The organism is Colwellia sp. Arc7-D (assembly GCF_003061515.1).
Taxonomy (GTDB): domain Bacteria; phylum Pseudomonadota; class Gammaproteobacteria; order Enterobacterales; family Alteromonadaceae; genus Cognaticolwellia.
In genome coordinates this window covers 749,728-865,070 of sequence record NZ_CP028924.1, presented here as the reverse complement: position 1 = coordinate 865,070, position 115,343 = coordinate 749,728, and the positions used below count along the sequence as shown (strand labels likewise).

116 protein-coding genes, 1 tRNA gene and 4 pseudogenes (2 of these 121 only partly in view) are annotated in these 115,343 nt (G+C 37.6%); 28 read left to right on the top strand and 93 right to left on the bottom strand.

The window, feature by feature from the left end:
• The 24 genes from rfbA to DBO93_RS03690 form a co-directional block, all read right to left on the bottom strand.
• Positions 1-3: the 5' portion of a glucose-1-phosphate thymidylyltransferase RfbA gene (gene rfbA / locus DBO93_RS03795; protein WP_108455137.1), read on the bottom strand. 879 nt of this gene lie to the left of the window's left edge; the window shows 3 of its 882 coding nt (coding positions 1-3); its start codon is at positions 1-3; its stop codon lies off the left edge, out of view.
• 4 nt (positions 4-7) lie between these two features.
• Positions 8-772: a glycosyltransferase family 2 protein gene (locus tag DBO93_RS03790; RefSeq protein WP_108455136.1), complete on the bottom strand. Its 765-nt coding sequence runs from the start codon at positions 770-772 to the stop codon at positions 8-10.
• 247 nt (positions 773-1,019) lie between these two features.
• Positions 1,020-1,469: a hypothetical protein gene (locus DBO93_RS03785; RefSeq protein ID WP_108455135.1), complete on the bottom strand. Its 450-nt coding sequence runs from the start codon at positions 1,467-1,469 to the stop codon at positions 1,020-1,022.
• A 38-nt stretch (positions 1,470-1,507) separates the two neighbouring features.
• Entirely contained in the window at positions 1,508-1,954 is a 447-nt protein-coding gene (locus tag DBO93_RS03780) for a glycosyltransferase (protein ID WP_108455134.1), read from the bottom strand.
• A 16-nt stretch (positions 1,955-1,970) separates the two neighbouring features.
• On the bottom strand, positions 1,971-3,248 hold the full coding sequence (locus DBO93_RS03775) for a hypothetical protein (protein ID WP_108455133.1): 1,278 nt from the start codon (positions 3,246-3,248) through the stop codon (positions 1,971-1,973).
• A 1-nt stretch (position 3,249) separates the two neighbouring features.
• On the bottom strand, positions 3,250-4,134 hold the full coding sequence (locus DBO93_RS03770; RefSeq protein WP_108455132.1) for a glycosyltransferase: 885 nt from the start codon (positions 4,132-4,134) through the stop codon (positions 3,250-3,252).
• A complete protein-coding gene (locus tag DBO93_RS03765) occupies positions 4,131-5,576 on the bottom strand; it encodes a lipopolysaccharide biosynthesis protein (RefSeq protein WP_108455131.1) in 1,446 nt (481 codons plus the stop codon). The genes DBO93_RS03770 and DBO93_RS03765 overlap by 4 nt, the downstream gene beginning before the upstream one ends.
• A 427-nt stretch (positions 5,577-6,003) precedes the next feature.
• The gene (locus tag DBO93_RS03760; protein ID WP_108455130.1) at positions 6,004-6,645 is read right to left on the bottom strand and encodes an SDR family oxidoreductase; all 642 of its coding nucleotides are present in this window, start codon (positions 6,643-6,645) and stop codon (positions 6,004-6,006) included.
• Positions 6,611-7,057, bottom strand: coding sequence for an adenylyltransferase/cytidyltransferase family protein (locus DBO93_RS03755; RefSeq protein ID WP_108455129.1), 447 nt, complete (start codon positions 7,055-7,057; stop codon positions 6,611-6,613). The genes DBO93_RS03760 and DBO93_RS03755 overlap by 35 nt, the downstream gene beginning before the upstream one ends.
• 394 nt (positions 7,058-7,451) lie before the next feature.
• Positions 7,452-8,756: a CDP-glycerol glycerophosphotransferase family protein gene (locus DBO93_RS03750; RefSeq protein WP_108455128.1), complete on the bottom strand. Its 1,305-nt coding sequence runs from the start codon at positions 8,754-8,756 to the stop codon at positions 7,452-7,454.
• Positions 8,749-9,852 carry a DegT/DnrJ/EryC1/StrS family aminotransferase gene (locus DBO93_RS03745; protein WP_108455127.1) on the bottom strand — a complete coding sequence of 368 codons (1,104 nt, stop codon included), beginning with the start codon at positions 9,850-9,852 and terminating at the stop codon, positions 8,749-8,751. Before DBO93_RS03745 ends, DBO93_RS03750 begins: the two co-directional genes overlap by 8 nt.
• Positions 9,849-10,298: an acyltransferase gene (locus tag DBO93_RS03740; RefSeq protein ID WP_108455126.1), complete on the bottom strand. Its 450-nt coding sequence runs from the start codon at positions 10,296-10,298 to the stop codon at positions 9,849-9,851. Before DBO93_RS03740 ends, DBO93_RS03745 begins: the two co-directional genes overlap by 4 nt.
• Positions 10,288-10,692 (bottom strand): FdtA/QdtA family cupin domain-containing protein, encoded by a 405-nt coding sequence (locus tag DBO93_RS03735; RefSeq protein ID WP_108455125.1) that lies wholly within the window; start codon positions 10,690-10,692, stop codon positions 10,288-10,290. The genes DBO93_RS03740 and DBO93_RS03735 overlap by 11 nt, the downstream gene beginning before the upstream one ends.
• Positions 10,693-10,969: 277 nt before the next feature.
• Positions 10,970-12,007, bottom strand: coding sequence for a UDP-N-acetylglucosamine--undecaprenyl-phosphate N-acetylglucosaminephosphotransferase (gene wecA, locus DBO93_RS03730; protein WP_108455124.1), 1,038 nt, complete (start codon positions 12,005-12,007; stop codon positions 10,970-10,972).
• Entirely contained in the window at positions 12,008-13,126 is a 1,119-nt protein-coding gene (locus DBO93_RS03725; RefSeq protein WP_343215942.1) for a Wzz/FepE/Etk N-terminal domain-containing protein, read from the bottom strand.
• Positions 13,127-13,488: 362 nt separating this feature from the next.
• Positions 13,489-14,535, bottom strand: a complete 1,047-nt coding sequence (locus DBO93_RS03720; RefSeq protein ID WP_108457736.1) for an NAD-dependent epimerase/dehydratase family protein — start codon at positions 14,533-14,535, stop codon at positions 13,489-13,491.
• Between the two features lie 93 nt (positions 14,536-14,628).
• A complete protein-coding gene (gene tviB, locus DBO93_RS03715) occupies positions 14,629-15,909 on the bottom strand; it encodes a Vi polysaccharide biosynthesis UDP-N-acetylglucosamine C-6 dehydrogenase TviB (RefSeq protein WP_275403665.1) in 1,281 nt (426 codons plus the stop codon).
• A gap of 137 nt (positions 15,910-16,046) precedes the next feature.
• Complete coding sequence (locus DBO93_RS03710) at positions 16,047-17,045, bottom strand: SLBB domain-containing protein (protein WP_108455123.1); 999 nt, start codon at positions 17,043-17,045, stop codon at positions 16,047-16,049.
• Positions 17,038-17,379: a hypothetical protein gene (locus tag DBO93_RS03705; RefSeq protein WP_162533718.1), complete on the bottom strand. Its 342-nt coding sequence runs from the start codon at positions 17,377-17,379 to the stop codon at positions 17,038-17,040. The genes DBO93_RS03710 and DBO93_RS03705 overlap by 8 nt, the downstream gene beginning before the upstream one ends.
• A 135-nt stretch (positions 17,380-17,514) precedes the next feature.
• A complete protein-coding gene (locus tag DBO93_RS03700; RefSeq protein WP_108455121.1) occupies positions 17,515-17,778 on the bottom strand; it encodes a hypothetical protein in 264 nt (87 codons plus the stop codon).
• Positions 17,775-18,053 carry an SLBB domain-containing protein gene (locus DBO93_RS03695; RefSeq protein WP_162533717.1) on the bottom strand — a complete coding sequence of 93 codons (279 nt, stop codon included), beginning with the start codon at positions 18,051-18,053 and terminating at the stop codon, positions 17,775-17,777. Before DBO93_RS03695 ends, DBO93_RS03700 begins: the two co-directional genes overlap by 4 nt.
• Positions 18,031-18,153, bottom strand: a complete 123-nt coding sequence (locus DBO93_RS19090; RefSeq protein ID WP_275403664.1) for a hypothetical protein — start codon at positions 18,151-18,153, stop codon at positions 18,031-18,033. Before DBO93_RS19090 ends, DBO93_RS03695 begins: the two co-directional genes overlap by 23 nt.
• A gap of 32 nt (positions 18,154-18,185) precedes the next feature.
• Positions 18,186-18,338 carry a hypothetical protein gene (locus DBO93_RS18675; protein WP_162533716.1) on the bottom strand — a complete coding sequence of 51 codons (153 nt, stop codon included), beginning with the start codon at positions 18,336-18,338 and terminating at the stop codon, positions 18,186-18,188.
• A gap of 30 nt (positions 18,339-18,368) precedes the next feature.
• The gene (locus DBO93_RS03690) at positions 18,369-18,764 is read right to left on the bottom strand and encodes a hypothetical protein (RefSeq protein ID WP_108455119.1); all 396 of its coding nucleotides are present in this window, start codon (positions 18,762-18,764) and stop codon (positions 18,369-18,371) included.
• Positions 18,765-19,495: 731 nt separating this feature from the next.
• Between DBO93_RS03690 and DBO93_RS03685 the strand changes: the two are divergent.
• The 4 genes and pseudogenes from DBO93_RS03685 to serA all read left to right on the top strand — a co-directional run bounded on the left by DBO93_RS03685 (position 19,496) and on the right by serA (position 24,078).
• Positions 19,496-20,929 (top strand): annotated as a pseudogene (locus tag DBO93_RS03685) (peptide MFS transporter).
• Between the two features lie 630 nt (positions 20,930-21,559).
• Positions 21,560-21,910, top strand: coding sequence for a 5-formyltetrahydrofolate cyclo-ligase (locus tag DBO93_RS18885; RefSeq protein ID WP_239059104.1), 351 nt, complete (start codon positions 21,560-21,562; stop codon positions 21,908-21,910).
• Between the two features lie 175 nt (positions 21,911-22,085).
• A pseudogene (rpiA, locus tag DBO93_RS03675) lies at positions 22,086-22,739 on the top strand (ribose-5-phosphate isomerase RpiA).
• Between the two features lie 109 nt (positions 22,740-22,848).
• Complete coding sequence (gene serA, locus DBO93_RS03670; protein ID WP_108455118.1) at positions 22,849-24,078, top strand: phosphoglycerate dehydrogenase; 1,230 nt, start codon at positions 22,849-22,851, stop codon at positions 24,076-24,078.
• 260 nt (positions 24,079-24,338) lie between these two features.
• Here the strand turns inward: serA and DBO93_RS03665 are convergent, their stop codons facing one another.
• The 4 genes from DBO93_RS03665 to ribE are packed head-to-tail and all read right to left on the bottom strand — an operon-like array spanning position 24,339 to position 26,695.
• Positions 24,339-24,809, bottom strand: a complete 471-nt coding sequence (locus DBO93_RS03665; RefSeq protein ID WP_108455117.1) for a phosphatidylglycerophosphatase A — start codon at positions 24,807-24,809, stop codon at positions 24,339-24,341.
• A 2-nt stretch (positions 24,810-24,811) separates the two neighbouring features.
• On the bottom strand, positions 24,812-25,783 hold the full coding sequence (thiL, locus tag DBO93_RS03660) for a thiamine-phosphate kinase (protein WP_108455116.1): 972 nt from the start codon (positions 25,781-25,783) through the stop codon (positions 24,812-24,814).
• Positions 25,784-25,801: 18 nt separating this feature from the next.
• Positions 25,802-26,218: a transcription antitermination factor NusB gene (gene nusB, locus DBO93_RS03655; RefSeq protein ID WP_108455115.1), complete on the bottom strand. Its 417-nt coding sequence runs from the start codon at positions 26,216-26,218 to the stop codon at positions 25,802-25,804.
• A gap of 12 nt (positions 26,219-26,230) precedes the next feature.
• Entirely contained in the window at positions 26,231-26,695 is a 465-nt protein-coding gene (ribE, locus tag DBO93_RS03650; protein ID WP_108455114.1) for a 6,7-dimethyl-8-ribityllumazine synthase, read from the bottom strand.
• A 226-nt stretch (positions 26,696-26,921) separates the two neighbouring features.
• Here ribE and DBO93_RS03645 point away from each other — a divergent pair, with 226 nt between their 5' ends.
• Positions 26,922-27,230: a DUF6170 family protein gene (locus DBO93_RS03645; RefSeq protein WP_108455113.1), complete on the top strand. Its 309-nt coding sequence runs from the start codon at positions 26,922-26,924 to the stop codon at positions 27,228-27,230.
• A gap of 36 nt (positions 27,231-27,266) precedes the next feature.
• Here DBO93_RS03645 and DBO93_RS03640 read toward each other — a convergent pair whose 3' ends face one another.
• The 34 genes and pseudogenes from DBO93_RS03640 to DBO93_RS03475 all read right to left on the bottom strand — a co-directional run bounded on the left by DBO93_RS03640 (position 27,267) and on the right by DBO93_RS03475 (position 61,985).
• Positions 27,267-28,067 (bottom strand): VacJ family lipoprotein, encoded by an 801-nt coding sequence (locus DBO93_RS03640; protein WP_239059103.1) that lies wholly within the window; start codon positions 28,065-28,067, stop codon positions 27,267-27,269.
• A gap of 200 nt (positions 28,068-28,267) precedes the next feature.
• Positions 28,268-28,771, bottom strand: a complete 504-nt coding sequence (locus DBO93_RS03635; protein ID WP_239059102.1) for a DUF2802 domain-containing protein — start codon at positions 28,769-28,771, stop codon at positions 28,268-28,270.
• Positions 28,772-28,792: 21 nt separating this feature from the next.
• Entirely contained in the window at positions 28,793-29,287 is a 495-nt protein-coding gene (locus DBO93_RS03630; protein ID WP_108455111.1) for a chemotaxis protein CheW, read from the bottom strand.
• Between the two features lie 87 nt (positions 29,288-29,374).
• A pseudogene (locus DBO93_RS03625) lies at positions 29,375-29,817 on the bottom strand (chemotaxis protein CheW); the annotation flags it as partial.
• Positions 29,818-29,828: 11 nt separating this feature from the next.
• Positions 29,829-30,257 carry a hypothetical protein gene (locus DBO93_RS03620; RefSeq protein ID WP_108455110.1) on the bottom strand — a complete coding sequence of 143 codons (429 nt, stop codon included), beginning with the start codon at positions 30,255-30,257 and terminating at the stop codon, positions 29,829-29,831.
• Between the two features lie 4 nt (positions 30,258-30,261).
• Positions 30,262-31,037 (bottom strand): annotated as a pseudogene (locus DBO93_RS18880) (ParA family protein).
• 12 nt (positions 31,038-31,049) lie between these two features.
• Complete coding sequence (locus DBO93_RS03610) at positions 31,050-32,042, bottom strand: flagellar motor protein MotB (RefSeq protein ID WP_108455109.1); 993 nt, start codon at positions 32,040-32,042, stop codon at positions 31,050-31,052.
• Complete coding sequence (locus tag DBO93_RS03605; RefSeq protein ID WP_108455108.1) at positions 32,039-32,785, bottom strand: flagellar motor protein; 747 nt, start codon at positions 32,783-32,785, stop codon at positions 32,039-32,041. The genes DBO93_RS03610 and DBO93_RS03605 overlap by 4 nt, the downstream gene beginning before the upstream one ends.
• A complete protein-coding gene (locus DBO93_RS03600; protein WP_108455107.1) occupies positions 32,778-33,902 on the bottom strand; it encodes a chemotaxis response regulator protein-glutamate methylesterase in 1,125 nt (374 codons plus the stop codon). Before DBO93_RS03600 ends, DBO93_RS03605 begins: the two co-directional genes overlap by 8 nt.
• Before the next feature lie 43 nt (positions 33,903-33,945).
• Positions 33,946-36,072 carry a chemotaxis protein CheA gene (locus DBO93_RS03595; protein ID WP_108455106.1) on the bottom strand — a complete coding sequence of 709 codons (2,127 nt, stop codon included), beginning with the start codon at positions 36,070-36,072 and terminating at the stop codon, positions 33,946-33,948.
• 13 nt (positions 36,073-36,085) lie between these two features.
• Positions 36,086-36,829 carry a protein phosphatase CheZ gene (locus DBO93_RS03590; protein ID WP_108455105.1) on the bottom strand — a complete coding sequence of 248 codons (744 nt, stop codon included), beginning with the start codon at positions 36,827-36,829 and terminating at the stop codon, positions 36,086-36,088.
• A 30-nt stretch (positions 36,830-36,859) separates the two neighbouring features.
• Positions 36,860-37,243 carry a chemotaxis response regulator CheY gene (gene cheY / locus DBO93_RS03585; RefSeq protein WP_108457733.1) on the bottom strand — a complete coding sequence of 128 codons (384 nt, stop codon included), beginning with the start codon at positions 37,241-37,243 and terminating at the stop codon, positions 36,860-36,862.
• Between the two features lie 54 nt (positions 37,244-37,297).
• The gene (locus DBO93_RS03580) at positions 37,298-38,011 is read right to left on the bottom strand and encodes an RNA polymerase sigma factor FliA (RefSeq protein WP_108455104.1); all 714 of its coding nucleotides are present in this window, start codon (positions 38,009-38,011) and stop codon (positions 37,298-37,300) included.
• Positions 38,012-38,032: 21 nt separating this feature from the next.
• The gene (locus DBO93_RS03575) at positions 38,033-38,875 is read right to left on the bottom strand and encodes a MinD/ParA family protein (protein WP_108455103.1); all 843 of its coding nucleotides are present in this window, start codon (positions 38,873-38,875) and stop codon (positions 38,033-38,035) included.
• 76 nt (positions 38,876-38,951) lie between these two features.
• Positions 38,952-40,520 carry a flagellar biosynthesis protein FlhF gene (gene flhF / locus DBO93_RS03570; RefSeq protein WP_108455102.1) on the bottom strand — a complete coding sequence of 523 codons (1,569 nt, stop codon included), beginning with the start codon at positions 40,518-40,520 and terminating at the stop codon, positions 38,952-38,954.
• A 44-nt stretch (positions 40,521-40,564) separates the two neighbouring features.
• Complete coding sequence (gene flhA, locus DBO93_RS03565) at positions 40,565-42,667, bottom strand: flagellar biosynthesis protein FlhA (RefSeq protein WP_108455101.1); 2,103 nt, start codon at positions 42,665-42,667, stop codon at positions 40,565-40,567.
• A 218-nt stretch (positions 42,668-42,885) separates the two neighbouring features.
• Positions 42,886-44,016, bottom strand: coding sequence for a flagellar biosynthesis protein FlhB (flhB, locus tag DBO93_RS03560; protein WP_108455100.1), 1,131 nt, complete (start codon positions 44,014-44,016; stop codon positions 42,886-42,888).
• Positions 44,016-44,801: a flagellar biosynthetic protein FliR gene (gene fliR / locus DBO93_RS03555; protein WP_108455099.1), complete on the bottom strand. Its 786-nt coding sequence runs from the start codon at positions 44,799-44,801 to the stop codon at positions 44,016-44,018. The genes flhB and fliR overlap by 1 nt, the downstream gene beginning before the upstream one ends.
• Positions 44,802-44,803: 2 nt before the next feature.
• Entirely contained in the window at positions 44,804-45,073 is a 270-nt protein-coding gene (gene fliQ, locus DBO93_RS03550; RefSeq protein ID WP_108455098.1) for a flagellar biosynthesis protein FliQ, read from the bottom strand.
• Positions 45,073-45,828 (bottom strand): flagellar type III secretion system pore protein FliP, encoded by a 756-nt coding sequence (gene fliP / locus DBO93_RS03545; RefSeq protein ID WP_182256786.1) that lies wholly within the window; start codon positions 45,826-45,828, stop codon positions 45,073-45,075. The genes fliQ and fliP overlap by 1 nt, the downstream gene beginning before the upstream one ends.
• A gap of 25 nt (positions 45,829-45,853) precedes the next feature.
• The gene (fliO, locus tag DBO93_RS03540; protein WP_108455096.1) at positions 45,854-46,402 is read right to left on the bottom strand and encodes a flagellar biosynthetic protein FliO; all 549 of its coding nucleotides are present in this window, start codon (positions 46,400-46,402) and stop codon (positions 45,854-45,856) included.
• Between the two features lie 6 nt (positions 46,403-46,408).
• On the bottom strand, positions 46,409-46,801 hold the full coding sequence (gene fliN, locus DBO93_RS03535) for a flagellar motor switch protein FliN (RefSeq protein WP_108455095.1): 393 nt from the start codon (positions 46,799-46,801) through the stop codon (positions 46,409-46,411).
• 135 nt (positions 46,802-46,936) lie between these two features.
• Positions 46,937-47,998, bottom strand: a complete 1,062-nt coding sequence (fliM, locus tag DBO93_RS03530; RefSeq protein WP_108455094.1) for a flagellar motor switch protein FliM — start codon at positions 47,996-47,998, stop codon at positions 46,937-46,939.
• Positions 47,999-48,129: 131 nt separating this feature from the next.
• The gene (gene fliL, locus DBO93_RS03525; RefSeq protein ID WP_108455093.1) at positions 48,130-48,669 is read right to left on the bottom strand and encodes a flagellar basal body-associated protein FliL; all 540 of its coding nucleotides are present in this window, start codon (positions 48,667-48,669) and stop codon (positions 48,130-48,132) included.
• Between the two features lie 102 nt (positions 48,670-48,771).
• A complete protein-coding gene (locus DBO93_RS03520; protein WP_108455092.1) occupies positions 48,772-51,066 on the bottom strand; it encodes a flagellar hook-length control protein FliK in 2,295 nt (764 codons plus the stop codon).
• A 168-nt stretch (positions 51,067-51,234) separates the two neighbouring features.
• Positions 51,235-51,669, bottom strand: coding sequence for a flagellar export protein FliJ (fliJ, locus tag DBO93_RS03515; protein WP_108455091.1), 435 nt, complete (start codon positions 51,667-51,669; stop codon positions 51,235-51,237).
• 16 nt (positions 51,670-51,685) lie between these two features.
• Positions 51,686-53,053, bottom strand: a complete 1,368-nt coding sequence (gene fliI / locus DBO93_RS03510) for a flagellar protein export ATPase FliI (RefSeq protein ID WP_108455090.1) — start codon at positions 53,051-53,053, stop codon at positions 51,686-51,688.
• 234 nt (positions 53,054-53,287) lie between these two features.
• Positions 53,288-54,106 (bottom strand): flagellar assembly protein FliH, encoded by an 819-nt coding sequence (fliH, locus tag DBO93_RS03505; RefSeq protein WP_108455089.1) that lies wholly within the window; start codon positions 54,104-54,106, stop codon positions 53,288-53,290.
• Between the two features lie 24 nt (positions 54,107-54,130).
• Complete coding sequence (fliG, locus tag DBO93_RS03500) at positions 54,131-55,183, bottom strand: flagellar motor switch protein FliG (protein ID WP_108455088.1); 1,053 nt, start codon at positions 55,181-55,183, stop codon at positions 54,131-54,133.
• Entirely contained in the window at positions 55,176-56,900 is a 1,725-nt protein-coding gene (fliF, locus tag DBO93_RS03495; RefSeq protein ID WP_108455087.1) for a flagellar basal-body MS-ring/collar protein FliF, read from the bottom strand. Before fliF ends, fliG begins: the two co-directional genes overlap by 8 nt.
• A 45-nt stretch (positions 56,901-56,945) precedes the next feature.
• Entirely contained in the window at positions 56,946-57,290 is a 345-nt protein-coding gene (fliE, locus tag DBO93_RS03490; protein ID WP_081148684.1) for a flagellar hook-basal body complex protein FliE, read from the bottom strand.
• Between the two features lie 250 nt (positions 57,291-57,540).
• Positions 57,541-58,881, bottom strand: coding sequence for a sigma-54 dependent transcriptional regulator (locus tag DBO93_RS03485; RefSeq protein WP_108455086.1), 1,341 nt, complete (start codon positions 58,879-58,881; stop codon positions 57,541-57,543).
• Entirely contained in the window at positions 58,868-60,076 is a 1,209-nt protein-coding gene (locus tag DBO93_RS03480; protein ID WP_108455085.1) for an ATP-binding protein, read from the bottom strand. Before DBO93_RS03480 ends, DBO93_RS03485 begins: the two co-directional genes overlap by 14 nt.
• A 394-nt stretch (positions 60,077-60,470) precedes the next feature.
• Positions 60,471-61,985 carry a sigma-54 dependent transcriptional regulator gene (locus DBO93_RS03475; RefSeq protein WP_275403663.1) on the bottom strand — a complete coding sequence of 505 codons (1,515 nt, stop codon included), beginning with the start codon at positions 61,983-61,985 and terminating at the stop codon, positions 60,471-60,473.
• A gap of 509 nt (positions 61,986-62,494) precedes the next feature.
• Here DBO93_RS03475 and DBO93_RS03470 point away from each other — a divergent pair.
• From DBO93_RS03470 to DBO93_RS03460, 3 genes are all read left to right on the top strand, one after another.
• Positions 62,495-62,779 (top strand): hypothetical protein, encoded by a 285-nt coding sequence (locus tag DBO93_RS03470; protein ID WP_108455084.1) that lies wholly within the window; start codon positions 62,495-62,497, stop codon positions 62,777-62,779.
• A gap of 72 nt (positions 62,780-62,851) precedes the next feature.
• Positions 62,852-63,250, top strand: coding sequence for a flagellar export chaperone FliS (gene fliS / locus DBO93_RS03465; RefSeq protein ID WP_108455083.1), 399 nt, complete (start codon positions 62,852-62,854; stop codon positions 63,248-63,250).
• Entirely contained in the window at positions 63,250-63,618 is a 369-nt protein-coding gene (locus DBO93_RS03460; protein ID WP_108455082.1) for a hypothetical protein, read from the top strand. The genes fliS and DBO93_RS03460 overlap by 1 nt, the downstream gene beginning before the upstream one ends.
• A gap of 194 nt (positions 63,619-63,812) precedes the next feature.
• Here DBO93_RS03460 and fliD read toward each other — a convergent pair whose 3' ends face one another.
• The 17 genes from fliD to DBO93_RS03375 all read right to left on the bottom strand — a co-directional run bounded on the left by fliD (position 63,813) and on the right by DBO93_RS03375 (position 82,044).
• The gene (gene fliD / locus DBO93_RS03455) at positions 63,813-65,237 is read right to left on the bottom strand and encodes a flagellar filament capping protein FliD (protein WP_108455081.1); all 1,425 of its coding nucleotides are present in this window, start codon (positions 65,235-65,237) and stop codon (positions 63,813-63,815) included.
• A 107-nt stretch (positions 65,238-65,344) separates the two neighbouring features.
• Positions 65,345-65,773, bottom strand: a complete 429-nt coding sequence (locus DBO93_RS03450; protein WP_108455080.1) for a flagellar protein FlaG — start codon at positions 65,771-65,773, stop codon at positions 65,345-65,347.
• A 165-nt stretch (positions 65,774-65,938) separates the two neighbouring features.
• Positions 65,939-67,120 carry a flagellin gene (locus tag DBO93_RS03445; RefSeq protein WP_108455079.1) on the bottom strand — a complete coding sequence of 394 codons (1,182 nt, stop codon included), beginning with the start codon at positions 67,118-67,120 and terminating at the stop codon, positions 65,939-65,941.
• A 519-nt stretch (positions 67,121-67,639) separates the two neighbouring features.
• Entirely contained in the window at positions 67,640-68,818 is a 1,179-nt protein-coding gene (locus DBO93_RS03440; protein ID WP_108455078.1) for a flagellin, read from the bottom strand.
• Between the two features lie 289 nt (positions 68,819-69,107).
• Positions 69,108-70,313 carry a flagellar hook-associated protein FlgL gene (flgL, locus tag DBO93_RS03435; protein WP_108455077.1) on the bottom strand — a complete coding sequence of 402 codons (1,206 nt, stop codon included), beginning with the start codon at positions 70,311-70,313 and terminating at the stop codon, positions 69,108-69,110.
• 8 nt (positions 70,314-70,321) lie between these two features.
• Positions 70,322-72,322 carry a flagellar hook-associated protein FlgK gene (gene flgK / locus DBO93_RS03430; RefSeq protein WP_108455076.1) on the bottom strand — a complete coding sequence of 667 codons (2,001 nt, stop codon included), beginning with the start codon at positions 72,320-72,322 and terminating at the stop codon, positions 70,322-70,324.
• Positions 72,323-72,374: 52 nt separating this feature from the next.
• Positions 72,375-73,367 carry a flagellar assembly peptidoglycan hydrolase FlgJ gene (flgJ, locus tag DBO93_RS03425; RefSeq protein ID WP_108455075.1) on the bottom strand — a complete coding sequence of 331 codons (993 nt, stop codon included), beginning with the start codon at positions 73,365-73,367 and terminating at the stop codon, positions 72,375-72,377.
• Positions 73,368-73,384: 17 nt separating this feature from the next.
• Positions 73,385-74,479 carry a flagellar basal body P-ring protein FlgI gene (locus tag DBO93_RS03420; protein ID WP_108455074.1) on the bottom strand — a complete coding sequence of 365 codons (1,095 nt, stop codon included), beginning with the start codon at positions 74,477-74,479 and terminating at the stop codon, positions 73,385-73,387.
• 12 nt (positions 74,480-74,491) lie between these two features.
• Positions 74,492-75,199, bottom strand: coding sequence for a flagellar basal body L-ring protein FlgH (flgH, locus tag DBO93_RS03415; protein ID WP_108455073.1), 708 nt, complete (start codon positions 75,197-75,199; stop codon positions 74,492-74,494).
• A 16-nt stretch (positions 75,200-75,215) separates the two neighbouring features.
• A complete protein-coding gene (gene flgG, locus DBO93_RS03410) occupies positions 75,216-76,004 on the bottom strand; it encodes a flagellar basal-body rod protein FlgG (protein WP_108455072.1) in 789 nt (262 codons plus the stop codon).
• A 20-nt stretch (positions 76,005-76,024) separates the two neighbouring features.
• Entirely contained in the window at positions 76,025-76,768 is a 744-nt protein-coding gene (gene flgF, locus DBO93_RS03405; RefSeq protein ID WP_108455071.1) for a flagellar basal-body rod protein FlgF, read from the bottom strand.
• A gap of 471 nt (positions 76,769-77,239) precedes the next feature.
• Positions 77,240-78,616: a flagellar hook protein FlgE gene (flgE, locus tag DBO93_RS03400; protein WP_108455070.1), complete on the bottom strand. Its 1,377-nt coding sequence runs from the start codon at positions 78,614-78,616 to the stop codon at positions 77,240-77,242.
• A 28-nt stretch (positions 78,617-78,644) separates the two neighbouring features.
• Positions 78,645-79,334 (bottom strand): flagellar hook assembly protein FlgD, encoded by a 690-nt coding sequence (locus DBO93_RS03395; protein ID WP_108455069.1) that lies wholly within the window; start codon positions 79,332-79,334, stop codon positions 78,645-78,647.
• An 18-nt stretch (positions 79,335-79,352) separates the two neighbouring features.
• Positions 79,353-79,772 carry a flagellar basal body rod protein FlgC gene (gene flgC, locus DBO93_RS03390; protein ID WP_108455068.1) on the bottom strand — a complete coding sequence of 140 codons (420 nt, stop codon included), beginning with the start codon at positions 79,770-79,772 and terminating at the stop codon, positions 79,353-79,355.
• A gap of 2 nt (positions 79,773-79,774) precedes the next feature.
• Entirely contained in the window at positions 79,775-80,173 is a 399-nt protein-coding gene (gene flgB / locus DBO93_RS03385) for a flagellar basal body rod protein FlgB (protein ID WP_108455067.1), read from the bottom strand.
• A gap of 65 nt (positions 80,174-80,238) precedes the next feature.
• Entirely contained in the window at positions 80,239-81,069 is an 831-nt protein-coding gene (locus tag DBO93_RS03380) for a protein-glutamate O-methyltransferase CheR (protein WP_108457731.1), read from the bottom strand.
• 39 nt (positions 81,070-81,108) lie between these two features.
• The gene (locus tag DBO93_RS03375) at positions 81,109-82,044 is read right to left on the bottom strand and encodes a chemotaxis protein (RefSeq protein WP_108455066.1); all 936 of its coding nucleotides are present in this window, start codon (positions 82,042-82,044) and stop codon (positions 81,109-81,111) included.
• Positions 82,045-82,310: 266 nt separating this feature from the next.
• On the opposite strand from DBO93_RS03375, the gene flgA reads away from it, so the two are divergent.
• The 3 genes from flgA to flgN all read left to right on the top strand — a co-directional run bounded on the left by flgA (position 82,311) and on the right by flgN (position 83,768).
• A complete protein-coding gene (gene flgA, locus DBO93_RS03370; RefSeq protein WP_239059101.1) occupies positions 82,311-82,934 on the top strand; it encodes a flagellar basal body P-ring formation chaperone FlgA in 624 nt (207 codons plus the stop codon).
• Positions 82,935-83,008: 74 nt separating this feature from the next.
• The gene (flgM, locus tag DBO93_RS03365; protein ID WP_108455064.1) at positions 83,009-83,311 is read left to right on the top strand and encodes a flagellar biosynthesis anti-sigma factor FlgM; all 303 of its coding nucleotides are present in this window, start codon (positions 83,009-83,011) and stop codon (positions 83,309-83,311) included.
• A 25-nt stretch (positions 83,312-83,336) separates the two neighbouring features.
• Positions 83,337-83,768, top strand: coding sequence for a flagellar export chaperone FlgN (flgN, locus tag DBO93_RS03360; protein ID WP_239059100.1), 432 nt, complete (start codon positions 83,337-83,339; stop codon positions 83,766-83,768).
• A 77-nt stretch (positions 83,769-83,845) separates the two neighbouring features.
• Here the strand turns inward: flgN and DBO93_RS03355 are convergent, their stop codons facing one another.
• Positions 83,846-84,310: an LPP20 family lipoprotein gene (locus DBO93_RS03355; protein ID WP_108455063.1), complete on the bottom strand. Its 465-nt coding sequence runs from the start codon at positions 84,308-84,310 to the stop codon at positions 83,846-83,848.
• Between the two features lie 48 nt (positions 84,311-84,358).
• Positions 84,359-85,006 carry a FlgO family outer membrane protein gene (locus tag DBO93_RS03350; RefSeq protein WP_108455062.1) on the bottom strand — a complete coding sequence of 216 codons (648 nt, stop codon included), beginning with the start codon at positions 85,004-85,006 and terminating at the stop codon, positions 84,359-84,361.
• Positions 85,007-85,428: 422 nt separating this feature from the next.
• On the opposite strand from DBO93_RS03350, the gene DBO93_RS03345 reads away from it, so the two are divergent.
• Together DBO93_RS03345 and DBO93_RS03340 are read left to right on the top strand one after the other, a co-directional pair.
• A complete protein-coding gene (locus DBO93_RS03345; RefSeq protein ID WP_239059099.1) occupies positions 85,429-86,631 on the top strand; it encodes a flagella assembly protein FlgT in 1,203 nt (400 codons plus the stop codon).
• Positions 86,632-86,822: 191 nt separating this feature from the next.
• Positions 86,823-86,898: transfer RNA gene (locus tag DBO93_RS03340), tRNA-Arg, on the top strand.
• Positions 86,899-87,216: 318 nt separating this feature from the next.
• On the opposite strand, the gene DBO93_RS19085 is transcribed toward DBO93_RS03340, so the two are convergent.
• On the bottom strand, positions 87,217-87,351 hold the full coding sequence (locus DBO93_RS19085) for a hypothetical protein (RefSeq protein WP_259366141.1): 135 nt from the start codon (positions 87,349-87,351) through the stop codon (positions 87,217-87,219).
• 376 nt (positions 87,352-87,727) lie between these two features.
• On the opposite strand from DBO93_RS19085, the gene tkt reads away from it, so the two are divergent.
• The 6 genes from tkt to DBO93_RS03310 all read left to right on the top strand — a co-directional run bounded on the left by tkt (position 87,728) and on the right by DBO93_RS03310 (position 95,390).
• The gene (tkt, locus tag DBO93_RS03335) at positions 87,728-89,713 is read left to right on the top strand and encodes a transketolase (protein ID WP_108455060.1); all 1,986 of its coding nucleotides are present in this window, start codon (positions 87,728-87,730) and stop codon (positions 89,711-89,713) included.
• Positions 89,714-89,809: 96 nt separating this feature from the next.
• On the top strand, positions 89,810-90,823 hold the full coding sequence (gene epd, locus DBO93_RS03330) for an erythrose-4-phosphate dehydrogenase (protein ID WP_108455059.1): 1,014 nt from the start codon (positions 89,810-89,812) through the stop codon (positions 90,821-90,823).
• Between the two features lie 72 nt (positions 90,824-90,895).
• Positions 90,896-92,074 carry a phosphoglycerate kinase gene (locus tag DBO93_RS03325; protein ID WP_108455058.1) on the top strand — a complete coding sequence of 393 codons (1,179 nt, stop codon included), beginning with the start codon at positions 90,896-90,898 and terminating at the stop codon, positions 92,072-92,074.
• 404 nt (positions 92,075-92,478) lie between these two features.
• Positions 92,479-93,543, top strand: coding sequence for a class II fructose-bisphosphate aldolase (gene fba, locus DBO93_RS03320; RefSeq protein WP_108455057.1), 1,065 nt, complete (start codon positions 92,479-92,481; stop codon positions 93,541-93,543).
• A 247-nt stretch (positions 93,544-93,790) separates the two neighbouring features.
• Entirely contained in the window at positions 93,791-94,621 is an 831-nt protein-coding gene (locus tag DBO93_RS03315) for a mechanosensitive ion channel domain-containing protein (RefSeq protein ID WP_108455056.1), read from the top strand.
• Positions 94,611-95,390, top strand: a complete 780-nt coding sequence (locus tag DBO93_RS03310) for a DUF481 domain-containing protein (protein WP_108455055.1) — start codon at positions 94,611-94,613, stop codon at positions 95,388-95,390. The genes DBO93_RS03315 and DBO93_RS03310 overlap by 11 nt, the downstream gene beginning before the upstream one ends.
• Positions 95,391-95,489: 99 nt before the next feature.
• Here DBO93_RS03310 and DBO93_RS03305 read toward each other — a convergent pair whose 3' ends face one another.
• The 7 genes from DBO93_RS03305 to DBO93_RS03275 form a co-directional block, all read right to left on the bottom strand.
• The gene (locus DBO93_RS03305; protein ID WP_108455054.1) at positions 95,490-96,263 is read right to left on the bottom strand and encodes a metal ABC transporter permease; all 774 of its coding nucleotides are present in this window, start codon (positions 96,261-96,263) and stop codon (positions 95,490-95,492) included.
• A gap of 24 nt (positions 96,264-96,287) precedes the next feature.
• Positions 96,288-97,130, bottom strand: a complete 843-nt coding sequence (locus tag DBO93_RS03300; RefSeq protein ID WP_239059168.1) for a zinc ABC transporter substrate-binding protein — start codon at positions 97,128-97,130, stop codon at positions 96,288-96,290.
• 52 nt (positions 97,131-97,182) lie between these two features.
• A complete protein-coding gene (locus DBO93_RS03295; RefSeq protein ID WP_162533715.1) occupies positions 97,183-98,433 on the bottom strand; it encodes a hypothetical protein in 1,251 nt (416 codons plus the stop codon).
• 96 nt (positions 98,434-98,529) lie between these two features.
• Complete coding sequence (locus DBO93_RS03290; RefSeq protein WP_108455052.1) at positions 98,530-98,820, bottom strand: ABC-type zinc uptake system zinc chaperone; 291 nt, start codon at positions 98,818-98,820, stop codon at positions 98,530-98,532.
• A 170-nt stretch (positions 98,821-98,990) separates the two neighbouring features.
• Positions 98,991-99,800 carry a co-chaperone DjlA gene (gene djlA / locus DBO93_RS03285; RefSeq protein ID WP_108455051.1) on the bottom strand — a complete coding sequence of 270 codons (810 nt, stop codon included), beginning with the start codon at positions 99,798-99,800 and terminating at the stop codon, positions 98,991-98,993.
• 34 nt (positions 99,801-99,834) lie between these two features.
• Positions 99,835-100,548: an N-acetylmuramate alpha-1-phosphate uridylyltransferase MurU gene (gene murU, locus DBO93_RS03280; protein WP_108455050.1), complete on the bottom strand. Its 714-nt coding sequence runs from the start codon at positions 100,546-100,548 to the stop codon at positions 99,835-99,837.
• 42 nt (positions 100,549-100,590) lie between these two features.
• Positions 100,591-101,586, bottom strand: a complete 996-nt coding sequence (locus DBO93_RS03275) for a phosphotransferase (protein ID WP_108455049.1) — start codon at positions 101,584-101,586, stop codon at positions 100,591-100,593.
• A 143-nt stretch (positions 101,587-101,729) separates the two neighbouring features.
• Between DBO93_RS03275 and lptD the strand changes: the two genes are divergently transcribed.
• The 7 genes from lptD to DBO93_RS03240 all read left to right on the top strand — a co-directional run bounded on the left by lptD (position 101,730) and on the right by DBO93_RS03240 (position 110,559).
• The gene (gene lptD, locus DBO93_RS03270) at positions 101,730-104,009 is read left to right on the top strand and encodes an LPS assembly protein LptD (RefSeq protein ID WP_108455048.1); all 2,280 of its coding nucleotides are present in this window, start codon (positions 101,730-101,732) and stop codon (positions 104,007-104,009) included.
• A gap of 20 nt (positions 104,010-104,029) precedes the next feature.
• Entirely contained in the window at positions 104,030-105,331 is a 1,302-nt protein-coding gene (surA, locus tag DBO93_RS03265) for a peptidylprolyl isomerase SurA (RefSeq protein WP_108455047.1), read from the top strand.
• Positions 105,331-106,341, top strand: a complete 1,011-nt coding sequence (gene pdxA, locus DBO93_RS03260; protein WP_108455046.1) for a 4-hydroxythreonine-4-phosphate dehydrogenase PdxA — start codon at positions 105,331-105,333, stop codon at positions 106,339-106,341. The genes surA and pdxA overlap by 1 nt, the downstream gene beginning before the upstream one ends.
• Entirely contained in the window at positions 106,338-107,159 is an 822-nt protein-coding gene (gene rsmA, locus DBO93_RS03255) for a 16S rRNA (adenine(1518)-N(6)/adenine(1519)-N(6))-dimethyltransferase RsmA (protein WP_108455045.1), read from the top strand. The genes pdxA and rsmA overlap by 4 nt, the downstream gene beginning before the upstream one ends.
• Complete coding sequence (gene apaG / locus DBO93_RS03250; protein ID WP_108455044.1) at positions 107,152-107,544, top strand: Co2+/Mg2+ efflux protein ApaG; 393 nt, start codon at positions 107,152-107,154, stop codon at positions 107,542-107,544. The genes rsmA and apaG overlap by 8 nt, the downstream gene beginning before the upstream one ends.
• 9 nt (positions 107,545-107,553) lie before the next feature.
• Positions 107,554-108,372 carry a symmetrical bis(5'-nucleosyl)-tetraphosphatase gene (locus DBO93_RS03245; protein WP_108455043.1) on the top strand — a complete coding sequence of 273 codons (819 nt, stop codon included), beginning with the start codon at positions 107,554-107,556 and terminating at the stop codon, positions 108,370-108,372.
• A 168-nt stretch (positions 108,373-108,540) separates the two neighbouring features.
• A complete protein-coding gene (locus tag DBO93_RS03240) occupies positions 108,541-110,559 on the top strand; it encodes a methyl-accepting chemotaxis protein (RefSeq protein ID WP_108455042.1) in 2,019 nt (672 codons plus the stop codon).
• A gap of 121 nt (positions 110,560-110,680) precedes the next feature.
• Here the strand turns inward: DBO93_RS03240 and folA are convergent, their stop codons facing one another.
• From folA to rplU, 4 genes are all read right to left on the bottom strand, one after another.
• On the bottom strand, positions 110,681-111,169 hold the full coding sequence (gene folA, locus DBO93_RS03235) for a type 3 dihydrofolate reductase (protein WP_108455041.1): 489 nt from the start codon (positions 111,167-111,169) through the stop codon (positions 110,681-110,683).
• 122 nt (positions 111,170-111,291) lie between these two features.
• A complete protein-coding gene (cgtA, locus tag DBO93_RS03230) occupies positions 111,292-112,458 on the bottom strand; it encodes an Obg family GTPase CgtA (RefSeq protein ID WP_108455040.1) in 1,167 nt (388 codons plus the stop codon).
• Positions 112,459-112,787: 329 nt separating this feature from the next.
• Positions 112,788-113,045 carry a 50S ribosomal protein L27 gene (gene rpmA / locus DBO93_RS03225; RefSeq protein ID WP_081151723.1) on the bottom strand — a complete coding sequence of 86 codons (258 nt, stop codon included), beginning with the start codon at positions 113,043-113,045 and terminating at the stop codon, positions 112,788-112,790.
• 16 nt (positions 113,046-113,061) lie between these two features.
• Entirely contained in the window at positions 113,062-113,373 is a 312-nt protein-coding gene (rplU, locus tag DBO93_RS03220; RefSeq protein ID WP_077285540.1) for a 50S ribosomal protein L21, read from the bottom strand.
• Positions 113,374-113,613: 240 nt separating this feature from the next.
• Between rplU and ispB the strand changes: the two genes are divergently transcribed.
• The gene (ispB, locus tag DBO93_RS03215) at positions 113,614-114,585 is read left to right on the top strand and encodes an octaprenyl diphosphate synthase (RefSeq protein WP_162533714.1); all 972 of its coding nucleotides are present in this window, start codon (positions 113,614-113,616) and stop codon (positions 114,583-114,585) included.
• A 151-nt stretch (positions 114,586-114,736) separates the two neighbouring features.
• On the top strand, positions 114,737-115,343 hold the 5' portion of the coding sequence (locus DBO93_RS03210; RefSeq protein WP_108455038.1) for an aldose epimerase family protein. Its footprint extends 482 nt past the window's final position; only the first 607 of its 1,089 coding nucleotides appear in the window; the start codon lies at positions 114,737-114,739; its stop codon lies beyond the right edge, outside the window.

Sequence of the window (115,343 nt, the reverse complement as noted above, 5' to 3'; positions counted from 1 at the left end):
CATTGTATTAAATCCCAAAAATTCGTTTACTAAAATATCTAAAAATACTGCATAAATGCCAAATAAAGTGTTTTGAAAAAATTGTCCTATTGGCATGCTGAGCTAAATGTATAGCTTTTATATTTGGACAATATAAAACCTTAGCATTATATTGCAAATCAGAACGATAACAAATATCTAAATCCTCACAATACATAAAATACCCCTCATCAAATCCATTAAGCCGTTCATAATGTTTCATGGTGAAGCATAGAAACGATCCTGCAGCCCATGGAACAAAACAGGGTTTGTTAACTTTGCTTTTGTCTATTACTGAAGGATTATTCTTAAACAGAAATGACCTTATAAAGTCTGATAGCTTGGGATAATTTCTTATAGAATCATCAGATTCTTTATATTCTTTATCTTTGTAAAGGTTAATCGCGGCTACTTTAGCTTTATTACTTTGCATTGTAATTATTAGTTCAAATAACTGTGCTTCATTAATCACTACATCTGGATTTAAAACTACAAAATATCCATCATCTAGAGTTTGTAATGCATTTTTAAATCTTGTAAAAACAATATTATTATTATGACCAAAGCCAAAAAATTCATTATTACATTCGTAATTAATGTTATTCTCTAAGCACCACTCTTTTAACCCCTTCTCTTTACAGTTATCTTGTAGCTGTACTTTTATTATTTTATTTTTTGCTAAATTAGGCAATACATTTAAATTTTTTAAAATACCTAAGTGGCCATGAGATACAACTGATATACAAATATTCATAAAGTCTCTACCAAATAATTCTTTTCATATTTAAATTTCTTCTCAATAAAGATTTACATAATTTAATAGAAAATATATTGGTAAAAAAGACTATAAACATTCTGATGTTCAGCCAATATTTTTATATAAACAATGTATCTCTGATTGAATATTACACACCTTAATACTGGGCTAACCTCTTAGTAAAATAACTTTAACTAATACCAAAATACAAGTATTTATTAAGTGCCTTAAGGCGATAATAGGTTTATTTCAAGCCTAACAGCAAGATGGCTTTCGTATATATATTTTTCGTCAATGTAGATTTTAGAGGGGCTGTTTTTAAACAAAATTTGAGTCGTTGATAAAAACTAAGTTGTGAATAATTCCTGTAAAAAGAAAATAAATAATTTTGACTTTCTGTAAGTAACTTCAACTCATCTTTTTCCAAAGAATTATAAAATGAATTTGACTGTAAAAAAGCTTTTTTAATATTTACATGCCCATTAATTGCTTTATTTATTATAGCTTTCATTCCAATTTTTTTGCTAGCCCCGATAGAGTTATCGTCATGTTGTCGATACATTAAAGTTGCAATATCTATAAAGTGTACATTTTCATGAAGTGATGCAAATAGTAGGACCCACCAATCGTGCATTATTGTATTTTCATTAAAAGTATCAATTAGCCGATCCTTAGCTTTTTTGTTGATGAGCATGACGCATCCTGGTGTACTATTTTGTAAAAGTAAATTACTTAACTTATATGGCCACTGGGGGGGATTGATTCGTGACTGTAAAACGAACGTTTAATAATTTCTAGTTCAGAATTTACTACAAGTAAATCAGAATAAATCACACCAGGTGAATCATTATTAATATTAGGTATCGCTTTTATAAAATTAACTATCCGTGAATTACACCATACGTCATCTTGATCACAAAAAAAAATATAATCAGCATTTGTTTGGCTTAGAGCATTAACGAAATTACCTGCTGGCCCTTTATTTCCTTGGTTCTTTATAAAATTAATTTTGTTGTTACCAAATGACCTTACTTGAACTTCAGTATCATCTTGAGAGCCATCATCTGAAATAATTATATTATTAATATAATTGAAATCAGGATCATTAATGATCGATTCTATTTGCTCCTTTATATACCGACTGCCATTATAAGACGCTATTACAATATCAATAATCATATAATCTAAACTATACCTATCTAAGTCTCTGAAAGTTACTCTTCTTTAATAAAGAGCAAACAAAATAAAAAATAAAAAACACAACAATTGCAGAATAAAACTTCGAAAGAAGTAATAAAATATCCGTATATATATATGTTAATGAAAAGAATACTGTACTGAAAAGCAAAACTCCCATCATTCCAAGCTTAGTTACAATAACAATCATATTTTTTCTTAGTAAAAAGAAAATACACCCAAACATAAAAGATAAAAGGTACTTAAAGTAGTTTGACGCTAACGATAATAAAACTGGTAACTGACCATTAGGTCCAAATGTAACAAGCTTTTCACCTGTAGAGGCAGTTACTAACTGAGCACCTAAAGGATGAGTGTGCTCAGTTATTTTTAACATTTCTAATAATGGTGATAATAAATAATAAATAAGGTTAACATCCCCAATTTTATCTTTTATTTCAAACTGGTACCAAAAATAGAAAGTATCACCAAAAGCAATCATACGGATAAGAAATAGTTCAAATATAAATTCTAAATTTAAACTGTTCGAAACAATAGAAAAAACAACTAACATCATCACAACAGCTAAAAAGAAGACAAAATAACTTAATCTATTTAACTTTTTAGCTTTAGGATTCTTTTTGTCTAATACACCTAAGAATCCTAACACGAAGACTATAGGTAATAAAGATGACTTCGAGCCAGAGAATAACAAAACCATAATAGAGAATAAGGCTATAAACCATAACGTCAATTTAGTAAAAAAATCATTATTTCTATAAACTAAGCAATAAAGAGAAAATAATATACAAAATAATGGCATAACAAAATGTATATACCTAACAACACCGAATCCTCCCTGATAAATTAAAATTTTTGCCCTATCAGGGTTCCCTGAAAATAAAGGTATCCCTTTTACCATCCATAAGAGCAATGTTGATAGAATAAAGATTAAGAAAAAAATATAAAATATTTGAAAATCAATACGTCGAGTTCTGAGTTGTAAGGCTGCTTGGCAAACAGACAAGTTAATAGGCTTAATAAAAACACCTGGAATAATGAAGGCTAAATTCATAATAGTTATATCTATAATATCAATGTAATCGCTACTAGCTAATATTGCAGTAGCCCAAGCAAAGCTATTAAATACAATAAAAAAACTAAGAGGATCGAAAATACTATATAGATGCTTTCTAATAATTATAAATTGAGTGATAAAAAACAAGAGGGTTAAAGCAAGGTAATAATAAAGTTGTTCACTAATTATAAGTCTTGCAAATTCTACTAAATAGCCCATGTTATTTCTTTATAAAACGAGTGAAAATATAATATATATATTGATCAAAATATTTAAAAACATTAATGAGTTTTCTTTTTGATTTTTTATCTAACACACGGTTAAAAATAATTTTTCTTTTCTCAAAAATATTTATGGAGGAGTAACCTAAAATGTGATTATTCAATAGTTCATAATCTTGTACCAATTTTGGGTGCATATTCGTAGAGCTAGAAACACCATCTACACTATATCTTATTACCGGCTGATCAAATAAATGGATCATTACGCCATTTTCTAGACAACGAATATAAAAAGGGTAATCCTCTAATAGCGAATAACGTTCATCAAAGTAGCCAATTTCATCAAAAACCTCTCGACGGTAATAGGTAGATGCCCCAGAAATTATATTCCCTGTGACCAATAAATACTTCAGTAATTTTTGGGGAGATTTAAATAATTTTTTTTGACTACTTATTGTAGATATGTTGTAAGTTGTTTTAGTTTTTCTAATTGGAATTCCGGTAAGTACAAGTGCATTCGAAACAGAAAAATTTTTAATTAGCATACCAATTACATATTCATCATAAAACTCATCATCCGCTGATAATGGTATGATAATATCCCCAGAAGATTGTTTAATAGCATTATTAAAAGACTTTACTGTCCCCAAGTTAACTTCATTAATAATAATTTTAAAGGCCAAGTTTATATTTTTATATTTATATTTATCAATTAAATCAAGTACAAAAATCTGATTGAAATCGGCAGTCCCGTCATCAACGATTAAATATTCATATGATAAACCAGGTTCTAAAATTTGATTGAATACAGACTCAATTGCTTGTTCTATTAAACGCCAATTATTATAAGTAAGCGTAATTATTGAAATTTTAGTTTTTTTCATTTTACTCTAAACTCATTTATTCGTACAAAAAAGATATTAGTAATATATTTATATGAAGAAACTTTTAAAATATTGCACATTAATATATAGACAAAAATACCTGTAAATATTTTTACAATAAATTGTACTTCGATAGATTCAAGCTTAATAAAAACTATACTCAGATACATAATAAAGGTTGATATTACTATTGGAAAAATTTGCTTTAATTGCTCTAACGCTCCAAATCCAAAAAGTCTCCCTGGATAGTACGCATTAATAAAAAACGAAATAAAGGTAGTAATTAACTGCGCGATTGCCACACCTAATATGCCATAAGGGATAGCTATAAAAAGAGCTATTATTGTCATAGGTAACTTACTCAAGTCTGTTTTTAGAAACAAATCAGAGCGACCACTAGCATTAAGTATATTTAAATTCAAACTACTTATTGGTGTAACTAAACGAGCAAAAGATAAAACAATGAGTATTGGTATTATAGGTGTCCAATTTTCACCTAAAAATATCAAAACAAACTCTTCTGAAACAGCAGCGAAACCAACAAGCACTGGAAACGTAACAAATACAACAATGCCCATTACTTTGGTATACATTTCAATCAAGCGATTTTTATCTTCTTGTATTGATGTCATAATTGGAAAGGTTACCCCCTGAACTACTGAAGTCAGAGTACCTGATAACATATTAGTGTAATTATAACCTTGCTGAAAGTAACCAACTTGTGTCGCATTAAAGTAACGACCAATTAAAATTGAATATAAATTTTGCACTGTGGTTGCTATAACGCCTGCGATCAATAATTTAGAACCGAATGAAAACAGGATTTTAAATGACTCGATAGAAAACAGCCACTTAGGATACCATTTTGAGTAGACTATTAATAAAATAGAATTTACCAATACTTTGGCTAAGTTCATGCCCACTAATGCCCAATAGCCAAAATCGTTATGCACCATATATATTGCCACACTGGTACTTACTAGCATTGCAACGGTGTTTATTAACCCTTGAGTCTTAAAATCAACCTCAATCATTAATTTTGACCTAGGAACTAAAGCTATTGCATTAATAATGACAACAATAAACAACACCCTAGATAAACTTGTTAGTTCTGGTTGACTGTAAAAGGTAGCAATAAAAGGTGCTGATACATAAAGTAAACAATAGAGAATAATAGCAACGACAAAGTTAACATAAAATACAGTCGACAGGTCAGTCTCAGTAACACTTTGGCTTTTCTGTATCAGTGCTTGTGAAAATCCAGAATCGATCAACGATTGTGCCACAGCTAAAAAAATAGCGAGCATAGCAATTAAGCCAAAATCAGCAGGTGATAAAATTCTTGATAAGTAAATTAGCAATATAAAATTGCCCGCTTGGTTTAAAATTTTATCGAATAAACTCCACGCAACTCCTCTCAGGGCTATTTGTTTTAAACTCATAAAAAATATCTTTTAAAAAATGCCCTGTTAAATGTAAGATAGTAATAAGGTGCTAGATGTTAACCTAGCCAAACAAACTTTGATATTCATAGGAGTTATATCTATCACACTTTTTATTGACTAACACTTGTAAAGCTCAGGAAAAAGGTACTAAAGACAGTAGTAATATTTGATGTCAGTAACTCATAACCAAGCACTAGATATTAGCACTTACTTTTACACAGATGATAAGGGTCTAAAAAATCTAGTTTATACATCCCAAAATGCAATGTCTTACACCAACGTAAATAACACAAAGTTCATATAATATAAGACTTCCAAGTACCTTACTTAAGTAGTTTATACTTATAATCCAATCCTCAATGAGTAGACTCAATGAGTAGACTCAATGAGACAGTATTCCTTATTGAAATAATGTAAAGTTGTTTCATTCATGATAATTATAATCGACAACTTTTAAATTATTTTTCCTGTACAAAATGACATCCCCACTTTTGTATTTAGAATATAAAGCATCTATTATAGGCTCACAACCTTCCTGTATTGTCATTACATTTTGATTAGAAATTTTTAAATTATTTCGTAATTTAGTCGCTATTGCACCTGGACATAAAGTGATAATATCAAAACCATTTTTAAAAAGGCCTCCCGATAATTTAATAACTCCTGCTTTTGACGCACAGTATGATGTCCAATCTTGGTAGCAATTAAATCCTGCTGTTGACGCAATATTCAAAATTCTACATTTTGGGTTTTTCTGCAACAAAGCTCTGCACACTAAATATGTACCAATTAGGTTAACATTTATATCTCGTATCCATTTTTCTGGTTCTGAATCGATAACATCCGAGGAATATAAAGTTCCTGCTGCATTGATCACAACATCAAAATTTTTACCCAATACATAATTAGATACACTTGAAATGGAAGTAACATCCATTTCATCCCTACTTGGCGAGTATATTTTAAATTTTTCATTTAACACAGTGACTAAATATTTAGCTAAATCACTATGTCCACCAGTAATAAGTAAATTACTTTTCCTTAGGTTCTGGGATTGGGTGTTCATCACTTTCCTTAATCATATCTGCGTATTGGTCATATATTTTCTTTTTTAAATTAGAAGAGCTAACCCCCATACCATATGGAAGATAAAAAACCTGTACTCCTAACTCTTTAAGGTAATCATACTTTCCATACCAATCATCACCAATCACAAAAATATCAATATTTAATTTACTTACTGTCTCTTCATGGTCTAGTGTATGTTGAGGAATGACAAGATCAGGCCCTTTCAACCCTTCTACTATGGCTATTCTTTCTTCAAAAGGTACAGCTGGTGGCTTTTTATAACTGGAAACTAACTCATCGGTACTAACTCCAACAATCAAAGTATTCCCTAGACCACGCCCATATTGAATCATTTTTAAATGATTACTATGAAACAAATCAAATGTTCCCGATACATAAACAATAGACATAACTACCTCAAAAAAATAACATAACTAACATAACGTGGATAACTTGGATAAATCATTTTAACCAAGTACCTGAAGGGATTTCTAAATAACCTTAACTTGATCTCTTAAAGCACTTTACTTAAGAAGTTTATATCTGTAGGGCCCCTTAAATGCCAAATTTAAAACATATTTTTACTAAAACACTGCGAGTTTCAGACTACCCAGTCCCCCCCAATGACAGCTAGTAACATTTCAGACTTTGGCTCAAAGCAAATATAACTCTTGTTTAATTTAATCTCATTAAATTTATATACTATTGCACCGACACTCAAATTATACCAATAGATTTTAGCCTTTCAATGAAACGTAAATTTTTAACATTAAATATTTCAAGCAGTCATAGAGCTAAACTTTTCTATTTTTCACTCTTTAATTCATGTTTAATTGAATCTACGATTAATTTTGATGGTGTTGTACCATTAAAAAAAGGTTCGATATTTTTTTCTATGAAATGATAATGTTCTCTTGTGATTCCATTCTCCCCATCTATAAGCGCATTAACAAATTGTAGGACTTCTTCCCATTCTTTTGCGACTTTTATACTAGATAATGCACACAGACCAAAATCATTATAATAATCTTTATAGTTTTCAGTTCTAGCCGTAAATAAGACTGGTTTTTTTAAATATAGATATTCAGCTAAAAATGAACCACTATCATGAATCAATGCATCAGACTGTTGAAATAATGGAGCATACTCCCCTTCTTCTAGTTGAGTATTCTCATTTTCATGCCAAAAGTTATAGTATTGCTCTGTTCGATTTTCACCCCAATCTGAATGTGAATATAAATTGTATTTTAACATTGGGTGGGGTTTAAAAACCCACTGCACATGATCTTTTGTCTTCTTTATAAGATCTGTAAATAAATCGGCATATTGAAGGAAATTTGAATATGGTATCCTATCATTGTCGATTGTATGATGAGGTGCCCAAATAATTTTCAATTTAGTTTTTTCTTGATATTTCCATACATCCACAATGGTTTTATTATATAAATCTTCACAACTTGGATAGCCTGTGACTAAAACATTACCATCTTTACTCGTACAATATTTATTATATGCGTCCTTGGAACATTGATGAGGAGCAAATATTCTCCAAAGACCATTATGTATAACTTGGTTATATTGATCTAAGTTTCTACTACATGAAACCACTTCATGATGATATGGCACATAACAAGTTAAATAATTTAAATACGCTTCACTATGATATTCTGGCCTAGTTAATTTGTGAGGATTTGTAAAAAAAATCAAATCAGGTTGTAGTTCTTTTAACTTTAACCAATTGAGTGAAGTGCCATTATTTATTAGTGAAGAAACAACTGGGTAATTTTTCGTTTTAAAGAAATTGTAAGCTGCATTTAAATCATGAATCATATTCTCTTCGCCGTTAGAAATATAAGGGCAAATTAGAATAACAGGATCAAAAAATGGATCATTCTGCATGCGTTTAAAAACACTATCCACCTTCCAGACACTGTGTTGAATAACTAAGAAAACAACTTTGATTTTATCTTTATTTTTTATCTCTGTTAATAACTCTTGATGCTTAACTCTCATTTTTTTAGAAAGAGTCTTATTTATGTAAAAAGTTATAACCTTTTTCAATTGGTTTTTAATTGGTTTCGGTATAAATGTTATTATTCTTTTATACATTGTATTTATTCACTAACCTGATCACTTCATTAATAATTTTACTATCCATCACAGAGCTAATAGGAATACTTAACACTTGTTCGTGTATTTCTTCAGAAATAGGAAAACTATCATCCTTCCACTCTTGATAAGCAAGCTGCCTATGTGGAGGTATTGGGTAGTGTATTAATGAGTGTACACCATTGTCATTTAGGTGTTTAGCTAACTCTACACGTTGCGTCGTTTTAATCACAAATAAATGCCACACATGCGCGTTAACATCTTCAACAACGGGTAATTCGATGAATTGATTATGAATGCCTTCTAAATATGCCTTAGCCACGGATTGTCTAGCTTGAATTTCATTGTCTAAATAGCGTAGTTTCACCCGTAACATAGCCGCTTGAATTTCATCTAAGCGACTGTTCATACCTTTGTAGAGGTTTTTATACTTTTCGTGTGAGCCATAGTTTCTTAATGCTGCAATTGTAGTGGCTAGTTCACTGTCATTAGTTGTAACCGCACCTCCATCACCAAGGGCACCTAAATTTTTACCTGGATAAAAACTAAAACCTGCAGCATCACCTAATGATCCAACTTTTTTACCCTTGTACAAAGCACCATGTGCTTGTGCGCAGTCTTCAATAATTTTTAAGTTATGCTTTTTAGCAATTGCATTTAATTCATCCATGCCGGTAACTTGACCATAAAGATGAACAGTTAGTATTGCTTTAGTTTTGCCGGTAATCGCTTGCTCTACCAAGGTTGGGTCTAAATTAAAGGTGTCAATATTTGGCTCGACCAAGATTGGTGTTAAACCATTTTCTGAAATTGCTAATATTGAAGCAATATAGGTATTAGAAGGAACGATCACTTCATCACCTTTTTGCATAATGCCCATTTCGATATATGCACGCAGTATCAGCACTAACGCGTCTAAACCATTTGCAACCCCTAAGCAATGCTCAGTTTCACAATAAGTGGCAAATTCTTTTTCAAATTCGGTAACTTCATTACCTAAGATATACCAACCTGAGTCGATAACGCGAGAACAAGCCTCTTTGAGTTCAATTTCATATTGAGCATTTATTTTTTTTAAATCTAAAAAGGGTATCATTTACTAACTTCTCTTGCTGGATTACCGATAACGGTTGTGTATGGTTTAACACTTTTAGTCACTACAGAACCTGCACCAACCATTGCAAACTCTCCAATTATCACCCCTGGTAATATTGTTGCATTTGCCCCAATAGATGCGTTATTTTTAATTAATGTTTTTAAAAAACTTTCAGGGTATATTTTTGAACGAGGTGATTTATCATTGGTAAATGTCACATTAGGACCAATAAAAACGTTATCCTCAATGGTTATTCCATCCCAAATTTGCACACCACTTTTAATTGTAGTGTTATTGCCAATAACAACGTCATTTTCAATTAAGCAATGAGAGCAAATATTGCAATTATCACCAATAATAGCATTAGGTAAAATTACACAAAATTGCCAAACTTTTGTATTATCACCAATATTGCTAGATTGAACATCTGAAAGATTATGAATCATGGCTTACCATTTTAGTAAACTCTTCATAATCTCTTACATAATCAGCTTCATCATAAAAAGCATCAGCTAAAACCATTAAGACACAATCATCTGAGAAGTCGAACATTTCTCGCCAGATAAAAGACTCTATATATAAACCTTGAGCTGGATTATCTAAAAGTACTTCTATTTTTTCTTTACCGTCATCAAGCAAAAAGCGACAAGATCCTTTAACAACAATAGCTAATTGTTTTAGTTCCTTATGAGCATGAAATCCTCGGCGTACTTTATCTTTAGTATTAAACACGTAGTAAACACGCTTAATAGGGAACGGGATATTTTTTTGCTCTTCTAACGATACTAAAGAGCCACGTTCATCACCATGGCTTTGTAATTGTATTAATTTAATTTCCATTTAACTCTCTTTCTAATGAATACACTACACATAATATATTAAGTTTTATCCATTGCACTTATTTGATTTAATATAGAATTAGTTTGCTAGCTCGACAAAAAAATGATTGCGCTATTTGAATAAACAGAACAGTGATTTATTTTAATAGTAAAACTTTAATCTGCTAAAATATCTGCTCGTCACACATTTGATGCGATCACCTTAAACGTGTTACTCGCTTTCATATTGGCAAAATAGAGCTTTTATCCAGTATACATGTCCAATACAGTAGAAAGGTTTATTCATCGTACTTCCAACTAAAGTGTCGAGCATACTTATTATAAAGAATAAACATAACTACAAACAAAGCTAATTCTATACTTTCAGGCACTTGGAAGTATTCACCTAAAACACCGATTAATGACATAACGAAAGAAGCTATTGATATTACCAACAGTGTTTGACGTGATGATAAGCCTGCACGTTGCAATATGTGGTGCAAATGATCACGGTCTGGTTTAAAAGGGGATTTACCTTTGCGATAACGGCGCATAACTATCGCTAGCATATCCATTAACGGTATTGCACATATCCATAAAGCTGTTACAGGCCTAAATGAGGCATTTTCACCTTGTGTGCCAATGGTTAATAACCAAATAACACTTAGGCCGATAAACATGCTACCGGCATCGCCCATAAATATTTTTTTGGTATATTTTTTAAAGTAGCCCAGATTAAACATTAAATAAGGTAAAGTGGCTGTGGCTAAAATTAACGGGTAGCTTAAATAACCACTATTGCCACTCATTAAAAATAATACTGCAATAGCGGTGAAGGTATTTAGGCTTAAACTACCTACTAAACCGTCAATACCATCTACCATGTTATAGGCATTTATGACTACAATTATGGCAAAGTAAGTAAATATTATACCTAAAGGGCCTAACTCGATATTACCTAAACCGAATAAGTTACCTAGACTGGCAATATAGCCCCCCACACCGTAGATCATTAGACTGGCAATAATAATTTGGCCAACAATACGAATGCGTACTTTAAGATCGAATTTATCGTCAAGTGCACCAATAAACACCATCATCGCTGAGGCAATTAGGTACATACGAAGTTCTAGTGTATTAGGCAACCATAGCAAACTCGCCGCTAACACTGCAACAAATATAGAAATGCCACCGATAAGAGGAATTTGCCCTTCGTGATGCTTCCTTGCATTGGGTTTATCAACTAAACCAACATCTACTGCAATTGGCTTGAATAATTTAATAGCCAAGAAAGCAAAACAAAAAGCGCTTAAGGCAGTTAATACAGTGACTATCATCTAAATGTACTCCTGTTTGCCGAGTGCTTGGTTTTTATGGCTCACTTCAGTTGCCTGACTCGTATCAAATTCTGATTTATTATCACTTAACGAGTCATTACAAAGATTAGTCGGTGTACTTTTTTTAGTAAAATAGCGTATTAAAACTATTAGTACCGATAAAATACCACCTAGCATAGTTCCAAGTACAACAATTAAGGCTCGTTTAGGTTTAGCTTTTTCTTCTGGTGCATTGGCAGGATCAATGGTTTTTAATACATACTCTTTTGAAACTTCAGCTAGCATTATAGTTTTTGTTTGTTCTTCGATCAGCTGGTAAAAAACGGTTTGCATATCTGACAATTGTGTTTCATCTAATTTCTTAGTTAAATAGTCAATACTGTTTTGCGCTTCAATTTTATCTTTTTCGCGCATAGTGCTGTTAATATCATCGACTAATAACTTTAACCATTGAGTAGCAATTTCTGGTGAGTAATGTTCTATTGACATTGTTACCATGCCCGTTTCTTTGTCAGTGGCTATCGACAAAATCTCTTTAAATGCTTGAAATGCTTCCCATGAAGAAGGTTCAGGTTTTTTAGGCGCTTTTACTTCTCTTATCCATATTTTGTTCGTTGTATTATAAATTTCTTCATCGAATATGAGTGTATTAGTATTAATATCCCAATTATTTGCTGCCATTAATGGCACAAGTAAACTATGTTTGGTAATAAATTTTTCTAGAAAAAATCGTGATTTTAATACTTCAAGCGCAAGGCCGGTTTTATCTGTGCCACCGCCGCCAAGGTTAATACCCGCTAAACTTGCTAAACCGCCGAACTGTCCAGCCATTTTAGCCAAACCTCCGGCTCCACCTTGATCACCAGTTGGAGACAATAAGGTTGTAGCTTTATAAATATTCGGTTGATTTATCGCATATAAAACTGATGATATGGCAAATACAGCACTGATGATAATAATCAATAGCTTGCCTGACCAAATAGCATGCCACAGTTCGGCCAAATCTATTTCGTCGTCTTCGGTGAGGTGTTGTTGCTGATAAAATTCTTTTGAATTCATTGCGTTGACTTCACTTGAAGTACTTCCTTGCAATTTATGACTTTTCACAATAACTCGCATTTAAGTTCATTTTAATAACTATTCCTAGAGGCACTTTAAATTAATATATAATACTAACTGCCCAACTGAATAAGTATTATAACAAGGTCTTCGGCCTTGTTAATAGTGCTTTATTAATTTTTTAGTATTAGTGTTTAAGTTATGTCATCGATATTTAGATAATTTCGCTGATTCAGTTTAGATATTTAAGTAGATATGTATCATTATAAGCTCAGTGGTTTTCTGTATAAAGCAGCACCACCATTCATAGTAATATACTCTGAGGCTTATGTTTGATGCGCTTTTTATTACAACTAATATGTGCTGCTTAAATTGTAGGGCTAAAGTCCGACAATTTAAGTAATACAGTCTGTATTAACTAGTTACATATTTTGTTTTTTTATAAAGTCGATATACCAAGGCATTGCTTTGTTAATACCCTGCTGAATACGAAACTCAGGCTGATAACCAATTAAACTTTTAGCTTTAGATATGTCGGCCTGTGAATGGCGTACATCTCCTGCTCTGAAGTCTTGATAAGTCGCCTGCTTACTATAACTGACTTCATTAAGACTTAACGCCGACACTAAGCTTGAAAATAACTCGTTCAGCGTTGTTCTATCGCCAAGTGCTACATTGAAAACTTGATTTTTACCTTCTTCATCAGCGGTTGCTGCTAATATGTTCGCTTGTACAGCATTTTCAACAAAGCAAAAGTCGCGACTAGTTTCACCATCACCATTAATAAATAGGTCTTGATTTTCTATCATTGCTGCAGTCCATTTTGGAATAACAGCAGCGTAAGCACCATCAGGATCTTGGCGTTTCCCAAAAACATTAAAATAACGTAAACCTGTCGTATTTAAGCCATAAGTTTTATTAAATACGTCGGCATAAAGCTCATTAACATACTTAGTAACAGCATACGGTGATAATGGTTTACCAATATTTTCTTCAACTTTAGGTAATGCAGGGTGATCACCGTAGGTAGAACTTGAAGCAGCGTACACAAAAGTTGCTACTTTAGCGTCTTTTGCTGCCGTTAACATATTAACAAAACCCGTTATATTTGCCGAGTTAGTTAAAATGGGATCGGCAATTGAGCGAGGAACAGATCCTAATGCAGCCTGGTGCAAAATGTAATCTATCGCTGTATTATCAATTGTGAGTGCTTTTTGACAATCTTCAAAGTTTCTAATATCACCTTCGATGAAAGTAAAGTTATGCCATTGCTTAGAAGACACTTCAGATTGAACTTCATCTAAGTTATGTTGATGGCCAGTAGCAAAGTTGTCTAAACCTATAACTTTTTGGTTTAATAATAATAATGTCTCTAGAAGGTTTGAGCCAATAAATCCGGCGACACCTGTTACAAGCCAAGTTTTTGGTGTTTGTATAAGTTGTTTCTTTACTTCATCGTATCTTGACATTATTACGTCCATTTACTGTTACTTTACTGATAGTTTAAAACTTATAGCTGAATACTTGTCATAATTAACTCACATTTATTTTATGTGATGCTTTTATAAACGCATATCCACTGACTCTTTTGGCAAAATGTATTTTAAGTCGTAAAGTACGTGTTGTGCTTTACCTAATTTGCGAATTTCATCAACTCCCATTAGCTTGAATTGATTATGAGCTACAGCAAGAATAATGGCATCGTAATGACCTGTTTTTGGTTTTTCAACCAGACTTAAATTGTACTCATGTTCAGCTTGTTCGCTTGAACACCATGGGTCAGTAATATCTACATTGATATTATATTCTTTAAGCTCACTTACAATATCAACAATTTTGGTATTACGTAAATCAGGACAATTTTCTTTAAAGGTAAGGCCCATAATTAATACGTTTGCACCTTCCACTTGAATACGTTTATGTAACATATTTTTTACTAATTGAGACACTACATAAGCGCCCATACCGTCATTTAAACGTCTTCCAGCCAGTATCATTTCAGGATGATAGCCAACTAACTGAGCTTTATGAGTTAAGTAATAAGGATCAACACCAATACAGTGACCTCCTACCAAACCTGGGCGGAACGGTAAAAAGTTCCATTTAGTGCCTGCAGCCTCTAGTACTTCCAAAGTATCGATATCGAGTTTATTAAAAATTATAGATAGCTCATTGATCAAGGCAATATTAACGTCGCGTTGTGTGTTCTCAATAACTTTTGCAGCTTCTGCAACTTTGATTGAACTCGCTTTATGCGTACCGGCAGTGATAATAGAGCGATATAAATCATCAACTATCGTTGCAATTTCAGGGGTTGAGCCTGACGTTACTTTCAATATATTAGTCACTCTATGTTCTTTATCACCTGGGTTAATGCGTTCAGGTGAGTAACCCGCATAAAAATCTTTATTAAAAACTAAACCTGAAAACTTTTCTACTACGGGAATACAAGCTTCTTCTGTTGCCCCAGGGTAAACAGTAGATTCATAAATAATAATATCGTCCTGTTTAACTACCTTACCTAGCATTTCACTCGCTTTAATCAATGGAGTTAAATCAGGCTGTTTATGTTGATCAATAGGCGTTGGCACAGTAACAATATAAACATTAGCTGTTTTTAAATCATCTGGTTGACAGGAGTAGCTGAGGTTTACTGTTTTGGCCAATTCTTCATCGCTAACTTCAAGCGTGCTATCGGTACCATTATTTAATTCTGATATGCGTGCTTGGTTGATATCAAAACCTAAAGTTTTATATTTTTTTCCAAACTCTACCGCTAGCGGCAAACCAACATAGCCTAAGCCGATTATGGCAATTTTCACATCTTTTAAGTCACGTATCATTTTAAGAACCTATACTATTATAAGCCAGTTATATTTTATTATTACTTCTTCACTTAATGCTTTTTAAATTGTAGGTCGGTATTTAAATCATCAAATTGACGTTATAAATACCAACCCACTAAGATCATTATGTCTTATTAAATACCGTTAATTGCCGCAACGGCCACCGCTGCATTATAAATAATTTGCGTTGCTGTAGACCATAACGTTAGGTCGTTCATATATTCTGAGTCTAACGGCACAACTATGGTATCGCCTGGTTTTAATGAGGTGTCTGCTGTACCAGCAAACCAGTTACTTTGTTCTATCATTTTAATGCTACCACTTGCTGATATAACGTAAATACGCTCTTCATCGGCACGCTTTTTAATGCCACCACTTTGGGCAATATAGTCTTCAGCAGTCATTGCACTATTGTATAAATGTGATGATCCTACTTGCACTTGGCCAATAACATTAATAGAGTTTTTCTTGGTCGGTACAAAAAAGTACGTCACACCTTCCAGTAATACTTCATCACTATTTGACTTCATTAAATGGGGCAGGTTAATCACTAAACGCCCTACAGGTTCAAGTTCGGTAATATCAGCCAATAATTTTTGAGCATCATCGTAAGAAGTTGAAGTACCTTGATCTGTTAACGATTTAGATGCCATTTCAATACGTAGGTCACCTGCGAGCTTAATCAAGTTTTGCTTTTCTAATTCTTTCAGCTTTTTACGGGTAAATACTGAGCCATCAGGGTGAGCATATTGTGTTAAGCCACCCGCTTTAGTCACTAAGTCAGCTAAAGTCTCACCACGACGAATGGTGTATTTTCCAGGAAAGACAAACTCACCACGTAACTCAACAACATGGTTTTCGCTCCAAGCTGGAATTTTGTGTACGTTTAATCTATCTTTACTTTGCAAAGCTATATCAAAGCTCTTATCTTCTTTTAGTGCTAAATCTAAATCTACATCTAACGATACTTTTGTTGCACCTTCTGCAGTGAAAGTGTTTCGAGTGACTTCAGCACGTGTTAAATATGCAGACTCTTTTACACCACCAGCCGCGGCTAATAAATCACTAATTTTCGAGTTTTGAGCTAAAGGATAGATACCAGGAAACTTAACTTGACCATCAACTTCAACCAATTGAATGGGTTGCCCTGAAGCACCTTGTTGACGTAGTTTTCCTTAACACTGGCGCTAATAGGCGTGGACGAGAAAATAGCGCCATTTCGCGAATATCGACATTTCTATCTACAGTATTAGTAATTTCTACTAACGATTGGTTCGCTAAACGCTCGGCTTCTTCATCTTCTGCAGTTGCCGATGAACGTTGTGACGAACTGCCACCGTACTTTTTCCAAAACGATTTTTCATCATATGAAGTTTTAGCTTGTTGGCGCTCTTTAGCGAAAAGTTGTTCTTTTGTAAAAGCCAACTCGTCTAGCGATATTTTTTTCATCAACAGATTTTGTAACATTTGAAAATATTAAAATTTTATCACTCGGCAGTAGCATTAAGTTATCAACCGAATTTTCAGTAGTAATACTTAATGCTCGAGCTAAATTGAACTGTAGTACTTCTATGTTTCTGGCATCGTCTTTTTGACGAACAATTAAGCATAACTTAAATCGGCCGATGGTAATATATGAGAGTCTAAATTTGGCAATAAATCCGCTATTTTAATATCTTGTTGCCATTGATACTTTCCTGGGCGTGTTACAGCGCCGATAACAGTAATTGATTGTTCGTACATACCTGAGCTTTTTAGCACACGTACATAGTCACCGCTTTTTAATTCTTGTTTACGTGCTGCGCTATCAGTTAAGTCAACATTGATGATGCTACGTAAATTTTGGTTGTTGTAACGTTCAATCATCGTAGATTGAGGGTATGCCGATGCAGTAAACCACCAGCCATTGCGATAACCTGATTGAAGTTATCACCTTTTTTTAATTCATATATGGCAGGTCGTCTTACTTCACCCAGTATTGAAACACTTTTGCTTTGCGTAGGAATAAAAACCACATCGCCAGATTGCAATAAAATATCACTTGATGAATCGCCTTTTATAAGTAGGTCGTATAAATCTACTGTTTGAACAATTTTACCCGCACGCTTTACTTCAATATTACGCAATGAGCCAATATTCACTAACACCACCGGCAGCGAAAATAGCGTGCGTTACACTTGAAAGTGAACTCAATGTATAAGGGCCAGGTTTATAAGCATCACCTAACACAAAAATACGCATAGATCGTAACTCAGCTAAGCTTACCACTACATTTACCCGATAATGCGTTGTTGAATTTTTTCAGTCAGAAACTTTTTCATTTCTGAAAAAGATAACCCTACGATTTTAATTGGCCCAACATCAGGAATAAGTATGTTGCCTTCTCGGGTTATAGGTAGAACGTATTCAGCATTTTTCTTTGCCATATACTTGTATCGATAATTGATCACCAACGCCTAAAACATAATGATTTGGAATGGCGATGTCCATGGTGGGCGTAAACGTACTTGGGGCATTGGAAAAAACGTCCATACCAAACCTTTCAAGCGGTTTGAACAATGCATTATCGTCTTCGAAAAAAGAATCTTCACCTGATTTCTAATGTTATTTTCAGTCGTATCTCTAGGCGTAATAGGTGTTGATGATAGCTGTGTTTGTTGGTTGCTACCTGATATTTGCCCCATCACCGAGTTAAGATCAACGCCCATACTCTGCGCTAGTGCCTGCTGCTGAGATTTAGGTAAGTTTTTAAATTGCGCTATTTGCTGTTGACTAATTTGTGCAGCAAGCGCATTAAAAGAGAAATGTAAAACGACGAGAAGGCTTGTTAGTAGACGAATAAAGTGAATCATTGGCGCGTAATTTCTTCCTATATACGGGGTACAGAACTTAGATTTAAAAGTAAATTCAGACGGGAGTTTATCAGTAAGTGTACTTTGGTTAAAGTAACTTTTTATTAACCTGAGCATCAAGATAAAGTACGTTATTGCTATAAGGCTTAGCGATAAAAATGGGTTAGGTTATCGGTTTGTTATTTAAACTTGTTTTTGAATGACTAACTTCATAGCATGACTTAACTATCAAGCTTTATTGAGTAGCACCTATTTAATACAGTAACGGATAACTTTGTTTACAATACTTTGTGATTAGTACAATTTTTGACTTAAAGCGGAAATAACCAATACTCAAAAATAACTGTGGCAATACATTAACTAGCACAGCATTTAGAAATTCAATAAACTATTAATCTATTGAGTTAGCAATGTATTTTACTTAAGTATCACATATCTATAAAAGCTAGTTACCCAAGCTTTATAACAAAAAATAAGCAGTTGTTCATCATTAACAAAAGATTAACCTTCCAGACTTGCTTTCAACGCTAGCAAAGGTATTAAAACGGGCTGATTATTAAAAGTTTGTAACTTAACTAAACACAATCAACTTGATATTTCTGCATGTTGAAACAACAAAAATTTTAAAACGTGTTTGGTCCTTACCTATTGAGGATTTTATATTGAGCACCCCAAATTCAGAGGCATTTTATGGCCATCCGGGCGGGTTGAAAACACTTTTCGTTACCGAAATGTGGGAACGCATGAGCTATTACGGCATGCGCGCATTACTTGTACTTTTTATGACGGCAACGTTACAAGAAGGCGGTTTAGGCATAACTATCGCATCAGCTACTGCTATTTATGGTTTATACACCGGTACTGTTTATTTTATGGGTCTTCCCGGCGGTTGGATAGCTGATAGATTACTTGGTGGCACGGTTTGGTATGGTGGTATTATCATCAGTTCGGCCACATAGTTTTAGCTATTCCAAATGAAAAAACATTCTTTATCGGCTTGATTTTAGTTATTTTGGGTACCGGTTTATTAAAACCAAATATTGGCGCTATGGTAGGTCAATTGTACAGTGAAAATGATAAACGTCGTGACAGTGGTTATGCTATTTATTATATGGGCATTAACTTAGGCTCTTTCATTGGTTATTTAATTTGTGGTTATTTAGCGTCTGATTTTGGTTGGCACTACGCCTTTGGTGCTGCTGCAATTGGTATGGCTGCAGGCCTGATTCAATACAAAATCACTACACCTAAATTAGAAGGTGTAGGTTCAAAGCCGGTAGCGCCTTTATCAGCAAAAGGCCAACGTAATAGTTGGACCATTATTGTTGCTTCACTCGTTGCCATTGCTATTGTTACTGTATTAACATTTCAAGGTGTTATCGTTATAGACCCTATTGCCACAGCGCAATATGTTGCCATAGCATTTACTTTAATTTTTGTTGTTTATTATGCAGTTATTACTTTTGTGATTTAAACGGGTAACGAAAAGAAAAAACTTTGGGCACTATTATTAATTTGTATTGCTTCTGCCTGTTTTGGTCTGGCTTTGAACAAGCAGGGTCTTCAATGAACTTATTCGCACGTGATTATACTGACCGTATGATAGGTTCTTTTGAAATACCAACAGCATGGTTTCAGTTCTCAAACTCAATGTTTATCGTTTTGCTTTCACCTTTTTTCTGCATTTTGGATTAAGTTAGGCCAAAGAATGGTTACACCTGCATACGGCATTAATGTGCTGCTGGTTTAATTATTATGGCGAGTGGATTTATCGTTATGTTTTTTGCAGCACAATATGCGGCAAGTGGCTTACAAGTAGCTCCAGGTTGGTTAATAACAACTTACTTTTCACACGGTTGAATTTATTTAAGCCCAATCGCGCTAGTGCTGTAAGTAAATTATCGCCAAGAAGATTTGCCAAATGGGTGTGTTTGTTTAACTTATTTGGTAATATTAATTTCTGGCTTACTTGCGGGTAATTATGATCCTAATAACGTTGAACAGATACCAGCGTTTATATCCAAATCAGCCTATTTAGTATTGGTATTGGTATTATAATTTTGCTTGTAGGTTTGAAATCAAGATTCTGGGAAGCGCTTAAAACAGAAGAAGATGATTCAACAGCACCGAACGCAGGAAACAACGGTACAACCACTACAGCATAGTTTTTCTCAATAATAATGCTTAAAAATAGCCAACAATTTGTTGGCTATTTTTTTTGTCTGAAAAAAATGCACTTTAAATTTATTATCGTCGTTTTAGCACTGCCCTCATTTTCGTGACGATGCAGCCCCTAATTAACTGAACAGATAACACACACTAATCCGAAATTTCATCTTAATAAAACTATTTAAAAACACCTAAAAGCATCAGTAAATATAAGTAATTAATTCCGAGTTGTAACAATATACCATAAGGGGCTATTTCCTTTTGCAGCTGTTTCTTGTACGTTGTGCTTTAGCTTATTATTTTGACGCCGTATCAGTTTAACTTAAGAAAAACGCGATTAATTATGACCACACGAAATCAAATAAGACAATTGATCAGAACCAAACGACAAAACCTCAGTCATATTGATCAAAAAGAATTATCAGGTGATTTACTTACCAATTAACACAAAGAACCGATGTGCTAGCAGCTAAAAATATTGCCGTTTATTTAGCAAACGATGGTGAACTTGACCCTATGCAATTTATACAGTGGTGCTGGCAGCAAAATAAAAATATTTATTTACCTGTTATTCATCCTTTAGCCCTGGGAATTTATTATTTCTGCATTATCATCAAAATAGTGAAATGCAAACCAATGTCTATGGCATTTCAGAGCCTAAACTTGACGTTCGTCTAATTAAAAGTATCAACGATATCGATATTATTTTCACCCCATTAGTGGCTTTTGACCCAACAGGTAATCGCTTAGGTATGGGTGGCGGGTTTTATGATAGAACCTTATCATCTTGGTTTAAGCACTATAGCCTTGTGAATAAAGATAAAAATGCTTACGAAAGAAAGTTAACTAAGCCTTACCCTATTGGTTTGGCACATGACATTCAATTAATAGACGCAATTCCCTCTCAGCTCTGGGATATTCCGCTACCAGAAATAGTAACTCCGACTAGACAATATAAATTCGACATACATAAATAAACGCTAACTTAGTTAATACTGTTGTTATAATAGTGGCAATTGTAGTTAGCTTTCAGTTGTCATAATGATTATTTTAAACTTTATTAAGCTTCATTTAACGTCATTAAACTGGGCACTATATTTTACTAACAACTGACGGTTAATAACTTCTAACTTATTTAAACACAGGCTAATTATGACTCAAGATGAAATGAAAAAGCGGCAGCAATAAAAGCCCTAGACTATATCAAAGCGGATACGATTGTTGGTGTAGGTACGGGCTCAACAGTTAACCACTTTATAGATGCGCTTGCGACTATAAAAGGGAGCATTATCGGTGCAGTGTCTAGTTCTGACGGCTCAACTGAGCGCTTGAAATCATACGGCATTGAAGTATTTGATCTTAATAACGTTGATGGTATTGATGTTTATGTTGATGGTGCTGATGAAATTAATCCTCATATGCATATGATTAAAGGTGGTGTGCTGCCCTAACCGCGAGAAAATAGTTGCTGCAGTTGCTAAAACCTTCGTGTGTATTGCTGATGATACGAAACAAGTGCCTATGCTAGGCCGTTTTCCACTGCCTGTTGAAGTTATTCCTATGGCGCGTAGTTATGTTGCTAGAGAGTTAGTTAAGTTAGGTGGCGATCCTGAGTATCGTCAAGGTGTTGTTACTGACAATGGTAATGTGATCCTTGATGTGCATAACTTAGAAATACTCGACCCTAAAGCATTAGAGAATAGTATTAATGCTATCGCAGGAGTTGTTACTAATGGCTTGTTCGCTAATCGTCCTGCCGACGTATTAATTATCGGCACGCAAGACGGTGCAAAAATAGTAAAATAACACTTTAGAGTTTATGCCCTATATGATAGTTTAGGTATCTAGCCATCTAAACGCTTATTTAATTAAGTTTAAAATAAGTAAATTTTTGATCCAGAGAAGATTAACAAACATGAGCAATAATTCATTAGCGAAAGACAAAATTAAGATATTACTTTTAGAAGGCGTTCATCAAAGCGCCTTGGAAGAGCTTAAGAATAAAGGCTATTCTAATATTGAATATATTAAAACCTCACTTTCTGAAGCCGAGCTGATTAAGAAAATTGCTAATGTACATTTTATTGGCATACGTTCTCGCACAGATTTAAACGCAAAAGTGTTAAGCCATGCTAAAAAGCTTGTTGCTATTGGTTGTTTTTGTATTGGTACAAACCAGGTCGATAAAGCGGCAGCACAATCATTAGGTATTCCGGTATTTAACGCACCATTTTCAAATACCCGCTCTGTTGCTGAGTTAGTGTTAGGTGAAACGTTATTATTATTGCGCGGCATTCCTGAAAAAAGTGCTCAAGCACATCGTGGCGTTTGGAATAAGTCTGCTGCAGGTTCAGTTGAAGCTAGAGGTAAAACTTTAGGTATTATTGGCTATGGTCATATCGGCATGCAATTAGGCATACTTGCAGAAACGCTAGGTATGAGAGTACGCTTTTTTGATATCGAAACTAAGCTACCTTTAGGCAATGCCAGCCAAGCTCCTACCATGACTTCATTATTAAAAGAAGCCGACGTTATTAGCTTACATGTTCCTGAAACACCGCAAACAAAAAACATGATGGGTGCTGCAGAATTTGAAGTGATGAAAGACGGCGTTATATTTATTAATGCTTCTCGTGGCACTGTTGTTGATATCGATGCGTTAGCAGAGGCTTTAAGCAATAAAAAAGTGGCTGGTGCAGCCATTGATGTATTTCCGTTTGAACCTAAAGGCAACGATGAAGAATTTGTTAGCCCATTGCGCGCTTTTGACAACGTTATTTTAACGCCTCATATTGGTGGTAGCACTAAAGAAGCACAAGAAAACATTGGTCTTGAAGTAGCAAGCAAGCTGGCTAAATATTCAGATAATGGCTCTACGTTATCTGCGGTCAACTTCCCTGAAGTATCACTTCCTGGACATATTGGTACTAGCCGCTTATTGCACATTCATCACAATAAGCCAGGCGTGTTGACACAAATCAACCAAATGTTTGCCAAGCATAATATCAATATCGCTGCTCAGTATTTACAAACTGCCGACCAAATTGGTTATGTAGTTATTGATATTGAAGTTGAAAGTCGCGAGTTAGCGTTAAAAGAGTTAAAACAAATTGAAGCGACAATTAGAGTTAGACTTTTAAACTAGTTCTATCGCTAATATTAATGTGAATATGCATGTGCATGTGCATGTGAATACTAAATCGTAAAAGCCAAAGCCTATAAGCTTTGGTTTTTTTTTAGCAATGTGTGCGGTTAGACAATATGCTTTTTGAAGATTAGAGCTTAGGGTGTGATTTTACTAGCATCGAACAATGTTCGACTTATAAACCGAATGACAAGCCAAGTTATAGGCTTAACTACAAAAATACGCAGTGATAAGGATAATTGAAGGGGAAAGTTTTAATTTTAGTAAAAAATAACCATCATACAAGCCCAAGCGGCAATACCTGCGACAATATCGTCAAGCATAATACCAAAGCCACCATGACAGTTTTTATCGATATAAGAGATGGGCCATGGCTTTAAAATATCAAAAAATCGAAATAACACGAAACCTACCAGTAGCGTTTGCCAAGTTACTGGCATCAAAAACATGGTGATCAGCAAACCTACAAATTCGTCCCAAACTATCGCGCCATGATCAGGCACGCCAGCATCTTCGGCCGCTTTACCACAAATGTAAATTCCGGCGATACTCATAACAATTAACAACGACAAATAAATTGGGTTACTTAACGGTGCCATCAATAAAAACAGTGGTACTGCCGCTAAAGTACCAAAAGTGCCCGGTGCTTTAGGTGCTAAACCGCTACCAAAGCCCAATGCCAGAAAATGCACAGGATTTGATAGACGAAAGTTTGCCGTAGATTTTTTCATATTCAGTCTTTGTTGCGAGAGAAATGTTCGAAACTTTTAGCGTGCAGTGTTACAGGTTTACTGTTTAGAGTCGTCGTGATTTTTTCACTACGGTTGATCTGACCAATACAGGTAATTGTGTTGCTGGTATTAGCTAAAGCTGTTTCCATGCCTACTTTGTTATCTTCAGAAACCGTAAATAACAGTTCGTAGTCATCGCCACCAGCTAAGGTCATTTCATACGCTTTTTCTAAACCAACAGTGTCACGCAAAGCATTCGAAATAGGTAAATCGTCTAAAACAATATTAGCGCCTACTTTAGATGCTTTACAAATATGGCCTAAATCTGCAATTAAACCGTCAGATAAATCGATTGCTGAACTTGCGTAACCGCGAAGTGCTTGTCCAGCAAGAATTCTCGGTGTTGGAAAATCTAAGCTGCGTTGTACACTTTCTCTATATTCAGGGGCTACATTCACCTCTTTGAATATATGTTTAAGCGCTAAAGCTGCATCACCAATTTCACCCGTGACATATATCCAATCACCGGCTTTGGCTCCTGCACGTGTAAGGTGCTTATCTTTTGGTACTAAACCCTGTGCAGTAAGTGTAATGCTCAAAGGGCCTTGTGTGGTGTCTCCACCTACTAATTGCACGTTATAAAACTCGCACAACTCAAACACACCTTGGCAAAACTCTTCTACCCACTTCACATCAACTTCTGGCAAAGTAATTGCCAGAGAAATCCAAGTAGGTTCAGCGCCCATAGCTGCTAGGTCAGATAAGTTTACCGCTATCGATTTATGGCCGATAGCTCGTGCGCTAGTTTCATGTGGAAAGTGCACGCCGGCAACTAGGGTATCTGTGGTAATTGCAATATTTTGACGCTCAGAAGGGCTGACTATGGCGCAGTCATCTCCGATCCCGAGTACAACATCCTTGCGTTTAATCGTTTGCTCACTAAAGAAGCGCTTGATCAATTCAAACTCTTTCATATTACAACCAAATTTTGACTATTCGTTCGGGCGAACAAGCTTAACGACTTTGTCTAACACACCGTTCACAAACTTATGACTATCGTCAGCAGCGAATGATTTTGCTAATTCAATGGCTTCGTTGATAATGACACGATAAGGCACATCTAAGCATTGAGTTAGTTCATATACCGCAACACGTAGAACCGCTTTTTCAACATGGTCAACATCCGCTAATGGGCGATCAACATGTGGTGCTATGTTATCATCAATACTGCTAACATTGGCTGTTACACCAGTAAACAATTGTTGAAAATAAGGAATGTCGAAACGACGCGCACTGTTCTCAGTCAAAAAATTTAATTCGATTTCAGAAACGTTATTTTGGCTTAGCTGCCAAGAGTAGACAGCTTGTACTGCCAATTCTCTGGCTTTTCTTCTAGGTGTTGGTTTCACAATAGTATCCTGTTATAACTTATCGAGCACATTAACCATTTCTAATGCACTTAACGCTGCTTCAGCGCCTTTGTTGCCTACTTTCAGGCCAGCACGATCAATAGCTTGTTCAATAGTATCTGTAGTAATAACACCAAATGCCACGGGTAAAGTATATTCCATTGCTACTTGTGCTAAACCTTTATTACACTCGCCTGCAACAAAATCAAAATGAGGCGTTCCACCACGGATAACAGCGCCAATAGCAATAATGCCATCGAATCCGCCTTTCGCAGCGATTTTTTTAGCTGCTACTGGCAGCTCATATGCACCAGGAACACGAATAACAGTAATATCGTTATCTGCAACATTTCCATGGCGTTTAAGTGCATCTACTGCACCTTCAAGTAAACTTTCAACAACAAAACTGTTAAAACGAGAGACTACAATGGCGAATTTCTTACCGGTTGCATCAAAGTTAGCTTCTATGACATTCATTTAAAAATCACCTACTGATAAAAATTTCGGCAATTCTAGCAAATTGCACGCCACTGAGGAACTCGTTTTGACAAATTTATACAAAATTAAACCGCTAAACTTGCTGTTTCACTTTGAGTAGCAGCACTTTAATCTGATTAAACTATTTTATTTGCTCGTGGCACATTAAGCGCCATTTTTGTATCATAGTGATATCTATACTTTACGTGCATATAATTAAAATTTTATGACTATTTATTTTTCTTCAAATAAAATACCGGCCTTGCATGAATTTAGCTTACATCAGCGACAAGCTATTTTAAGCTTGGCACAGGCTAAAATGTCTGCACCTGAAAAATTTATACTAAACATTATTAAGTTATCGTTATTGATACCACCATTTCTGTTTATTGCTAATTTACAAGGCTTTGCATTAGCAGCATCGGTGGCCGTTGTGTTAATAGCCTACTTTGCCTTATTAAGACCTATAATGTTGTATTTCGCACAAAAACATCTTGATAAAGCAATTGCCCAATACAAAAAAAGCGAACATTAGTTCGCTTTTTTCTTCTTTATTTTACTATAGATAAAACTACATTCCTTCTAGCTCTTCTAGGTAAGCGTCAATATTTTCTTCTTCTGCTTGGTCCACTTCGATAGGCGGATTACCATCGTGAACTTTAAATTCCATATTTTGAAAATAGGCATTTTTAACAAACTCGTACGGGTCTATTGCATCTTTTAGAATGCCTTCTTGATCGGCAAACGAAGCTCTAGCTTCCAAACCAATAATACCTGCACGCAACAAGTTAGGCCAAAAATCGATAATGGCAAGTGGCCAGTAATAGCTATCAACAAAGTCACCCACTTCTTCACGTACCGACGAAGGACCTAATGCGGGTACCATTAAAAATGGTCCGTCGCCAACTCCGTAACTGCCGAGTACTTCACCAAATTCTTCTTCTTTACGATTCCAGCCAAAATCACTTGCTGGGTCGAAAAACCCTAATAACCCTATGGTCGAGTTTAAAACAAAACGACCCGTTGATTTAGCCGCCTCGGTGAACTTTGCTTGTAACAAATGATTGATGATAGTTGAAGGTTCGTTCAAGTTCAGCGCCATGTTGTAAACACCTGAACGTAAATCCGTTGGCATATATTCCACATAACCTTGTGAAGCAGGTTTGAAAACATACTTATCGGCATAATCCCATGTGAAGGTCCAAAAAGGACGGTTTATGGCTTCGAGCGGATCTTTTGGATCAGATACGGATTGTTCTGACGAGGGTGTTGTCGAACATGCAGTTAAAAATAAAGTAAAGATTATCATTAACAAAATCTGGAAATTAAATGTCGCCTTCTTGTTCAAAGCAACTTTTTTTGATCTGTTCACTACAGGATCCTTGTTAGCTAACCGATAGTAAAATTAATAACGGTTAAAATAAAAATATTTTTAAAGGCTTGAGTTTATCACGACAGTATTAAAATTTTCATTTAAAAATGTAAATTTAATCGCAACTGACAATAACCAGTAAATAAGCACAGCAGTGTGAGTTGATGTAGAAGATAAGTACAAAGTAACTAAGTACTTAGCTACTTAGCTGATTTTTGGCGATGTATCGACAGTAACATTTCAGCTTCCGCTCTAGGTATTTCGCATTCACGCATAATTTCAGCGATGTCTGCGCCAAGTTCAACCAATTTTTGAGCGCGTGTGTATAGCTTATCTTCTGGTTGTTGATGGAGAAGTTTTTCTATGGTCTCAGCTTGAGCACTAAATTGCTCTTGAGCCATTTTTATACGGTGCTCTAGTTGTTTGCTAACTTGTTCATTTTCTAACTGGGTGTCATTACATTGTTGTTGGGTAGCCTCTAATGCCGACTGATTACTCGCAAGCAGGTTTTGTAATTCTATCAGCTGTATTTCTTGGCTTTGTACCTGTTGCTGCAAATTCTGAATTTGCTGAGAAAAGCGATTTTTAAGCGCCAATAACAACATGGCAACAAGCATCACAATGGCAAATGCGATTAAACTTATCAAGTTAGCAGGAATATTTTCCATAAGACTATTGGCTTCACTAGAAATTAAAGCCTGCATTAGCAGGCTTATGGGCTATCGTTAGAATTGTTTTAATTCATCCCATTCGTCATCAGACAGCAGTTTATTTAAATCGACTAAAATAAGTAGTTCACCTTCTCGGTTAGAAACACCTTGAATAAACTTCGCACTTTCATCGTTACCTACATTAGGCGCTACATCTATTTCTGATGCTCGTAAGTAAACCACTTCGGCAACACTATCAACTAAAATGCCAATGACTTGGGTATCCGCTTCAATGATCACAATACGCGTATTATCTGTTATTTCAGCAGATTCAAGCCCAAACCTTGCTCGGGTATCAATAACGGTTACAACATTACCACGAAGATTTATAATACCCATAACATACATAGGTGCGCCTGGCACTGGTGCTATTTCGGTGTAGCGCAATACTTCTTGTACTTGCATTACGTTAATACCGTAGGTTTCGCTACCAAGTTTGAAGGTTACCCATTGTAGTACTTCATCATTAATGTCTACACGTTCACTTGCATTGCGTCTTTCATCAGACATTCTGCTGACCTCTTTAAATTTCTGTTTTACTAAAGTACTTATGCACTAAGTATACTGGCAAGATTAAATTCATCAATTAATCTTACTTTATATTTGCGTTATATTTGCGCCTTTTTCCAATAACTTAATTAAGGAATCAACATCTAACAGTGCGCACATACGATTTTTAACTAATCCGGCAAGCCAAGGACGCTTGTTTGGGTATCTAACCATTTAACATCTTCTTGCTTAAGCGTTACCGTATCAACCAACTTTTCAGCCGACAAGCCCCATTCTGAATTATTAAGCATAATAATGTATTGATAATTAAGTGCTGAAAGTAGTGCTTGGTCGCATTTTTCTGGCATTACCCAAAGCGCAGTATCAACCACGTTAATCTTTTCTTCTCTATGCAGCATAACGCCTTTAAACCAATCAGGCTTACCCATAAGTGGCGTAGTTTTATTATTGCTGTGTATACCGCCTAATTCAACTAATGGCACAGCGATAATTAATCCAGCAACTTCGAAAAACATAGCTTGAAAGTCACCTTGACGATAACTCAGCGGTTTACTGTCAGCAAAGCCCCTAAGCTTTTACTTGTTTTAATTTCATTAACATTAGCTTTAACCGCTGCTAATGTGGGTTCATTAGTGATTGTTTTCGACTGTATTTCTGACGACTTATTCTTTGACGAAATGGGCTCAACGTCTATATCTTCTGAAGCTTTAGTTTCAACCTGCGTTTTTTCAAGTAAACTTTTATTGACCGCCTTTGCTGAGCTTAGTGGTTTAGCCTCTTCTTGTGCTGCAACTTGCAATAAATTGGCATTATTAAGTAAGCTCTCAAGTGGCTGTGCTTGTTTTTCTTTAACGGGTAACGTAGCTTTTTCTTTAACTTGCCGCGCTGGTTGTGGCTCCACTTCTTCTGTAAGCAATTCTGACAAATAGCTTTGCATTAATTTTTTACTAGCAGCTAAAGACTTTGACATGGGCTTACTTACTCTGTGTAGTTAAGTTAACTAAATAGGTTAATAAATCTCGATAAGCTATGACACCACGAGATTTCGCAGCATAGTCAGAAGGCACTTTTTGAGCGTTACTGGCATTTCTAAAATTGGTATCGATGGGAATGACTGCCGACCAAACATCCTCACCATATAATGTTAACAGTTTTTGATAAGTTAATATCGACGCTTTTGTGCGTTTATCAAACATAGTAGGCACAATAGTATATTTAAAGCCTGAGGGCTGCTGCGCTTGCATAATATCTAACGTTTTCATCATACGATCTAAACCCTTTAGCGCTAGAAACTCGGTTTGAACCGGAACAATAATTCTATCACTGGCGGCTAAGGCATTAACCATAAGTACCCTAACACAGGAGGACAATCGATTAATACATAGTCATATTCGCTATCAATTGCACGTAAAGCTTTTTTAAGTACTAAGCCCATACCGCCTTTATTACCGAGAGCGCGATCAAGTGTTGCTAACCCCATGGTTGCCGGCAATATATCAATATTGTCATAACTCGATGGACAAAGGCTTTGCATTATTTGCTCTTTGCTCGCTACTTGCATAAACAAGTCATACACACTCAGTTCCAAGTCTTCCGACTCAATACCAAAATAATAACTTAATGATGCATGCGGGTCGGTATCAACAAGCAGAACACGATGGCCTTGTTCTGCTAATAACCCAGCCAAGGCGATAGTGGTCGTTGTTTTGCCTACCCCGCCTTTTTGATTTGCAACTGTCCAAACTACCAAGTGTAATTCCTATTATTCATCATCTTTATTTTCCGGCGGGTTAGTGACTTCAGGGTTATTAGTCTCCGCTCTTGTTGTAATACGAATACCACCATTTTCCAGCCTAATAATACGAATTTCATCATCAACATCATCAGTATTAATGTTTTTTATCGCTTCTACGTCTTGTACTGAAATAGTTGGTGTCGCCAATAAATTGGCTTTTTCGAGACCATATTTAGAAATAGCAATAACAACACGACGGTTTTTTGCTCGACCTGTTGCTGTAGCATTGTCACCACTTGGGTAATATTGACCATACCCTTCTATCGCCATTCGGGCAGGGTTTAAGGTTAACTCTTCTAAAACTCTTAAAATAGCGGTTGCTCTAAATACTGATAACTCCCAATTAGAAGAGAATATTTCTGTTTCAATCGCTTGATTATCAGTATAGCCCCGCACCCGAATATAGTTGCTCGCGTCAGCAATAACTTGGTGAATAACGAGTAATATATCTTTAGCGGCATTAGTTGGCGAAGATGAACCACTAGGGAACAGCAAGCCGCTGTTTAATTCGATTTCTAACCAGTCACCGTCAATTTGTAATTGTGCGTAGCCAGATTCAACTAACTCGTATAAAGCTTCATGTAGGTCTTTCTCTAGAGAAGTTAATGTCGTCCCTACTTGAGCATCTGAGACGTTTGATAAGGTTACTTCACCGGTTACAAGTTCAGGTCCAGCGTCAATTAATATTCCATTACCGTATAAACGTTTTTTAGTTTTAGCACTGTTAACAGGTAAAATGTCATCACCATGCCCACGGTTTTTAGGCTGTTCATCGTTAGCTTGAAACACTTTACCAATCGATTCAGTCGCCGTTTCAAAAGGTTCTTCGTTGATCATTGCCATCGCGTAAAGCACGACAAAAAGTGCAAAGAGTAAGGTCATGTAATCTGCGTAAGAAACTAACCAACGTTCAACATTTTCATGTTCAACTAAATGACGTCTTGATCTGAGGCGGTTCATTGCTCTAACCGAAATGCCGATAATTTGTTTTCAATGGCATGTGGATTTTCTGCTAACGCTATGGCGATTAACCCTTCGGTCATCATTTCACGGTACATAGTTTGTTGATGCACAATAGCTTTAATTTTATTCGCAACAGGTAAATAAATAAGGTTGGCAAAACCAACACCGTAAATAGTTGCAACAAAGGCGGTGGCAATACCTTGCCCCAATAATTGTGGATCGGCTAAATTTGACATGGCATGAATTAAACCAAGTACCGCACCTAGAATACCTATGGTTGGACTGTAACCGCCCATTGACTCAAATACGTGAGCAGAGCGCAAGTTATGCTCTCTATACAAGTCTAAGTCTAACTCAAGTGAAACTCTTAAGTTTTCAACTTCAGCACCGTCAACAAGTAGGTTTAACCCCTTGTTGACGAAAAAATCATGTTCTTCTTCGGCGATATATTCTAATGATAAAAAACCAGATTCACGGGCTTTTTCAGCCCACTGAACAATCGACTCTATTCCCTGCTCAACATTATATTTAGGCGGAACAAACAGCCATTTTAATAATGTCATTGCATGTAAAAATTGACTTTGTGATGACTGCAACATAACGGCGCCCAGTGTGCCACCAAAAACAATAATGAATGCAGGTAGCTCTAACAGTGAAGAAACTGAGCCACCATCAATTACAAAGCCAAAATATATCGCCAATATGGCAATTAACAACCCTGATATACTTAGTTTATCCATGCTGTATTTCCTTAAGAATTGCAGATGGAAAGCTATCAATCGCCAGTGATTTTTCAGATATTCCTGCAACCGTTACCGCTTGTGGCATACCATAAACTACACAAGACTCTTCATCCTGTGCCCAAATAGTTGCCCCTTTGCTTTTTAATAATCGTGAACCTTCACGACCATCGGCACCCATTCCGGTTAATATAATACCTAAAACATTGCCACCAAAAACTTTAGCGGCTGAAGCAAAACTAATATCTACACTGGGTTTGAAAGCAATCCGCTCAGAATTATCTTCCAGTACTCTCAGCTTTGCTGCATTTTCTGTACCATCAATGACCATTTGTTTACCCCCTGGCGCTATATATGCGTGACCAGGCTTTAAAATGTCACCGGAACTTGCTTCTTTAATGGTTATTTTACACAGGTTATTTAATCGATTAGCAAACGCTAAAGTAAATGCCGCAGGCATATGTTGAACAATAACGATCGGCAAAGGAAAATCTTCTGGTAGCTGAATTAATAGCTGCTGTAAGGCTACAGGCCCACCTGTTGATGTTCCTATCGCTAATAATTTGTATTTTTTTGCTGAATTTTTACTTGCTAAATCGCTTTGGTACTTGGCATTACCGTCAGCAAGTTTAGAAGTGGGGTTATTGGTATTAGTATTCGTTTTCGCATCAACCGCAGCCCGAGAGCGAAAAGTAGAAATGCGCGGTAATACTGTACCTTTCTTTTTTGCCAGTTGTTTGACACGTTGACGCAATAAGCTTCCTGCGTCTTCTGTCGTTTTGGCTATTTCATTGAATTTTTTTGGCAGAAAATCTAACGCACCCGCATCTAAAGCCTCAAGTGTTGCTTTAGCTCCAGAGTGAGTTAACGAAGAAAACATAATAATAGCAGTAGGTGCTTTCGCCATTATTTGTTTAACAGCGTCAATGCCATTAAGCAATGGCATCTCTATATCCATGGTTATTACGTCAGGCTTTAGCGCAATAGCTTTTTCAACCGCGTCTAAACCATTAATAGCAACATCAACAACCTCGAGATCAGGATCATTATTGAGAATATCCGTTACTCGGCGTCGAAAAAAACTGGAGTCATCAACCACCAATACTTTAAAGGACATTTACAATCTACTTCCTGTCGTTGTTAATTTATTATCAAAACTGCTATGAACGTAATTTTTTATGCAATATCGATTTTTTCGAATAATATTTAAGCATATTAGGGACATCAATAATTAACGCTATGCCGCCGTCACTGGTTATAGTAGCACCTGCCATGCCTGGCGTGCCGTGCAATAATCGATCTAAAGGTTTAATAACCACTTCCTCTTGTCCAATTAAACTGTCAACAACAAAACCAATTTGTTGATTACCTAATTGTACAATCACAACATGACCGCGTTCTCGAGGCTTTTCAATATAATCGCGCACTAACCACTTATCGAGGTAAAATAATGGGATCGCTTTTTCGCGCACTATAATGGTTAACTGCCCATCAACGACATTTGTTTTGGTTAAATCAAGATGGAATATTTCATTTACGGCAGCCAAAGGTAAAGCGAAGGTTTGCTTACCAATAATGACCATTAATGTGGGTAATATGGCTAATGTTAATGGCACTTTAATTTCAAGTATGGTGCCAACCCCCATTTCTGAATCAATATTAACCGTACCATTGAGTTGGGTAATTTTTGTTTTTACTACATCCATACCAACGCCACGGCCTGAAACTTCTGAGATTTCAGTTTTAGTTGAAAAACCTGGCGCAAAAATTAAACTAAAAGCTTCTTTGTCAGTCATGCGTGCGGCCGCATCGGCGTCTAAAACACCTCGTTCGATCGCAATTTCTTTTAATTTATTTGCATTCATCCCTGCACCATCATCACGAATAGTCAGGAGAATGTGGTCACCTTCTTGTGATGCTGATAACACCACAACACCTTCTCGTGGCTTACCAGAGGCTTCGCGCTTCTCTGGTGATTCGATACCATGATCGACTGAGTTACGCACAAGATGCACAAGCGGATCGGCGAGTGCTTCGACTAAATTTTTATCTAAATCGGTTTCTTCACCTTCAAGAATCAGTTTAATTTCTTTATTTAAACTACGAGCTAAGTCACGTACTACACGAGGAAAACGCCCAAAAACCTTTTTAATGGGTTGCATTCGCGTTTTCATTACCGCGCCTTGCAAGTCTGTTGTTACGGCATCTAAGTTTGATACGGCTTTAGTTAAGTCTTCATCTTCTTTGGACAATCCAAGGCTAGTTAAGCGATTTCGAACGAGTACTAATTCACCTACCATGTTCATAATTTGATCTAAACGTTTGGTATCAACCCTAACGGTTGTTTCACCTTGTGATGGTTTTACCGGTGACGATTTTTTGTCAGTTGCCTCAGCGGGTTGATTAACCACTGGTTTAACTGTCGGCTTAACTTCAGGTTTTTTCGGTACAGATGCATTTACCGCCGGTGCTGATGGAGCGGTTTTTTCTATTGGTGCTTCAGGTACAGACGCTTTAGCGTTAGGCCCTTGTCCTTTGCCGTGTAACTCGTCTAATAATGCCTCAAAATCAGCATCATTTATTTCATCAGGTGAACTTGGTGCTGCTTTAGGAACTTCTACTTTAGGACTTTCTACTTTAACCGTTGCAGAAAATGCGCCTTGGCCATGCAGTTCATCTAATAACGATTCAAACTCGTCATCCGAAATATCATTACTACTTGCTTCTACAGGCTTAGCAACCACAGGCGCAGTTGGCGTTGGCGAACCGCCGCCATGAAGTTCATCTAATAAACGTTCAAATTCGTCTTCTGACATTTCGTCATTTGAATTAGCATTATTTGATGCAGGCACTGCAATAGGAGTTTCTACGACATCAGCTGTTTGATTGTCTTGAGCTTCAGGTTGAGATAATCGATGTAATTCGGCGATTAATGTAGGATCGGGGCTTGATAATGGTTCTTTATTTTGTACTTGCGCAAATTGTTCATTAATGGTGTCAAGTGCTTGCAGGATCACATCCATTAACGCTGAGGTAACAGCGCGTTGTTGATTTCTTAAAGTATCAAAAACATTTTCAGCGCCATGACAAGCTTCTACAAGCTCAGCAAGTGATAAAAAGCCAGCGCCGCCTTTTACGGTATGAAAGCCCCTAAAAATAGCGTTAAGTAATTCGGCATTATTAGGATCATTTTCAAGTTCAACTAATTGTTCCGACAAGGTTTCAAGTATTTCTCCAGCTTCGATTAAAAAATCCTGAAGAATTTCCTCATCTTGTTCAAATGACATTTAGTAACTCCTATTAAAAACCTAAACTTGATAATAAATCATCAACGTCGTTTTGATCTGACAGAACATCTTGGCGGTTTTCGCTGTTAATGATTGGACCTTCCACTAAGTTTTCGCCTACTTTAGGTAGATGGTTAGATTTATCTTTTTCTGATGAAATACCAAAAGCAGTTAACATATAAATTAGGCTTTCTTCAACTTCACGCACTAAATCTATAACTTTACGAATAACCTGACCGGTAATATCTTGAAAGTCCTGTGCCATCAGAATATCTGTCATTAAGCTATGAATTTTACTGGTCTCTTTTTCAGTCGTTTTCAATAAAACGTCAATATCTAAACATAAGGACTTAAACTCACTTACATCAAGTTCGTTGTGCATTAATTTTTGCCACAACGGATTAACCGTACTAATTTTCTTTTGAATACCGTCAACGACTGGAAATATTGCTTCAACCGCATCCATAGTTTTATTAGCGGCCGCTTCAGTATGACTAATAACAAAGTTTAACCTTTCTTTAGCATCAGGAATATCAGCTGTTGCTAAATCACTCAAGCGCTCATCAACATGAAAATTATTTAATGAGTCATGTAGTTGCCGGGTTAATTTACCTATTTCTGCGAACAATTCGTTGTTAATCGGGTTTTGTATTTCTGAAATTAACTCATTGGCTTTAGCTTGTTGGTCTGTTTCAATATATTCAACCAACAACTTTGCTTGCTCTAAAGAAACATGGACACTTGTATTTGTACTCATAAGACGGCCTTGCATAACAGAAATGATTAATTAACCGAGACGCTCGAAAATTTTATCAAGCTTGGCATTTAAGGTTGCTGCCGTAAATGGTTTTACGATGTAGCCATTAACACCAGCTTGCGCCGCCATGATAATTTGTTCTTTCTTAGCTTCTGCAGTTACCATTAAAACCGGTATATGCGATAAATTACTGTCAGCTCTTATTGCTCTAAGTAAATCGATACCTTGCATGCCTGGCATATTCCAGTCGGTAACAACAAACTCAAAATTACCATCTTTAAGCATCGGCAGTGCTGTGTTACCGTCATCAGCTTCTGAAATATTGGTAAAACCTAAGTCACGTAACAAGTTTTTGATTATACGTCTCATTGTTGAAAAATCGTCAACAACAAGCACTTTCATATTTTTATCCAAGGCACCCTCCGGTGAGAACATTTAAAAATTCTACGATGATATTATTTATTCTACTTAACTTTGCCAAGATTGCATACGAGCTTTTAATCGATGCATTGCTTGACTGTGTATTTGGCTTACCCGAGATTCACTGACATCAAGAACTTGGCCTATTTCTCTAAGGTTAAGTTCTTCATCATAATACAAAGACAGTACTAAAGCTTCTCGTTCGGGTAAAGAGGAAATACATTCGGCCAATGATTTTTTAAAGAAACTGTGTTCAATATTAGCATAGGGTTCATCAGGCTGTTGGCTGTGGGCAACTTCAATTACATCTTCACTCACACCTAAATCGTCAATGCCGAGTATTTTACCTGCACTAACATCATTCAAAATTTGATGGTATTCGTTAATCGAAAGTTCTAACTTTTCAGCCACCTCAAAGTCGCTTACGTCGCGACCATGTTCGGCTTCTAAATTTTTTATTGCTTCGCTGATCATACGACTATTTTTGTGAACTGAGCGAGGAACCCAGTCACCACGGCGAATCTCATCAAGCATAGCACCACGAATGCGAATACCTGCGAAGGTTTCAAAGCTAGCACCTTTGGTATTGTCAAAATTATTTGATGCTTCAAGTAAGCCGATCATGCCCGACTGAATAAGATCGTCCACAATAACACTGGCAGGTAATCGGGCAAGTAAATGATAAGCGATACGCTTCACAAGCACCGTGTGTTGTTCCAATAAAGCCGACTTGTCAACACTATAAGTATGTAGTTTTACCACTATAGCTCACTTTTTTGGTCGTTAGTGTTCTAGCAATTGCTCGATGAAAAACTCTAAATGTCCTGAAGCCTCTTTGGGCACAGGCCAGCTGATAATGTTTTTGGCGAGAGCTTTTAAGCCAATAGACGCTGGAGAGTCAGGATATGCTTCGACAATTGCTTGTTGTTTTCTCACTGATTTACGAATATTTTCATCGTAAGGAATAACAGCAACAAGCTCTAAAGTAACATCTAAAAATCTATCGGTTACTTTTGAAAGCTTGCCAAATAAATTTTGACCTTCTTTTGGACTGCGGACCATATTTGCTACGACTTTAAATTTGAATAAACCGTGGTCTCGGCTTAACAGTTTCATTAAGGCATAGCAGTCGGTAATGGAAGTAGGCTCGTCACATACAACCAATAAAACATCTTGTGATGCTCGACAAAAACTTAGCACCATATCGGAGATACCAGCGGCTGTATCAACAATTAAAATATCGAATTTGGTTTGCATATCACTAAAGGCGCGAATAAGCCCAGCATGCTCTGCAGGAGTTAAATCCACCATAGATTGTGTGCCGGAAGTTGCTGGGATAATGTTAATACCAGCGGGACCTTGAATAATAATATCGTCAAGTTCACACTCACCAGATAACACATGAGACAAGTTTCGTTGCACTCGCAAACCTAACATTACGTCCACATTCGCTAAACCTAAATCGGCATCAAGCACAAGTACGCGCTTACCTAATTGAGCTAAGGAAATAGCGGTATTTAATGAGACATTAGTTTTACCAACGCCACCTTTACCACCTGAAACTGCTATGACTTTAATATGTTGGGGATCTTGCATTTTTCTTAAGCCGCTCGCTTGATCTATCATCTAAGTAACTTCTCTATATAATACCAATTAAGATAAATATTCAATGGGTATAATTGCTCTGCCATTCTTTAGGCGACTAAACTGCAACAGCTGTTACGGGTGTGCGCCATGAAACAGCATTTGAGCGTTGAGACTTATTTGCCATTCTATCTGCAAGCGTAACTAATTTCTCAGCATTTGCAACCTTAATATCTTCCGGAACTCTTTGTCCATCAGTAAGATAGCCAATAGCTAAACCGTTTTGTAGCGATGTAGTGATTATTTCGCCAACACTAAGACTTTCATCTAGTTTAGTATATATACAACCGGCAAGTGGAATACGCTTAAAGCGTTCAACATTTTCTTGCATTACACGTTGCTGTGTATTGGCTGCTAACACTAAGTAGTTACGAATTCTAACACGTGCATTAGAAATTAAGGTAGTCAAATGCTCGGTTAGACGCATATCTCTTTGCCCCATCCCTGCAGTATCTATTAATATTAATTTCTTTTGTGAAAACTGTTGTAATAAGGTGTCTAGCTCATCGCCGTCATTCGCAAGTTTCACTTGGCAGCCAATAATACGACCATAGGTAGCAAGTTGTTCAAAACCAGCAATACGGTAACTGTCAGTTGAAATTAAAACGACTTGGTCAGCACCATGTGCTTGAGCAAACCTGGCGGCTAATTTCGCGATAGTCGTTGTTTTACCTACACCTGTAGGGCCAACAAGTGAAACTACACCACCGCGTTGAATAATATCATTATTAGTGGTGTTTAATTGTTCAGCTATAATATGCTTTGCTTGCTGCCATGCATCTTTTTCATGACTATTTGCAGGTATGTAACCCGCAATTTGATCAGCAACTTCTTCATTTAATCCCATCGCCATCAATTTATTCACTAAGACAGCACGCATCGGATCTTTTTGCGCCATGTCTTGCCACATTAAACCAGACATTTGATGTTCTAATAACTGGCGAATAGACGACATTTCTTTTTGCATGTTTTCAAATTCGCTGCCACTTATTTGACGTTCGCTATGAGACTGCACTTTTTGACCACTTGATAATGCGCTATCAAAAGCATTATGTAAACTTGAAGCGTTTGTTTCACCACCTTGTTGATGGTTAACATTTTCATTTGGCGAATCTATTCCCGAAGTTTGTGCTAAACGAGAAGTGAAATTTTTGAATTGTTGCTCAATATCTTGCTCAGGTGCACCCGGTTTTATATCTGCTTGTTTAGTCGATTTAGTGGCTGAGTTCTCTATATTACTATTAAATGCTCGTGTTGCAGGTGCTTTATCATAACCGTTTTGCTGCACTTGTCGGCTTAATAACGCCGCTAAACTATCTACGGGCACATCTGAGTTTTGCTGGGTAGCTTGTTGCGGAGCGCTACTAATGGCGACAGTGTCTTCAGCAATATCAACGCGACTTGCTGGTTGGGCATTATCTGAAGTGCTTGGTTCAAGGTTAAGTTGACCACGTTGTGAAGTCGATTGAGCAGGCTTGATATTTTGGTTGTAGTCAACCGCTGCCATTAACTCGACACCTTCAGCAATTTTTTTATTTGACATAATTACTGCGTCTACACCCAACTCGTCTTTAATTTGTGCAAGTGCGCTTCTCATGTCTTTTGCTACGTAACGTCTAATTTTCATCGCCAACCCTTATTATTCAGTACAACTACGTTGAAATATCTTTTTTACTGGCCGATAGCACTAACAATTTTAATTTGTTTGTCATCCGGAATTTCTTGATAAGAAATTACACGTAATCCCGGGATGGTATATTTCACAAACTTAGCGAGTACTGAACGTAAAATTCCTGACGTTAATAAAATTGGTGTATCGCCAGCCATTTCCTGCTGTTGTGCACCGTCTGTCAAAGATTTCTGTAATCGTTCTGCTAAGCCTGGCTCAATACCTGCGCCATCGTCTCCAGCCATTTGCATAGACTGGTGCAACATTTGTTCCAACTCTGGTGACAAAGTTATGACGGGTACTTCAACCGTTGGCCCAACTAATTCTTGGACTATAAATTTACGCAGCGTTATGCGAACAGCCGCGGTCAATACTTCAGGATCTTGGCTCTTAGGTCCGTATTCTACTAATGTTTGAATAATGCTACGCATATCACGTACTGCCACACCTTCGTTCATTAAGTTTTGTAATACTTTTACGATTGTACCTAACGAAAGCACATCAGGGATCAGGCCTTCAATAAGTTTAGGATAGCTCTTCTCAAGCATATCAAGTAAGTTTTGAACTTCTTCATGCCCTAATAATTGTGCGGTATTGTTGGTTAGAATTTGACTCAGGTGAGTCGCTAACACTGTTGCAGAATCAACGACAGTATAGCCAAGAGATTGAGCGTGCTCTCGTTGTTCTTGCTTAATCCATACAGCGTCTAAGCCAAAGGCAGGGTCTTTTGTTGCAATACCATCAAGCTTGCCAAAAACTTGGCCTGGGTTAATTGCTAATTCATTATCATGACGGATTTCTGCTTCACCTACAGTAACGCCCATTAGTGATATACGATAACTGTTAGGATCTAAATCTAGGTTGTCACGAATATGTACCGCAGGTACTAAAAAGCCAAACTCTTGTGAAAGCTTTTTCCTGACACCCTTAATACGGTTAAGTAATTCTCCGCCTTGGGCTTTATCTACTAGAGGAATAAGTCGGTAACCTATTTCTAGGCCAATAATATCAACATGGTTAACATCATCCCAACCAAGGTCTTTAACTTCAGCTTCTTGTTTTATGCTCTGCGCTTCTTCTGCATGGGTATCTTCAACCAATTGTGCAGCTTTAGCGACTTTATATTTATTACTAAAAAAAGCGATGCTACCTATTAGTATTGCAAAGGTTAAAAAGGCGACATGTGGCATACCTGGCACAATGCCCATAACAAACATAACACCAGAAGCTATATAAAGTGATTTGCCTTGCCCAAGCTGGCTACTAACTTGCTCGCCCATATCTTGAGAAGTGTTTTGGCGAGTCACTACGATTGCCGTACCAACAGATAGTAGAAGCCCTGGAATTTGCGCAACTAAGCCGTCACCTATCGTCAGTAAAGTATATATTTCAACCGCACTATCAAACGATAAATCATGTTGAACCATACCGATAATTAAACCACCAACAATGTTGATGAAAAGAATTAAAATACCGGCAATGGCATCACCTTTTACAAACTTACTCGCACCATCCATTGAACCATAAAAATCGGCTTCACTGGTAACTTCAACTCGGCGTTCTCGTGCTTGATCAGCGGTAATAAAGCCGGCATTTAAATCGGCGTCAATCGCCATTTGTTTACCAGGCATCGCATCTAAGGTGAAACGCGCAGTAACTTCAGCAATACGGCCCGCACCTTTTGTGACAACAACAAAGTTTATAATAATAAGAATGGCAAAAACGACTAAACCAACCGCGTAGTTACCACCAATAACGACGGAACCAAATGCTTCAATAACTTTACCTGCGGCATCAGGCCCTTCATGTCCTTCAAGTAAAACGACACGAGTACTCGCAACATTAAGTGCTAAGCGTAAAATAGTCGCAATCAACAGAACCGCGGGGAATGAACCAAACTCAAGCGGCTTTAAGGTATAAACCGTGATTAATAGTACGACCAGAGACAAAGCGATGTTGAAGGAGAAGAGAATATCCAGCAAGATTGCCGGCATCGGCAAAATAACCATACCGAGTGCAGCCATGACTAGAAATGGCGTGCCTAGACCCGAAAGAAGGTTAAGTTTTTGTTTCTTTATATTATTAAAAGTGGCGGCTAACTGCATGAGCTCTTAGGGATAATTTTTTGACATGTCTGATAAAAAGCAATAATCAGACCAATTCGAGAAAGCTTAGATAAAATATATAAGTTAAAAAGGGTCAGGTGGCCGCTGTCAGTAAAAGCAGTAGGTTGGAGGTTGAGAGTTAGAAGCTGCTAATGGCAGCTATCATCTTGTTAATAACTGCCATTATCTGACAGATAACAGTTAAAAATAAAACGCTTTTAATACCGGAATTCATCCGGAATAGGGAGATTTTTTGCAACCGCTTTTGGCCGACGTGCCTTGCCTTTTTTATGCGCATCTAATTGAAAGATAAACGCTAATATTTGTGCGACAGCAGCAAATAATTGTTCAGGTATTTCTTCATTAGGTTCTGCTGTGTAGTAAAGCGACCTTGCCAAAGCGGGAGATGTAACAATCTCAATATTGTGCTCTTTAGCAATGGTGCGAATATGCAGAGCCATTTCGTCAATCCCTTTAGCAACCAATACAGGTGCCCCGCCCACTGCAGCATCGTACTTAAGCGCTACAGAATAATGGGTAGGGTTAGTTATTACCACGTCAGAACCAGGCACATCTTGCATCATACGTCGTTGCGACATCTCATATTGCGCTCTTCTAACACGGCCTTTAGTTTCAGGGCTACCTTCTGAGTTTTTCATTTCGTCTTTGATTTCTTGCTTGCTCATTTTCAATTGACGATTGTGATTCCAAACTTGATATGGCGCATCTATAACAACAATAATGCCAATGGAAAGTGCTAATGCTAGAAACATCCACATCAGTAATGAAACAGCATGAGCAAAATTATTAGGAATATTTTCTGTGCTTAAGTTTACTATTTGATCAAACAAGCCACTTAACAGCAAATAAGCAGAAATAAAGACCACAAAAAACTTCAAAATGGATTTAATAAGTTCAACGTAGGCTTGCACCCCAAACATACGTTTAAAACCAGCCATAGGGGAAAGCTTGCTAGCTTTTGGTGTCATAGCTTCCCAAGAAAAACTAATGCCACCGAGGATCATATTACCAATTAATGCTGCAAAGACAATAATGATATGAATCCAAATAAAAGGCACTATTATCGCACTAACGCCATCACTTGCCACTTGATATAAGGCATGTACATCCATGGTTTCTTTTCGATTTAAGCTAAATAATCGGATCATCATCTTAGACAAGCCTGCAACCAGAGAGCTACCTAAAAGCATAATGGCTAAAGCGGCTCCAACTAAAACAAACATGGTGCCTAAATCTTTTGAACGGGCTATTTGGCCTTTTTTTCTGGCATCAGAGAGCTTTTTCGCCGTGGGTTCTTCGGTTTTTTCACCACTATCTGACTCAGCCATTAAGGTGCTGCTCCACAATCAATCAGGTAACAGCTAAAATCTAATGCCCGTTGCCACTGTAAAATGAAGTGGCTATAAAAATTACCCATGGTTAACCACATGATCAATAAACCAGCACACATGGTAATGGGAAAACCAATAGCGAAAATATTTAATTGTGGCGCTGCTCGGGTCATAATGCCAAATGAAAAATTAATCAGTAACATTGCCGTTAAAGGTGCTATTGCAAGTGATAAAGCGGTAGCAAACATCCATCCGCCCCACTCGGCAATTTCTTTAAATTTAATACTGGAAAAATCAGTGGCGGGAATAGGAATAGTGTCAAAACTGGCAACCACAAACTGCAAATAAGCTAGATGACCATCCATCGCCCAAAATAATAATGAAGATAATATTAAGAAGAACTGACCTACCGCTGGCACGCTTGTACCACTGGCAGGGTCGACAAGTGAGGCGAAGCCTAAGCCCGTTTGCATCGCAATAATTTGCCCTGCTAACGTAAAGGTATTAACCACCATCACGGTGACAAACCCTAACATTATGCCAACAATCATTTGCTCGCCAATTAATAATGCAGTTGCTAATGAAAACAAGTTATCAACACGAGTAGGCGGTAGTGCAGGCATAACAGCAACGGTAATTGCCAAACAAAAAAACAGTTTTACACGCCCTGGAATGGCTTTTGCGCCTAAGCCGATCATTGACATAACCATGGCTGAAATACGCGCAAGGGGCAACAAAAAGTCAGCCATGCTTTGGTTGATAACTGACTCAGTGAACTCCATGGTTAACTCACCACACTAGGAATACTACCAATCAACCTTATGGAGTAATCCATGAGTTTTTGAACTAGCCAATGTCCACCCATAATTAAGGCGAGTAAGGTAACAATTAAACGCGGTAAAAAGCTCAAGGTTTGTTCATTTATTGAGGTTGCTGCTTGAAAAACGGCCACAATTAAACCAACGATCAAACTGGGTACAATAACAGCACTCACCAGTATAATGACTAGCAGTAATGCATCGCGCAGAATATCAACAAATACCTCAGGACCCATTACGTAGCTCCCATACCATAGCTGGTTGCTAATGTACCTATGACTAAATTCCAACCGTCGATTAATACAAACAACATTAATTTAAACGGTAACGATACAATCATTGGCGAGAGCATCATCATACCCATCGCCATTAATATACTCGCTACCACTAAATCTATAATTAAAAAGGGGATAAACAGCATAAAACCTATTTGAAAGGCCGTTTTTAACTCACTAATAACAAAGGCAGGAATTATTACTGTCATAGGTAAATCAGTGGGCTGGTCAACTTGTTCAATACCAGCCATTTGCGCCAAAGTGTCGAGATCTTTAATACGCGTTTGTTCTAACATAAAAGCGCGTAAGGGCACTTTTGCTTTATTAATGGCTTCAACTGATGTTAATTGTTCTTGTAAATAAGGCTGAATAGCTCGTTCGTTTATTTCGTTATAAACCGGCGTCATAATAAATAACGTCATGAATAAGGTAATACCAATAATAACTTGGTTTGACGGTGTTTGTTGAAGGCCAAACGCTTGGCGTAAAATGGCCATCACCACGACAATACGGGTGAACGATGTCATCATAATAACCGCTGCAGGTATAAAGCTGAGCGCGGTCATAAAAATTAATATTTGTAATGTTACAGAGTATTCTTGTGAACCATCGGGATTAGTCGTTAATGTTAACGCTGATAATGAAAGGTCGTCGGCAGCAAAGCTGGTATTGCTAATGAGTAAAAACGACAAAATCGTAAACAGTAACGTTACGATTTTGTTTAACGATAATAATGACTTTTTACTTTTGTTTATCATACTTTTTTATCGCTTTTTGTTTGAGTAATTTAGCTATAGATTGTGCAAAGTCGACACTGTTTTCTTTGGCGGCTATTAAAGGTTCATCAAGCGTTTCGATTAAACTGATTTGCTGTGCGGTAACACCAAGCAATAGTTGCTTTTTACCTGCTTGCACCACCACTAATTTCTCTTTAGCACCTAAGTGTAAGCTCGTGACTATTTTCAAACCGTTGATACTGTGCCGTACACCCTGAAAGCGTTTTAATATAACCGCACTAATAACAATAACCACAAGTACCATGAGTAATGACAGAATCATGCTCATGGCGTCCATATTTGCCGTAACATGTTTACCGACTTCAACAGGCGCAGCTTTTGCTTCAACGGGGAGAGTTGGAGTTGTTGCTGCCAAATTGTTAAGTTTTTCTTCTGCAGGTTTTACAGCTTCTGAAACAACGTCGACCACAGGGGCAGTATTAACAACTTCTTCAGCATAGCTATTTGCCAATAAAGACAACCAGATAAATATTACTGATAATATTTTTTTCATTAGTCGTTATTTTAACTTTTTAATACGTTCAACTTGGCTAATAACATCCGTTAATCGAATACCAAATTTGTCGTTAACTACAACAACTTCACCATGAGCGATTAACGTGCCATTTACCAATACATCTAAAGCCTCGCCGGCAACGCGATCAAGTTCAACAACTGACCCTTGATTAAGCTGCAACAAGTTTCGGATACTAATATGACTACGACCTACTTCCATTGAAATAGTCACAGGTATGTCTAAAATAGCATCGAGTTTATGTTTTTCATCACTTGAGATAGTTTCACTATCTTCTTGTAAGTCTTCTAATTCAACAGTTTCAGCAGCCTCAGACGCGGCTTGCTCATCCATTGCTTCATCCCACTGACTTAAATCGTCTTCGTTATCTTTACTCATGCTGCTTTGCCTCAATTTTCATCGCGTAGCGTCAAAAAATCCACGCTACTCGTTTGTTATTACTTATTATGCAGTTATGCGATTTTTACACCACATTTAATAAAATTATTTAAATACGCTATTTTATAGGGTCGATTATAAGTCGTCTTCTAATAAGTGTAACTCTGCATCATTGTCTAAACGCTTACCGCCTTTGGTTAAAATGGTAAGTTCTGATTTAACTTGTTCAGGGCGTTTAATTTTTGATTCTATTTTCAATGCTAAATTATCACGACTACGGCCTAGTTTAGCTCTGAATGAGGGTAAATTTTCAACTAACACCGTAATATGGTCTGGCATTTCAATCGGAATAATATCCCCTGCCTTTAAATCCATAATTTTTTGTAATGACAATTTAACTTCTATAAATTTTGTTGATAGCTCAACCGGTACGTCCATAATTTCATCGCGTAGTGCCTTCGACCAGCGCATGTCAGTATCTTCTTTATCACTTTGCACACCTGCGTCAAGCAATTCACGAATAGGCTCTAACATAGAGTAAGGCAGGGCTACATGAAAATCACCACCACCACCATCGAGTTCAATATGAAACGAGCTAATAACGACAACTTCTGTCGGACTAACAATATTGGCCATTGAAGGGTTAACTTCTGAATCTAGGTACTCGAAAGAAACATCCATCACTGGCGACCATGCTTCTTTGTAATCTTCAAAGATAATTTTAAGCAGCATTTGTACTATACGACGTTCAGTCGGAGTAAATTCACGCCCTTCTATTTTAGCGTGATAGCGACCATCACCACCAAAGAAGTTATCCACCAAAATAAAAACTAATCGCGCTTCCATGGTGATTAATGCAGTACCTTTAAGAGGTCTAAAACGCACCATATTCAAACTAGTGGGTACAAATAAAGTATGCACGTACTCACCAAATTTGATCATTTGGATGCCGTTTATAGAAACTTCAGCAGAGCGACGCATCATATTAAATAAGCTAATACGCATATGGCGAGCAAAACGCTCGTTAACCATCTCCAGTGTTGGCATACGTCCGCGCACAATGCGATCTTGTGAAGAAAAATCGTAATCAGACGTTCCCTCGGATGAGGAAAAATCTTCTTCAATATCTTCTTCTTCAACATCATCTACACCGTGTAAAAGTGCATCAATTTCCTCTTGAGATAATAAATCACTCACTCGACAGTCTCTTTATCTTGTTAATTTAGTTACGCTGTTCATCACGTGTACTATTGAACTATTTTCTTAACGTTTTATTGCTGTTCTAGTCGTTCAAAAAAATGCATTCAATTGCACCCTGTTAAACATTTTTATTGCATAACAAAGCCAGTAAATAGTACTTTTTCGACAACTTCACTACCTTCAACTTCGGTCATTATTTTATGCACTTCAACTAATGCTGATTGCTTTAAAGACATTTTACCCGCACTGGTTGCTAAGTCATCAGCACTTGACCGTGAAAAAACGCCCAGTAATGTACTTTCAATAAGGGGTATATGTTTTTTTGCTGCTTCTTCGTTTTCCGCACCTCTAATAAGCAGTTGCACTCGAATTTCAACAAAGCGATCTACTGCATTACCAGGTACATTGAAACGAAAGGGTCTTGGCAAAGGAACATACAAAGCCGTACCAAGTTCAGCATTTTCTGCAGGTGCGCCAGACGCCTCTCCTGCTGCATCAGCGCTTAATTCACTACCGCCGCTTGCTTGTGCAGTTTCATCTTCACCACCGAGCATAAAAAATGCAGCTCCGCCGCCAGCAGCAGCTAAGATAACAACAATAGCAATTATAATAATCAGTTTCTTTTTCTTACCTGAATTATCTAGCTCAAGTTCTTTTTCGTCAGCCATGTTCCCTACCTTTGAATATTTTTTAAAGCACTTGTTAAACTATATCGTTGAATAGCTGCTAAACCAAAGAGTTTTATCAAGTATTATGGGTGTATTAATGAATTAAGCATAGTAATCCACACCTGTTGATGAAGCTTTAACCACATCAAGCACTACATTATCATTTTCACTGAAGTTACCTTCACCCGACTCTTCATTTGTACCACTATGATTTGCTTGTTCAAAACCATCGCTATTTTGCTCTTTTGCCTGGCGCTGCTCAATATTTGCATCGCCAACATCAACACCATTTTCAGCTAACATATCTCGTAGCTTGCCCATGTTTTGCTCTAAGGCCTCTTTTGCTTGTTGGTTTTGAACAATAAACTGCACCGCGGCTTGTTCATTTTGTAAATTCACTCTGACATGAATATTACCCATTTCTGGTGGATCCAGTTGAATCTCTACTTGTTGTATTTTCTGGTTGATCATTACCATTACTTTATCTTTAACAGCATCAGCAAAATCTTTGCGATAAATAGCAATAGTTTCGGTGTTCAACGCGGTGATTGATTTTTGTGCTTGTACGGTATTGGTTGTTAATTGATTAATTGTATTTTCAAAACTTTGTTCTTGATGTGCCGCTAACTCTGCAGCATTGGGTATTGTTCTAGCAGCCTGTGCGTCTAATGTATGATTAATGGCAGGATTGAAAGTTGAAGCGACTTTATCAGCGTTCGGTGCCAGTTTCTCGCCTTGGCTTTTCATCAATGCTAGCTCATCATCCGCATTGTTGGCTAGTTTAGTGGCATCATCAAAAGCGACACTCTTTTGAGTTGCATCAATTTTTTGCTCAACTGTTGGTGCAGACGATGCAGATATTACCGCAGCGGTACTTTGATTAATCTGACGAGGTTGAGTTGACTCGTTAGCATTTGCTCGATTAAGTTCTAAAGCACCCGCTTGTGTTAACTCTGCAGTTTGCATTTTTACCGGTTCACTTTCACCTGTTACCACTTTGTTTATAGCGTCAGGTGCTTTTTTAACGTCTTCAACAGTAAATGCTTTAGCATTAATGTCATTACTTTTTTGTGACTCTTTTATATTAGACACATTAGATATATTAGACAATGACTTAGCATCTTGCTCTGTTTTTAAAGCCGCTTTACTTTCATCAGCTACAAGCGCGGCATTAATTTGCTTTGCTAATAAATCCTGATCGATAACTGTATTTTTACGCGTTAATTTTTCGGTAGTTCCGGTGTTTAAAACCTCTGATTGAACAGGAGAAATAACGCTATTATCGGCTGACTTCACTACAGCATTTTTAGCAGCATTTTCGACCAAGGTAACTGCCGTAACTTTATCTGTTGTAGTTGCTATTTGCTTTTCTTTATTCTGTATATCACTTGCCACAGTATTAGTTATAAAGTCGGCGGCTATTTTAGCCGTTGAATTATCTGTGACATTGGTATTACTTGCTTGCACACTAACTTTACTGTCAGTAGGCAATTGTGTATTCGAAGTGTTAGACAAGGCTTTATTTTCTTGAACTTCGGCAGCTTTACTTTGCTCTAACGGCGTCGATACTTGACTATTTGTTGCTGACTTTGTTAACAGTTGTTGTGCACCATTTAGCATTTTCAACAGATCAACAGCATCATCACTTTCAACTTTTTGAGCGACACTCTGACCTGTTTGAGATTCTTGAAGCACTGAATTAGCAGCCGACTTATATGAACTAGCGATAGCACTATCATTATTTGACGTTTTAACATTTGTAATAACACTATTTTTATCTTGCACGGGCACAACAGGCAAAGGTACTGGCAGCGTATGCTCGTCTCCTTTAATCTTTACTACAGGTTCAACTGCCGCTAATAATAGTTCTCGAACTTTTTCTTCTACCGATATCGGTAAAGGTTCTTTATAAACACTCACCTCCAATGGTTTAGTCACCAAAGATTCATCATCTATTGGTAAGGGCACAGGTAAAGTATGAGCATCATCGTTTATAGCTTTTTCAGCGATCAACTTTGCCGACATAGTTTGATTATCAATAGGAAAAGATATTGGTAAATTAGAAGATTTGTCAGCAGCTGTTGATTTTTCTATTGATGTTTCATCATCTATCGGTAAGGGCACGGGTAATGTATGAGCATCATCTAGGTTCTTGCGTTTAATCTTAATAGCGGGGTCATCACTAAGCGGTTGCTGTTCTGCCGCTTTAGACACAAGATTGCCACCTTGATTATTTTTACTCTCTGAGTCAGTGTTATTTTTCTTTGGATAATGCTGCTCCATCGCATCAGAAAACGCATTGCCTTTAGTTTGATTTTTGTTGGATACATCTCCCTTCCCCCCTGAAACATCTAGGGTTTGGCTAACATCAGAAGACAAAAAATTTACTTGATACATAACAAAGCTTTCCTAAATATAAACAATAAGCGCAATTTAATACGTAACTCTCTCTTGTTAACTAAGCAAAAATCATTCCAAAACCAGCTTGATTAGCTTTAATATTAGAAATTTGTTACTCAGACAAATAGGAATTAAAAATAGGCAGTTGGTGAAGTAAAATAAGATTTATCTGTGACGACGAACAAATTGCTGGGTAGCAATTTCATCAAACATTTTTTGTTCTTGTTTATTAGCGGCAAGTTGTAAAGTAGCCAATTTTTTATCGCGCAATAATTCTACAGCTTGTATTTTACGTCTTTGTTCTAACCATTGTTTTTTTCTTGTTTCAACTAACGCTTTGGCTTGATGAACTGCAATTTTAACTTGTTGAGAAGCATTATCTAATTTGGCAATAAAGGCATGAAAATGGCTATATGTCGCACTATCTATACCTTCTAAAGAACGCTGATTAAGTCTGCGCATATATTCCAAACGATAGTCACTGACATTTTTTAAACGGTCTTTATTTTGTTGATAGTCAAGTTCCGCTAATTGTAATGCTTGCGAGGCTTTTTGCTCTTTATCAAGCTCAAATTTATATAAGGTATTTAACTGTTTCATGCTGTTATTACCTTATTTATTGTTGTGCCGTTTGGCTTTGTTGAGCATGGGCTTGTGCCGCCGCGAGTACTTCTTGCAACTGCGTTAAACTCTGATCATACGGAATAATTTCAAGCATTTTTTGCTGTAAGAAAAACTGAATAACGGGCTGTAAATCTATGGATTGATCTATTCTTGGATCGGTACCTCTGCTGTAAGCACCAATAGAGATTAAATCTTTGTTTTCTTGATAAAGCGAATACACTTGGCGTAATTGTCTAGCAAGTTGTTGGTGTTCTTCACTGGTTACCATTGGCATAACGCGGCTGATAGAGCCTTCAATATCAACTGCGGGGTAATGCCCAGCATCGGCCAATTTTCTAGACAATACAATGTGACCATCTAAAATAGCACGAGCAGCATCAGCAATAGGATCTTGTAGGTCATCGCCTTCGGTTAAAACAGTAAAAAATGCACTAATCGAGCCTTGGCCATCGCCGCCATTACCTGCTCGTTCAACCAATTGAGGTAATTTAGAAAAAACTGATGGTGGATAACCCTTCGTTGCTGGTGGCTCGCCTACTGCTAGGGCAATTTCACGCTGTGCTTGCGCATATCGCGTAAGAGAATCAATCAGTAATAAAACATTTAAACCTTGATCACGAAAATATTCACTTATTTGAACCGCAGTTTCACAGCCCTTTAGTCGCATTAATGGCGAATTATCGGCGGGAGCGGCAACCACAACAGAGCGTGCACGACCTTCCTCACCTAAAATCTCTTCAATAAACTCTTTAACTTCTCGTCCACGTTCGCCAATAAGTCCTACAACAATAACATCGGCATTAGTTCCTCGTGTCATCATACCTAACAATACACTTTTACCAACACCGGAGCCGGCAAACAAGCCCATACGCTGACCAACACCAACCGTAAGAAAGCTGTTGATTGAGCGCACACCAACATCGAGTGGTTCGGTAATTGCACGTCTTGATAACGGGTTAATAGGTTTACTGTCGTAATGATAAGTCTCAGATGCTTTAATTGGGCCTTTACCATCGAGTGGCTTACCCACACCGTCGATAACGCGGCCGAGTAAATCCATAGATAAAGGTAATCGGGCTTTGGTAGATAAAGGCACGACACGTGCCCCAGGTAATACGCCTTGTAAACTCTGCTCAGGCATTAAAAATGTTGTGTCTTGTGAAAAACCAACAATTTCGGCAATAAGATCACCTTGCGATGTTTCGACTAAACACTGGCTGCCCACGGGCGCTTTAACCCCAACCGCTTCTAACGTTAAACCAACAACACGCACTAAACGTCCGGCAACAGAAACACTTTGCGGATGAATAAGTTTTTCACAGTTTTTTAAACGTTCAGTTATGCGATTTATGTCAACCATAGATATTTACGCTTTTTTAATTAATTTACCGGTGCAACTTGTATTGGCTTTATGTTTATTGTGCTTATGTTGTTAGTAAAGAGTATCGCTTAAATCAGGTAATAACGACTGTTATTAAGGACATAAATGCCAACCTATAAATATTCTTTAAACTTTCATTAGAGATGCATTAGACATACATTAAACATTCAAGCCGAGTTCGTGTTTCAAATAATTGACGTTTTAAAGCAAAAATTATTGATGTAAAGCTTCTTGCAAAAAAGATTCCAACACTTCGTTTAAGCGCGATTTTACACTGAGGTCAATATTCGATGTACTGTTTTCTATTTGACAGCTACCTGGACTTAATTGTGGAGCAGCAAGCAATCGCCAGCCTTGTTCTTTGATATGTGTTGCACCAAATTGTTGTTCAACCAATTTAATGTCTTGTGGGTTCAATAAAATTTGCGTTTGAGACTCTTGCCCTGGCAACGCTTTAATACCTTCTGCAATGGCTGATAAAAGTATATCAGGGTTAGTTTTGGCTTCATGCTTGGTTACCGCTTGGGTTAATTGCACTACTAACTGTAATAATTGCGCTTCAACATTTTTTTCAACATTGAGTAACGGTTGATGCAATTGATCTATTAGCGCTTGCATCGCAGCAATTTGTTGTTCGCTGGTTTCTTTCCCTTCGGCTAAACCTTGCGCTATACCGTCTTCATGCCCTGTGGTCACCCCTTCTGCATGACCGCTGGTTTTCCCTTCTTCTAAGCCAACAGCAAAGCCTTCTTCTTTACCTTGCGTGAAGCCTTCGTCAAATGCGGCCTGACGAATGTCTTCTATATCTTGCGCGGTAAGCGGAACGGGTTCATCAATTTCAGTTTCTTCAGGCGGTTCGTAACGCCAGTTGCGTGCTTTACCCAGTGCATTAGTTTGCTCTTGGTTTTCATCAAAGTCTGACCGTACATTAGGCACGGTCCAAGTATCTACGATGTCAGATTTTTTTGCGTCAGCTTTAATAGACTGTTTTTCTATCGGGTCTTCACTGCTTGGCGTTGAATCAATTGACATTATGTATCACTCACTGAGGCTAAATTATAAGAATTCATCGCCACCGCCACCGCCACCTAGCATAATTTCACCAGAGTCAGATAATCGACGAGCAACGGCCAATATTTCTTTTTGTGCAGCTTCAACTTCACTAATGCGCACAGGCCCCATGGCTTCAAGATCATCAGCTAACATTTCAGCGGCACGTTTAGACATATTCGCCATAATTTTTTCTCTTAAGGCTTCATCAGCACCTTTTATCGCTTTCATTAACGCGTCTTGCTGTACTTCTCTTAAGATGGCTTGAATACCTCGGTCATCTACATCGGCAAGGTTTTCAAAGACAAACATTAAGTCTTGTATTTGTTGACTCATTTCTTCGTCATGTTCACGAATTGAATCCATCAACAAGCCTTCAACATTTGTATCTAGGTAGTTCATTATATCTGCTGCTGCTTTCAAGCCGCCCATTTTCGCTGCTTGTGCACCCGCTTGACCAGCAAATTGTTTCTCCATGATCTCGTTTAATTCTTGTAATGCCGCCGGTTGAACTTCTTCTAAATTGGCGATACGCATCATAAGATCTAAACGCACTTTATCAGCAAATTGTGTCATTATTTCTGCTGATTGTTCTGGATCTAAATAAGATAAAACAATCGTTTGTATTTGAGGATGCTCATTACGAATAATGTTAGCTACTTGTTTAGAGTCCATCCATTTTAAAGAGTCTAAACCTTTAGCGCCTCCGCCCATGACTATTTGGTCAATGAGGTTGCCGGCTTTATCTTCACCTAATGCCGCAGTTAACGCTTTACGAACAAATTCTTCACTTTGGAAACCAATAGTAGAGAAGTTTTGAATTTCGTTGATAAACAATTTATGCACAGCGGTAATTTTCTGTTGAGAAAAATCTTCCATACCGGCCATGATCATGCCCACTTTCTGCACTTGCTTGGGCTCTAAATGTTTTAGTATTTGTGCAGCATCTTCCTCTGAAAGACTTAATAATAAAATCGCGGCTTTTTCGCCACCATCGAGTTTATTAATGTCAAATCCAGACGGTTGCTGGGTTGATAGTTCTTGGTTTTCATCACTCATCTTCGTTCAACCAACTTTTAACTACTTGCGATGATAATTCTGGCTCATTTGCCACTAAAGCACGTACGGCTTTTAAAACATCTTCATCGCGATGTAAATCAGGTAATTGTAAACTACCATCTGGGGCAAAGCCAACGGCGCCAGCATCAAACTCAGCGGTTAGCATATCCATGGTTTCATCACCTAAGTCAATATGACTATCAAGCGACTTATCACCATAATCACTCGGTGTTTGCTCTGGGTGAATTAGGCGTTTTAACATTGGGCGTACGACTGCAAAAAATAATACTGCAATCAAGATTACCGCGCCAACTAATTTAGCATATTTATATACCGTTGGATCTTTCCATAGTGGTACAGCTTCAACCGCAACAATTTCTGGACGAGAAAATGGCAAAGTAACAACATCTAATGAATCGCCACGCTGTAGGTTAAAACCAATACTGCCTTGTAATACACGACGAATATTAGCTATTTCTTGTACAGAGCGTGGTGTTGGCATAGCTTCACCTTCAGCATTCACACCCGGAATATAATCTAAGGCAACTGAAACACTAATACGATGTATAACGCCCGTTTGCTGTTTAGTGTAGCTGATCGCTTCGTCTAGTTCATAGTTGCGAGTTGACTCTGAATGCTTACGACCCGGCATACTGCGCTGTTGTCCGTTGCCAGTTGCATCTTCAGGGATATTACTGTCAAGCGGTGGTTGGTTAGTTAACGCACCCGGTATACCTCCAAGCATGCCTCCGATAGTGCTATCTTCAACTTTCATTTCACTACGTAAAGCGGGTAAGTCTGAATTATATCGGCGTTGTGTTTCTTCTGTGTTAGTAAAATCCATCGCCACATCAACTTGTGCGGTGTAATTACCTAAGCCAACAACAGGAATTAAAATTGAGTCAATTTTTGACATGTATTCAGATTCACGCTTTTGTTCTATTTCAAACTCTTTACGAGAGCGAGATGAAACAGAGTCTTGTGAACCAGAATTTAATAAACGACCATTTTGGTCGGTTACCGTTACACGATTAGGATCTAAGTTTTGCACTGCTGAAGCAACAATATCAACAACCGCATCAACTTCTTCTTCAGATAAAAGGCGGCCGCGGCGTAAAGTGAGTACTACAGTAGCTGAAGGATTTTTCTCACGTTTAGCAAAAACATTTTCACGCGGAATAGCTAATAATACCCGAGCACGTGAAATAGACTTTAATTCTTCAATCGTACGGGCGAGCTGTTGCTCTCTTGAATGTTTTAAACGTTCACCTTCTAGGCGTTGACTTACACCAAAGCCCATATCCTGCATAAGAATTTCGCTACCTTGAGATGGAGCATCAGTAAGACCTTCTCGAGCAAGCATAAGTTTAACGTTTTGATATTCATCGCTTTCAACAGATATAGTGTTATTTTCTTGACGATAATCCACTTTATTGCTGTCAAGAAAGTCCATCGTTTTAATTAATTGCTCGGTTGGCAATTTGGTTAAAAAACGATATTCAGGTTGATTCGCTAACATGATGACAAAAATGGCAATAGCAAAACAAATAGCTAGTGCAATGACTATTGTCATTTGACGGAGAAAATCAACATTGCCCATGGCACCGGCTAAACCTGACTTTTGCTCACCAACGGTATCATCTGCTCCGTCGCCAGCGACTAAATCGTTGTTACCATCGGCTAACATTAAATTTGTATTGTCTGTTGTATCGGCCACTTATTTATCTCCGCGTAAAACTTGTTTTATTTTTAGCAACTGGAGCTAAACCGGCATGCTCATAATTTCTTTATAAGCTTCAACAAACTTATTTCTGATCTGAACGGTTGCATCAAAAGCAATACCCGCTTTTGAGCCTGCAATCATAGTATCGGCCAAGGTAACACTGCGATCACCCATTTCAAACGCTGTACGTTTTGCACCAACATCTTGTTGTAGTTCATTAACATTATTTATTGCATCTTTTAACAAGCTACCAAAGTCACCACCAGCTTTACTGACTGGAGGCGTACCCATGCCATTTTCTTCACCGATAGGAAGTCTGTTCCCCATCGCTTCCATCGACATGCTTTGCATTTGGGCGTATAAAGAATTAGTTTTAATATCCATGGCTATCTCGCTTGCGTCAATTTCTTGTTACTTACTATTACCTATGGTTAAAGCAAGCATAGTGCCAAGCTAAAAAATAAAGCGAAATGGCAAGAAAAGCCTAATAAAATTACATTTTAAAATAATAAAAAACACTTATAAATCAACAGTAAAAATCAAATTATTTAAAACAAAAAAAACGACGTTAAATACGTCGTTTTTCAGTTTAATCTCGATATTTAATTAACACTTTGTTAATTTTAACCTGTAATTAAAGTGGAATTTGAATACCACTATCACGCATACGGGCAATTTTATAACGTAATGTACGAGGGCTTATTCCCAAACGTTCGGCAACATCTTTGCGGCTTCCTCGACAAGCATGCAAAGTGTCTAATATGATTTGGTGCTCTTGTAATTTAAGTTCACTGCCGAGTTTGTCAGCTTTTGAAGCGTCAACGGTGTCACTTTGCACTTGAGGCGTTTCAAAGTTATCAATCAGTAAGTCATTAGCGTCGATACAACGATCACTTTGTAAAATCAGTGCTCGTTGAATAACATTGTCTAATTCACGCACATTACCTGGCCAAGCATAGGCGAGTAATTTACTGCGAGCTGCTGGTGTGAATTCAGGAATAACATTGCCATCTTTTTGACAAATGCGCGAAATAAGATGGGTTGCTAAGGGTAAAATATCATCTCGGCGTTCATTCAACGGTAACCATGATAATGGGAATACATTTAATCGGTAATATAAATCTTCTCTAAAAACGCCTTCTTTAACAGCATCTTTTAAGTCACGGTTACTGGTTGCTATTACTCTAACGTCTAGGTTAATTGTTTTACGTCCGCCAATACGCTCTACTTCTCGCTCTTGTAAAACACGAAGAATTTTTGCTTGTAAGCCTAAATCCATTTCGGTAATTTCATCAAGTAGAATAGTGCCACCTTGAGCTTGCTCGAACTTACCAGGACTAGCTTGAATAGCGCCCGTAAACGCGCCCTTTTCATAACCAAATAAGGTTGCTTCAAGCATATTCTCTGGAATTGCCGCACAATTTATTGCGACAAAAGGGGCTTGACTGCGTGGTGAGTAATTATGAATATATTGTGCAAGTACTTCCTTACCTGAGCCACTCGGCCCGAGTACCATAACGGAAGCTTCTGTATTTGCTACCTTTTTAGCTAGTTTGAGTAGCTCAAGACTTTGCGTGTCAGCAACCACTGGGTCGCAACCGTCATTTGTTTGTATTTGTACATACTGGCTGACCATATTAAGTAAAACTTCTGGCGCAAAAGGTTTAGCCATATAATTACAAGCACCGTCTCGCATTGCTTGTACAGCATCATCTATAGTGCCGTAGGCAGTCATAATTAATACCGGTAATTTAGAGTGATTATTGCGTATACTTTTTAATAACGATAGTCCTGACATGCCGCCCATTTGGACGTCACTAACCACTAAATCGACCGCATGTGACTTTAATTTTATAAGCGCTTCTTCGCCAGAGTCAACGGCGACACATTGGTAACCTGCTAACAACAAAGTATCAACTAATGCTTCTCTAAGTCCAGCATCGTCTTCGACTACCATAATTTTACTTGTGGTCATTACTAAGCTCCTTAGACATAAATGTTGCTTGATCATTTTCAGACATTATTGGCGACGAATTATCACCAATTAATAAAGGTATTTTGATACAGAAATGTGCGCCTTCACCGGGTTTACTGATTAAGCTAACCTCGCCTTGATGGGCATTGGTGACTGATTTTACTACCGCTAAGCCCAAACCTGTACCTTGGCTTCTAGAAGTATAAAAAGGTTCGAATATTTTATCGGTTAGCTCAGCACTGATACCTGGGCCATTATCTTTAACGCTTATATAAGCAAATTCGTCATGACAGTAAGTACTAATATCAATAACCGCATTTTCTTTAATGACCGATAAACTATTGTGTATTAAATTTTGTATAGCACCTGATAAGGCACTGACATTACCTAATATTTCACAACTAGGTTTACACAAAAATAAATTAACTTTTGCGTTAGCTTGACTAACTTGAGGCTCAATGGCTTGTTTAGCTTGTTCAATAAGTTCGTTAATATTAACGGGTTCAACAACCGCTTTGCTGCCACTTTTTGCAAACAACAACATGTCATTAACCTGTTGTTCAAGATCATGTAAACGCAACATGAGTTTTTCTTGAAAATTTACTCTAGCGCCATCATCAAGCTTTTTGTTACGCAAATTAGCGCCGTATAACATAGCTGCTGACAATGGTGTGCGAATTTGATGCGCTAATTTAGACACCATTCGCCCTAAAGATGAAAGACGTTGAAGTTGTCCTAACTTATCTTGTAACAGTCGAGTTTCGGTTAAATCGGTGATCATGATCAATTGTCCTGGCTGTCCACCAAGTGCTGTGATCTCTAATTTGACACGACGACCATCATTTAAAGAAACTTCATGCCAATCATCCGCTCTAGGTTTAAAAGAACGTTTGATCACATTAAACCAAGCTTGGCCTAAAATAGGCTCGTCTAGTAAACGTTGCGCTGTGTCGTTCATTTTAACAACAATACCGTTACCATCGAGTATAATCATACCCGTTGGCATAACATCAATAACGTGTTGCAGTTGTTTATTTTGTTGACGTAAAAACGCCAATTCTCCAGGGTAATTTTCGTTTTCTAGTCGAGTTGATTGATCGTGTTTTACATTAACCTCATCAAATGAAGTGAATACACGATTCAGCACAGTGTTGGCTGAAGAAGAGTTGGTCGATGTCGAAAAGGCTAGTGCCATAATATTTACCCAAGTAAAGAAGTACACCCAGATAAAGCATGAATTATGCCAATCGATTAAAATGTTATTTTTCAGTAACTAAAGCTATTAATCGAGCTAAAAAATGTTGTCAATAAAATGGCTGAAAAATAATCATACAGGTATATTCAGTCGTTTGAATAAGCGTAAATATTAAATATTAGCTGAGAATAAATAGCAGTTTTAACTGATTAATATTGTCTACATGCTATAAAAAAACGCCATTGTTATTATAAGTATTATAATAACAATGGCGTTTCAATTAACTCACTAAAGTGAGTTTGTAAGATATATTAGCGGTAGCTGATGCTGATTACATAGCGCCTATTACATGTTAGAAATTACATGTCAGGTAATACATAAATAGATACCCGTATTAGCTAGCCTTTTGGAGGTTATACTTACGCATTTTTTCAACAAGCGTGGTACGGCGCATATCTAAAAGCTCAGCAGAGCGAGCGACGACCCAGTCATTTTTATCTAAAGCTTGCTTAATTAACGACACTTCAAGATCAGCAAGGTATTCTTTTAAATTCAAACCATCGTTAGGTAGTACATCAACAGTGTTACCATCGGCTACCATGGCACCTTCTGCGTTACTTTCTTCGCTATCGTCGTCTTCGTCGTCATAATCAAAACCTGAAAATAATTCGTTGATGGCTTCACGTTCTTGTATTTCTTCAGGGTACTCTGGTTGATAGTCATCTACATCTAGGTGACGATACTTTAACGGTAATTGACCAACATTAACCACTTGTTCGCCGAACATAATGATCATGCGTTCAATTAAATTAGACAGTTCTCGAACATTACCAGCCCAAGGGTGTTCTTTAAGTGACTCAATAGCTTGATCAGTAAAGCGCACCGATTGCCCCTGTTCAGCTGAAAATCTTGAAATAAGTTCTTTCAATAATAGAGGAATATCTTCTTTGCGTTCTCTAAGTGCTGGTGTTTCAATTGGGAAAACATTTAATCGATAATAAAGATCTTCACGAAAGTCATTGGTTTTAATCATGTCTTCTAAGTGTTGATGTGTCGCAGCAACAATGCGAACATTAGCTTTTATACTTTTGGCACCACCGACACGCTCAAAGGTTCTTTCTTGTAATACCCGTAATAGCTTTACTTGCATGGGTTGTGGCATATCACCAATTTCATCAAGAAATAACGTGCCACCTTCAGCCATTTCAAAACGGCCTTTACGTGTAGAAATAGCGCCGGTAAAAGCGCCCTTTTCATGTCCGAACAGCTCACTTTCTAGTAACTCAGCAGGAATCGCTCCACAGTTAACCGGCACAAATGGCCCTTTACTTCTATCCGATAAATTATGAATATTACGTGCAACAACTTCTTTACCAGTACCTGACTCACCTAAAATCAATACATTAGCGGCTGTACAGGCAACTTGTTCAATTAAAAAGCGCACTTGTTGCATTGGCTCACTGCTGCCAACTAAAGAGCGAAATAGAGAGCTAGGACCGTTATTTCCTCGCTTTGACGGCAAGTTGTTATGGTATTGATGACTATGATGCACCAACTCTGTTAATTGCGCATAGTTTAATGGTGTGGTTAATTCACCAATAACATTGACGTAACCATTAAGTTGCTTTTTATCAATTATGTCGTGATAAATAAACGGATATGTAGGGTGAGATTTAATAACTTCTTGTAACTTAGCTGAAATATCACCGCATAAAATAATAGTGAGTACATTAGCAATATCAGCTAAGTGTTGATCAATTTCTGCTTCTGAAAAAACATAAAAATGCTCACCAACAAAGGCTAAAACAGTTTCTATTTGATGGCGTCTTGAAGCGTCGTTGTCCACGACTAGAATATGTTTTTGGCCTTGCATATGATGCCCTTGCATTTTTTGACTAATTTTTGTCATGCCACTTATTTTATTAAGTATGTATAAATACCCAAAAATATTTTAAAAAGCGTTTTGACAAGTGTTTATTATTAATAAGCTTTCTCTATTATTAACCTGCTTTTATGATTAATCAACAAAAAATTGACACTGTCGTGTCATTTTTTTGTCAGTTAAAGAAATATTTGCATAGGTCGATATAACTTAGAGAAGCAATAAAAGCGTAATAAACTATATAATTAAGGAGAGTGATTTAGGGGCTTTGTCTCATAATATCAATCAACTGATAATTTTGGTAACGTCAAAAAATTAACATCAAAACTTTAAGAGACTGCTCATCTTTAAAGCTAAAAATAAAAGGCTAACCTCCTATACTTTAGTTAAGATAATCCCTTATATTTCAGTTAACTAGCGTTAATCATCTAACTTTAATAAAAACTGGCATGAAATAAGCTTATCATAAAAACTATGTTTAAATTTACGTTTAAACTAATACTTATAATTGAAGCTAAATAAAATAGGATAATGCTATGTTAATTATTAACGGCACCGCCGAATTGATGAAAAACAATGACCACTTAAACAAAGGCGACAGATATGAGTTCAATATGTTCTCATTAAATATGCCACTAGAAGATCAATTAGCTCAAATAGAAGATTACTTAGTTACACGTGGTTGGGACAATATTGAAGTTTCTGATAACGGTATTATTGAAGATCCAAGTGCGATTGAACATGAAGTGTTACAAACAGCATACGCCAAAGCTAAAAGCGAAGGCTTTGCCGTTACGATTAACAATCAAGCTTTAATATAATTTATCGTCTGTAATTTAAAATTTAGTGTATTTTAGTATAATAAAATTATTGTATTAATACTGGAGATATCTATGACTCACGCGTCATTAAAAAAATATCAACAAGTTAACAAGAGTTCAGCCCAAGAAGCATCACCTTATCAGTTGGTTGCACTGTTATTTCAAAAATTGCTTGATAATATTGCTACTGCAAAAGGTGCAATTGCCCAAAAAGACTATGCAAAAAAAGGCGCTGAATTATCAAACGCTATAGCTATTATTGGTGTATTAGAGGCTTCGCTTGATTTTAAACAAGGTGGAGAAATATCTAATAACTTAGCCTCTATCTACCTTTATTGTTCAGAGCAATTGCTTGCAGCTAGTTTAGATAATGACATTGATAAGCTAAACGAAGTAGCGCAAACCTTAATTCCAATTAAGTCAGGTTGGGACAATATTCCACTTGATAATCAAGACAAGGTAAGCTTTTAATGGCATTAAAAGCTGTTGAAACTTTAGACCAAATAATTGACGTATCTGAGGTGCTACTAAAACTTTTAGATACCTCAAATATTGAAGATGAAAATGCCAAATTAGCATTAAATAACCCAGCGGATGAAACACCACCTGAAACAGTCAATTTGTTGAATTTAATAGCCCAAAGAGAAAAAAGCATATATCACTTATTTGAAAGCTTTACTGCTGAAGAGTTGCAATTACATGCGCTAAAACTTCAATTCTTAGCCAGCCTCGACACCCAACTTGTCAACAAAGTAAATAGTTCTCAACGTTCAGCAAAATCAGAAATTTTAAAGCTAAAGAAAAACAGAAAAGCTATCAATTTATACCAAAAACTATAGCACTTATTACTTGCTCAATTTTAATTTCCTTCGATTATCTGCTCAAAAAGTTAAAACCAAATAAAGCTTAAAACTATTCATATAGTAAAAGCCAACCGGTTAAAATAAAAAAATCGTTTTAACTTAAGCGTTAAAACGATTTTTTATTAAGTCGCCATTATTATAAGCTGACTCAAGTGGCTTTAATTTTTTACTTAGTTAGACTCTCTAACTACACCTGGTAAGTTATCAAGCTGCTGCTGCAAGTAACTGCTAGTCGCATTCAAATTCGCAACCAATAAATCCATCGCGTTATACTGCGAATAAAGCCGAGCTTCTAAAGCATCTATTCTTCTGGTAAAAGCTTCTCTTTCATCATCTAGTTTTGAAAGTTGACTGTTTTTACTGTCTATTCGCCCTTGAATAATACCGTCAGACTCTGTGTAAAATTCAGTGAGTGTTTTAAGCGAGGCGGCAAAACCTGGAACTTCATCTGTACCTACAAAAAAGTTTTGCACTGCATCAACATTTAATGCTATTTGTTCGTCTAAATCATCAGTATCTAGTTCAAATTTACCATAGCGATCTGAGCGCACACCTAACTGGTTTAAGGTCAAGCTTTCACCACCTACACTTGAAAAAGAGCTACTTAATTCTTGACGTAGTTTACTCATAACACCACGTAAAAGTGAGTCACCAGCTAGTGGACCTGCCGCACTTTCGCCAGATTGACCAAGCTGTTTACTTAGGTCAACCAGCGCATTATAACTATTGACGAACTCTTCTAGACCTAGCTTTATATTACTATTATTTTCGCTCGTGGTAGCAATACTTGGCGCATCATCCACGTCATGTACCTGCGTAGCAGTAATGGTTATTCCGTCAATAGCATCGACAAATTCATTAGTACTACTACTAACAACTAACGTACCATCAATAGTTATTTGGGCATCTTTTGCTTCACGTATCTCAGATAAGTTTAACGCACCCGTGTCATAAGCTAAACGCGAAAGGCCAACTTTGTCTGTATTATTAGGACCAAATAGATCGCCCGGCTGGGCTACTTCAGCAACAGATACCCTTATTTCATTCGCAAGGCCTGTTTCTTTACTTGTTAAAACAAGATGTTGGCCATTATCATCAGTGATAATGGTGGCTGAAATAGATGTATTTTCAATACTGTCGTTTATCGAGTTACGAATATCATTAAGCGTGGCAGTATCCGATACACTAATATCAAAACTCTCGCTACCTGACGTAAAGGTCATAACCCCTTCGCCGACAGCTTCACTACTTACAAATGCATCTGAAACTAATTTATGAGATGTGGCAATTTGATCTACATTAATTGAATAGCTACCAACTTCAGCATTTTTATTACTACTGAGTGAAATAAAGCTATCAGAGCCACTGGTAACTCGTTGCTGATATTTATCCGCACTGGCTAAATTTTCAATAGAGTCAGCAACAGCTTCTAGGGCACCTTTTAAAGAGCCAACAGCAGAAATATCAGTTGTTATCGCCGCTTGTCTAGTAACAAGTCGATTTTCAAATGGCGCACGTTCAGCGCCAACAATCGCATCAACAATCTCAGTGACCTGAAGACCTGAACCTATACCTGTAAATGCTATATCTACCATAATTTCACCAAATATGTTGCTGTAAGTGCTAGTTAACAGTATACCTAATAAATAACCACTTTTAATCTACGTTTAAATTTATGTTTTAGTTTATATTTTAATAGAGACTAAATCTCTGTATCAATTAAACTACCTGAAGCATTCGATAGTTTTGAGATAATAGACAAAACTTCTTCTGACGGATACTGCTTAATTAAATCGCCAGTGTCCTTGTCTAGTACTTTAATAACATCTCGACCTGAATCTTCATCGACAATAAACTCTAAACTTCTGTTCATTTCACCCATAAAATCTTGCAATTGCTGCGCCACTTTATTTAATTGTTCGGATGTCATTTTCTCCGTTTTATTCGTTTCACTGGTACTCACGGATTTTTGTTCTTCTACAAGAGAAGTGCCTATAGTTGTGGCATTTTTTTGCAAGTTTTCAACACTTTTATTTTCTGAAGTTGTACGTTCGGCATTGCCATTAACTAATTCAACTGTTGATGAATTATTGGCATTAATACTACTATCGGTGGTGTTAGCTAAAATCATATTTGACTCCCTTATCACCTTAAAGCATTAATTAAATTACGATTATTAATACTATTTCAAGGTGCAAACTTCATTAACTATAAAAACACAAAAAGGAAGAGGTATTATGCCCCTTCCTTAGTTTATGCTACTAACATAGTACTTATGTTAGTGTCACTTAGAGGCTTAACCTAACAAGCTTAATGCGGCTTGTGGTAACTGGTTAGCTTGTGACAATATTGACGTACCTGCTTGTTGCAATATTTGGTTTTTAGTCAAGTTAGCTGTTTCGACTGCAAAGTCAGTATCTTGTATACGACTACGTGACGCTGAAACATTTTCTTGGATGTTAGCAAGGTTACTAATGGTATAACCAAATCTATTTTGAAGCGCACCCAAGTCAGAACGTTGCTCATCAATTTGCTTTAAGGCTGCATCGATTGAAGCAAGTGCAGTTTGTGCTCCAGTACCATCTGAACCACTAATGTTAATTGAAGCAACTGCAGTACCACCAACAGCACTATCTGCTCCGCCTAAAGTACCAGCACCAGGAGCAGTATCAGTATTAAAAATACCAGCACCGGCTGCGATACTACTACCTGCCGTAACAGCAGTTACTTCATTTGTTGAAGTAAATGTAATTGAACCTGAACCATCAGAAACAGCACGAATACCTAAGCCACCAACATTATCATTAACTGCATCAATTAAGTCATCTGTACCTTGACCAACACCAATATCGAAAGATACCGTGTTAACACCTGATGCTGTTGTAACAGCAAAGGTCAGCGTTTCAGCAGCAGCACCTACAACAGCATTATCAAATCCTGCGATAGTAAGACTTTGACCAGATACAACACCTAAATCAGTTGCTTTAATACTTGATAAACTCAAATCGATTGTTTCATTAGCGTTAGCACCAACTTGGAAACTTTTAGCGGTAAAAGTACCATCTAATAATTTTTGGTCACCAAAGCTAGTAGTATCTGCAATTCGTGTTAATTCAGTGTTTAATGAGGTAACTTCTTTTTGCAGTGCATCACGATCGGCTGCTGAGTTTGAACCGTTAGCCGCTTGTAGTGCTAAATCGCGCATACGTTGTAAAATGTCTGTTGATGCTTGCATTGCACCTTCAGCAGTTTGCGCCATTGAAATACCGTCGTTAGCATTACGTTGAGCAACACCTAAACCATTAATTTGCGATGTTAAACGGTTCGAAATTTGTAGACCAGCCGCGTCATCTTTAGCACTGTTAATGCGCATACCTGATGATAAACGTTCCATTGAAGTAGCTAAATTATTACTTGAATTAGACAAGTTACGTTGTGCATTCAATGATGAAGTGTTAGTAATTACTGATAAAGCCATGATAGAACTCCTAAGTACAAAATAATATATTGTTAATTTTAAACTTCGGAGCGTTAATTTTATTGATTAGGCCCCGTGCTAATTACTTTAACGGCAGAGCTCAGTATTACTTTAATTTTTTTGTATAAAAATATAAAAAACATAAAAGAAAAGATAAAAACGATTTAATATCAAAAACTTGAATGTAAAACAAATCACAAACCATCATGTTAAAATAAGCAAAATTGGGTGGTAAGGGAAATTTAAATTGGTAAAAGTGATATATTTAAATAGAGAATCTAGCATTTATTTTTATTAGAAAGAGCTCTCTATTGTCGTTAGCACTTACTGTTAACCTATCAAATTGATATTTTATAGTTCTGCGTAGAAAGCTTACGTTAGCTTAAACTTTTTAAAATAGAGCTAATGATATAAGTACTGATTTAATTTGGCGTCATATAAAAAGCATTCCATTTTTGCATTTAAAAACAAAAAAGCCATCACTTAAAAGTGATGGCTTAGTAGTAATCTAAATATACTTTAGCCGCCAAGTAGACTAATTGCTGCTTGAGGTATTTGGTTAGCCTGCGCTAAAATTGATGTACCTGCTTGTTGCAGTATTTGGTTTTTGGTTAAATTAGCTGTTTCTACCGCAAAGTCAGTATCTTGAATACGGCTACGCGATGCTGAAACATTTTCTTGAATGTTAGCAAGGTTACTAATGGTATAACCAAATCGGTTTTGAAGTGCACCCAAGTCAGCCCGTTGTTCATCAATTTGTTTTAAGGCTGCATCAATTGACTCAAGTGCAGATTGTGCGCCAGCGCCAGTTGCACCACTAACATTAATGGCATTTACAGCTGTACCGCCTGTTGCTGTGTCCGCACCACCTAATGTACCTGCACCAGGAGTAGTATTAAAAATACCAGCATCGCCTGCAACACTACTACTTGCAGTAACTGCAGTTACTTCATTAGTAGATGAAAAAGTAATTGAACCTGAACCATCCGAAATAGCTCGAATACCTAAAGCACCAACATTATCGTTTACTGCATCAATTAAATCGTCAGTACCTTGCCCTACAGCAATATCAAAAGTAACAGTATTGGTACCAGACGCTGTTGTAACAGCAAAAGATAAAGTCTCAGTTGTAGCACCAACAACAGTATTATCAAAACCAGTGATAGCTAAACTTTGCCCAGATACAGCTCCTAAGTCAGATGCTTTAATACTTGATAAGGTCATATCAATTATTTCGTTAGCATTAGCACCAACCTGGAAACTTTTTGTACCGAAGGTCCCATCAAGCAAGGTTTGATCACCAAACTTAGTTGTATCGGCAATCCTAGTTAGTTCTGTTTGCAATGCTGAAACTTCTTTTTGCAGTGATTCACGGTCTGCGGCTGAGTTTGACCCATTCGCCGCTTGCAGTGCTAAATCACGCATACGTTGCAATATTTCTGTTGAAGCTTGCATAGCACCTTCAGCCGTTTGTGCCATTGAAATACCGTCGTTGGCGTTACGTTGAGCAACACCTAAACCGTTAATTTGCGAGGTTAGGCGATTTGATATTTGCAAACCTGCCGCATCATCTTTAGCACTATTAATACGCATACCTGATGATAAACGTTCCATTGAAACTGCTAAACCATTACCAGACTTAGTTAAGTTACGTTGAGCATTCAATGATGACGTGTTAGTTACTACTGATAAGGCCATGATAGACTCCTAGAAATTTAATTTATCTTTTACATTGTTTTGCGTTAGTTGATTTATTCAAACTTCCAACACTGTTTATTTCAGCCCATACCCTTAATTGCGAATTTATTACTAAAACAACTAATGCAATGTATTTGGACTTCATTGGCCTTAACAGCCAGTTTTGCGATTAAGGATTATCCCTTATAACGCCAATTTTAAGTTTTACTGATTAGATAAAAGCAACATTTGTACCAAAATTAACCAGCTCGATATAAATCCTCAATATAAACAGAAAAAACACAAAGTTTTATCGAATATAATTAAATAAATTTAACCCCTGTACCTGAGTAAAGGTTTGCTGTGCGGCTTGTAGCGCGACTTGCGACTGTTCAAATACAGATATTGCCTTGGCAAAATCTAAATCTTCAATAGACGAACGACCTGACGACAAATAGAGTTCAGTATCTAAATGATTACTTTTTTGACGGTCTATAACTTGTAAATTAATACCTGCCTCTGCTCGACGCGACGTTAAGTAGTTCATTGAATCGCTTAATTGCTCAATAATTTGATTAAAATCAACCTGTACTTGTGGGTCATCGCCAGCGCTTGCTTTATTATCAATCCAATCTATAGCCGATTTAATATTGTCAAAAACACTTATATCTTGCTCAGGTTTTAATGTGAATTTATCACCCGGCAATGGATTGCCGTTTAGCTTTACTTCTATACCGTTAAAGGCAATGGTTTGCCCTGGTATGTAGCCGTTAATAGTAGTAACGTTAGAGGCGCCATCGGTAATAGTGAGTTCAGTTGCCGAAATAAACTCAAAAGTAAAGTCGGCTGGGTTAGCAGTACTATCATAAACACTTGCATCGGCGACTACCGCGCGTTCAACACCTATACCTGAGTTATTAGTATTGTATGTAGCTGAAAAGTCACCAATAGCATTAGGCACTTTTTGAAAGACATGCTCACCACTTTGGTTACTCGCCATTGAGACATTTTTTGCTATTTGTAATTCTCTAACGCCATTATCGCCACGATAATCAACCGAGTTATCTGTTTGTATTACAAAAGGTGCATCGTCTATCTGATAACCTGCAAAAACGTAACCACCGGTTTCATCCTTAGTGTTAGCAATGTCGAGAATTTGTTGCAAACTTTGACTCGCCTGTTGGTAGATTGATGCAAGATCATCGGCTGAATACACGCCATTGTTGGCTTGTATCATTAAATCTTTTAGTTCATTCATAATACCTTCAGCATTTGCTAACGAGGTATCGATTAAACTATTGTGATTTTCAGCTTGAGTTATGTTTCGTTGGTACTTTTCAATATTGGCTAAATCATTTTTATATCCCGCTAACGTGCTATATGCCATGGCGTCGTCTTTCGCAGTTTCAACTCGCTTGCCAGACGAAAGGTTGCTCATTTGATCATTAACGCTACTTTGTTGATTAGACATTCGCATGCCGCTTTGATTATAAAACTGTGCTGTAGAAACACGCATAATAACTCCTATCTAGAGACCGCTAATAAGGTGTCGAATATAGTATTTGCCACTGAAATTATCTGTGACGACGCTTGGTAAGCTTGTTGGTATTTCAAAAGATTTGCCGCTTCTTCATCAAGGTTTACCCCAGAATTAGATTGATTACGGTTGTAAGCTTGAGTAAACAATGCTTGTGCTGTATCAGCAATTAGTTCAGCTGAACTCGCACTCGAGCCAACTTGGGCTGTAGCCGTGGCTAAAGCTTGGCTAAAGGTTTGTTTACCGCCGCCAAGAATTTGTTCTTCTTGTGTAGCGGCCATCAGTGTTGCATTACTGGCGTTACCTGAGCCAAAAGCATCAGCAATAGTAAACGTTTCACGCGCTAATGCGCCTTGACCAACAGGTAAACCTTCTATTTCAATTTGGAAAGCTGCAGCGGCTGGTGAAGGAGGCATATCAATCACAGCAGTTGCTCCTGCGGCAAAACTACCGCTGGCTATAGTGGCTGCTGGTGGCGGAGTTGCCGCATTAAAAACTCGATAACTAAATACATCCGGTGCACTTTCATACACATCAACCGTTAAATTTTCATTAGTGGTGTCGGTAAAAGAACGGGCGATTTCAGGGTCAGTAACATTAACAATACTTACTGAGCCATTGCTGACATTGTTATCACCCGCTTGCACTTCAATAGCGGAGCTCGCTGCAATGCCTTTGGGGTCATTAAGCGTTACTTTCATTAATGATGCGCTATTTTCTGTGGGGCGAAAGGTAAAGCTATCATTAGCGTTTGGAGTACCAGAGTTAACGGTAAACTCAAAGCCAAATTCTGTCGGGTAAACCCCAGGGGTTGTTTCTACTAATGTTGTTGTTGAACCATCACGAGTATTTGTCATGATATAATCACTGCCGTCGTATTTAACGGTGAACTCATTGGTTGGTACTAATGAAACATCGGTAATTTTGAGACTACCTTCCACATCACCTGAATTTTTTGATGATGATAAAACCCTTGAGTTTTGAAGCACCGTACTGTTGATATCGGTAAAAATGTTTTGACCTTGCTTTGCATTTAGATCCAAACCTTGAGCTTGCGATTGATTTAATGTTTGTGAAACGGCCATCGCTAAACGATTAAGCTCATTACGCGCTTGCGTAACATGTTCGTCACGATATTCAATTTTAGCGGCAATGGCTCCACCAAGTTTTGACGCATCAAGGGCGACTTTACCGTTACGACTATTTAACTGTAATTTTGTTTGTAATGGATCGGGATTACCCGCTTCAACACTGACGGTTAACGGCGTAATTCCGGCAACTAATGTGGCACCATTACCGATCATCACGGTCATCACGCCATAAGTATCTTCAATGGTGCTAACCGAGGTATATTCACCTAATTCATTAACGAGTTGATCACGTTTATCTAATAATTCATTCGGCTGACCCGTTTGGTTTATATCTTTATTCTGTAAAATCTGTTCGTTGATTTTTGCTAAGTCGAGTGAAATTTGAGAAATTTTACTCGCCATTTGTTCTATTTCGCTATTAGTCGACTTTTCAAGTTGATCTAAGTTGTTATTTAGACTGTTGAAATCTTGTGCTAATACTTTGGCTTGGCTAAGAGCAATATTACGTATGCCAATATCATTTGGGTTGTCGGCTATACCATTAACGGCTTGATAAAAACGCTGAATTGAGCCATCAATTGCTTCACTGGAAAATGACATTATTTCGTTTAATTGATTAAGGTCTAAACTAATAGAATCAGCATTACCCAAATTACTTTTATTGAGTAATTGTTCTTTATAGGAGAATTGATCGTACAGGCGTGTAATGTCTTGAACATAAGTGCCAGAGCCAACAAAATTACCGCCGTTATAATTGCCTACAGCAGTAGCCTGTTCAGCACGCTGACGGGTATAGCCTTCGGTATTAACGTTAGCAATGTTATTTCCTGTAGTCGCTAACTGTTGTTGTGCGGCTAGTAAACCACTTACACCAGTTTGATACAGATTAATCGACATGACCTAAACTCCTACAGTAACCTTAATTTCAACAGTGAAATTAGCGGTGATCTTATTTGTTTAATAAGCCAGTTACTGTCCGAAGTGTTCCCATTATCTTTTTAGCGTAATTTGGGTCGGTAGCATAACCAGCACTCTGTAGGTTATGCAAAAATTGCTCCACATCTGTAGATTTTTCTAAAGCACCTTGATAGCGCTCACTTTGCGTTAATAAATTCAAGTAATCATTAACACTTTCTCCGATAGATTCATAAACCCTAAAAGGTTCGCGTTTTTTCACCATAGCACCATCTTCAAACTCTAAGGTTTCTTTATGAACCTTCTCGCCAGTCCAGCGGCTATCAGCTTTAATGTTAAATAAATTATTTGAGCTTTCGCCAGAATTGGTTTTAATAATTTTTTGGCCCCAGCCCGTTTCTAGAGCCGCTTGAGCAATAACCACTTCAAAAGGGACATTTATTTTGTCTTGCACACGTTTAGCGTCTGTAGTTAATGCAGTAACAAAATCTTTGGGTTCTGTAAATGTAGGACTTTGCAGCAAGTTAGCTGCTTGAGCGGCAATAGAGCCATTAGTTTGACGATCTTTATTAGGATCCTGATTCGCTGACGAGTCTTTGACTACGCTATTAGGACTGACCAATGAAGGTTCGCTAATGCGTACACTGCCGCGACTATCCAGGTTGCCGTCACTGCGTAATATTGTATGAGGCGTAAAGTTTTCACTGTCGCCACCAAGTTGGCGAACAATTAACGGTGCAAGACCTAAAGCGCCATTATTAGAAAGTTCGAGCGACATTTGTTGGTCATGCATGTCACGATAGAACTTGGTTGACTCAGAGTTCAGCGGGCTGTCTGCCTCTAACACGGCTTGCGCTTTACGCATGCTTTTCATCAGCATTTGCATAAAAATAGCTTCAAACTGCTTTGCAGCTTGTTCTAATGCATCTTTTTTACTGGCACTATCACCCGACTTAGCGTCTTGACGAATCGAGTTTAAGCCGTTTATGTCTAAAAAATTTTGTGCATCTGCAATACGTGTTGTCATAGTAACTCCATTGATCATTAAATAATGATCAAATTCCCACGTAAAGCGCCAGCTTGATCTAACGCTTCAAGTATGGCCATAACATCACCAGGGCCAGCACCAACTTGGTTTATCGCCCGTACTAATGCATCTAAAGTGACACCGGGGTCAAAAACAAACATACGTGAATCGTCTTGTTTAACGTCAATAATGGATTGATTCGTTGCCACTGTTTCGCCTGCTGCAAAAGCGTTAGGCTGCGAAACCGCTTCAATCTCATTAATGGTAACCGTAATACCGCCATGAGTTATTGCTGCAGGCAGTAAACGCACATCAGCACCAATAACAATGGTACCAGTACGTGAATTAACAATAATTTTTGCTGACGGTGAGCCCGGTTCAAACTCTAAGTTTTCTAAGGTTGACAAAAAACTAACGCGATCAGCGGCATCTCTTGGGGCGGTAACTTGTACTGAGGCAGCATCTATTGCGCGTGCTGAGCCAGAAATTAAGTTATTAATGGTGTCTGAAAGTCGTTTTGCGGTAGTAAAATCAGCATTGTGGAGATTAAATGTAATATGATCGCCAGAGGTAAATGGCGATAACACTTCTCGCTCAACCATAGCACCGTTGGCAATTCGTCCAACCGTTGGCGTATTAGCAATGACTTTTGAGCCATCGAGCCCTTCAGCACCTAAACCACTTACAATTAAACTTCCTTGAGCAACGGCATACGCATTGCCATCAAGCCCCATTAATATCGTTTGAATTAATGTACCGCCACGTAAGCTTTGTGCGCTACCCATTGAAGAAACTGTAACATCAATTTTTTGACCTGGTTTTGAAAACGCAGGTAATTCAGCATGTACGGCCACAGCAGCAACATTCTTAATTTTAGGCTTTAAGTTTGCTGGCATGGTAATACCAAAATTGCTAAGCATGGTTTTAAAGCTTTGCTCAGTAAAAGGGCTTTGCTCGCCTGTGCCAGGTAAACCTACCACTAAGCCATAACCAATAAGTTGGTTGCTTCGCACACCAGCCACATCGGCTAAATCTTTAATACGCTGAGCATTTGCTTCGGGTAAAAAAAGCAATACGGTTAAACAAACGAAACTATATAAATATTTTTTCATCATATTTTCCTACTAAATTGGCCACCATGAACTACTGAAAAACTTAGACAACCAACCTTGTTCTTGAACATCGGCAAAGCTTCCTGTGCCTGCATACTCAATACGTGCATTGGCAACTTTGCTAGAGGTAACGGTATTACCTGAGCTAATATCTTGTGACCGTACAATGCCGGTTAGGCGAATAAACTCATCACCATTATTTAGAGACATCCATTTTTCACCACGGATCATCAAGTTACCATTTGGTAATACACGTAAAACATGCACAGATATATTGCCAGATAAACTATTACCTTGATTTGCTTTAGAGTCACCTGAAAAGTCAGACGATTGGTTATAGCCAAATTGTATGGCCTTGTTATCAAAATTTATTGCTGCTCCACCAAACCCAGTAATAGGACTTAGCGACGCATTATTATCTTTGGATAACTCAGTTTTTGCACTTTTTTGTGATTGAGTACTTTCACTCAAAATGACAGAAATAATATCGCCAACACGGTGCGCTTTAGAATCTGAATAAATATTATTAACATAGTTCAGCTTAAAAAGTGATCCCGTTGGTACTAATGGTTCGTCTTCCATTTCAGGTAAAATGGGTGCGAAATCAGGATCATTTGGCAATGTTCTTGCCTGCTCAACACTGGCACAGCCAGTAAACAATATGGCGACTATGCTTACCTTTACTATGGTAAAAAATAACGAATGAATTTTGCCGTTCATGATACCTTCCTCAACTTTATAATTGCTGATTAATGTAGCTAAGCATTTGGTCAACCGCAGAAATAACTTTTGAGTTCATTTCATAAACACGCTGACTTTCAATCAGGTTAACTAACTCTTCTGTAGTATTAACATTGGAAGTTTCTAGCGCACCTTGCACTAATAGGCCGTAACCTTCTAAGCCTGGAACACCTTCTTGTGGCGCACCACTGACTGATGTTTCAACGTATAAGTTTTGCCCAATTGGCTCTAAACCGGTTGGGTTAATAAAGTTAACGGTATTAATTTGTCCAACCACAGCAGGTTCAGCTTGGCCTTGCAAAGTGACAGAAACTTCACCGTCTTGTGAAACGATGATACTTAATGCATCTTCAGGTACGGTAACTTGCGGTTGTAATAAATAACCTGCGCCCGGCGTAACAATATTACCTTCTTCGTCCATGGTAAATTGGCCGTTGCGTGAATAAGCAGACGAGCCGTCTGGCATTAAAATTTCAAACATACCTTCGCCTTGAATCATCAGATCCAATGCATTATCAGTATTAAGCATGTCACCTTGGGTATGAATTTTTTGTGTTGCTACCACTTTGGTACCCGCACCTAACATTAACCCTGACGGCATTTCAGTATCTTGCGCTGAACGACCACCTGGTTGGTTAATATTTTGATAAAGTAAGTCTTCAAATACCGCGCGGCTCTTTTTAAAACCAATAGTACTGGCGTTCGCCAAGTTGTTAGATATAACCGCAATTTCTTTTGTTTGCGCATCTAAGCCTGTTTTACTAATCCATAATGCTGGGTTCATACATCACCTCAAAAATTTATTTAGAACGCTCGTAATAATGAAGATGCACTTGAATCAATTTCTTCGGCAGTTTTCATCATTTTTAACTGCATTTCAAATTGACGTTGCAGTGCGATCATGTCAGTCATTTCACTGATAGGGTTTACGTTGCTTGACTCTAATGAACCACTCGCTACTGATACGGTAATATCAGCCGGTTCATTGTTGCCGTCTTTTCGACGAAATAGGCCATCGTTACCTTTTTCTAGTAAGCGACTGTCAGGATTAACCAATTTCAATCGTCCAACTTCATCTTGCACTGAAGCGGGAGCACCTTCTGGTTGAACCATAATTGTTCCGTCACCGGCAATATTAATATTATTCACCGGTAGCGGTATGAACACAGGTCCACCATCACCGATAACTAAATCACCATTAGACGTTTCCAATGCGCCATTTTCATTTAACTTTAATTGACCATTGCGGGTGTAAGCTTCACTGCCATCTTTTGTTTGTACGGTTAGCCAGCCTTGTCCTTGAATAGCAACATCAAGATCGCGCCCAGTGGTAAGTAAAGCTCCACTGTCAAAGTTTTGGCCTGCTCGTTCGGTCATTGAAAACACGCGAGAAGGTAAACCTTCACCGAAAGCTTGCATTGCTCTAGCATTAGCTAAATCAGCTTTAAAGCCCGTTGTTTTGGCGTTAGCGAGATTATTAGCAGTGACTGATAAGGCTTGCATATTCTGCTTCGCACCGCTCATGGCGATATATAGCATCTTATCCATAATGAACTTCACCCAATAATAGTTATAATATTTGAACTGTTGCAAATAAAGTGCCAGATACGAAAGCGCAGAGGTGAGGTAACAAACAAGCGATGAACTTTAGCTGGTGATATTTAGGCAATAATATAAGCGTATGGGATAAATGAACTGCAAAATCAGGGTGATGTAATAAAGCGATGGCTTAAACGATTTATTAGAAGATAACGAGATAGCACAAAAATAATACTGACTTTGGTAAAGTAGTCGTTTTACCGTCAATAAATAGTGTGCCTTTAGCAATTTTGCTAAATACTAATAAGGTTCTCACTCTCCTTAACATTTAGCATGCCTAAGAGGTTTCAGTTCCTGATTGATTTAGACGATATTGCAGACATAAAAAAGCCAGATATCAAGGTATGATTATCTGGCTTTTTATATTCAAATTCAGCAAAGGAATTAACTATCCATTCAAATGACTAAACGCTATTCAAATTAACGAATCTGTAAAATAGTTTGGTTCAGTTGATTATCAACTTCGAGTGCTCGCGAGTTCGCTTGGAAGTTTCGTTGAGCAGAAATCAAATCAATCAATTCTGACGTTAAGTTAACGTTAGATTGCTCTAAAGCTGAAGAGTTTATGGTACCAAAAGTACCTGATCCACCTTCACCTGCTAGTGCTTCACCTGAAGTTATACTTTCTTTCCAAGAGGTACTACCTACTTGCTTTAAACCTTGTTCATTGGCAAAGTTTACCATAGCAATTCGTGATAATGGCTCTGATGTACCATTACTATAAGTTGCTCTAACTAAACCATCAGTACCGATATCAATCCCCGTTAAACGACCAACAGCTAGACCATCTTGTTGTAAAGAAGTTACTTCAAAGTTAGACGCAAACTGAGTTGGTTCATTTGGATTTGGACCTAAGGGATCTAGGTTAAAGTCAATTTTAATTGTTTGTGAAGTATCTGCACCATTAGGTAAATGATTACTAAAATCTGAAGTAATAATACCACCATTAGCTGCTGTTGGAATTTGAGATTGAAAGTCACCAGATGAATCGAAAACTAATCTCGCACCAACCAATCCACCACCTGCAGATAATGGACCTGATATATCACCTCCAACCGGGTTAGTTCCACCACCTGCAGGGTCTTCAAGATCAATAGGCTTGCCATCAACAGAAGCAAAAAGCATCCATTCATTGGGATTTACACTTGGATCATCTTTAATAAAATAATAAGTCATTACATGGCTATCACCTAATGAATCGAAGATAGTTACCGATGTAGAATGATTAAATGTTAATGGATCTTCAGGGTCAAAGTTACCTGGAGCTGATGATATATAAGAGTCACCGGCAGGCAAATTCATTCTGATATCAACTTCTGATGATTTCTGTGGCGCACCTGAAGCCGTTGGTATACGAATTGGCTCAGCGGTACTTAAACTTACTGAAGCAGAGGTTCCATCAGCATTTACTGGAAAGCCAAGTAGATGACCACCCTGCGAGTTTACAATAAAGTTGTCTTGATTTAGTTTAAATTGCCCGGCTCGTGTATATGAGGTTTCTAAGCTGTTTAACTCAGGCACTGTGGCAAAAAAGCCATTACCGGTAATCGCTAAATCTAGCGAGTTATTGGTAAACTTGATGCTACCTTGTGAAAATTGCTGAGCAACTTCTGCTGTCAAAACACCGTCACCAACTTTAGTTTTGCTAGAAGATAAAAGCGAAGCCGCATAAACGTCAACGAATTCTGCACGTGATTCTTTAAAGCCTGTGGTGTTTACATTGGCTATGTTGTTGGATGTTACATCCAAATCTTTCTGAGCTGCGTTTAATCCGCTCAACGCTACATTAAATGACATAATTTCACCTCATATAAAAAATGATTGCTTAACCTTGAGAAACTTCAACTACATCTGAAAGTTTCATGGTGCTACCACCATTAAGGTTTAATAAAATACTTCCACCGCTACCGGCTAAAGTGACACTGTCGACTTTACGATAAGTCATCGCTTGCAATTCTGATGCGTTACCTTCAACTAAGCCGGCAACACGAAAACGATATGCACCTTCTGGAGCAGGTTCACCGTTAGACGTTTGACCATCCCAAGTGAAAGTAAATTCACCTGATGCAACACTACCTACAGGTACCGTTTGAATAATTTCACCGGCAACATTCTCTACGTAAATATTGACATTACTTGCCGGTTGGTCGGTAACTAATTTACCTTTTACCGATTGCCCTTCTTCCATACCAAATACGTTATCTTCAACAAGTACACTGCGACCCACAAGCGACGAAGCTTGTAGAGCTTGGCTAGAAGACATTGAAGCAGCAAAACTGGTAAATTGATCGTTTAACTTTGTCACTCCATCAGTGGTCGAGAAAGCGGTCATCTGAGATATCATCTCATTGTTTTCAACTGGCTTGGTAGGGTCTTGATTCGACAGTTCTTGAGTAAGTAACGCAAAGAAATCTGCTTGCGTTAACATTCCTCGGTCTTCGTCTGCCTCAGGAGTATTGTTCTCCTGTTGCCAGCGGATGTTATCTAATGGGCTAGAGCCAGATACTGTTTCCATGATAGTTCCTATTTAACCTTAGCGTTGACCAAGTGTTAGCGTTTTAGTTAGCATACTTTTTGCTGACTCCGCTATTTGCACATTGGTTTGATATGAACGAGAAGCAGAAATCATGTTAGTCATTTCTTCAATAACATTTACGTTCGGCTTGTAAATATAACCCTCACCATCGGCCATTGGATGGTCAGGAGCATATTCAATATTAAGCGGCTTGTTACTTTCAACAACACCAAGTACCTGAACACCAACCGACTCATTTTGTCCAGCGGCAGCTTTTTGCATCTCAGCGGCAAAAACTGGGTGACGTGCACGATATGTTTGATCGATACTACTGCTAACACTATCAGCATTAGCAATATTACTAGCCGTAGTATTTAAGCGGACAGACTGTGCGCTCATACCCGAACCAGATATAGAAAATACATTAAATAGGCTCATTTTTATTGCCCTCCAGTAATTGCTTTTCTCAAGCCTTTTATGCTTCCGTTAAGAAATTGTAGGCTTGCTTGATATTGCATAGAGTTTTCTAGATACAAGTTTCGTTCCACTTGTACATCTACACTGTTTCCGTCACCTGTATCAGTTTGGTTTGGTGTACGAAAACCCACGCCGTTATTGAGCTCCATACGAACATCGAAATGTTTTTCATTGGTACGAGTCATGCCTGTTTGTTGCTTTGAGGCTGCTTGTTCTAATGCGGCTTTGAAATCCATTCCTTTGGCTTTGTAGCCAGGTGTATCAGCATTGGCAATATTGCCGGCAATGATCTCCGCACGTTGTGCACGAATCTGTAAGCTTTGCGGGTAAATACCAAATGCTTTTTCAAAACTAATAGCCATAAAAAAATACCTCCGTATGAATGAAGGTATTTATTCAAGATTTATGCCAGAGGTTTAAAGAGAGGTTACTTTTTTTGGTAAACGATACCGGGATTGCAACGAAGCATATTAAAATCTTGGCTAATACCTGATAGAGATTCAGAGGCTCCAAGAAATAAGTAACGGTCTGTATTGAGGGTGCCATGAATTTGAGAAATTATTTTTGATTTTAACTCGGGAGAGAAGTAAATCAATACGTTACGACAAAAAACCACATCAAATCGCCCCATTATACTGTAACTGTTTAACAGGTTTAGTTGACGAAAACTGACCATGTTTTTAATCACATCTTTGAGTTTTAACATGCCATTATCACTGGTTTCAAAAAACTTTCTTTTGCGTTCAGCAGATAAGCCTCGCGATAAAGCTAAATTGTCATAATGTGCATGCTTGCAGTGTTCTAACATGGTATTTGAAATATCAGTGCCAATAATTTGAACACCACCTGGAAATGCACCGGGATTATTTTTTTGAAATTCATAAATAACCATAGCGATTGAATATGGCTCTTGCCCTGAAGAACTAGCTGCTGACCATATTTTTAATGGTGTTTTCTGATTTTTAAACTCTGCCAATATACGATTTTTTAACAATTCAAAAGGATACTCGTCACGAAACCATAGCGTTTCATTGGTAGTCATAGCGTCAATAACTGCCGCCTGCAGTTGCCGTTTAGCCGGATTAAGTGTTTGCAATACAAGCTCTGACAATGATTTGATGTCAAACCTTTCCATCAGAGGAGATAATCGACTTATCACTAGGTACTGCTTATTCTCACCTAAAACGATGCCACATTGTTGCTCTAGAAAAATGCGAAATTTATCATAGCTTTTATTATCTAGTTGCTTGGCTAACACTCGCAATAATCCACCTTTATTGAATAATACAAATACGGATTAAGTAACTTCATTATGTTTTAACCACTTTTTAACGGCTATCGCTAGCTCATCGGGGTGAAACTTAGGAATAAAGTCTTCAGCGCCCACTTTCTCAACCATGGCATTATTAAAAACACCACTTAACGAGGTATGTAATATTACCGGCATCTTTTTTAACTTGTCGTTGTTTTTAATTTCTGCAGTGAGTGTATAACCGTCCATTTCTGGCATTTCAATATCAGAAATCAATAATGCCACTTTTTCAGTGATATTATTTTGACACCCTTCAGCAATTTTGTGCAATTGATCAAGGGCATCTTGACCATTTTTTGCCAATAGCATGGTTAGTCCAAGCGGCTCAAGTGCTCGTTTAACTTGATTACGTGCCACAGATGAATCATCAGCGATCATAATAACTCGCTCACCAATTTGTTCGCCAACGCTAGAATCGGCAATACCTTCACTTAAATTAGTTGAAATAGGACTAATTTCATTGAGGATTTTTTCAACATCAAGAATCGATACCATTTCGTTATCAATTTCAGTCACTGCAGTTAAATAACTAGATTTACCCGCACCTTCAGGTGGTGGCATCATGTCTTTCCAGCTCAACGTAACAATACGTTCAACACCCGCAACAAGAAAGCCCTGCACGCTTCGGTTGTATTCAGCAATAATAACGAAACTACTTTCTGTTTGAACAATATCTGGACCTCCGGTCGCTTTACTTAAGTCTATTACGGAGATAGTTTGACCACGAATATGGGCCACACCTTTGATAAACTTGTCTTGCTTAGGTAATTGAGTCAACCTTGGGCATGGCATAACTTCTCGTACTTTAAATACGTTAATACCAAAGTGTTGGCGTCCAATAAGTTTAAATAGCAGCAGCTCTAATCTGTTTTGTCCGACTAATTGAGTGCGCTGATTAACTGAGTCTAGTATGCCTGTCATAAGAAACCTCTTTGGTATGCCATTGCAAATATAACAAAGGCACGATTCTTGATTGTACAATCATTAAAACCACTAATGTCTGTGCATAACGTAAATACTTTGACGTTATGTATATTAATTTAAGTTGAGTTGATTTTAGTTAACTAAATTAAGCTTAGACGAGTATTTTTATTTCCCTAGCATTCAAATAAGAAATTATGAGCCAATTAAAGATAATATTAACAATAGCCCTTATATACATAGCCATAGTTAATTCGAGTTCAGCCATGACGTTTGATCGGGAGTATCTCTATAACTTCATCAAAAAACATGTCGAGAATAACGTGAGTTTACCTGCTCAAGGAAAGCTAAATGTCGAAGTATCTGAAATAGATCCTCGCATTTCATTACAATCTTGTGTGTCACCATTAACGGCAAATATACCTGAAAACCATAACGGTAGAAACGTAAATGTTAAAATTGTTTGTTCCGACGAAAATTCTTGGTATTTATATATACCGGTAAAAATTCAAACAATAGTGCCTGTTGTAGTGACACGAATGCGCGTCAGCAAAGGTACTTTACTCAGTCAAAGTAATATAGAACTTATATTTAAAGACTCAGGGCAAATTCGAGGGGCAGTGATGACAGATCCAAGCCTTGCCACTGGGGTGCGCACCAAAAGAAATTTATCTCAAGGTAGCGTTATAACAAATAAAAACACCTGCTTTGTTTGTAAAGATGAGCCTGTGAATATCATTGCTAAGTCAGATAGCTTTGAGATTAAGTCGTTTGGCGTTGCGTTAGACGACGGCAGCTTAGGTGAAATTATATCCGTGCGAAATAAGCAATCTGGACGAATTGTTCAAGGGCAAGTTAGCGCTATTAACCAAGTCGTAATTAATTTATAATAATTGCTTAAGTTTTCTGCTGTTTTGCCGATAAAAGGTTAGAAACCAATAACTGTTGTAAGTAGGATACAATAATGGCTATTAATATCAATAACTTGAGTAACACCAACCAAGTAAAGCAACAAGTTCAAACTAAACAGCAAGTTAGCGAAAATGCAAATACATCGCAACAAGCTAAATTAGCACCTCGCGATTCGGTGTCAATTACCCCACAAGCAAAACAGATGACTGAGTTGCAAAAAAAGGCAGCTGACTCACCAGTGCTAAACCAGAAAAAAATAGCTGAATTAAAAGATGCTATTGCATCTGGTGATTATAAAGTTAATCCTGAAAAACTAGCAGCGAGTATTGCTAACTTTGAATTTGATCTCAACTAACTCGTAAGAATTAAAGGAGTAATAAGTGTCTGAAAAAATAACACCGCAACAATTGATCTCTCAACAGTTATCTCAGTTGATGCAACTAGAAACGTTATTAAATACAGAGAAAGACGTCCTTCAGAAACAAAACCCTGATGCACTTATTAGTATTACCTCAGATAAAAACAACTTACTGATAGCGATTCAAGAAATTGACAATGCTATAGGACAAAGTTTTGAGTTCAAACAAGAAAAGTTAGCTGGTAATTTCGACACAGAGTTAGCCGATATTGAAGCGTGTTTAGTCCGCTGTAAAAAACAAAACCAAATTAATGGTTTAATCATTCATCAGTCTCAACTCTCAGTTGAACGAATGAAAACCTCTTTATTAGAAAATCATAATAAGTCATCAATGACTTATGATAGCAAAGGAAAAACCTCTGGTGGGCTGAGTAGCCTAGGGTTAAAAGCTTAAGCACTTTTATTTTGAATTTATACCTAAAAAAACCAGCGAAAGCTGGTTTTTTTAGGTATAAATTTCAGCCACTAATGCTAATAATAAGTGATATGCTTTATTTCTTGACGGTTAGACGATGCATTATAAATTTCATATACATCTTTAAAGTCTAAGCTTAACTCTGTTGTGTAACTGTCACCAACAGGGTAACTTTTTACAACTTTAGCGCCACGAATAATACCTTGTACCGAAGCCTTTAGTAGTTGGTTATCTACCACTAAATTAGACATAGTGGTTTTGCCATCAATACTTTGCCCATAAACTTGTTCTGCAAGCTCAGCATAGGCAGCAATTTTTGACGCTTTCATTGCCATTAACATACGTTGTGTTTTGTCTGTTGAGTTTTGCAAACTAATTGGCGCTTGGCCAATAGCCGTTAATACAGGAAATTGCTCTGGCTTTACATTTTGCCATTCAACATGTCTATCAAACACCGAAGAACATGCGCTCAAAACTATAGCACTTAAAAAAATTGCGATATTATTGCGTAAAGTATTCATATTCACCTTCGATATTATCATTCTCATCATTGGAGTATTACTTCTGTATTATTTCTGTATAGCAATTGCACGAGCATCATCAGCTAGCATTGCGCTGTCACGTATGATCATGCCATCTTTCATTTTAACATTATCATCATTTTTAAAGTCATCGCCTACAACCCAAGCCGGAATAAAAGACTGAGCAGTTGCAACAACAACACGTGATTGCATACCTATCATCCGAGCATTAACTAAAACCCCTGCTTCTTGTTGCATCATGGTTCCGGTCACTACATAGTCAATTATCTGACGTTCAGGTAATTCTTTCCAATCTCGGCTAAAAACATAGTCACCATCTTCAGTAACTCGAATATGCCCAGTAGTTTTAAAATCAATAACCACTAAGCCATGTCGCTGCATTTCATGAACAAAGCTTTCAGATAGTTGATTACCAAGCCAATTGGTTGATTCTAAATTTTTTAAATCCACAAATGACGCAATGGCAATTGGCGTTTTAGGATTTACAAATGTACTACTTTCCAACATTTGATATGCCAAACCTTTAACTACATCGTTTATTGCATGACGAGGTAACGCAAAGCTGTCAATTTCTTGTTTATCAACGTAATTAGAACCATAAAAATCATTGTTTTTGGTTTTTACAGAACACGCCATAAGTGTCGGTATTAGTAATGCTATAAGCCAATTTTTCATTGAGCTATCCTCAATTAATACAAATATCATAAAATTAATACAAATAACAAAGCATGATCCGCGCCAATATTTAAATTTAACTTGGCTTCATCAATATTAGATTAAAAACCAAACAGTATATGAATAAAAGATACCAGAGGAATTATTAATAACACTCTACTGATGCCTATTTGCTTACCTAATCGATTACCTAGTAGAACGCCTAAATAAAAGGCAAACCTCTCTGCTTATATTATAGAGTGATACCAAGTTGTGTATTCTCCAATGAATACCACCTAAAACTTTACCCTGTGTTTTAACACTGGGGGACATAAAAATACCACGTTTATCAACTCATATAATAGTGAACTAAATTAGCTAGGTAATAGCTTTACCAACATTGGTTTATATTTAAAGTATTAGTAGGCACAAAAAGTGCATATTTGAATAGAGAAATCGATCCACTATTAAAAGAGATATTTATGCGCTTAAGTTCAATTTGCCTTTGCTTTGCTTTATTCAGTAGTGCCAGTTTTGGACAATGGTATGAATCGCAAGGTGTGGCGAGCATAAAAAATGGTGATAATAAAGCAGCCAAAGCTCAAGCGATGCAAAATGCACTAAAAAAAGCGTTGTTGGTTGCAGGTGCTTCTGTATCAAGTGTACAACAAGTCGTTAACGGCTTACTCACCCAAGATCAAATAAGCATACGAGCCAGTGGCAGTGTTAATTCATTAGCCTTGATCAGTGAAACCTACAACGACGACTTTGTAACAGTTACTATTCGAGCTGATATTTTCCCACAAGAAAAAAAATGTTTTGCCGCTGATTATAAAAAATCGATGTTACTTACTCGTAGTAATATATTGCATCGAGAACAAGCCAATATTGGTAGTATTTATGCACTTGATAAAACATTAATTAAAAAGCTCGCCAGTAAAATACAGCAGCAAGGGATATATCTAGACACTAAGTTAGCGCTGCAAACCAAAACAGAATTTTCACGATACAATCAAAGCTTGCAAGCTCAAAGCTTAAAAAATTTAGCGATGTCGTTAGCTAATATGTCAGACAGCCAATATGTTTTATTTTCAGAAATTCAAGACCTATCTATGGCGGATGATGAAAACAATGATTGGCAATTCTGGCAAAAAAATATTTATCAACGCCAATTTAATATCGCACTCTATGTTCACGATGGCACCACAGGTGAAAGAATTCTAGATAAACATTATCAAAGTTCTGCGCCATGGGATTTTGATAAGCGTAAACATATTGATGTAACTAGCCAAAACTTTTGGCAGAGTGAATATGGCCAACAAATAAACCTGTCTTTAGATGACATGGTGCGAGATATCGACGAAAACATGATGTGTCAGCCAACCCAAGGTCGCATCGTGCAAGTTCAGGGTAATTCAATTACTTTTAACTTAGGCAAAAGACACGGGGTGCAAGTGGGTGATGAGTTCTCTTTACTGCATTTCAATAACTTTGTCAGTGATGATAAACGCACATACACCGGCTTTAATATTAGTCCTTATAAAGTGATTGTTACCTCAGTAAGCCAAGATAGTGCCCATGCAACAACGGCAGCACAACACGTATTAGACAATATACAAATAAATGACTTAGCCGTAAGATATTAAACAATAAGTTAAGAGTTCATTGAAAGGATGAATTCAACTGCTATTAATTAAGCCTCTGTTAGTGTTAATTTTATTTGATTTTTTTGAATACAAATTAATAAAATAGTTGTAGCATACTTGGGCTTTAAATAGCATTTCACTGCTCTGGGCTAGTTAATAATGCGTGGTGATAATCAAACTACTTGCGCTTTGTCCTCATAGTTTAACTGGATAAAACTGTGGCCTCCTAAGCCGCTGCTCCAGGTTCGAGTCCTGGTGGGGACGCCAGTAATTGCTTTTAGTAAGCCTCAATAGATCATTTTAAAACGGTTAATATCGTATTACGGCATCGTTTACCGTCGTTCCTTGACGTCCTGTCACCACGACATACCGTACATCCTGTTCCGTCGTTCCTTGACGTCCTGTCACCACGACATACCGTACATCCTGTTCCGTCGTTCCTTGACGTCCTGTCACCACGACATACCGTACATCCTGTTCCGTCGTTCCTTGACGTCCTGTCACCACGACATACCGTACATCCTGTACATAAAAAAGCCCCGCTATTGCGAGGCTAGTAGTTATGATGAGCTAATTGATAAGCTCTTAATTATTTTGTTCTATTGTAACTTCCTTGTCGTCTAATGCTGAGCCTGTGCTCAACACTGCTGATACTGCTAATATTAATACCGCTAATATTACCGTAGTCAGCTTAATTCCGCGTGACGACGACCTGTTCATTCTTTAATCCTGTATTATGTTGTATCTTTTTCTAATTTTTATTAATACGACGCATTAACATTAAAGCAACTTGTATAGATATTCAACCAAAAGCTCATTAAATGAACGATTTTAATTTTTTCTTATATCTTATATAAATGCTAAAGTTTATATCTATCTACTAACTTCCCTTTCAGTTTGCTCAATCAAATTAACAAGCGATCAAAATCTTATTTCATTCATTAAATCAGGTCATTTCACATTTAAAAGACGATAAATATAACTTAGTTAAAAATAATGCCATAAAAGTGCTAATTAAATTTGCAGTCAAGGGGCACTCTAGGTGAAAATAAGCGCAATTTATATCCCATCAAATTTAACAATAATTGGAGCAATTATGCCGTCGCGTCAACAACTGGCCAATGCAATTCGAGTTTTAAGCATGGATGCCGTGCAAAAAGCTAAATCAGGACACCCTGGAGCCCCAATGGGCATGGCAGATATCGCTGAAGTTTTATGGCGTGACTTTCTAAAGCATAATCCAACAGATACACAATGGGCCGATCGTGACCGCTTTGTTTTATCAAATGGCCACGGTTCAATGCTTATATATTCATTATTGCATTTAACGGGTTATGATCTACCAATTGGTGAGTTGAAAAACTTCCGCCAACTGCATTCAAAAACCCCTGGTCATCCAGAGTATGGTTACACACCAGGTGTTGAAACCACTACGGGCCCACTAGGTGCTGGTGTTTCTAATGCGGTAGGTATGGCAATTGCCGAAAAAACTTTAGCGGCACAATTTAACCGCGAAGGTCACAATATAGTTGATCACCACACTTATGTATTTTTAGGTGATGGTTGTTTAATGGAAGGTATTTCACATGAAGCCTGTTCATTAGCGGGTACTTTAGGTTTAGGTAAATTAATTGCTTTTTGGGATGACAATGGCATTTCAATTGACGGTAAAGTTGAAGGTTGGTTTACCGACGACACGCCTGCTCGCTTTGCAGCTTACGGTTGGCATGTTATTAGTGACGTAGATGGACACGATAGTGCGGCTATCGCAGCGGCAATAACAGAAGCAAAATCGGTAACAGATAAACCTACCATGATTTGTTGTAAAACAGTCATTGGTTTTGGCTCGCCTAATAAATCAGGCACACACGATTGTCATGGTGCACCACTAGGTGATGATGAAATTGCCGCGACTCGCGAATTCTTAAATTGGCCACACGCGCCATTTGAAATTCCAGCAGATATTTACGCTGACTGGGATCAAAAAGAAAAAGGCACTTCAGAGCAAGCAAGTTGGAATGATAAATTTGCTGCATACCAAGCTGCACATCCAGCATTAGCTGCTGAGTATGAACGCCGTGTTATTAAAGGTGATTTGCCTGCTGAGTTTGAAGAAAAAGCCAATGCTTACATTTTAGAGTGCCAAGAAAAAGCTGAAAATGTTGCCTCGCGAAAAGCATCACAAAATACTATTGAAGTATTTGGTGCAATGTTACCTGAATTATTAGGTGGCTCAGCCGATTTAGCGGGTTCAAACTTAACGCTTTGGTCTGGTTCAAAAGGTATTCAAGACGATGCTGCTGGTAACTACATTTACTACGGTGTTCGTGAATTTGGTATGAGCGGTATTATGAACGGTATTTCATTGCACGGTGGTTTTATCAACTACGGCGCAACTTTCATGATGTTTATGGAATACGCACGAAATGCTGTACGTATGTCTGCTTTAATGGGCATTCAAAACATTTTTGTTTATACCCATGATTCAATTGGTCAAGGTGAAGATGGTCCAACGCATCAGCCTATCGAGCAATTAACTAACTTACGTACAACGCCAAACATGGTGACATGGCGTCCAGCCGATGCAACCGAGTCAGCAGTTGCATGGAAAAACGCGGTTGAACGCCAAAATGCGCCAACTTCATTAATTTTCTCACGCCAAGGTTTACCTGCGTTAAGTCGTACTAATGCACAAGTTAGTGACATTGCTAAAGGTGGTTACATCTTAAAAGACAGCGTTGGCACACCAGAGATTATTTTAATTGCCACAGGCTCTGAAGTGTCTTTGGCATTGAAAGCCGCTGAAAGCTTAGGTGATAACGTGCGTGTTGTTTCTATGCCATCAACCAATATTTTTGATGCTCAAGACAGTGACTATAAAGAATCTGTATTGCCATCAACAGTGATTAAACGTGTTGCTATTGAAGCGGCTCATACCGATTTTTGGTATAAATACGTTGGTTTAAGTGGCAAAGTTGTTGGTATGACAACTTTTGGTGAATCAGCGCCAGGTAATGTGCTTCTTGAGCACTTTGGCTTTAGTGTTGAAAACGTTGTTAAAACGGTAAACAGCTTAAGCTAATCGCTTTTTCTCACCGTTAAACGTTATTGATAGCCAGTTAATATTGTTAACTGGCTATTTCCTTTTCTAGGTTCGTTAGCAATAAGATCCAATAATATGTCAATTAATATTGCAATAAATGGCTTTGGAAGAATCGGCAGAAATGTTGTTCGTGCTTTATATGAAAACGGCAGAACGAACGAATTCAATTTAGTCGCTATTAACGAGTTAGCAGAGCCTGAAGGTATAGCGCATTTATTAAAGTACGATTCTACACACGGGCGTTTTTCATTTTCAGTTCAACAAAGTAATGGCAAATTATTTATTGCGGGTGACGAAATCGCATTAAGTCATGAAGCTGAATTAAGCAACTTGCCATGGCAACAACATAATGTCGATATAGTTATTGACTGTAGCGGACAATATGGCAGCCAAGCCGATGGACAACAACATATTACACAAGGGACAAAAAAGGTACTTTTTTCGCATCCAGGTTCACAAGATTTAGACGCCACGATTATTTATGGCATAAATCATCAACTACTTACTCCAGCTGAGAAAGTGGTTTCAAACGGCTCTTGTACCACTAACTGTGTCGTGCCCGTTATTCAGGTTTTAGATAAAGCCTTTGGTGTTGAAAGTGGTGCGATTACTACTATTCATTCTTCAATGCATGACCAACAAGTTATTGATGCTTATCACCCTGATTTACGCCGTTCTCGTGCTGCAAGCCAATCAATCATCCCGGTAGACACTAAGCTAGCCGCTGGTATTGAACGAATACTACCTAAGTTTGCTGGCCGATTTGAAGCCATTGCAGTGCGTGTACCCACTATCAATGTAACGGCAATGGATCTGAGCTTAAACTTATCGAGCGATGCGACTATTGCTGACATTAACCAAGCAATTATCGACGCTCAACAAAACGGTTTAGCCGGGATTTTAGGTTATACCACTGAGCCACTGGTTTCTATTGACTTTAACCATGATCCGCATTCAAGCATTGTGGATGGCAATCAAACTCGTGTTAGCCACAAACGTTTGGTTAAGTTACTTATTTGGTGTGATAACGAATGGGGATTCGCTAACCGTTTATTAGATACCGCCTATACTATGGCTAAAGTGGGTTAGTTCGATAGCACCCAACCAAGAATTTATTTATCACTTACTTAACAGTTAAAATTCTATCAACAGGAAATAAACATGTCAGTAATTAAAATGACCGATCTAGCATTAAACAATCAACGTGTGCTAATTCGTGAAGACTTAAATGTGCCAATAAAAGATGGCAAAATAACTTCCGATGCTCGTTTAAGAGCTGCATTACCAACTTTGAAGCACGCTTTAGAAGCCGGTGCTAAAGTCATGGTAATGTCACATTTAGGTCGCCCAACTGAAGGCGAATACAATCAAGAGTTCTCATTACAACCGGTTGCCGACTATCTTAGTGCAGCACTAAATGTACCTGTACGTTTAGTTAAAAGTTACCTTGACGGTGTAGATGTTAATATTGGTGAACTAGTTATTTTTGAAAATATTCGCTTCAATACAGGCGAGCAAAATAACGATGATACTTTGTCTAAAAAGTTAGCATCGTTGTGTGATATTTTTGTCATGGACGCATTTGGCACCGCTCATCGCGCACAAGCAAGTACCCACGGCGTGGCAAAATATGCACCTACGGCATGTGCTGGCCCATTATTAGCGGGTGAGCTTTCAGCTTTATCAAAAGCCCTTGATAACCCTGCCCGCCCATTAGTGGCTATTGTTGGTGGTTCAAAAGTTTCAACTAAACTTACCGTGCTTGATTCTTTAGCAGGTATTGTCGATCAATTAGTTGTTGGTGGCGGTATTGCTAATACTTTTATTGCTTCGCAAGGTCATAATGTTGGTAAATCATTATTCGAAGCTGACTTAGTTGATGAAGCTAAGCGCTTAACAAAACAAGCCAATGACAATAATGGTTCAATTCCAGTTCCTACGGATGTTGTTGTTGGTCAAGAGTTTTCTGAAACAGCCGTTGCAACACTGAAAAATGTAAATGACGTTGCCGATGGCGACATGATCTTTGATATAGGTCCAGAAAGCGCTAAAGCGCTAGCAGAAATTATTGCTAATGCTGGTACCGTAGTCTGGAATGGTCCTGTAGGTGTATTTGAATTCGACCAATTCGGTAAAGGTACAGAAGTTATTGCTCGTGCCATTGCAGATAGTAAAGCATTTTCTATTGCGGGTGGTGGTGACACTTTAGCCGCAGTTGATAAATATGATATTGCAGACAAGGTATCTTATATCTCAACCGGTGGTGGCGCTTTTCTTGAGTTTTTAGAAGGCAAAAAATTACCTGCAGTAGCTATTTTAGAAGCTCGCGCTAAAAAATAAATTTGCTAAACACAATAGTTACAACGGCAGTGTAAAAATACACTGCCGTTTTTTATTAACTTCATGTTCCCTGCGAGCATTTTAGGTAAAAATCTACTTTTATCACCTAGCAAAATATTTATCATAAAATATATTCTCTAGACTGCCATTTATTTGTAGTAAAATTACATAAATTTATAGCTGTTTAGCAATAAAACCTCTCTTATATCTTCAATATTTCAGTAATAAAAACACAAATATAATAACTGTAAAATAATGCATTTTATTAACCACAGTAGTGCTATTTTTTCACGTGCAATGCACTAATTTCTTCTGATACAATTACGACATGAAAGCACTAAGTTTCATAATGAAACCTTTTTGAAATCAATTTTATCACCAACAATAATCTCAGGAGTTAATTCATGGCTTTAGTTTCTATGCGCCAAATGTTAGATCATGCCGCCGAAAACGGTTACGGTATTCCAGCTTTTAACGTTAACAATTTGGAGCAGGTTAGAGCAATTATGCTTGCTGCTAACGATACTAATAGCCCAGTAATACTGCAGGGTTCTGCTGGTGCTCGTGCTTATGCTGGTGCACCTTTTTTACGTCATTTAATTTTAGCTGCTATTGAAGAATTCCCTCATATTCCTGTGGTAATGCACCAAGATCACGGTACCTCACCTGGCGTGTGTCAACGCTCTATTCAATTAGGCTTTTCATCAGTTATGATGGACGGTTCACTTATGGATGACGGTAAAACACCTTCAAGCTATGAATACAATGTAGACGTAACTCGTCGCACGGTTGAAATGGCACATGCTTGTGGTGTTTCAGTTGAAGGTGAATTAGGTTGTTTAGGTTCACTTGAAACGGGTGAAGCTGGCGAAGAAGATGGTATTGGCGCGGTTGGAAAATTAACCATGGATCAAATGCTAACTGATCCAGAAGAAGCGGCTGATTTCGTTCAAAAAACACAAGTTGACGCCTTAGCCATTGCTTGTGGTACTTCACATGGTGCTTATAAATTTACTCGCCCACCTACAGGCGATATTCTCGCTATCGATCGTATTAAAGCGATTCATGCTCGTATTCCTAATACGCATTTAGTTATGCATGGTTCTTCTTCTGTGCCGCAAGAATGGTTAGCCGTTATTAATGAATTTGGTGGTAAAATACCTGAAACTTATGGTGTTCCGGTTGAGCAAATTCAAGAAGGTATTAAAAATGGTGTGCGTAAAATTAACATCGACACTGACTTACGCTTAGCCTCAACAGGCGCAGTTCGCCGATTTTTAGCACAAAATCCAAGCGAATTTGACCCACGTAAATTTCTAAAAGCGTCAACACAAGCAATGTATGATATTTGTAAAGCGCGTTATGAAGCTTTTGGTAGTGTTGGTCATGCTTCAGGTATTAAGCCAATCTCTTTAGACAATATGTTTGTGCAATATTCAACAGGTAAATTAGACGCATTAATTAAATAGCATTAATAGCCGTTACTAACATGCCTATGTGTTGATAACGGTAACAGTTATATTGAAAATTTAGTCAATGATCCGATGAATCGTATTCATCGGATTTTTTTGTTTTGGCTTTCAATGTAAACTTCTCCTTCTCCTTAAAACACTCCTTAAAGTAATATTGAAAATTATGGTGTTTTTTGAACAATGTAATGAAATTTCAATTGATGTTTATTATAATCCCCCATCATAAAAATGCTCAGGGTAAATAATGGACACTATTCAGAACTGGTTTCTAGAAAATCAACAAATGCTAATGGATTTTGCGATAAAATTAGTCGTTGCACTAGCTATCGTATTTATTGGTAAATTTGTTGCAAATTTAGTACGCGATGGCGTTGTAAAAGTTATGCGTCATAGAGGTATGGATGAAACCATTATCTCATTCCTAAGCAGCTTACTTTACGGTATGTTGTTCGTTATTGTTATTATCGCTGCTATTTCTCATTTAGGTTTTAACACAACTTCATTAGTCGCCATAGTCGGTGCGGCCGGCTTAGCAATAGGCTTAGCACTGCAGGGATCACTATCTAATTTTGCCTCAGGTGTTCTGCTTATTATATTAAAGCCATTCAAAAGTGGTGATTTTATCGATGTAGCGGGTGTTTCCGGTATTGTTGAAGAAATTCATGTTTTCTCAACAAAATTAAGAACTGGTGATAACAAAGCGGTCATTATCCCAAATGGTAAAATTACCTCTAGTACGATTACTAACTTTTCAACGAAACCTGAGCGCCGATTAGATTTAGTTATTGGTGTAAGTTACGATGCAGATCTTGCTAAAACTAAAGCGTTACTTACTAAGATAACCAGTGAGCATGAATTAGTCTTAAAAGATAAAGAAGTTGTTATCGGTGTACAAGAACTTGCTGAAAGCTCAGTAAACTTTGTTGTTCGCCCTTGGGTTACCTCTGCCGATTACTGGCCATTACATCGTGATCTGTTACAAAAAATTAAAGTCGCATTAGATGATGCTGGCATTGAAATACCATATCCACAATTATCATTACACGTAAGAAAGGAAGAAACAAATGAGTCATAAGTTAATATCAGCAGCACTTTGTTTTATGCCGCTAGTTGCATTAGCAGAAGAAGCAACCGCACCAAAAGTTAAATCTCCTTATACTGCTTCTGCAGAGCTAGGTATGCTTTTTAAAACAGGTGATACAAACAGTGCAGATGTTAAAGCAGGTTTTGACTTTACTCACGAAGCAGGTGCTTGGAAATCAACAGTAAACTTAGGCTTGTTGGTAAAGAAAAGTGAGGAAGAAGATGAAAATGGCGAAGATCACTTTACTACCAGTGATCAAAAGTGGACTGCAGTCGGCCAAACTAATTATACAATTGACAAGGCAAGTCCAAACTATATCTATGCGAATGCTTCTTATGAAGACGACCGTTTTAGTAGTTTCGACAACCAGAGCTCAATTTCTGCAGGTTGGGGGCGTCGTTGGTATGAAACTGAAAAAACAACACTAGATGCTGATATTGGTCCAGGTTTTAAACGCGATGTTGTCAGTGCAACTGATACTGATCCCGAAGAAATCAATACTGCCTTTATTGTTCAAGCCCAAGCTTTATACACACGTGAAATTAATGAGCACGTTTTATTTAAGCAGTTATTAGTAGCAAAGTATGCTCCAAAAAGTGATGCAAACAGTACTTATAAAGCAAGAACGTCTATTTCTACAAAGTTACTTGAAACACTACAACTTAAATTTAGCTTTACTGTAGATTACAATACTGACGTTGATGAAGATAAAGAAAATGTTAACACTGAAACAGCAATGACTTTAGTTTACAGCTTCTAATTATCTAACTAGAAATTATTTTAGTCAGAACATTACCATTGAAAAAGCCAGCAGTTTTTAACTTGCTGGCTTTTTAATTTTTGAATCAACACACCCTATTTACTTTCTTAAACCTAACCTACTTACTAATCTAAACACTAATCTAAACACTACTGCACTTAAGGCTAATGTCGCCACTATTGCCGCACCGCTAGGTAAATCGAAAGTTGCTGACATATACAAGCCTAGTAAATACCCAACTAAACCTACACCGTAAGCCCATAACAATACCCGAGTGCCCTGTAATTTATTAATTGCTAAAGCAGGTAATATTAAGGTACTAAAAACAAGATAAACCCCAACAAGCTCAACGGATAATGTTATAACCACAGCAAATAATAAATAGAAAGCAGCTCCATCTAAAATTTTAGGTCGGTAAAGTATTAACGCAAGTATGGCACTATAGACTATCGTTGGTAATAACAGTTGCTGCCAACTTACCCAAAGAATTTGACCTGACATTAGTTGTTTAAGTAACTCTGCACCATGTGGATCATTAGATAACAACAACATAGCTGTCACAGCAGATAGAACGTAAAAACAACCGATCATCGCCTCTAGCTCTTCTGCCATATATTTGGCTAATAAGGCAATAATGCCTGCCCCTGCTAATGCAAATAGGCCTGGGATCCAAATATTTGCATACGCAAGCTCAGCAAGATCATGATCCATACGCACAACTATCGCTCCTAAAGCCGCTATTTGTGCAATAGCTAAATCTATAAAAATAATACCACGCCTTAATACTTGTTTACCCAATACAACATGAGTTGAAAGTACTAAAATACCCGCAGCGAATGCAGGTAACAGTATAGTGAGTAATTCATAATCCATCGATAATACCTGTAGCTTTAAATGCTATTTTTTAGGGTGATTTACTTTAATTAATAGGTCTAAAGCACTGTCATACAAGCTGAATAAATCATCACTTTGCTGATTACCACCGACCGATAAAGGTAGCACAACAACAGGTAAATTCGATTTTTCTGCTAACCAGTTCGCTCCACGTTGATCTTGGTAAGAAGCCACAACGATTGCCGATATATCACCTTGGTTAGCTAGTTTTAACAAACTTGCAAGGTGGCTACTTGTTGGCGGCAATCCCGGTTTGGGCTCTAAATCAGCAACAGAATCAATACCTGTAAAATCAAATAAATAACGAAATGTTGAGTGATAGGCAATAACTTTCATGCCCTGCAACGTCGCCACTTTTGACTGCCATTGTGTCCTCGCCAATTGCCAACGATTCACAAAGCTTGATAACTGCTGCTGATACACATCGCTTTGCTTTGTATCTAGCTGAATTAACTTCTCTGTTAGTGCCTTCGCAATGTCGAGAACACGCTGTGGTGAAAAATGTAAATGTGGATTTCCAGCACTATGAACATCACCCATGCTGCGATCAACATTACTCATTTGGTCTAACGTTTCGACATGATCAGCGGCAAAAAATAAGCCATCTTCTGTGTTACGTACTCGAGTATTAGCCGATTTCATTTGCAACATAGGTAACCAACCTATCTCTAAATCAGCCCCAGCACAGATCACAAGATCTGCTTGGCGCATTTTAGCAATCAGGCTAGGTCGCGCTTGTACTTGATGTGGATCTTGCATAGCGGTTGTTGCAGTATAAATTTTCGCTGAGGGAGCAAGCTCTTTTGCTAAAGCAGCATACTCTGGCTCACATGCAAAAATATTCATTTGCGCGAAAGCACTTTGGCTCAACGTCAGTAAAGCACTGCTAAGCAGTAATTTAAAATTGATGTGCATTATGTGCTCCTAGTGCCATTACATATTGCAAAGTAATAACATTGTCATTTTCAGCATTATCAAAACCAATATTACTCTGATGACTAAATTCAACTCTAACGGTTGAGAAGTGACTATTGTGCCAAGCAACACTTAGCTCAGTTTCTTTTAGGGTTTGTTGATCGAAATGTTCTTCGTGTAGTACTTGAGTATTTAATTTTCCGTATCGCAGTCCTGCTGACCAACTTGGTGAAAATTGATAGACTCCACTAACATACCAAGCTTGATGATAATCATTAACACTACCTTCTTCGTCATGTTCTGCTGACAAATGCTCTTCATCAAGGTCTGGCACCATAAAATCACTCACCCTAAAATATTCAGCACTGAGCGTTAAATGTTGATATTTATAGTTACCATTTGGCGCCCACTTATAAACAAAATCAGCCACAAAGGTATTTTTACCTGTATAGCTAGCAGAGTGTGCATGCGCTTCTTCACCTTCTTCACCTTCTTCATCGTGTTCTTCAGGCGTTAACAGACCATTTTCATTGCGTAGGTAACTTGCCCCCAACTGCCATGAACTTTCAATACCAATATCACCACCTATTTTTGTAAACGCCGTATAAACGCCCGTGCTATCAAATTCGCGCTCACCTGACTCATCTTCAGCTCGTAAACTATCACCTGAAAAAACTTCAGCTCCCATCGTCCAATACAAATCTGTTGGTGCTATATAACTCACTCTTAAGCCATCATCGAAATAATGCCCGCCTAGAAATGCACGATATGCACTCGGTCTACTGGTAAAAGCGTCAGTATGAAGATGTTGATTATTTAAATAGCCAATATCAGATAAGAATCGCCCTGCTCGAACAGTAAATCCATTCGGCAATGCCATTGTTTGTATAAAAGCTTCTTCGACATTAACTTCGGTTTCACCTTCATGTGATTCAAAAACAGTGGTGAGTTTACCGAAAAACATATCATCGATACTGGCACTAAACGCTAACTCAGTTTCACCTAAGCCAAAGCCTTTTGCTCTTTCGGTCATTAGGCGATCTTCACTCTGATAATAACCATCTAGTACAGCGCTGACAGTAAGGTTAGACAGTGTCGGCGTTTGTGCGAATGATAGTAAAGGCAAAGCGCCAGATAAGATTAAAGCAGCCGTTACTTTAGTCGGGTTAATAGTCGCTAAGCAACCAGCGATATCAGTAGATACAAAAGTCGAAACACGTTGGAAATTTTTCATTTGGAAATCTCTAAAATAAATTATATACGAATACAACAACCCACTTACTCAATTGGCAAGTTGGTTTTGTAAAAATAGCTTGTTAAATAATTAGGTTTAAAGCGTTTTGGGAGGTGCGCGGCTATGATAATTAACACGTTGAATTAGTGCTAATTTTGGTTCAACAGTAACGATTGTTTCTACTTGCTGAACATTAAAGTCAAGTGTGGCGTTTTGCTGTGGTAGTACTTGATCGAATTGATGTTGATGAAAACACAACGTACAGTGTTTTTTAACACCATCATCTATATGTTCAACACTATGCGCAGCAGCAGCCACAGACAATACTAACAATATAGCGCTAAGCCATATTGCGATAAATCGCCTATTAGTTACTGAAAGGAACATTTGTGTTATCCAAAGTATAAATCAAAATCGGCATTAGTCTACGCGACTTACAACTGCGTATGCAAGCTACTGATCAGTCACTTAACACATAAAAAAGCAATTTAGTCGCATTTATGCTGTTTACTTCGTTGTTAAAATAATTTTTAAAAACGAAGTAAATACAAAAGTTGTTATTTATTTTGTGCGTTTATTAACTCGTAAGCTGCTTGAATGTCTTGTGCTTTTTGTTTTGCCGTTTCCATCATCTCAGGAGGTAAGCCTTTAGCTACCAGTTTATCTGGGTGATGTTGCGACATAAGTTTACGATAAGCTTTTTTAATATCACTCGCTGAATCTTGTTCTGTAACACCTAACACTTTATAGGCGTTTTCAAGTTGCTGACCCGACTGTGCAAAGCTATGAGTTCCACCTCTTTGCCCTTGTTGATGAAAACTAGCCCCTGCAATTATCATCTCTAATAATTTATCTAATTCATGTGCAGAGTAGCCTAAGCCTTGAGCAACTTGGTGCAGTGCTTCTCGTTCATCTTCATCTAGGCTTCCATCAGCGAAAGCCACTTGAATTTGAATTTCTAAAAAAAGTAACAATAAATCCTGACGATTTCCAACGACAGATCTTAGTTCGGTTAATCGTTCGGTAACTGGAAAGCCTGTTGTTTTTCCATCTCTAAATGCATCTTGAGCTTGTTGACGCATTGCACCTTGTAACCCCAACTTATCCATATAAGCTGTAGCAAAAGCAATTTCATGCTGGGTAACCTGCCCATTAGCCTTAGCAATAAAACCCATAACTGAAAAACTGCTATAGAAAAATATTGCTTGGCGGTCGGCATCCGATTTAGCACCACCTAAGTTGTTAAAATTAAGCCCTATACCTTTATCAAACCGATGTCCGAGCCAAGCGCCCAATAACGCACCGAAAATATTTTTACTCAGCATCAAGCCAAATAAAAATCCTAAAACTTTACCCCAAATTCGCATCGTAAAACTCGATAATTAATTAATTATAAAATGGTTAAATAGTGTTTAGCTTAGCTAAACGTTCTGGTGTTCCAACATCTGTCCAAGCGTTAGTCATTAAACTCGCTGACACTTTACCTTGTTCAGCCCCAGCCCTTAACATAGGTGCTAAAGGTTGTATAAGTTGTTGTTCTTGAACTGGTTGTAACAAAGTCGATTCTTGTGTTGCAGCATCTTGCTTAAAAAAACTTTTTCTGTAAAGAGCAATACCACTAAAAGTGTATGTTTCATGATGGTTGTTTTTAGGGTTAGTTAATACCCCTTCAACAAGTTGAAAGTCACCTTTAGGGTTATGCTCTGGATTATTAACCAATAACAAATGAGCGTTAAACTCTTCACCTAAACGTGGTAATTGCTTGAGATTAAAATCGCAATAAATATCACCATTAATCACCATAAAAACATCATTTTCATGTTCAACTAACATCGGCAATGCTTTTATAATACCACCGGCTGTTTCTAATGCTACAGGCTCTTCGCTATAACTTATATTCGCCGAAAATTGCTGACCGCAACCGAGATAATCTACAATTTTTTGACCTAGCCATGCATGGTTAATTACAATATCTTTGATACCCGCCGCCACTAAATTTTTTATATGGTGCACTATCAACGGCAAGCCATTCACTGTTAACAGTGGTTTAGGGCAGTTATCAGTTAGTGGTCGCATTCGCTCGCCTCTACCTGCTGCTAATATCATAGCTTTCATGAAAAACTTTCCAAAATCTTACTTAAAAATAAGCACATTATGTTATTTGTTGAGCGCAGGTATTACCCGCTTACTGACTAACTCATGTAAAAAAGTGAGTTTATCATATTGTGCGCTAACATCTTGTATGTAGCTCAAGGTAAGTGGAATATCAGCTAAATATCCTGATTTACTGTCTCTGTGATAGAGGCGTGCAAAAATACCACTCGCTTTTATATGGCGCTGCAATCCAGTTAAATCAAACCAATATTGCCATTTTTCTTTTGTTAGGGTTTCGTTTGGAAAATAATTTTGCACTTGTAAGCGATAATCTTCTATTAAAGGTGCTATAAGCTGGTTTGGCCAACGTACGTAACAATCCCTTAATAAGGAAACCAAGTCATAGATAACGGGCCCTTCTACAGCATCTTGAAAGTCAATAATACCCAGTTCATCATTACTAAGCTGCATAATATTTCGGCTGTGGTAATCGCGATGCATAAATACTTTAGGTTGCTCAACCATGGCTGAAACTAATTCATCAAAGCAACAGGTTAATGCAATTTTCTCATCTGCAGTTAAATAAATAGCTAAATGTTTTTCGAGTAGCCATTCAGTAAAGATGCTCAGTTCTGTGAAAATAAATTTTTCATCATACAAAGGTAAAGTCGACACAGATACCGATGAGCATGTTAGCATTTTATCTAATTCTACTATCGCTTTAGCGTAATATTTCTGCATGTTATCACTTGATAATCGTTCAGATAATACCATGTCGCCAAAATCGCTAAGACAAAGAAAACCTTGTTCGAGATCCGCATGGATAATGTTAGGTACATTAACGCTAACATCTTTCAAAATTTGCTGAACGTTTAAAAAAGCTTGGTTATTTGATAGTTTTACCGGCGCATCAACCGCAATATAACTTTTACTTTGGTATGCAAAGCGAAAGTAACGTCGAAAACCGGCATCACCTGTAAGTGGTAATAAGTTGATTTTTTGCGTTGAAAACTGACTTTCAAGCCAATGTGATAAGGCTGTAGTTCTTAAATTACTCAATAGAAAATATCTCTAAAAAATGATAGTGCCAATATAACTAATTCGCAGGCTAAAGAAAATTGCTATATTATTACCGCCTTTAGCGTTAAAATGCCGAACTAAACTAGGCTTTGTATTTTTCAAGTTAATTACCCGGATTATAAATGCGTTTTTCCTTACACAAAACCCCCTTTCTCTGCCTAATAGCACTTACCTTTGGTAGTAAGGCGCAAAACATTGAAATAAATACAAATATTGCTAGTCAGTGCCCTATTCCATTTTATGCAAATCTTGCAGAAGAAACCGGTAAGCAGGCAAACGACAGCTTTACTATTTTATCTTCTACTTCAAATATTAAAAAAGGTGAATATGCCACGTTTACCGGTGGTGTTACCTTATTAAATCAAGATAAATCAATTGTTGCAGATGAATTATCCGTTAATAGAAATACATCTACAGTTAACGCTAATGGTGATATTCACTTTCAAAACAAAGGTATAGATATTTTTGCCGACACGCTTAATATAAATCAATTAAAAAAGTCCACGGCGTTAACATCAACTTCATATCAACTAAACGGCTCTGCTGGGCACGGAAGTGCAAAAGAAATTAATATTGATGGAAATGGAAAAACGATGAGTTTTATCGACTCAAGCTTTACCACTTGTTACGATCCTGTGCCAGATTGGCAGATGCGCGCAAGCGAGATTACCATTTCTTCAGATAAAAAATCACTTGAGGCATATAACGCTCGTTTTAGTCTTTTTGATGTGCCTATTTTATATATTCCTTATTTAACCATGCCTATTAGTGATGAACGCCAATCAGGTATGCTATACCCTAAAATTAGCACTTCAAAAAGCTCAGGTTTAGAAGTTGAAATTCCTTATTATGTCAATATATCAGAAAACATGGATGCCACTATTACACCACGCTACATGTCTGATAGAGGCACGCAATTAATTACAGAGTTTCGATATTTAGAAGGCTTACAGTCAGGTCAACTTGATATTGAATACCTCAATAAAGATAAAAAACTTAACAATAACGATGATTCACGTTACTTAGCCAGAATTCAACATATTGGTACTTTCTCAGAAAGGTTTAGAGCCCATGTAGACTACACGACCATTAGTGATGATAATTACTTAGTGGATTTAGGTAGTAGCCAATTTAACTCTAACGATGCATATCTCTATCAAATAGGTGAATTGGCTTATTTCGCAGAAAATTGGCAAACCACCCTAAAATTACAAGATTTTGAATTATTAGGCAATCATCAACAAAGTTATAAAACCTTGCCTCAAATAGAAGCGAGGCGCCAACAAACTTTTGATGACTTTGATGGTATCTTTGATGTTTATGGCGAATTTTCTAGCTTTGATACACCAGATTTAACCAAGCCAACAGCGCAGAGATACCATGTAGAAGCTGGTTTACTTTACCCTATGGTTACACCTGCATGGTTTTTAAATTCAGAACTCAAAGTTCTGCAAACTAATTACATTCAACAAAATATTGGTAATAACAGCCTGCTAGAAAAAAATATTAATAGAACGTTGCCTAAAATACGATTGCATGGTGGTGTCAATTTTGATCGTAACATCGCCTTATTTAATAGCGAGTACAACCAAACACTTGAGCCACAGTTACAGTACCTTTATATCCCTGAAAAAGATCAAAGCAACATTGGTATTTACGACACAACTCTATTGCAAGATGACTATAACGGTTTATTCCGTGACCGTCGCTTTAGTGGCATAGACAGAATAGCACAAGCCAATCAGGTTTCGTGGGGGGTAACAAGTAGGTTATTAAATGCTGAAAATAACGAAATGTTGCGTTTTAGTTTGGGCCGTATTGTTTATTTAAATGAAAGTAACTTTGATGAAGCAAATCAAGACACCTTAGTAGATAAGTCAGCATTAGCAGCCGATATTTTCCTTCATTTAAGTCGAAACTGGCAGTTTAGTTCTGACATTCAATATAATACCGATTTAGGCGTGACCAATAAAAGTCAAACCACTTTAGATTACTTATTTAGTAATAATCAAACAATTCAATTGAACCATCGATATACTCGCGATGTCTCAGGAGAGTCATTAGAACAAATGTCGTTGGCGGCAAATGTTAAAATTGCCCAGCGGTGGCAACTTGTAGGGCGGTTTACACAAGACTTACAAGGCAAACGCAGTATTGAAAGCTATGCAGGTCTTGAGTACAGCAGTTGTTGTTGGGGGATACGTTTTACGTACCATCGCAATATTAACTCTAAAATTGAAGACGACCTGAACATAAATGAAAACCGCGATGCATTTGATAGCAGTTTTAATATTCAATTTGTATATAATGGCATAAATAGCAATAAATCTTCCGACAGTGTTGGAGATATGCTTAATTCAAGTATATTCGGCTATAAACGCCCTTACTTCCTCAATAACTAATTAAAAGAAATATACGTTACATGAAAAATTCATTGAAATTATTACTTCTTAGCTCGGTGTTTATTTTAAGCTCATATGAACAGAGTATAGCTGCTGAAGTTGAGCTAGACCGAGTAGCAGCCGTGGTTAATAGTGGTGTGGTATTAGAGTCTGAAGTTAAAGATCTTATTACTTCTATTACCCTACAAGCAAAAAAGAATAACCAAACATTACCTTCTGATCGCGCATTGCGAATTCAAGTAATGGATAAGTTAATTAATGACGCAATAATAGCTCAATTAGGTGAGCGCATGGGTGTTCAAGTGAGTGATGCTCAGCTTGACGAAACCTTGTCTAATTTAGCAAAAGATAATAATCAAACGCTTGATTCATTCCGTCAAGCGCTTGTTGCAGATGGATTAGTTTACGAGAAGTATCGTGAAAGCGTTCGTAATGAGTTAATTGCAGGAGAAGTAAGACGCGCAAGTTTACGTCGTCGTATTTATATTTCACCTCAAGAAATTACCAACTTAATGTCAGTAATGAAAGAGCAAACTAATGCTGACGTTGAATATCGCTTAGGTCATATCTTGATCGAGTTCCCTAATAATCCAAAGCAAGCAGATATTAATGCGGCTAAAGTACGTGCTGATAAAGTACTAGAGTTATTAGATAGCGGCAGCGATTTTACCAATATTGCAATGACATCATCTGGTGGCTCGAACGCTCTTGAAGGTGGTGATTTAGGTTGGAAAACCATTAATGAAATGCCAACATTATTTTCTGAACTCGTTGCAGGTCAAGAAAAAGGCAGTGTGTTTGGTCCAATACGTACAGGTTTAGGTTTTAGTATCGTGAAATTAGTCGATGTTCGTGGTCGTCAGGTTGTCGAAATTGAAGAAGTCAAAGCCAGTCACATATTGATTAAACCTTCAATTATATTAAGTGAAGCAAAAGCAGAAGCCTTACTACAAAGTTTTGTTGATAAACTAAACGCTGGTGAAGCCGACTTTGCCGAACTGGCTAAAGAACATTCTGAAGGACCTACATCGGTTCGTGGTGGTGACTTAGGTTGGTCAGAGCCAAGTAAATATGACCCAGCATTTTCCGAAGCATTAGCCAGTTTAGATATCGACGAAGTTCATAAACCATTTCGCTCATCATTTGGTTGGCATATAGCTAAATTAACTGGTCGTAGAACATTAGACGCCACCCAACAAATGAATGAAAACCGAGTATACCAACTGCTTTATAACCGTAAATTCGGTATGGAAGGGGCTCGTTGGATTAAAGAACTACGCGATGAAGCATACATAGAAATTATAGAAACAGGTAAAAAGTAGTGTTAAAACGAATTGCAATAACGCCAGGCGAGCCTGCAGGCATTGGCCCAGACCTGATGATAAAAGTAGCACAGCGAGATTGGCCAATTCAGATGGTTGCTGTCGCATCTCCTGAGTTATTAATTGCAAGGGCAAAGCTATTAAACCTGCCGATCACCATCAAGCAATATAACGTCAATGATGAAGTAACATCACATAAAGCGGGAACGCTTCTTGTGTTACCTGTGCCATTAGAAGATATTTGCGAAGCTGGTGTTGCTAACCCTAATAATGGCCGCTATGTGGTTGAAACTTTGCGTATTGCGAGTGAAAAAAACATTTCAGGTGAATTTGACGCCGTTGTTACTGGCCCTGTACATAAAGGGTTAATTAATAAAGCAGGAATCGCATTTAGTGGCCATACAGAATACTTTGCTCATGAAGCGAATTGCTCTGACGTTGTCATGATGCTAGCCACTGAAGGGTTAAGAGTTGCACTGGTAACTACACATATTCCTTTAGCTTATGTGTCTAAAGCCATTACCCACGAAAGGCTTCAAAAAGTTTCGCGTATATTACATAAAGATTTAATCAAGAAGTTTGGCATCCCTAACCCCAAAATTTATGTTTGTGGTATTAATCCGCATGCGGGGGAAGATGGCCACCTTGGTCGTGAAGAAATCGATGTAATGATCCCGGCATTAGAAGAATTACGTTTAGAGGGCATGAACCTAATTGGTCCATTACCTGCTGATACAATTTTCCAAGCTAAATACTTAAATGACGCTGATGCGATTTTAACCATGTTTCATGATCAGGGTTTACCGGTACTTAAATATAAAGGTTTTGGCGCTTCAGTTAATATTACCCTTGGATTACCATTTATTAGAACATCGGTAGATCATGGTACGGCGTTTGATTTAGCCGGCACCAATCAGGCAGATGCTGGTAGCTTTTATGAAGCTATAAATACCGCGATAACATTGGCTAATAACCATGACAAAGATGCATTAGAGCAGACAAAACTATGAGCAAAAACTCCCACTTAGGTCATCAAGCTAAAAAACGCTTCGGTCAAAACTTTTTACACAATGAAGCTATTATTAGCGATATTGTTGATGCTATTAACCCAGAGCCTGGTGAAAACTTAGTAGAAATTGGCCCAGGTCTAGGCGCACTTACCGAGCCTGTTATCGAACGAGCTGGTCATCTTAATGTCGTTGAGTTAGATAGGGATTTAGCGCACAGACTTCGTCATCATCCATTTTTGGCTTCAAAGCTCACCATACATGAAGAAGATGCTTTAAAGTTCGACTTTGCTCAACTTGCTAGTAGTGAAAAGCCATTACGCATTTTTGGTAATTTGCCATATAACATTTCAACGCCGCTTATTTTTCACTTGCTCACGTTTAAAGACAAAGTAAAAGATATGCATTTTATGCTACAAAAAGAAGTAGTTGAGCGTATGGCATCAGGTGAAAACTGCAAAGCTTTTGGGCGCTTATCAATTATGACCCAATATCAATGCCAAGTGATACCTGTAATGGAAATTGGGCCTGAAGCGTTTAAACCTGCACCAAAAGTAGATTCTGCTATTGTCAGATTAATACCGCATAAAACCATAAAAAATCCTGTTAAAGATATTAACTCGCTTAACAAAGTTTGTTTGGCTGCATTTAATCAGCGTAGAAAAACGATTCGAAACAGCTTTAAAAAACTGATTTCTGCTGAGCAATTAACAGCGTTAGGCATAGATCCCGGACTTCGCCCTGAAAACTTAGCTTTAGCAGATTTTGTTATGTTAGCGAATTTTGTCACTGACAACCCGGTAGAACTAGATAATGAGTAATGACAAAGTGGCAACAGCCGCTGATATTGACATTTCTATTGTCACTGACTTCATTGCGCAGCAATCTGTCGAAGCAGAGCAACAATTTGTTTTTAGTTACACTATCACTGTTACAAATAATAGCAGTGAAACGGTACAATTACTGAGTCGATATTGGTTGATTTCTGATGCTAACGGTGAAACTAATACCGTTACAGGTGAAGGTGTTATCGGTCAGCAACCATTTATTAAGCCCGAGCAAAGCTTTACCTACTCAAGTGGCTGCGTGTTGAAGTCTCCTTTAGGTAACATGCAAGGTCACTATCAAATGCAAACACATTCAGCAGCGCTTATTCAAGTTGAAATACCCCCTTTTCGATTAGCAAAGCCTAATATATTGAACTAGAGAACAGTTATGGCTATTTATTTCGTCGGTGATATTCAAGGTTGCTATAACGAACTAGATGCATTGCTGAATCAAGTTGGGTTTTCTAGTAATAGTGACCAACTTTATGTTGCGGGTGACCTCGTCGCCCGTGGGCCTAACTCACTTGAAACCTTACGTTTTATAAAGTCACTTGGTAAAAATGCTAAAATCGTCTTAGGTAATCACGACTTGCATTTACTTGCTGTATATCAAGGGATTAAAAAAGTAAAAAAGCAAGATTTGCTAACAACGTTATTGGCAGCGCCTGATGCAGCCTCGCTAATGCAGTGGTTAATTCAACAGCCATTGATTCAAAAACTCCCCAATGAAGAAACTTACATGAGTCATGCCGGACTCTCGCCGCAGTGGACGCCTAAAGTAGCCATGGAGCAGGCTGAAATAGCGCATCAACACTTAACTTCTTCAGCAAGCCAAACTTGGCTGCGTAATATGTATGGCGAACAACCTACAAGCTGGCAGAATGCAAATGATGACTTAGAACGATTTAGATTTACTATTAACTCCCTTACTCGCATGCGCTATTGTCATGCCGATGGTAGTTTAGATTTTAACTGCAAAGAAAGCCCTGCTAGCGCACCTAAAACACTCACGCCTTGGTTTGAGTTTCAACATATTTCTCAGCATACACAATGGATATTCGGCCATTGGGCAGCGTTAATGGGAAAATGTCAGCCTGAAAATATTTATGCTCTAGATACTGGCTGTGTTTGGGGGCAACATATGACGATGTTGAGGTGGCATGATAAGAAAATATTTATCGAGCAATCACACAAAAATCAAAGATAAAGCAGAGCATTAGTTTAAAATGTAATTTAGCTTGTTATACTAAGCCATAATAAACAACCTACATTACCTTGTAGTCTAATAATAATTAATGCTTACACGTTCTTTTAGTTCAATTGACTGATTATAGTGTAAGCAAATAATGACTTAATCAATACCTTGGTGGGCTCTATGAAATTAACCGTAGCGACGAAAATAATTGGTGGCTTTACCATTATTTCACTTTTACTTTTTTTAACCAGCGCAATATCTTGGAATAGCCTAAATACAATTGGTGATGCCACAAAGCAGCAAGATGAACTTGCCATACCGACTTTAAAAGAAAGTAATAAATTAGCAAATGACCTAACCGGCATTGGTAACCTAACACTAAGGGCATACTATCAAACCACACTGGAGCCACTTGCAGCGAACCAAGAAACTTTTGACGCAGACACAAGCAACTTTAGAAAACATTTAAAAAAGCTAAAAAGCATTGTTCAAAACGAACCTAGTTTACTCAGTAACCTCCATAAAATTGATCCTGTTTATAACAAATTAGAAGATGAAATAGAAAGTGTATTAAGCAATAGAAAACTTGCTATAGAGCAACAAATCACCCTAACTGAAAAAATAGATAACATTGAAGAAAGCGCCGACGACACCGCTACTATTTTATTAGACCTTGGCGATCACGAAATGGCTACAACTAAACTACAACGTGCGGTGAGCTTAGCCGAACGTTTAGAAATGTTGCTTAATAGCATAGTAAGTTCATCTTTTGAATATCGTGATGTTAAAGATGAGCAATCTGCATCGCTAGTGACTAACGAAATACAAAACACTTTTATCGATATTGAGAAATCTATTATTGATGTTGTTAGTGAGCTAAAACTACAAAACACACCAAATATTGCAGAAGATTTAACTGATAGCTTTGCAGCGTTAAAAGGTTACATTACTGGCAATGAGAAAATATTTTCAAATAAAGACAATCAATTAAATGCGATAGCAGCGGCTACTATTAGTTTAAAATTAGCCGAAGATGGCATTTACCGCGCAAATACCATTTTGGCTAAACAAGTTGAATTAGCAAACGAAACAACCATAGCAACAGGTATTTTAATTGAAAAATCAGTTTCTGATGGTACTCGAAATACCTTTATAATCACCTTAATCTCAATCGTCTTAGCAATAGTTATTGCATGGAAAACTTTAACCAGCATTACCCGACCGCTAAGACGTGTAAATGAAATGCTGCACATTGTTGCATCAGGTGACTTATCTCGTAAGCTAGATGAAAGTGGCAATGATGAATTCGCTCAACTTTCACACAACTGTAATTTGTTAATAGATAGTCTTCGTACGTTAATACAAAGTATTGTTAGTCGCTCCACTCAACTTGCCACAGCGGCAGAGCAAACGTCAGCAGTAACAGCTCAAAGTACGACAGCAATCGAAGAGCAGCGTGCTCAGGTAGAACAGGCGGCCTCAGCAACAACAGAAATGAGTAGTACGGCACAAAGTGTATTATCGAGCGCGAATGATGCGTTAGGTGAAATCAAACAAGCAGACGATGAAGCAGAGCGTGTTAAAGTTATTTCTGGCCGTAATCGTGCAACCATCGAACTACTTGCTAAAGAAGTTGAATCAGCATCACAAGTGATTAATAAACTTCAACAGGACAGCGCATCTATAGGCGGTATTCTTGATGTTATCAGAAGTATTGCAGACCAAACTAATCTACTAGCATTAAATGCTGCGATAGAAGCGGCACGCGCAGGTGAGCATGGCCGAGGGTTTGCTGTGGTAGCAGATGAAGTAAGAACACTAGCAAGTCGTACTCAAGTCTCTACCCAAGAGATTCAAAATATGATCGAAGTGCTACAAGGTGGCGCAGAAAAAGCGGTTTCTGTGATGGATACCGGTAAAGAACAAGCAACTAATTGTGTTGAGCAAAGTGTCGAAGCTGAAAAAGCACTTGATACCATTACCCATGCAGTTCATGAAGCATTCGACCGCAGTTCTCAAATCGCGACAGCGGCAGAGGAACAAAGTGTTGTTGCTCATGAAATAAGTGAAAACTTAGAGTCTATTGTTGCTATTGCAGAACAAACGACAGCCGGCTCTAAACAAACGGCAGAATCAAGTAGTGAAGTGGCGCGTTTAGCGGAAGAGTTACAACAATCGGTACAAGAGTTTAAACTTTAGCTATTCACAAAACTAACGCATAAAAAAGAGCGCATGAGCGCTCTTTTTTGATCTAACAATACAAACAATCAATGCAACAAAATCAAATTATATTTATTGGGAATATATTCCCTAGCTACCTTTAAACTTTTTCATAAATTGAAAAGTCGAGTTGGTATTGATTTTTTTCATCGCTCGGTCGAATATCGCTAGCCACTTTCTTCCAAACTGCTAGATCATATGCAGGGAAATACGTATCACCATCAATATCCGCATCGATGTGTGTTATATAAAGTCGCTGTGCAGCCGCTAAACAATGTTGATATATTGCACCACCCCCAATAACCATCACTTCTTCACTATCAACTACTAACGCCAAGGCAGCGTCAACGGAATTAACCACTTCAACGCCTGCGACTTGATAGCTCTCGTCTCGAGAAATAACGATATTTTTTCGTCCCGGTAAGGGCCGACCTATCGATTGAAAAGTTTTTCGCCCCATAATAATAGGCTTACCTAAGGTAGTTTTTTTAAAGTAAGCTAAATCAGCGGGCAAGTGCCACGGCATATCATTATTTTTACCGATAACACGATCATTAGCGTGTGCAACTATCATTGAGAGTATGGTCATGTGGGTTATTAATTCTTAAGCAGCGTAATTTAAAAATATTATACGTGATTACCGGCAACAAAAAAGGTGCATTGTATCGCTACAAAGCACCTTTTTTTTATCGGGGAAAGTAATGTTATAGATTACTTACGATATTCAACTTCTACGTCGTAATCGTCTTCATCCCAATCTTCATCGTCAAGATCATCGGCTAAATCAGCATCAGCTATAGCATCTTCATGATAAGTATCCCATTTAAACTCAACAGTTTTACCATCAATAGGCGCTTCTTCAACCTCTGGAGGTAATGCCTCAATAAAGCTCATAACGCCCTGACACAAATCTTCGGTGCCCATTCTGTTTACTGCTGAAATACTGCGAACCTCACCTTCCCAGCCTAAGCCTTCGATAATGCGATCAGTAACTTCTTTAGCTTCTTCTTCAAGCAATAAGTCTAACTTGTTAAAGACTAACCAGCGTGGCTTTCCTGCTAGTGCTGCAGAATGTGTTTCTAGTTCACCCGCAATGGTTTTTGCATTTTCTAACGGATCAGAGCCATCAACAGGTAAAACATCAACCACATGCAATAAGATACGACAACGCTCTAAGTGTTTTAGAAACTGTGTACCTAAACCAGCGCCGTCAGCTGCACCTTCAATCAAACCAGGGATATCAGCAATAACAAAACTACGTTGAGCATCTAAACGCACAACACCTAAGTTAGGCACAAGCGTGGTAAACGGATAATCGGCTACTTTTGGCTTCGCTGCAGATACACTGCGAATTAACGTTGATTTACCGGCATTAGGCAAGCCAAGTAATCCAACATCAGCTAAAAGTAATAACTCAAGTTTCAAGTTACGAATTTCACCTGGGGTGCCATCAGTTTTCTGACGCGGAGCACGGTTAGTACTACTTTTGAAACGGCTATTACCTAAGCCATGCCAACCACCTTTAGCGACCAGTAATTTTTGCTCGTGTTGCGTTAAATCACCAAGTTGCTCACCGGTGTCAATGTCCACAGCACGCGTACCAATAGGTACTTTTAGGTACAAGTCTTCTGAACCTTTACCTGTACAATCTCTGCTTCGGCCGTTTTCACCACGTTTCGCGCGATGAAATTTCTCAAAACGGTAATCGATTAGTGTATTCCAGCTTTCATCCGCTAATAAGTAAACGTCGCCACCATCACCGCCGTCACCGCCGTTTGGTCCACCGAACTCGATATACTTTTCTTTACGAAAACTAACAATACCATTACCACCGTCTCCGGCTTCTACGCGAATTTCTACTTCATCTACGAATTTCATGGTGTTTTAAAACACTCCAAAATTTTATTTTCTGCTACATATTATAAATGATTTATTTCAAATAGTATGAACAATGTCATTTTTTATACAATTTGTAACGAGTAGGATAAATTATACCCATTTCATTAATTAGCTAGACTACTTTATACGTAGGGAAAACGGCCAGATATAAGGCGTTTATTTTAATAACGAGTTGCTCTAATTATTAAATAAATAACGCAATCTTTGATTGTTTTAACCAGTAGAAATAGTCAGATAATTAGTGAGATTGGTATTACCTGCAAAAAAAAACCCTGCGTAACAGCAGGGTTTTATAAGTTTGCGTATTACTACTCAGCAATAATGCTTACAAACTTGCGGTTTTTAGGACCTTTAACTTCAAATTGTACTTTACCATCTGATAAAGCAAATAAAGTGTGGTCTTTACCGATACCCATGTTGCTACCAGCGTGGAAACGAGTACCACGTTGACGAACAATAATGTTACCCGCTAAAACGGCTTCGCCGCCAAAACGTTTAACACCTAGGCGTTTAGCTTCTGAATCACGACCGTTACGTGTACTACCCGCAGCTTTCTTATGTGCCATTGTAAATCGCTCCTAATTAGCCGTTAATGCCAGTAATTTTCACTTCAGTGAACCATTGACGATGGCCCGCTTCTTTACGTGAATGCTTACGACGTTTAAATTTAACAATTTTAACTTTGTCAGCGCGACCTTGGTTTACAACCTCAGCCACAACTTTACCACCAGCAATGTAAGGCGCGCCTACATTGATGCTCTCGCCATCGGCGATCATTAAAACGTTTTCGAATTCTACTGCAGCACCAATTTCAAGTTCAATTTTTTCTAAACGAACCGTTTGGCCTTCAGTTACACGATGCTGTTTACCACCGCTTTGGAATACCGCGTACATAGCTACTCCGTACTGCGTCATCATCTATGGACGACGCTTAAATTTAAAATTATAGGGCGCGAATTCTACGCGAAGAAATCAGATAGAGCAAGTATAAAAGTAATGATTTATTATTATTTTTAATTAAGTAAAAACTTCTTACTCACAAAACTTCTATCATCATGAATTTCGTGTAAAATTACCTCGGAAATTACGGGTATTCTATCACTAAAGAACATTTAAGGTAACTTGTTACGCTCTATGAATATAAAAAATATCCAAGCTTTGGCTCAACAAGACATGACCGCGGTCAACGATCTGATTTTTTCAAAACTACATTCCGACGTTGCGCTTATAAATCAATTAGGTGTATACATCGTTAATGGTGGTGGCAAACGTATGCGCCCATTACTTACCGTTTTAGCGGCTAAAGCTATTGGTTATAAGGGTGAGGAACATTTACAGCTTGCGGCAATCGTTGAATTTATTCATACCTCAACACTTTTGCATGACGATGTTGTTGATGAGTCGAACATGCGCCGTGGTCGTGAAACAGCTAATGCGATGTTTGGTAATAGTGCCAGTGTGCTGGTAGGTGATTTTTTATATTCTCGTTCATTTCAAATGATGAGTGAATTAAGCAACTTAAAAATTATGGACATTTTATCTGACGCAACCAATATTATTGCTGAAGGTGAAGTGCTGCAATTGATGAATTGCAATGATCCCGACACCACAGAAGATAGCTACATGAAAGTTATCTACTGTAAAACAGCGAAATTATTTGAAGCGGCTACCCGCCTTGCAGCTGTTATTGCTAAACAAGATGATGTAACAGAACTGGCTATGCTCAATTACGGTAAACATTTAGGCACTGCTTTTCAGTTAGTTGACGACATTATGGATTACACGGCTGACGCACAAGAAATGGGTAAAAATGTTGGCGACGACCTCGCTGAAGGCAAACCTACTTTACCACTGCTTTATGCAATGAAACATGCAAATGAGCAACAAAGTCTCATGATACGTAATGCAATCGAACATGGTGATGGCATGGATAATCTCGATGATATTCTTGCAGCGATGAAACAAACAGGCGCTTTAGTTTACACACAGAAAAAAGCTGAAGAAGAAGCCGACAAAGCCATTAGCGCTATCGCAATACTGCCAGAGTCAGAATATAAACAAGCATTAATTTCTCTTGCACATATTGCAGCTAATCGTACTCACTAAACACTCACACCCTGAAAAATTAACAGTTAGTGGCACTAGCTGTTAATATTTATTAACCCAAGTTTTTATCTCATTTCGCTCGCTATCAACCTATACAATGCCCTCAGCTACTTGCTAAAATAAGCCATATTTTCAATCGAAACATAAAAACATGCCAACAAAAAAAGTGAGTTGTCCAACGATCACCCAAAGCGATTTTGGTACATTACAAAATGGTGAAAGTGCACAACTTTATACGTTAGAAAACTGTCATGGCGTGAATATAAAAATCAGTAATTACGGCGGTATTATTGTAGCCCTTGAAACGCTAGATAAGCACAGTAATTCAGCTGATATTGTTTTAGGTTATGAGAACATTGAATCATATGAGAATGACCCATACTATTTGGGCGCAATTATTGGTCGATATGCCGGACGAATTGATCATGGCCTGTTAACGATTAACGAAAACACTTATCAGCTTGAACTGAATAATAATGACAACCAACTTCATGGTGGCTTTCAGGCTTTGAACAAGCAGCTTTGGCAAGCAACATGCACAAGTAGTACTGAATATGTCAGTTTAATATTGCATCACACAAGCCCTGATGGTGCTAACGGCTTTCCCGGCAATGTTGATTTTAAGGTTATCTATAGTCTGAGCAATAACAATGAATTAACCATTGAATATTTTGCTAGCACAGATAAAACCACTGCCATTAACTTAACTCAGCATAGCTATTTTAATCTTGCAGGACATAACTCTGGTGATATTTATC

What these genes read in the sequence shown, in the direction of transcription:
- fba (WP_108455057.1), top strand. Translation starts at nt 92,479, where the DNA reads ATGGCTTTAGTTTCTATGCGCCAAATGTTAGATCATGCCGCCGAAAAC.
- DBO93_RS03590 (WP_108455105.1), bottom strand. Translation starts at nt 36,829, where the DNA reads ATGAGTACAAATACAAGTGTCCATGTTTCTTTAGAGCAAGCAAAGTTG.
- DBO93_RS03765 (WP_108455131.1), bottom strand. Translation starts at nt 5,576, where the DNA reads ATGAGTTTAAAACAAATAGCCCTGAGAGGAGTTGCGTGGAGTTTATTC.
- thiL (WP_108455116.1), bottom strand. Translation starts at nt 25,783, where the DNA reads ATGAAAGAGTTTGAATTGATCAAGCGCTTCTTTAGTGAGCAAACGATT.
- DBO93_RS03350 (WP_108455062.1), bottom strand. Translation starts at nt 85,006, where the DNA reads ATGAAAAATTGGCTTATAGCATTACTAATACCGACACTTATGGCGTGT.
- epd (WP_108455059.1), top strand. Translation starts at nt 89,810, where the DNA reads ATGTCAATTAATATTGCAATAAATGGCTTTGGAAGAATCGGCAGAAAT.
- DBO93_RS03290 (WP_108455052.1), bottom strand. Translation starts at nt 98,820, where the DNA reads ATGTTCCTTTCAGTAACTAATAGGCGATTTATCGCAATATGGCTTAGC.
- DBO93_RS03750 (WP_108455128.1), bottom strand. Translation starts at nt 8,756, where the DNA reads ATGTATAAAAGAATAATAACATTTATACCGAAACCAATTAAAAACCAA.
- fliQ (WP_108455098.1), bottom strand. Translation starts at nt 45,073, where the DNA reads ATGGGTCCTGAGGTATTTGTTGATATTCTGCGCGATGCATTACTGCTA.
- ribE (WP_108455114.1), bottom strand. Translation starts at nt 26,695, where the DNA reads ATGAATGTCATAGAAGCTAACTTTGATGCAACCGGTAAGAAATTCGCC.
- DBO93_RS19085 (WP_259366141.1), bottom strand. Translation starts at nt 87,351, where the DNA reads ATGAACAGGTCGTCGTCACGCGGAATTAAGCTGACTACGGTAATATTA.
- DBO93_RS03240 (WP_108455042.1), top strand. Translation starts at nt 108,541, where the DNA reads ATGAAATTAACCGTAGCGACGAAAATAATTGGTGGCTTTACCATTATT.
- DBO93_RS03735 (WP_108455125.1), bottom strand. Translation starts at nt 10,692, where the DNA reads ATGGAAATTAAATTAATACAATTACAAAGCCATGGTGATGAACGTGGC.
- DBO93_RS03595 (WP_108455106.1), bottom strand. Translation starts at nt 36,072, where the DNA reads ATGTCATTTGAACAAGATGAGGAAATTCTTCAGGATTTTTTAATCGAA.
- flgL (WP_108455077.1), bottom strand. Translation starts at nt 70,313, where the DNA reads ATGCGTGTTTCTACAGCACAGTTTTATAATCAAAGCGGCATGCGAATG.
- cgtA (WP_108455040.1), bottom strand. Translation starts at nt 112,458, where the DNA reads ATGAAATTCGTAGATGAAGTAGAAATTCGCGTAGAAGCCGGAGACGGT.
- DBO93_RS03635 (WP_239059102.1), bottom strand. Translation starts at nt 28,771, where the DNA reads ATGCAGGCTTTAATTTCTAGTGAAGCCAATAGTCTTATGGAAAATATT.
- fliO (WP_108455096.1), bottom strand. Translation starts at nt 46,402, where the DNA reads ATGAAAAAAATATTATCAGTAATATTTATCTGGTTGTCTTTATTGGCA.
- DBO93_RS03355 (WP_108455063.1), bottom strand. Translation starts at nt 84,310, where the DNA reads ATGAATACTTTACGCAATAATATCGCAATTTTTTTAAGTGCTATAGTT.
- DBO93_RS03600 (WP_108455107.1), bottom strand. Translation starts at nt 33,902, where the DNA reads ATGTCCTTTAAAGTATTGGTGGTTGATGACTCCAGTTTTTTTCGACGC.
- fliS (WP_108455083.1), top strand. Translation starts at nt 62,852, where the DNA reads ATGACTCACGCGTCATTAAAAAAATATCAACAAGTTAACAAGAGTTCA.
- DBO93_RS03725 (WP_343215942.1), bottom strand. Translation starts at nt 13,126, where the DNA reads ATGCGAGTTATTGTGAAAAGTCATAAATTGCAAGGAAGTACTTCAAGT.
- tviB (WP_275403665.1), bottom strand. Translation starts at nt 15,909, where the DNA reads ATGATACGTGACTTAAAAGATGTGAAAATTGCCATAATCGGCTTAGGC.
- flhB (WP_108455100.1), bottom strand. Translation starts at nt 44,016, where the DNA reads ATGGCTGAGTCAGATAGTGGTGAAAAAACCGAAGAACCCACGGCGAAA.
- DBO93_RS03300 (WP_239059168.1), bottom strand. Translation starts at nt 97,130, where the DNA reads ATGAATATTTTTGCATGTGAGCCAGAGTATGCTGCTTTAGCAAAAGAG.
- fliN (WP_108455095.1), bottom strand. Translation starts at nt 46,801, where the DNA reads ATGAGTAAAGATAACGAAGACGATTTAAGTCAGTGGGATGAAGCAATG.
- DBO93_RS03315 (WP_108455056.1), top strand. Translation starts at nt 93,791, where the DNA reads ATGGACACTATTCAGAACTGGTTTCTAGAAAATCAACAAATGCTAATG.
- flgC (WP_108455068.1), bottom strand. Translation starts at nt 79,772, where the DNA reads ATGAGCCTATTTAATGTATTTTCTATATCTGGTTCGGGTATGAGCGCA.
- flgH (WP_108455073.1), bottom strand. Translation starts at nt 75,199, where the DNA reads ATGAACGGCAAAATTCATTCGTTATTTTTTACCATAGTAAAGGTAAGC.
- DBO93_RS03470 (WP_108455084.1), top strand. Translation starts at nt 62,495, where the DNA reads ATGTTAATTATTAACGGCACCGCCGAATTGATGAAAAACAATGACCAC.
- DBO93_RS03700 (WP_108455121.1), bottom strand. Translation starts at nt 17,778, where the DNA reads ATGATTGAACGTTACAACAACCAAAATTTACGTAGCATCATCAATGTT.
- DBO93_RS03395 (WP_108455069.1), bottom strand. Translation starts at nt 79,334, where the DNA reads ATGGAAACAGTATCTGGCTCTAGCCCATTAGATAACATCCGCTGGCAA.
- folA (WP_108455041.1), bottom strand. Translation starts at nt 111,169, where the DNA reads ATGACCATACTCTCAATGATAGTTGCACACGCTAATGATCGTGTTATC.
- DBO93_RS03445 (WP_108455079.1), bottom strand. Translation starts at nt 67,120, where the DNA reads ATGGCTTTATCAGTAATTACTAACACTTCATCATTGAATGCACAACGT.
- DBO93_RS03475 (WP_275403663.1), bottom strand. Translation starts at nt 61,985, where the DNA reads ATGACAAAAATTAGTCAAAAAATGCAAGGGCATCATATGCAAGGCCAA.
- flgA (WP_239059101.1), top strand. Translation starts at nt 82,311, where the DNA reads ATGACGTTTGATCGGGAGTATCTCTATAACTTCATCAAAAAACATGTC.
- lptD (WP_108455048.1), top strand. Translation starts at nt 101,730, where the DNA reads ATGCGTTTTTCCTTACACAAAACCCCCTTTCTCTGCCTAATAGCACTT.
- wecA (WP_108455124.1), bottom strand. Translation starts at nt 12,007, where the DNA reads ATGATAGTCACTGTATTAACTGCCTTAAGCGCTTTTTGTTTTGCTTTC.
- fliJ (WP_108455091.1), bottom strand. Translation starts at nt 51,669, where the DNA reads ATGAAACAGTTAAATACCTTATATAAATTTGAGCTTGATAAAGAGCAA.
- fliG (WP_108455088.1), bottom strand. Translation starts at nt 55,183, where the DNA reads ATGAGTGATGAAAACCAAGAACTATCAACCCAGCAACCGTCTGGATTT.
- ispB (WP_162533714.1), top strand. Translation starts at nt 113,614, where the DNA reads ATGAATATAAAAAATATCCAAGCTTTGGCTCAACAAGACATGACCGCG.
- rsmA (WP_108455045.1), top strand. Translation starts at nt 106,338, where the DNA reads ATGAGCAAAAACTCCCACTTAGGTCATCAAGCTAAAAAACGCTTCGGT.
- djlA (WP_108455051.1), bottom strand. Translation starts at nt 99,800, where the DNA reads ATGCGAATTTGGGGTAAAGTTTTAGGATTTTTATTTGGCTTGATGCTG.
- DBO93_RS03310 (WP_108455055.1), top strand. Translation starts at nt 94,611, where the DNA reads ATGAGTCATAAGTTAATATCAGCAGCACTTTGTTTTATGCCGCTAGTT.
- serA (WP_108455118.1), top strand. Translation starts at nt 22,849, where the DNA reads ATGAGCAATAATTCATTAGCGAAAGACAAAATTAAGATATTACTTTTA.
- DBO93_RS03790 (WP_108455136.1), bottom strand. Translation starts at nt 772, where the DNA reads ATGAATATTTGTATATCAGTTGTATCTCATGGCCACTTAGGTATTTTA.
- DBO93_RS18885 (WP_239059104.1), top strand. Translation starts at nt 21,560, where the DNA reads ATGCAAACCAATGTCTATGGCATTTCAGAGCCTAAACTTGACGTTCGT.
- rplU (WP_077285540.1), bottom strand. Translation starts at nt 113,373, where the DNA reads ATGTACGCGGTATTCCAAAGCGGTGGTAAACAGCATCGTGTAACTGAA.
- murU (WP_108455050.1), bottom strand. Translation starts at nt 100,548, where the DNA reads ATGAAAGCTATGATATTAGCAGCAGGTAGAGGCGAGCGAATGCGACCA.
- DBO93_RS03665 (WP_108455117.1), bottom strand. Translation starts at nt 24,809, where the DNA reads ATGAAAAAATCTACGGCAAACTTTCGTCTATCAAATCCTGTGCATTTT.
- DBO93_RS19090 (WP_275403664.1), bottom strand. Translation starts at nt 18,153, where the DNA reads ATGCGTATTTTTGTGTTAGGTGATGCTTATAAACCTGGCCCTTATACA.
- DBO93_RS03645 (WP_108455113.1), top strand. Translation starts at nt 26,922, where the DNA reads ATGACTATTTATTTTTCTTCAAATAAAATACCGGCCTTGCATGAATTT.
- DBO93_RS03520 (WP_108455092.1), bottom strand. Translation starts at nt 51,066, where the DNA reads ATGTATCAAGTAAATTTTTTGTCTTCTGATGTTAGCCAAACCCTAGAT.
- DBO93_RS03325 (WP_108455058.1), top strand. Translation starts at nt 90,896, where the DNA reads ATGTCAGTAATTAAAATGACCGATCTAGCATTAAACAATCAACGTGTG.
- DBO93_RS03245 (WP_108455043.1), top strand. Translation starts at nt 107,554, where the DNA reads ATGGCTATTTATTTCGTCGGTGATATTCAAGGTTGCTATAACGAACTA.
- fliE (WP_081148684.1), bottom strand. Translation starts at nt 57,290, where the DNA reads ATGGATATTAAAACTAATTCTTTATACGCCCAAATGCAAAGCATGTCG.
- DBO93_RS03740 (WP_108455126.1), bottom strand. Translation starts at nt 10,298, where the DNA reads ATGATTCATAATCTTTCAGATGTTCAATCTAGCAATATTGGTGATAAT.
- DBO93_RS03575 (WP_108455103.1), bottom strand. Translation starts at nt 38,875, where the DNA reads ATGATAGATCAAGCGAGCGGCTTAAGAAAAATGCAAGATCCCCAACAT.
- DBO93_RS03605 (WP_108455108.1), bottom strand. Translation starts at nt 32,785, where the DNA reads ATGGATAAACTAAGTATATCAGGGTTGTTAATTGCCATATTGGCGATA.
- DBO93_RS03630 (WP_108455111.1), bottom strand. Translation starts at nt 29,287, where the DNA reads ATGTCTGATGAAAGACGCAATGCAAGTGAACGTGTAGACATTAATGAT.
- rpmA (WP_081151723.1), bottom strand. Translation starts at nt 113,045, where the DNA reads ATGGCACATAAGAAAGCTGCGGGTAGTACACGTAACGGTCGTGATTCA.
- flgG (WP_108455072.1), bottom strand. Translation starts at nt 76,004, where the DNA reads ATGAACCCAGCATTATGGATTAGTAAAACAGGCTTAGATGCGCAAACA.
- fliR (WP_108455099.1), bottom strand. Translation starts at nt 44,801, where the DNA reads ATGGAGTTCACTGAGTCAGTTATCAACCAAAGCATGGCTGACTTTTTG.
- fliL (WP_108455093.1), bottom strand. Translation starts at nt 48,669, where the DNA reads ATGGCTGACGAAAAAGAACTTGAGCTAGATAATTCAGGTAAGAAAAAG.
- flgJ (WP_108455075.1), bottom strand. Translation starts at nt 73,367, where the DNA reads ATGACAACACGTATTGCAGATGCACAAAATTTTTTAGACATAAACGGC.
- DBO93_RS03620 (WP_108455110.1), bottom strand. Translation starts at nt 30,257, where the DNA reads ATGTCAAAGTCTTTAGCTGCTAGTAAAAAATTAATGCAAAGCTATTTG.
- DBO93_RS03610 (WP_108455109.1), bottom strand. Translation starts at nt 32,042, where the DNA reads ATGAACCGCCTCAGATCAAGACGTCATTTAGTTGAACATGAAAATGTT.
- DBO93_RS03720 (WP_108457736.1), bottom strand. Translation starts at nt 14,535, where the DNA reads ATGTCAAGATACGATGAAGTAAAGAAACAACTTATACAAACACCAAAA.
- flgK (WP_108455076.1), bottom strand. Translation starts at nt 72,322, where the DNA reads ATGTCGATTAATCTGTATCAAACTGGTGTAAGTGGTTTACTAGCCGCA.
- DBO93_RS03780 (WP_108455134.1), bottom strand. Translation starts at nt 1,954, where the DNA reads ATGATTATTGATATTGTAATAGCGTCTTATAATGGCAGTCGGTATATA.
- surA (WP_108455047.1), top strand. Translation starts at nt 104,030, where the DNA reads ATGAAAAATTCATTGAAATTATTACTTCTTAGCTCGGTGTTTATTTTA.
- DBO93_RS03440 (WP_108455078.1), bottom strand. Translation starts at nt 68,818, where the DNA reads ATGGCCTTATCAGTAGTAACTAACACGTCATCATTGAATGCTCAACGT.
- DBO93_RS03305 (WP_108455054.1), bottom strand. Translation starts at nt 96,263, where the DNA reads ATGGATTATGAATTACTCACTATACTGTTACCTGCATTCGCTGCGGGT.
- flgM (WP_108455064.1), top strand. Translation starts at nt 83,009, where the DNA reads ATGGCTATTAATATCAATAACTTGAGTAACACCAACCAAGTAAAGCAA.
- DBO93_RS03705 (WP_162533718.1), bottom strand. Translation starts at nt 17,379, where the DNA reads ATGTTACAAAATCTGTTGATGAAAAAAATATCGCTAGACGAGTTGGCT.
- DBO93_RS03485 (WP_108455086.1), bottom strand. Translation starts at nt 58,881, where the DNA reads ATGACCACAAGTAAAATTATGGTAGTCGAAGACGATGCTGGACTTAGA.
- DBO93_RS03755 (WP_108455129.1), bottom strand. Translation starts at nt 7,057, where the DNA reads ATGTCTATTGTTTATGTATCGGGAACATTTGATTTGTTTCATAGTAAT.
- DBO93_RS03460 (WP_108455082.1), top strand. Translation starts at nt 63,250, where the DNA reads ATGGCATTAAAAGCTGTTGAAACTTTAGACCAAATAATTGACGTATCT.
- fliI (WP_108455090.1), bottom strand. Translation starts at nt 53,053, where the DNA reads ATGGTTGACATAAATCGCATAACTGAACGTTTAAAAAACTGTGAAAAA.
- tkt (WP_108455060.1), top strand. Translation starts at nt 87,728, where the DNA reads ATGCCGTCGCGTCAACAACTGGCCAATGCAATTCGAGTTTTAAGCATG.
- DBO93_RS03420 (WP_108455074.1), bottom strand. Translation starts at nt 74,479, where the DNA reads ATGAAAAAATATTTATATAGTTTCGTTTGTTTAACCGTATTGCTTTTT.
- DBO93_RS03690 (WP_108455119.1), bottom strand. Translation starts at nt 18,764, where the DNA reads ATGATTCACTTTATTCGTCTACTAACAAGCCTTCTCGTCGTTTTACAT.
- DBO93_RS03745 (WP_108455127.1), bottom strand. Translation starts at nt 9,852, where the DNA reads ATGATACCCTTTTTAGATTTAAAAAAAATAAATGCTCAATATGAAATT.
- flgF (WP_108455071.1), bottom strand. Translation starts at nt 76,768, where the DNA reads ATGGATAAGATGCTATATATCGCCATGAGCGGTGCGAAGCAGAATATG.
- DBO93_RS03770 (WP_108455132.1), bottom strand. Translation starts at nt 4,134, where the DNA reads ATGAAAAAAACTAAAATTTCAATAATTACGCTTACTTATAATAATTGG.
- DBO93_RS03295 (WP_162533715.1), bottom strand. Translation starts at nt 98,433, where the DNA reads ATGAAAAATTTCCAACGTGTTTCGACTTTTGTATCTACTGATATCGCT.
- apaG (WP_108455044.1), top strand. Translation starts at nt 107,152, where the DNA reads ATGAGTAATGACAAAGTGGCAACAGCCGCTGATATTGACATTTCTATT.
- flhA (WP_108455101.1), bottom strand. Translation starts at nt 42,667, where the DNA reads ATGCAGTTAGCCGCCACTTTTAATAATATAAAGAAACAAAAACTTAAC.
- fliD (WP_108455081.1), bottom strand. Translation starts at nt 65,237, where the DNA reads ATGGTAGATATAGCATTTACAGGTATAGGTTCAGGTCTTCAGGTCACT.
- DBO93_RS03480 (WP_108455085.1), bottom strand. Translation starts at nt 60,076, where the DNA reads ATGGCACTAGCCTTTTCGACATCGACCAACTCTTCTTCAGCCAACACT.
- flgE (WP_108455070.1), bottom strand. Translation starts at nt 78,616, where the DNA reads ATGTCATTTAATGTAGCGTTGAGCGGATTAAACGCAGCTCAGAAAGAT.
- DBO93_RS03375 (WP_108455066.1), bottom strand. Translation starts at nt 82,044, where the DNA reads ATGACAGGCATACTAGACTCAGTTAATCAGCGCACTCAATTAGTCGGA.
- DBO93_RS03760 (WP_108455130.1), bottom strand. Translation starts at nt 6,645, where the DNA reads ATGAACACCCAATCCCAGAACCTAAGGAAAAGTAATTTACTTATTACT.
- DBO93_RS18675 (WP_162533716.1), bottom strand. Translation starts at nt 18,338, where the DNA reads ATGGCAAAGAAAAATGCTGAATACGTTCTACCTATAACCCGAGAAGGC.
- flhF (WP_108455102.1), bottom strand. Translation starts at nt 40,520, where the DNA reads ATGAAAATTAGACGTTACGTAGCAAAAGACATGAGAAGCGCACTTGCA.
- fliH (WP_108455089.1), bottom strand. Translation starts at nt 54,106, where the DNA reads ATGTCAATTGATTCAACGCCAAGCAGTGAAGACCCGATAGAAAAACAG.
- DBO93_RS03775 (WP_108455133.1), bottom strand. Translation starts at nt 3,248, where the DNA reads ATGGGCTATTTAGTAGAATTTGCAAGACTTATAATTAGTGAACAACTT.
- DBO93_RS03785 (WP_108455135.1), bottom strand. Translation starts at nt 1,469, where the DNA reads ATGCTCATCAACAAAAAAGCTAAGGATCGGCTAATTGATACTTTTAAT.
- flgB (WP_108455067.1), bottom strand. Translation starts at nt 80,173, where the DNA reads ATGGCTATTAGTTTTGAAAAAGCATTTGGTATTTACCCGCAAAGCTTA.
- DBO93_RS03450 (WP_108455080.1), bottom strand. Translation starts at nt 65,773, where the DNA reads ATGATTTTAGCTAACACCACCGATAGTAGTATTAATGCCAATAATTCA.